The following is a 101137-nucleotide window of genomic DNA, read 5'->3' on the forward strand; positions in this document are numbered from 1 at the left end:
AAGCTGTTCGTCGAGCATCACCACATGCTCTGCGAGGGCGCTGCGGGCGTCGCCATCGCGGCCGCCATCAAGGCGGAGCGCGGCCTCATCGAAGGCCCGGTCGCAATCGTCGTCTGTGGCGGCAATGTCAGCATTCCGGTGTTGAAGGGCATCCTCTGATGCCCGACGCAACCGCCGCCGGCTTCCTCGCAACCGCGCTGCCGCGCCTGACCGCGCTGCGCCAGAAACTCCATGCCATGCCGGAACTGTCCCGCCAGGAGGTCGAGACCTCAAGGCTCGTCGCCGCGGAACTGCGCGCGCTGGGGCTCGTCCCCCACGAGAATATCGGCGGCTATGGCGTGGTCGCCGAGATCGCCGGCAAGGCGGAGGGGCCGACGGTCGCGCTACGGGCGGACATGGATGCGCTGCCGATCCAGGAGGCGACGCGGCTCGCCTACGCATCGCGCCATCCGGGCTGCATGCATGCCTGCGGGCATGACGGGCACACCGCAGCGCTCCTGGGTGCCGCCGCCTATCTCGCCACGACCCGGAATTTTGCCGGCCGCGTGCTGCTGGTCTTCCAGCCCGCCGAGGAACGTTACGGCGGCGCGCAGCCGATGCTGGACGACGGCCTGCTCGCGCGTTTTCCCTTCGACAGCATCTTCTCGTTTCACAACTGGCCGGGGCTGGCCGAAGGCGCGGTCTCGGTTGCGGATGGCCCGGTCATGGCCGGTTCGAACGAATTCGAGGTGGTCTTCCGGGCCGATGGCGCGCACGGCGCGATGCCGCATTTGAGCGCCGACCCCATCCTCGCCGGCGGCTATTTCCTCACCGGCCTGCAGCAGATCGTCTCGCGCACCGTCGATCCGCTGCAATCGGCCGTGGTGACCGTCGGCTCGTTCCATGCGGGTATGGCGCAGAACGTCATTCCCAAGGAAGCGCGCCTGCGCGGCACCTATCGCGGCTTCTCGCTCGCCATGCTCGCCCATATCCGCACGCGGCTCGAAAACGCCGTGCGCGCCACCGCCGAGATGAGCGGTGTCACCGCAGAATTCACCCTCGACGGCCCCGATTTTCCCCCCGTCGTCAACAGCCCCCGCGAAGCGCAGATCATGCGAGACGTCGCAACGACGCTGGGTTCGCAGCAGCTCACATCCTGCCCACCCTCCATGGCCGGCGACGACTTCGCCGTCTTCCTCACCGAACGCCCCGGCGCCTACGCCTGGATCGGCAACGGCACGGACAGCGCCGGCCTGCACCAGCCGGAATACAACTTCAACGACGCCATCCTTACGACGGCAGCCGAACTGCTCGCCCGGACCGCCGAGGCAAGCCTTCAGAGCAGGACTGCGTGAGTCCCGGCCAATCGAAAGGCAGGGCGAGGTCATCTCCCGCTTCATGCCGGGTGACAAACAAAAAGGCCTGGCAGATTGCCAGGCCCGGTTTTCGTATAAGGGCAGCCCTTATTTGTTGATCGGCGCGTAGTTGCCGTCGTGCCAGCGGTTGATGTCGTAGCTGGCGTCCTTCAGGTCGCCCTTCTCGTCGAAGGTGATGGTGCCGACGACGGTGTCGATCGACTGGCCGTTCTTTAGCGCCTCGGCCACCTTGGTCGGGTCGTCCGAACCGGCGCGCTCGATGCCCTGGGCGAAGGCCTGGATCACGGCGTAGGAGAAGAGCGTGAAGCCTTCCGGCTTGAAGCCGCCGGCGGAAATCTTTTCCACGGCTTCCTTTGCTTCAGGCTTGGCCTGCGGATCGGACGGGAAGACGAACAGCGTGCCTTCGCCGGCGGGGCCCGCGACCTGCCAGAATTCCGGCGAGGCGATGGAATCGGGCATGATGAGCTGGAACTTGTAGTTCTGCTCGGCCGCCTGGCGCAGGATGAGGCCGGCTTCGGGGTGATAGCCGCCGAAATAGACGACATCGACCTTGGCGTCCTTCAGCTTCGTGACGAGCGCATTATAGTCCTTCTCGCCCGCATTGATGCCCTCGGCGAGCACTTCCTTCAGGCCGTTCTCGTTCATGGTGGCGCGCACCGCGTCGGCCACGCCCTGGCCGTAAGCCGTCTTGTCATGCAGCACGGCGACGTTCTTGCCGGCATATTCCTTGGCGATCCACGGGCCGATGAAGGCGCCCTGAGCGTCGTCGCGGGTGTAGAGGCGCATGATGTTGGTCCAGCCCTTGGCGGCCGCGTCGTCCGTCATGACCGGGTTGGAGGAGGCCGGGCTCATCATCAGCGTGCCGTTTTCGGCATAGACTGCGGAGGCCGGAATGCTGGAGCCCGAGCAGGCATGGCCATCGACGAACTTGACGCCGCTCGCCGCGATGCGGTTGGCGACCGAAACGGCCTGCTTCGGATCGCACTGGTCATCCTCGAACTGGAGCTTGATCTGGCGCCCGAGCACGCCGCCCTTGGCGTTGATGGCGTCCGCGGCGGCCTGCGCGCCCTGCCTGAACTGGTCGCCGATCGTGGCGAGCGGCCCGGTCAGCGGACCCGCCACGGCGAAGGTCAGGTCTTCCGCGCGGGCGGCACCGCCGATGAGCAGGCCGATGGCCGTGCCGATAATCAGGATCTTCTTCATTCTCAACTCCCTCTTTGCAGCCGCACCAGCGCGGCTGCTCCTTCCAAAAAAACTATGGCGCCGACAGCAGCGGCTGGCATTCGAACCATTCCCACAGATAGGCGGCAAGCCCCCGGTCGGCGTGGATGCGCAATGTCTGCGTGTCCTCGTGAAAATACACGACCGCCGTCACGCCGCAAAACGACAGGGCGGCGCACGGCCCCGGATCGTCGACATCGATCGTCGTCGCGCGCGCCAGGAGATCGCGGATGCCATCTCCCCGCGCCTCGAAGACCCGCAAGGCCGAGCTGACGCCTGTGACGGCATATCCCGCATCGTGCCAGCCATCATCGACGGGGATGCCGACCGCAAGGAGGCGGTCGCGGGCAAGACGCACCGCATAGCGCGCGCCCGTGGCGAGGCCGAGCGCGCCGACATCCTTGCCGAGACCATGCTCGGCGAGGAAGCGGTCGAGGTCGCCGCTGACGAGGCGTTGTTGCAGGCCGGTGATGGCGCGAAGCTGGATCGTACGGCCTTCAAGGCCGGCCCTCGCCCAGTCCGGTTCGGGCCGCCACTTGCTGGAATTGTCAAGCATGGAGACGGCCTCCTTCGGCGTCGAAGGCGCAGGCGGCGACGATGCGGGCACGCCGCACCTCGCGCAAATGCTGCAACTCGATGATGTCGCCCATGCGATCGAGGCCGCGCTCGATCAGCCCGAGCGCGATCGGCCGCTGGAGGGCGGGGCTGAAATAGCTCGACGTGACATAGCCGATGCTGCGCGGGGCGCCTGCCAAGCCCACGATGTCATGGCGTTCGATGCCATGCGCGCCGGTCGGCAGCGGACCCGCGCCGTCGATCGCCTCCAGCCCGACGAACTGCCGGCGGTCCGGGCGCGCGGCATCTTCCGTGACCAGGGAGCGGCGACCGATGAACTCGACCTTCTTCCTCTCCAGCGGCGCGGTGAGGCCGAAATCCATCGGACGGCTCGTGCCGTCAGTGTCCTTGCCGATGACGATGTAGCCCTTCTCCGCCCGCAGCACCATCAGCGCTTCGAGGCCGAGCAGCGTCGCGCCGAACGCCTGCCCTTCGCGCTTCAGCCGCGACCAGAGGACGGCGGCATGATCGGCAGGCACGGAGATTTCGTAGGAGCGTTCGCCGGTGAAGCTGACCCGGGCGATGCGCACCGCCTGCCCCTCGAAACGGCCCATGGCGACAGCCATGTGCGGCAAGGCGGCGTCGTCCAGATCGAGGCCGACGGCCGCGAGAAGGGCGCGCGATTGCGGACCGGTCACCGTCAGCGTCGCCATCTCGGCCGTCGCGTTGTGAATGAAGACGCGCCGCCGGTCGAAACGGTCCTGCCGCCATTCCTCCAGCAGGGCATGCACGCCCGCCACATGCGAGGAGGAGCAGGAGACGACGAAGCGGTTTTCGTCGAGCCGCACCAGCACGCCGTCGTCGTAGATATTGCCCGCCTCCGACAGGATGAAGCCGTAGCGGCAGCGGCCGGGGGCGAGCGTCGACATGGTGTTGTAATAGATGAAGTCGAGGAAGGAGGCGGCATCCGGCCCGATGACCTCGATCTTGCCGAGCGGCGAGCCGTCGAACAGCGCGACGCCCGCGCGCGCGGCTTTCGCCTCCGCCTGGATGCGGTCTTCCGGCGCACCATGCCCGTAGAAGGCCGGCCGCAGCCAGCCGCCATATTCGCGGAAGGTCGCGCCGTCCGCCCGGTGCTCGGGTTCCAGCGGCAGGCGGCGGAGCGGGCTCATGCGCGTGCCGGAGCGCGCACCCGCGAAGGAGGCGAGCGGAACCGGCGTGAAGGGCGGGCGATAGGTCGTCGTGCCCACCTCGGGAATGCGCCGGCCCGTCAGCTCGGCCACCAGCGCCAGGCCGTTGACATTCGAGGTCTTGCCCTGGTCGGTCGCCATGCCGAGCGTGGTGTAGCGCTTCAGGTGCTCGACGGAGACGAAGTTTTCCCGCACGGCGAGTTCCACGTCCTTGGCCGTCACGTCGTTCTGGAGGTCGATCCAGACGCGGTCCTTCGCCCGTGATTTCGGCCAGGCCGCGACGATGCCGAGGTCCTGGCCCGCCCCCTCCGCAAGCCCCGCCGGCAGCGCGAAATGACCGGCGGCCGCCCCCACCACCTCGACGCCGTCCACCGGCCGGCCGGGCACGAAGGCGAGGATGTCGTCGCGCCAGTCGAGCTTGCCCTGCGCCTGGCAATAGAGGTGGACGGTCGGCGTGAAGCCGCCGGAGGCGAGCACCGCATCGGCTTCCAGCACGCTGCCGTCGGACAGCCGCACGGCGCTGACGGCGCCCCGGCCGCTGGCCTTGACGATGGTGCGGCCCGTGAGCACCCGCAGCCCCTCGGGCGACGGGGCATCGGCCCGGTAATCGACAACCGTGACATCGGCACCGGCGGCCGCGAGCGCCTGCGCGGTCTCATAGGCCAGCCCGTTGTTCGTCGCCACCACGACCCGGCGCCCGGCGGCGACGCCGAAGCGCCGCAGATAGACGAGCGCGGCTTCGGCGGACATGATGCCCGGCAGGTCGTTGTTGCCGAAGGGCAGCGGCCGTTCGATGGCGCCCGTGGCAAGCACGATGGACTTTGCCCGGACCCGCCAGAGCCGGTCGGGCGCGTCGCCCTCGCCCTTCTGGTTCAGGCCGACGAGATGGTGGTCGTAGATGCCGAAGGCCGTGGTGCCGGCCAGCACCAGCGCACCGGCCTGCTCCAGCTCCGCCGCCACATCCGCCGCCCAGGCCGCGCCCGGCTTTCCTTCCATCGTCGCTTCGCGGAAGAGCAGGCTGCCGCCCGGCTGCCGGCCATCGTCGCAGAGCACGACACGCCGGCCGGCGCGCATGGCGTCGCGGGCCGCGGCAAGGCCGGCGGGGCCGGCACCGACCACCAGCACGTCGCAATGGTGGTTGACCTGCTCGGCGAAGGCCGGCGCGCGCACCCTCTCGTCCAGCGTGCCGAGGCCCGCCATCTGGCGGATGCGCGGCTCGAACAGGTGCCAGTCGGGGAACATGAAGGTCTTGTAGTAGAAGGCGGCCGGGATGAAGCGCGCAAAGGCGTCGAGGAAGGCATGGCGATCCTTCTCCGCGCTCGGCTCGGCGTTGACGCTGCGCACCGAAAGGCCATCGGCGGCGAGGACCTGCGTGGCGCGCGTGTTCGGCATGCCGCCCGCAATGTCGAGAAGCGCGTTCGGTTCCTCGACGCCGGCACCCCAGAGGCCGCGCGGGCGGTGATACTTGAAGCTGCGCCCGACGATCGAGACGCCGCCCGCCAATAGCGCCGAGGCGACCGTATCGCCTGCAAAACCCGCGACGCTTCGCCCGTCGAAGGTGAAGCGCAGCGGCCGTGTCCGGTCGATGGCCGTGCCGCCCTCAGTGCGCCAAGCCGTCATCGCCGCCTCCTTCCAAAAGGGCGAAGGCCTGCGCCACGCCATGGTGCACCGTATCGCGCTCCATGCGGAACACTTCGCCGCAGGTCATGTGCATCCAGATTTCGCTGGCCGCGCCGCGCGGGTTGTTGCGATCGTGCAGGTAGGCCGCCCATTCGCCGTCCGTCACCGCGCGAAACCCCTCGGGCCGCCGGTTGCCGGCATCGCCGCCGAAGTGGAATTCGGTCTCGCTTCTCGGGCCGCAGAAGGGGCAGGGAAAAAGCTGCATGGCGGTCTCCTGGAGCATTTCCAGCCGAAGCGTGGCTTCGGCGTCGGACAATGCGGTACAAACAAAAATCTGGAGCAAGTCCGGTCCGCCGGATTTGCTCTAGTGCGCGATGCCGGAGCCGGCGGCTTCGTCGATCAGTCGCCCGCGTGCAAAGCGGTCGAGATCGAAGGGCCGGCTCACATCATGGTGTTTTCCGGTGGCGAGCAGATGGGCGAGCAGCGTGCCGCCGGCCGGGATCGCCTTGAAGCCGCCCGTTCCCCAGCCGCAATTGAGGAACAGCCCCGGCAGGGGGCTTTCGCCGAGGATGGGCGAGGAATCCGGCGTGACATCGACGATGCCGGCCCATTGCCGCATCAGCCGCAGCTGCCGGAAGCTCGGGAACATTTCGAGCAGGCCCGAGACGACGCCTTCCAGCATCGGCAGGTTGCCACGCTGGCCATAGGAGGGAACGCGGTCGAGCGCGCCGCCGATAACCAGCTCGCCCTTGTCGGACTGGCTGGCATAGGTGCCGGTTCCGGGCGACAGCACGACGGTGTCGAGCACCGGCTTGATCGGCTCGGAAACGCAGGCCTGCAGGGCATAGGAGGTGATCGGCAGGCGGAAGCCGGCCTTGGCCGCAAGATGCGAGGAATGACCGGCAACGACCATGGCGGTGCGCTCGGCGCGGATCTCGCCGCGGCTGGTTTTCACGCCGCGGCAGCGCCCGCCCTCGATAAGGAATTCCTCCACCTCGCAGGACTGGATGATGTCGACCCCCAGCCGGTCTGCCGCGCGGGCATAGCCCCAGGCGACGGCATCATGCCGCGCCGTGCCCGCCCGGCCCTGCCAGACCCCGCCGAACACCGGATAGCGCGCCTCGGGCGAAACGTTCAGGAGCGGCAGCACACGACGCACCTCGTCCACGCCGAAGAGTTCGGCATCCGTGCCGTTGATCTGCATGGCATTGACGGTGCGCGCCGCCATCTCCATCTCCGCCTCGCTGTGGGCGAGCGTGACGATGCCGCGCTGGGACAGCATGATGTTGTAGTTGAGGTCGCGACCGAGCGTCTCGTAGAGCCGCAGCGCCAGGTCGTAGAGCGCCGTGCTTTCGGGGAAGAAATAGTTGGAGCGCACCACTGTCGTGTTGCGCCCGGTATTGCCGCCGCCGAGCCAGCCCTTCTCGATGACCGCGATGTTGCGGATGTTGTGCACCTTGGCGAGGTAATAGGCCGTCGCCAGCCCATGCCCGCCGCCGCCGATGATGAGGATGTCGTAGCGCGGTTTCGGCTCCGGCGAGCGCCAGGCCTGCTGCCATCCCTGCTGGCTTCTCAGGCCTTCCTTCAACAGCGAGAGGGCCGAATAATGCCGCGTCATCGCGCGGCCCCCCTGCCCGCATGCGCCAGCGCGCAACGGCAAACCGGGAAGGCTGAGTGCTGCTTCATGCGCTGCCCCTGCATGGCGGAACCGGCCTTCTGGGCCGCGTTATTGATTAATCCCGTGATCTCAATAAAACATCTGGACACTGATGTCCAGAAGAGCGCGGCAGACTGCAACGCCCAAAGGCGCGTTCATGACCTTGACCAGCAGGCAGGAGGGTTTTTAAAGCCGTACAGGCCTGTCCATTTTCAGCCGTCGGGCTGCACGCGCCGCACCAGGCTTTCGAAAGCCTCGACCTCGTCATCCGGCGCCTCGCGCCCGGTGAAACTGAGGAGATAGGGCCGCAGGAGCCGCAGCCGCATGTCGCGGTCGTCGCGCATGCCGAGCGTGTAGTGGCCGATCTGCGTGAAATACAGCACCCGCGCGCGGATGAAGGCTTCCTGCTGTGGATAATCGTAGCGCAGGAACATACGCGCCACGGCATCGACGCGCTGGTCGTCCGCCTGGTCGACGACGCTGCGCACGGCCGCATCCACCTGCCCCCAGGATCTGACCGCCGCATCCAGCCGCGGGTCGAACAGCGCCGGGTCCACCCAGCATTCGAAGATGTGGCACACGGCCTTCGTCACGGTTTGCGCGGGGCGAAGGGCGCGCTCGATGATCGGGCTCGTGTTCTTGCGCAGCCAATAGTCCAGCAGTTCCCGGTGCAGCTCCTGCAGATCGGCAAAGAACCAGTAGAAGCTCGATCGCGACACCGCGAGCGTCTTGGCCATGACCTGGATCTTCACATTGGCGATGCCCTCCGCGGCGAGCGCCCCGATGCCCGCCTCGATCCAGGCCTCCCGCGTCATGCGGCCGGTCGTCTGCTTCGCGGCGCCGGCTCTTGCGCCCGGGGGCTTCTTCTCATTCACGATGTCGTCTCACCCGGTTTCGCCGCTCCATGCGGGCTTATGTTGCGCAATGCCGGACGGGATATCAAGTTCGGGGGAACTTCGCGGGGTGCCTGGCGGTTACGTCAGCAGCCTTACTCCGGTTTTGGGAGAAACGTCATGAATCGCATCATTCCGGCCATGCTGGCCTGCTGTGCGCCGATATTGCTCTCCACGGGCGCCCATGCCAGCGAAGAACAGTTTCTGGGCGGCCTCGAGGGCCAGTATGCGGGCCAAGGCCAGGTGCGCCTGCGCACCAACAAGGAGCCGATCAACGTCGATTGCACCTTCACCTCGACCGCATCCGGCAACTCGCTGTCGCTCAAGGGGCGCTGCCGCGGCCTGCTCGTTGTGTCGAGGGCGGTCGGCGTCGACCTGAAGATTTCCGGCGGCGCCTATCGCGGCTCCTATATCGGCGCGGGCTCCGGACCGGCATCGCTGTCCGGCAAGCGCCGGGGCGATACGCTGAACCTCGCCATCGGCTGGGCCAAGGAGGTGAACGGCGACCGGCGCGCAAGCCTCTCCGTGGCGAAAGCCGGCAATGACGGCCTGACCCTCACGACCACCGACCGCGACCCCGCCTCGGGCAAGACGGTGACGACGAGCCGGATCACGCTCCAGCGCCAATAGCGAAAATCGCTTCTGCCCGCGCGCCGGCCATGGCAAAGACTCCTGAAGCTTTGCGAAGGAGAGGCAACCATGGCTGCGAAGGACGCACCGTCCCTGCCGGCCGGCAGACCGCGCGCGGCGGCCGCATTGCCGCTCAATGCCCTGCGCGCCTTCGATGCGGTGGCGCGGCGCGGCAGCCTGCGGGCGGCGGCGGACGAACTGCGCGTCGTGCCCGGCGCCGTGCGCCAGCAGATGGCGAGCCTGGAGGACAGCCTCGGCGTCGCCCTGCTCAGCCGCGAGGGCGGGCGGGTGGCGCTCACCCATGCCGGCCGGCGTTTCGCCGACGCCGTCGCCGTCGCCCTCGATATTTTGACCCGCGCTGCCGATGAGATTACCGATGCGGAGCGGCGGCGGCGCATCCGCCTCGGCGCGCCGATGCCGCTCGCCGCGAACTGGCTGATCCCGCGCCTGCCGCGGCTGATGGCCGACCTGCCGGCGCTGGAAATCGACATCATCCCCGTCGACGTCGCCTTCACGCTGGCCGACCGGCCCGACCTCGATGCCTTGATCGTCGGCGGGGAATACCGGCCGCTGCCCGACATCGCCGCCTTCGGCTTCATGAAGGACGAGTTCGGCCTTGTCGGAACGCCGGCCGAGGCGGCCAAGCTGCAAGGGGCGGTGGACGGCGACGAGGCATCGGCCGCCGTCGCCATCGTCGCGCGCGATGTCGCTTACCTCCTTGACGACTGGTTCCGCGAAAGCGGCACGCCGCCCTTGCGGTTCCACAAGCGCTTCGAGACCGAGACGCTGGAGCTTGCCATCGCCGCCGCCAAGGCGGGGCTCGGCATCGTCGCAGCACCCCGCGCCTCCATCGAGCGCGAACTGGCGGAGGGCCTGCTCGTCGCGCCGCTTGGCTTCGTCGCCCGGCCCGTCGGCTACCGCCTGTGCTGCCGCAGCATGGATGCCGAGGGCAAGGCGATCCTCGCGCTCAGGGCCTGGCTGACGCGGGAGGGCGCAGGAAAACTGCCCGGCAGCGCAGAATAATGTCCCTGCCGTCGGGCGGGCGGAAAGTTCTATCTGGATCGAACCACGAGACCGGATAGGGAAACATGCAACAGGACCCGCAATTTTCGCGCATCGACTGGGTGGCATCGGGCTGCCGCCTGCTCCGCGGCATCGCGGCGGAGTTTGCACGCACACAGCCCTTTGCCGGCCTGACGATCGGCACCGCCATCCACCTGGAGCCGAAGACCGCCGCCCTGCTCCTGACGCTGAAGGCCGGCGGCGCGCGGGTCGTTGCGACCGGCAATCTCAACAGCACCCAGCCGGCGACGGCCGCCTTCCTCGCGGACAACGGCATCGCCATCATCGGCGAGCAGACCCGCAATGCCGGCGCCCATCACGGCTTCATCGATGCGCTTCTCGACGAAAAACCCGACCTGCTGCTCGACAATGGCGGCGATCTCTTCGCCCGTTTCCTCGAACGCCCCTATGACGGGCTGATCGGCGGCACGGAGGAGACCACCTCCGGCCGCACGCGGCTGGCGCCGCTGCGCGAAAGGCTGGCGCGGCCGATCCTCGTCATCAACGACAGCCCCATCAAGCAATTCGCCGAAAACCGCCATGGCGTCGGCCAGAGCCTGTTCGAAAGCTTCCTGCGCTTCACCAACCGCTCGACAAACGGCAAGCGCGTGCTCGTCTTCGGCTATGGCGCCTGCGGCAAGGGCACCGCCGCCTGCTTCCGCCAGGGCTACAGCGCCGTCAGCGTCGCCGATATCGATCCCGTGACGACGCTGGAAGCCCATCTCGACGGGTTTTCCACGCCGCATCGGGCGGACGCCATCCGCGCGGCGGACGTGATCGTCACCGTCACCGGCCATCCGGGCATCGTCACCGCCGCCGACCTTCCGCTGTTGAAAGACGGCGTCATCCTGATGAACGGCGGCCATTTTCCCCACGAGATCGACCGCGACGGCCTCCTCGCCGATCCCGCGGTCGCCTCCGTGGCATCGTCGCCGGAAGACGGCATCGAGACGATTGTCCTGGCGGATGGCCGCCGCATCCACCTGCTCGCGGCCGGGCACATGGCCAATCTCGCCGGCCCGCGCCCGCTCGGCAACAGCATCGAGGCGATGGATCTGGGCTTTGCCATGCAGGCCCGCTGCCTGGAGCGGGTGGCAGGCCGCACGCTGGGCGCAGACGCCTGCCTCGTGCCCGTGCCCGCCGATATCGACCGCGCCGTGGCAAGCGCCTTCCTCGATCTCAACCGATAGGACAGACCATGCTGCGCTGGGGCATTCTGGGCACGAGCTTCATTTCCGACACCATGGCCGGCGCGATCGGAAAAAGCCCGGCCTCGCGCATCCAGGCCGTCGCCGGGCGCGACGAAGGCCGGCTTGCCGCCTTCGCCGCCCGCCACGGCGTCGCCCGCACCTATCGCGACATGGCTGCGCTGCTGGCCGATCCCGACGTGGATGTCGTCTATGTCGGCCTGCCGAACCACGTGCACCACGAGGCTGTCATTGCCGCCGCCAAGGCCGGCAAGGCAGTGCTGTGCGAAAAGTCGCTGACCACCACGCTTGCCGATGCGCAGGCGCTGGCAAGCGCGGTGGAAGATAGCGGCATCTTCTTCATGGAAGGGCTGATGTACCTGAACCATCCGCTGATGGCGCGGCTGGGCGAGATCCTCGCCTCCGGCCGGCTCGGGGCGCTGCGCGCCATTACCGGCTTCTACGCCGCCGATATCTGGCGCGTCGCCAATCCTGCCGGGCGCGGCACGCTCTTCAATCTCGGCTGTTATCCGGTCTCGCTGCTGCATTTCGTCGTGCAGGCGGCCTGCGGACCGCAAGCCTTCGCCGCCCGCCAATTGGCGGGCCTTGGCAACGTTGCTCCGGACGGCAACCTCATCGATGCGGCGCTGACCGTGCGCTTTTCGAACGGCGTGCTGGCCAGCCTGCAAAGCAGCGACGGTTATGGGCTGACCCATGATTTCGCCGTGCATGGCGAGAGGGCGAGCCTGCGCCTGCCGGCCAATCCCTGGCTGCCGCAGGCCGGGCCTTCGCGGATCGAAATCCGCGACCACGACGACACCACCGAGGCGATCATCGTCGAGGCCGACGGCGATGCCTTCGACTATCAGCTCCGCACGGTCGAAGCCTGCCTCGCCGATGGAGCGACGCGGCCACCCCGCCCGGCGCCGCGCCTTTCCGATTCACTGGAAATCCTGTCGATGCTTGTCGACTGGGAGCGGCATTGCCGGGCGTGAAGCCCGGCCTCGCCTAGGATACGGCGAGCGATGCCATGTCGATGACGAAGCGGTAGCGGACGTCGCCGTGCTCCAGCCGGTCGAAGGCGTCGTTGACCTCATGCATCTCGATGATCTCGCAATCGGGAAGGATCTGCTTTCGGGCGCAGAAATCGAGCATTTCCTGCGTCTCGGCGATGCCGCCCGAGGGCGAACCGGTGATGCGCCGGCGCCCGGTGATGAGCGGCAGGGAACTGAAGCCCTTCATGGTATCGAGCGCCCCCACGATCACCAGCACGCCCTCGACATCCAGGAGGTCGATATAAGGCGACATGTCGTGGCCGACGGGCACCGTGTCGATGATGACGTCGAAGGACGATGCCGCGGCCGCCATGGCGTCGGGCGCAGTCGAGATCAGCACGCTTTCGGCCCCGAGCGCTTGCGCTTCCTCGCCCTTTGCCGCCGAGCGCGTGATGACCGTGACGCTGGCGCCGAGGGCTGCGGCAAAGCGCACGGCAAGATGGCCGAGGCCGCCGATCCCGACGACGCCGACCCGACTGCCCGGGCCGACATTCCACAGCCGCAGCGGCGAATAGACGGTGATGCCGGCGCAAAGCAGCGGCGCGACGCGGGCGGCATCCAGCCCGTCCGGCAGCTTCAGCACGAAATTGTCGCGCACGATCATATGTTTCGAAAAGCCGCCATAGGTCATGCTGCGGTCGATCCGGTCGGCGCCGCCATAGGTGAGCGTCGGCCCCTGGCGGCACATCTGCTCCTCGTTCCGGCGGCATTGGTCGCAATGCTGGCAGCTGTCGATGATGGTGCCGACGGCGACCAGGTCGTTGACGGCATGGCGCGTGACGTCCTTGCCCACCTCGACGACGCGCCCGACGATCTCATGGCCGGGAACGGTCGGGTAGCTCGTCGGAAACCAGTCCTTCCAGAGGTTCTTGGCGATATGCAGGTCCGTGTGGCAGATGCCGCAATAGAGCACCTCGATCGCCACGTCGTTGTCGCGCAGGTCGCGCCGGGCGAAGGAGTAAGGGGCAAGGGGCGTGTCCGCGTCGTAGGCGGCGTATCCGGTCGTTTGCATGGGGAGGTTCCGTTCACATTCGGGAAGATGGGGAGAAGCTAGCCGCAGCCTGCCCCGCCGCGGTAGCTCAATCCTTCCGGATTGTTGCCCAATCCTCTTGCCCGCCGCCCGGCCGCTTGCTGCCGGGCGGGTGCGACGCTACTCTGCCCGCCATGCTACGCCCCGACGACAAGAAACACAGCCCGTCCGGCCATCCCGACGAACGGGCGATTGCGCGCGCCCGGCTGGCCGACCGTATCCTTCACGATCTCGCCGGCGCGGACGACCGCCAGTCCGCCGTTCCCGGCCTGTCCTTCTATCGCCGCGGCTCGGCCTGCGACCCGGCATCGGCCTTCTACGAGCCGAGCCTCTCGCTCGTCGTGCAGGGGCGAAAGCGGGTGATGGTCGGCGCGAATGTCTATGAGTACGACGCCTGCCGGTTCATGCTGACCTCCGTCGACCTGCCGACCATCGCGCAGGTGCTCGACGGCAGCGAGGCGCATCCGTTCCTGTCGCTCATGCTGAAGCTCGACCTTGCCGCGGTGCAGGCGGTCGGCGCCGAGATCGACCTGGAGGGCATCGCCACGAGCGATGCCGGCACCGGCATGACGATCGGCATGGTGACGGCGGGCCTGCTCGACGCGATCCTGCGCCTGGCGGCCCTTGCGGATGTGCCGCGCGATATCCCCATCCTCGGCCGCATGGTGCTGCGCGAGGTGATCTACCACCTGCTCGTCGGGCCGGCGGGCGGCCAGCTTCGCCAGATCGCGCGGCACGGCACGCAGCACAACCGGATCGCGACAATCATTAGCTGGCTGCGCGCGCATTATGCCGAACCGGCTTCGATCGAGGTCCTGGCGGATATGGCCGGCATGGGCGTGTCGACCTTCTACCACCATTTCAACGCCATCACGCGCATGAGCCCGCTGCAGTACCAGAAGCAGATCCGGCTGCACGAGGCGCGCCGCCTTCTTCTGACCGAGCGGCTCGATGCCGGCACCACGGCCTTCCGCGTCGGCTATGAAAGCGTCACCCAGTTCAGCCGCGAATACAGGCGGCTGTTCGGCAATCCGCCGATCCGCGACATCGCGCTCCTGCAAGGCCGCTGATCCGGTTCTTACCCTCCCGTGACCGACATTCCGGGGCGTGATTGCGCGTGGAAGCCAGTAGTTTGGCGGCGGTTTATCTGGTACTGCCAAGGCAGCGACTCTCCTGCCCCAGAATGCATCCCGTGCTCACCTTTCCCTTCTCCCTGGCCGATCCCATCCGCTATCCCGGACCACCGCCGCAGGCATCCGATGTGGTCATCATCGGCGGCGGCGTCATCGGCGTCACCACGGCGCTCTTCCTGGCCAAACGCAACATCTCCGTCACCCTCGTCGAAAAGGGGCGCATCGCCGCCGAGCAGTCGTCGCGGAACTGGGGCTGGATCCGCAAGCAGGGCCGCGATGCGGACGAGCTTCCGATCGTCATTGAGGCCTGCCGCCTCTGGCGGGAGCTGGCCGAGGAAAGCGGCGAGGATATCGGCCTGAACCAGACGGGCGTGACCTATCTCGCCCGGTCGCAAAAAGACCTCGCCGGCTTCGACGCCTTCATGAAGATCGCCGCCGAGCACGACCTCGACACCCGCCTCATCGATGGGGACGAGACCGCAAACCTCTTCGAGGGCGCCTCCCGCCGCTATGCCGGCGCGATGGTCACGCCCTCCGACATGCGCGCCGAGCCGTGGCTCGCCGTGCCGGCGCTCGCCCGCCTTGCGGTGCGCCACGGTGTGAAAATCGTGGAAAACTGCGCCGCACGGGCGCTGGAGCTTTCGGCCGGCCGGGTCAGCGGCGTGTGGACGGAGGCGGGCCTCATCGCAACGTCGAGCGTGCTGGTCGCGGGCGGCGCGTGGTCGTCGCTCTTCCTGCGCAAACACGGCATTTCCATTCCGCAGCTCAGCGTGCGGGCCACCGTGGCCGCCACCGGGCCGCTGCCGGAGATCCATGCGGGTGCGGCGGCCGATGCGCAAATCGCCTTCCGGCGCCGGCAGGACGGGGGATACACGCTCGCCCCGGGCGGCAGCAGCCAGCTCTCCCTTGGCCCGGACGCCTTTCGGCACGCGCCAAAATATCTTCCCGTCCTGAAGGCCAACCCGCTCGGCATGCGCTATCGCCTTGCCGCGCCGGCGGCGTTTCCGGACAGCTGGACGACGCCGCGCGACTGGACGCCGGACGGCCCCAGCCCCTTCGAGGCGATGCGGGTCCTCGATCCCGCCCCCGAACACGCCCGCCTTCGCGCGATCGAACACGACTTCCAGGCGCTCTTCCCGCAGATCGGGCCGGTTTCGCTGCGGACGACCTGGGCGGGCATGATCGATGCCATGCCGGATGTCGTGCCCATCGTCGACCGCGCGCAGGCCATCGACGGCCTCTTCGTGGCGACCGGCATGAGCGGCCATGGTTTCGGCATCGGGCCGGGCATCGGGCGCGTCGTCGCCGACCTGATCCAGGGCAACGATCCCGGCCATCGTCTCCACCGTTTCCGGCTGGCGCGCTTCAGCGATGGAAGCGCCATTCGGCCTGGCCCCGGGCTTTGACGGGCGAAAAGGCATGACATCTTGAGGCCATCATGAGTTCCGGACTGATCGACACGAAACCGCTGGCCGGCATTGCGCTGGCCTCGGCCGGCTATGCCTGTTTCGCCATGCAGGATGCGCTGGTGAAATGGATGGTGGCGACCTACGAGGTTCCGCAGATCCTGTTCGTGCGCAGCCTCGTCATCGTGCTGGTCTCCGGCGTACTGATCCGCTTCTACCGCCATCCCTCGATCCTCAAGAGCCCCTATCGCGGCACCGTCGTGCTGCGCGCCGCGCTGATGCTCGTCGCCTGGCTGCTCTATTACAATGCCGCGCGCTATCTGGGTCTCGCCGAACTCACCACGCTCTATTTCTCCGCGCCGATCATCACCGTCTTCCTGTCGATCCTCGTGCTCAAGGAGGCCGTGGGCGCCGGCCGCTGGATCGCCTGCGTCGGCGGTTTCGTCGGCGTCATCATCGCGGCCAACCCGTCCCATTCGCCCAACCTCATCCCCGCCGCCATGTGCCTCGTCGCGGGCTTCTGCTGGGCCTGGAGCACCATCCTCATCCGCCTCGTCAGCCGCAGCGAGAGCACGCTCACGCAAATGTTCGCGACCAGCCTACTCTTCGGCATCGCCTGTGCGGCCACCTTCCCCTGGATGTGGAAGACGCCCGATGCGGAAGGGTGGATGCTGATGTTCGCGCTCGGCCTCGTGGCGACGCTCGGGCAGTTCCTGCTCTACGAAGGTTTTCGCTATGCCCCCGCCTCCGCGCTGGCGCCGGTCGAATATACCGGCCTGATCTGGGCCTTCGTCTACGGCTACGCCATCTGGGCGGAAATCCCGGCCCTCAACGTCTTCATCGGCGCCTTCCTCATCGTCGCCGCCAGCATGGTCCTCGTCATCTGGGAGCGCCGCGTCGCGCTATCGCCGCGCAATATCGCCTCACCCTGAGCGCCAGGGCTATCGCATATGGAATTCGACTTTGCCGTTTTCCCGCCATATGCGACAACCTCGCCCTGAGCGCGGTGCGCGTTAGTGCACCGCCCTGGCAAAGCCCTTGGCGAGGATCGGCCCGGTGGGACGGCCTGACGTGGAGCCGCCGGCCTGTTCGAGCGTCAGCTCGTAAAGCTGGTCTTCGTTCGGATCGGGCAATGTCGGCCCTTCCAGCCGGGCGGACCGGCTGCCGTCCAGAAGGCCGAGCGAAACGGGGCCGAGCTCGCGCGAGGGGAGCGTCCAGACCTCAATGGTCTTGTCGGCCGGCACCTCGAAGGCGCTGAGCAGGCGCACATTGGCCGTGTCGTTGCCGAAGTCCTCGACGACCGCCTGCACCTCGCCCGCCTCGTTGAGCAGGACGGCAATCACCACCGGCTCGACCGTGCGGCCGAGGCTCCAGACGAGCCCCGCCGCCAAAAGCAGCGTGGCGGCAATGGAGGAAAGCGCCGCCAGCCGCCAGCCGGAGCGCCTGTTGTCGTTTGCCGGGGCGGCAACCGGAGCGGGCTCGCCGCGCGCCGGCAGGCTCTCCTCGATCCGGCGCCATAGACCGTCATCAACAGCGGCCGGCGCAAGCTGGGTGTCGAGCGGCAGGAAGCGCTCGCGGCTGGCCGCGACCGCCGCGCGCAAGGCTTCATCGTGCTCGATGCGCGCATCCACGGCCGCCGCCTCGCCGGCATCCAGCAGGCCCAGCACATATTCGTCCGCAAGCGAAAGAACGTCCTCTCTGCCGCCGGTCATGACATGCACTCCCTCAACGCCGAAAGGCCGCGCCGTATCCACGACTTGGTCGTGCCCAGCGGCAGGCGCAGGCGCCCGGCGATTTCGCCATGGGTGTAGCCGCCCACATAGGCCATGAGAATGCCGCTGCGCCGCGTTTCCTCCAGCCCGTCGAGGCATTCGCGCAGGCGGCTGTCGCGGTCGAGCATCTGCCAGGCCGCCATGACCTCGCTGGCATGGTCGCGGTCCTGCAATGCCTCGATGTCGTCGACCGCCTCCTCGCGCCCGCCGTCGCGCAGCAGGTTGAGCGCGCGGTTGCGGACGATGGCATAGATCCAGCCGCGCGCCGAACCTCTTTCCCGCGAATATTGATGCGCATGAGTCCAGATGCGGATGAAGGCCTCCTGCACGACCTCTTCGGCAAGCTCGCGCCGGCGCACGATGCGCTGCGCGACGGCGACCAGCCGCCCGCTTTCGCGATCGAAGATCACGCGAAGCCCGCTTCGCTCTCCCCTGGCGCAGGCAAGTACTGCGGCTTCCAGTTCGTCCGGATCGTCAGGTCTAAAAGCCAAGCCACCCTCTTTCCGTCGAACATTGCAGTCGGCCGCGGTTTCCTGAAAAGCAATTGCCATCATCCGCATGATTTCGTCCAGTCATCTCTCCGGCATTGGTGACAGGAAGACACCCGGACAGCCCTGCTGGATGCAGCGTGCAAATATTTTTTTGCACGCTGCATCCAAAGGCCACCCGCCATGTGTCTTCGAATGGAGAGCATTTCCTCTCTCTAACGCCAAAAGCACCGGAGAACGACATGACCAAGCACGTCCACGCCCTCACCGCCTCCCTCGCCATCGGCCTTCTCGCCACCACGGCGTCCGCCGCGCCCGTCCTCGGCCTTGCCGGCGACAAGACGCTCGTGCTGTTCGACACGGAAAAGCCCGCCGTCTCGAAAACCATGGAGGTCGGCGGCGTCGACAAGCTCCTCGGCATCGATTTCCGCCCCGGCAACAAGACCGTCATCGGCGTCACCACGGACCACCGCATCGTCTCGATCGATCTCAACACCGGCGCGGCGACCGATGTCGCGAAGATGGACAAGACGCTCGATCTCTCCGAAGCGCCGGTCGTCGTCGATTTCAACCCGATGGCCGATCGCCTGCGCTTCATGACCGGCACGACCAACCACCGCGTCCATCCGGATACCGGCGCCGTCACGGTGGACGGCACGCTCGCCTTCGAGGAGGGCGACATGCACAAGGGCGAGACCCCGAACATCGTCGCCGCCGCCTATACCAATTCCTTCGGCAAGCCGGAGAAGACGGCGATGTACAATCTCGATGCCACGATCGGCGCGCTCATCCAGCAGACCAAGCCGAACGACGGCACGCTGAAGGCGATCGGCAAGCTCGGCATCGAGCCGATGCCGGCCGCCTACGCCTTCGACATCCAGGCAACGGAAGACGGCACGAACACCGCCTTCCTCGCCGCCGGCAAGACGCTTTACACCGTCAACCTGGAGACCGGCGCCGCGACGAAAGTCGGCGATATCACCGGCGTCGACAGCGACCTGCGCGACATCGCGGTGCTGCCGGCGATGTAACGAACGAACGCAGTCGGAGCCGGCACCCGCCGGCTTCGATACCCCCTTGATCGGCTTGCCAATCCATGCGTCTACTCCACCTGAAATCGGTGAGGGTTTGTTGTGGCCTCAGGCACGAAGACGACTGCTTCGCGACGGCGCAGGCCGGGCGTGGTCGCGTCTGGTGCCGAGAGCATCAGGCAAGAGTTGGGGACGGGCACTTTGCGCAAGAATTCCACCCGGGTCGGTCCCGGCTTTCCACAGGTCGTCGTGCTGTTCGGTGCGACGGGCGATCTCTCCCGGCGCAAGCTGCTGCCGGGGCTGTTCCACCTCATCAATGCCGGTTTCATTCCCGGCTGCCGCATCGTCGGCGTCTCGCTCGACGATATCAATGCGGACAGCTTCCGCACCATCGCCCGCGAATCGCTGGACAAGTTCCTGACCCGCAAGTTCACGGAAGCCGAATGGGAGGCCTTCGCCGCATCCCTCGACTATGTGCCGCTCAATGCCGGCGCGGGCGCGCTGAAGGCGGCCGTGGAGCAGGCGGAGGCAGCGCTGGGGCCGGAGACGCGGCGCGTGCACTACCTGTCCGTGCCGCCGAAGGCCGCCCTTCCCGCCGTGCAGCTTCTCGCCGAGGCGCAGCTGGTGGAGCGCTGCCGCATCATCATGGAAAAGCCCTTCGGCACGGACCTCGCCAGCGCCGTGGAGCTCAACAAGAAGCTGCACGAGGTCTTCGACGAGAAGCAGATCTTCCGCATCGACCATTTCCTCGGCAAGGAGCCAGCGCAGAACATCCTGGCCTTCCGCTTCGGCAACGGCCTGTTCGAGCCGATCTGGAACCGCAACTTCATCGACCATGTGCAGATCGACGTGCCGGAAACGCTCGGCCTTGCGACCCGCGCCGCCTTCTACGAGACCACCGGCGCCTATCGCGACATGGTCGTGACGCACCTCTTCCAGATCCTCGCCTTCATGGCGATGGAGCCGCCGACCGCGCTAGAGCCGGCGCCGATCTCGGAAGAGAAGAACAAGGTGTTCCGCTCCATGCTGCCGATCGAGCCGCGCGACGTGGTGCGCGGCCAATATATCGGCTACCGCAAGGAGCCGGGCGTGGACCCGGAGAGCGACACCGACACGTTCATCGCGCTCAAATGCGCCATCGACAACTGGCGCTGGGCCGGCGTGCCCTTCTTCCTGCGCACGGGAAAACGCCTTGCCGAAGGGCAGCGCATCATCTCGATCGCCTTCCGCGAACCGCCGAAATCCATGTTCCCGGCGGGCTCCGGCGTCGGCGCGCAGGGTCCGGACCATCTCACCTTCGACCTTGCCGATGCCTCCAAGGTCTCGCTGTCCTTCTACGGCAAGCGCCCCGGCCCCGGCTTCCGCCTCGACAAGCTCTCGCTGCAATTCGCCATGAGCGAAACCGGCCTGATCGGCGAAGTGCTGGAGGCCTACGAGCGGCTGATCCTGGATGCGATGCGCGGCGACCACACGCTGTTCACCACCGCCGAGGGCATCGAGCGGCTCTGGGAGGTCTCCCAGCCGCTGCTCGACAACCCGCCGCCGGTGCGGCTCTACGACCAGGGCGGCTGGGGGCCGAAGTCGATCCACCAGCTCATCGCGCCGCACGCCTGGCGCCTGCCGTTCGAGCGCGCCTGGCGGGATTCGGCGAAGGAATAGCGGGCGGCCCGCATCAAATCCACCGACGGATCTAGGCGACGACGATCTCGGTGCCCGCGCCCTTCAGCGCGTCCGCAATCGCGGCGGGCGGGGCCTCGTCGGTGACGAGGCGGTCGATGTTGCCCCAGGGGGCGACCTCGAAAATACCGCGCTTGCCGAATTTCGAGGCGTCCGCCAGCACCGTGACGCTGTCGACGCGCTCGATCATGGTCTGCGCCACCTCGGTCACCTCGGCGTCGAAGTCCATCACGGCATGTTCGTCCACCGCGCCGACGGTGAGGAAGGCATGGCGGGCGCGGAATTTTCGGATCTGTTCCACCGCGAACTGGCCGAGCGATTCGCCGGCATCCGCGCCATAGGCGCCGCCGATCAGGAAAACCTTGTGGTCCGGATTGGCCGACAGCGTGGCGGCGATGCGCCAGGAATTGGTGACGACGACCAGCGCCGGCAGGTCCACCAGTGCCTCGGCGAGGATCAGCGTCGTCGTGCCGGTGTCGATGAAGACGGCGTCGCCGGGCGCAAGCAGGCTCGCCGCGGCATGCGCGATGCGGCGCTTGGCCGGCAGGTTTTCCGCCATGCGCAGCGCGAAAGGCCCCTCCACCGCCGGCTCCACCGCGGTGTTGGAGCGCACGCGCGCACCGCCGTGGAATTTCTTCAGGCGGCCCATCGCATCGAGATTGGCGAGGTCGCGGCGGATCGTCTCGCGCGAGGCGCCAAGCGTCTGGGCGAGGTCGTCGACGCTCACTTCGCCCGCCTTGTGCACGAGCTTCACAATTTTTTCGTGGCGATCGGCCGGCCTCACGGCGCCCCCTTGCATGCCTGGATTCGCGTAAGGATTCGCGCGATTTGCAGAATTTCTCCCGTTGTATCCTGCGGTTCGGTCAAGTCAATGACTGAATTCCGACCGTTCAGTCATTTCGACGTATTTTGCCTCGCCCGCAAAATCGCGCTTTCGCATGCCCTCCGGCGGTCTCGCGGCCTTCCTGCTCCGTCATCCCGCTTTACATTCGGTCATTTAGTTTATACCGTTCAGTCATAATGTGACCGAACGGGAGAGAATGCCGTGCCACGCCAGCCGCAGACCGGGGAGACCTACGATGTCGCCATCATCGGCGCGGGCGTCGTCGGCTGTGCGGTCGCCCGGCGGTTCGCACTGGCAGGCGCCAGGGTGATCCTGGTCGAGAAGGGCGCCGATATATTGTCGGGCGCCTCCAAGGCCAACAGCGCCATCCTGCACACCGGCTTCGACGCGCCGCCCGGCAGCCTCGAACTGGAGCTGGTGCGCGCCGGCCGGCAGGAATATCTGGAGATCAGGGACAGCCTGAACCTCGCTTTGGTGACGACCGGCGCCTATGTCTGCGCCTGGAACGCCCTGGAAGCCGAAAAGCTCGCCGGCATCGAACGACAGGCGCGCGACAACGGCACGACGGACGTGGTGCTGCGCTCCGGCGAAGCGGCGCGTGCGGCCATGCCGTCGCTTTCCGACCGGCTCGTCGCGGCGCTGGAAGTGCCGGGCGAGCACATCATCGACCCGTGGTCGGCGCCGCTCGCCTATCTCACCCAGGCGGTGGCGCTCGGCGCGCGGTTTTTGCGCGGCGCCGAGCTGATCAAGGGCACCTTCGACGGCGGCTGGCGGCTGGAGACGACGGCGGGCGAGATCCTCGCCGACACCGTCATCAACACGGCGGGGCTTTATGGCGATGTCGTCGATACCCGCCTAGGTTTTACCCCCGGCTTCCGCATCAAGCCGCGCAAGGGCCAGTTCGTCGTGCTCGACAAGGCGGCGGCGCGCCATGTGCCGCGCATCATCCTGCCCGTGCCCACGGAAGTGACTAAGGGCATCGTCGTCTGTCCCACGGCCTTCGGCAACGTGCTCGTCGGCCCGACGGCGGAAGAGCAGGAGGACCGGGTGCGCGCCACCGTCGAGACCCAGACGCTCGAAGCCCTCGTCGCCCGCGCGGCGGAAATCGTGCCGGCACTCGCCGGCATGCCCGTCACCGCGCTCTATGCGGGGCTCAGGCCCGCGAGCGAAGAGAAGGGCTACCGCGTCTTCGTGCGCCCGGAGCACCGGGCGATCACCCTCGGCGGCATCCGCTCGACAGGCCTCAGCTCCGCCCTCGGCCTCGCCCAGCACGCGCTGAAGCTCCATGCGGATTTCGCCGGCCCCTTCGCGCCGCCGGCGCAGGCGCCAGATATCGCCACGCCCAACCTCGCCGAATGCCGCGAGCGCGACTGGCAGCGGCCGGACCACGGCGAGATCGTCTGCCACTGCGAGCTGGTGACGCGCCGCGAGATCGAGGCGACCTTTTCAAGCCCCGTGCCGCCGGGAGATTTCGGCGGACTGCGCCGCCGCACCCGCGCCGGCATGGGCCGCTGCCAGGGGTTTTATTGCAATGCGCGGCTGGCGGAGATGACCAAGGGCAAGCTCGCCACGCCGCTCGCCATCGACACGGAGGGCGGGCGATGAGCGCGTTTGCTGTCCATGCTTTCGGCATCCCCCTCATCCGACCCTTCGGGCCACCTTCTCCCCGCGGGGGAGAAGGGAGAAACGAGAAGTTTGCGATCTTCCCCTTCTCCCCCACGGGGAGAAGGTGCCGGCAGGCGGATGAGGGGGTGACGCACCCGTCGCAAAGACCCCACGACACGGAGGCAGGCCGATGAGCGCTCTCGATGCGGATGTGCTGGTCGTTGGCGGCGGACCCTCCGGGGTGGCGGCGGCGATCGAGCTTCGGCGGCAGGGCCGGCGGGTCATCCTGCTTGATCGCGAGCCGGCGCTGGGCGGGGCGACGCGGCACTGCGCGCATTCGCCCTTCGGCATGCTGGAATTCGGCCGCGTCTATTTCGGCGCCGCCTATGGCCGCAAGCTGACGCGCGAGGCGGAGAAGGCCGGTGTCGATATCCGCACCGGGCATTCGGTGGTGGAGCTTGGCGAGGGTTCTCTGCTCGTGACCGCCGGTCCCGGCGTGGAAAAGCTGATGGCCGAGCGCATCCTCGTCACGACGGGCGCGCGCGAAAAACCGCGCTCCGCCCGGCTGCTCTCCGGCGACCGGCCGATCGGCGTCGTGACCACGGGCACGCTGCAATCCTATCTCGCCTTCCACGGCCTGCTGCCCTTCCGCCGCCCGCTGATCGTCGGCTCGGAGCTCGTCTCGCTGTCGGCGGTGCTGACCTGTCTCAGCCATGGCGCAAGGCCCGTCGCGATGATCGAGCCGCGCGCCCATGCGCTTGCCCGCGCGCCGCTTGCCTGGTTCCCGAGCCTGATGGGCATCCCCTTCCACCGCGGCGCCGAGATCGTCGACATTCTCGGCCGCAGCCGCGTCGAGGCCGTCACCATCCGCCGCGCCGAAAAGCTCGAAACGCTGGACTGCGACGGCGTGCTGCTGACCGGCCAATTCACCCCGGAATCCGCGCTGTTCCTGCAATCGGCCCTGGGCGTGGACCTGGGCAGCGCCGGGCCGGCGGTCGACCAGCAGGGCCGCTCGCTCGATCCGCGCATGTTCGCCGCCGGCAATGTCCTGCGCGCGGTGGAGACCGGCGGCTGGGCCTATCGCGAGGGCCGCGCCATCGGCAGGGCCATCGCCGAGGATTTTGGACGCGACCCCGAGGACGGCGCCCCGGTGCCCGTCACCTTCGATGCGCCGATCAAGCTCGTCGTGCCCAACATCCTGCGCCGCACCGCGTCCGCCCCGGCCTTCCGGCAGTTCCAGCTCCGCGTGCTGCGGCGCGTGCGCGGCCGGCTTTCGCTCGCGCTTGATGGGCGCGATGTCTGGCAGGCGGGCGGCCTCTGGATGCCCGAGCGGCGCATCCTCGTGCCCATTCCGCCGGATGCGCCAAAAGCGCAGCATGTGCATTTTCGTTTCAGGGAGGAAGACTAGATGCGGGTAGCCGCCATAGACCAGGGCACGACATCCACCCGTTGCCTCGTCATCGAGGATGGCGGCGCCTGGCGCGTCGCCGGCACGCGCCGCCATGCGCAGCACCACCCCGCCCCCGGCTGGGTGGAACACGATCCGGAGGAGCTGCTGCGCAATATCGAGGCGGTGCTGGAGGGTGCCGGCCCGGTCGACGCCATCGCCATTTCCAACCAGGGCGAAAGCTGCCTTGCCTGGGATGCGGAGACCGGCAGGCCGCTGTCGCCCGTCATCGTCTGGCAGGATTCGCGCACGGCGGAGGCGCTCGCCGCCCTGCCCCCGGAGGCCGAAACACGCTCCAAGGCGGTCAGCGGCCTGCCGCTCGATCCCTATTTTTCCGCCAGCAAGCTGTCCTGGCTGGTAAAGACCCTGCCCGCCGTCGCCGCCGCCCTTGAGGCCGGCCGCCTGCGGCTCGGCACGACCGACGCCTTCTTCCTCGACCGGCTCTGCGGCACCTTCCGCACCGACCTCGCCACCGCCTCGCGCACCGGCCTGATCGATCTTGCGACCGGCACCTGGAGCGCAGAAATGTGCGCGCTCCACGGCGTTCCGCGCCAGTGCCTGCCGGAGATTGCCGCGGTCGATGCCGGCTTCGGCACGATCGGCGGCACGCCGGTCAAGGTCTCCATCGTCGACCAGCAGGCCGCCCTCTTCGGGCATGATTGCCGCAAGCCCGGCGATTGCAAGATCACCTTCGGCACGGGCGCCTTCCTGCTAGCGATCGCCGGCGACCGGCGCCCGGCGGAATCCGACCTGCTGCCCACCATCGCCTGGCACTTGACGGGCGAAGGCCCGACCTTCGCCATCGAGGGCGGCGTCTATGATGCGGGTTCGGCGCTGGAATGGGCGCGCGACATCGGCCTGTTTTCGGCTATGGAGGAGCTCGGCAGCTTCGAAGGCCCCTCGGCGCTCAGCCGCGGCATCGTCTTCGTGCCGGCGCTGTCCGGCCTTGCGGCACCCTATTGGGACCGCCAGGCCGCCCCCCTCTTCATCGGCATGGACCACGCGACGGACCGGCGCGACCTGGTGCGCGCGGTGCTGGAAGGCATCGCCATGCTGACGGTCGGGCTGATCGAGGCGGCGGCCAAGGTCGGCGAACTCGGCCCGAGCATCTCCATCGACGGCGGCCTGTCGCAGAGCGCTTATTTCGCGCAGTTCCTCGCCTCCGCCAGCAACCGCGCGATCACGGTGGCACCGATGCACGAGCTGACGGCGCTCGGACTTGCGGAACTCGCCGGCGTCGACGTCCGCGGCGCGCGCACCGCCGCAAAAACCTTCAAGCCGGACGGCACGGTCGGGGCCGCCGACCACGCCCGTTTCGCCAAAGCCATCGAAAGGGCGCGCGCCTGGCGGTGACGCCGCCAGCAACGCCTTAAAATCTCACGGAGCCAGACATGCGAAAAATCTTCCTCGCGTGCCCCTACGGGCATGCGGACAAAGCCGTCGTGGAACGGCGCTTCGACATTTCCAACGCGGTCGCCGCCCGCATCGTCGCGAACGGGGCGGCTGTCTTCAGCCAGGTCTCCATGTCGCACCCGATCAACGGCCAGCTCGCCCATCTCGACAAGGCGGCGATCGGCCGCCTCTGGGCGCCGGTCGATGCGCTCTTCATGGAGGCGATGGAGGAGCTGATCGTCATCGACGAACCGGGCTGGAAGGAAAGTGCCGGCGTTGCCCGCGAGATCGACTTCTTCAGGGAACGCGGCCGGCGGGTCAGCCTGTGGAGCGAGGCCGAGAGCGACTTTCCGGCATGAACTGAACTTTCAACAGGAGGGGAACCATGAACAGCACTAAACACCATGCAAGCGAGCACGACACGCTGAAACGCGACGTCACTGCCTTCCAGTCCTTCGCCGTCGCCTTCGGCTTCGTGTCGATCGCCACCGGCATCTTCACCGCCTATGGCGCCATGCTCTCGACGTCCGGGCCGATGGGCATCTGGACCTGGCCGGTCGTCGTCGTCGGCCAGCTGATGGTCGCCTTCATCCTCGGCTCGCTCTCTGCGCGCATTCCCGTCACCGGCTATGTCTACCAATGGGCCTCGCGCATCTCCAATCCGGTCTTCGGCTGGATCATGGGCTGGATCAGCTTCACCTTCCTCGCCATCGTGCTCTGCGCGGTGGATTACACCATCGCCTCCACCGTGCTGCCGGTGCTGTTCGGCTATGAGGGCACGCCGACGAATGCCTGGTGGATCACCAGCCTCGTCATCGTCGTGCAGGCGGTGATGATCGCGTTCTCCACGAAATTCACCCAGCGCTTCAACGCGGTGGCCGTCACCATCCAGCTCGTCGGCATGATCGGCCTTGTCGTGCTGCTCTTCGCCGCCGGCTACCTCAACAACGAACTCGACTTCTCCAACCTCGTCAGCACCGGCACCATCTCGCCGGAGGGCTATTACGGTTTCGGCGAATTGACCAAGGTCGGCCCGTGGATCATGGGCACGCTGCTCGGCGCCTTCACCATCGTCGGCTTCGAATCCGCCGCCAACCTTGCGGAAGAGACCCGCGAGCCGGCGCGTGTCGTGCCCAAGGCCATGTGGCAGGCGGTGCTGAGCCTCGGCATCATCGGCATGCTGTTCCTCGTCGCCATTACCGCGCTTCTCGGCGATCCGGCGGCGATCGGCACTTCCGCCACGCCCATCGCGGATGTCATCTCCCGCGTGCTCGGCCCGGTCGTCGGCAATATCCTCCTGGTGCTGGTGGTAATCTCCATCTTCTCCTGCGGCCTCGTCATCCTGCTCTCCGGCACGCGCCTCGTCTGGGCCATGTCGCGCGACGAGCGCTTCCCGGGCTGGCAGCTCTGGCACAAGATCAGCCCGACGCTGCACACGCCGGTCAATGCGACCATCCTCGTCGCCGCGATCGGCGAGATGATCCTGGCGCTGTTCTCGCAGCAGACGGATGCGCTGTTCTCGCTGTTTTCCGCCGCCACGCTGCTGCCGGCCATCATCTATGCGGTGACCGTGCTGATGTATGCCGCCAAGCGCCACCAGCTTCCGCCGAGCCAGGGCTTTTCGCTCGGCAAATGGGAGGTGCCGGTCCTGGTGCTCGCCATCGCCTGGCTTGCCTTCGAGCTCGCGATCTTCCGCGATGCCTCCTTCGCCAAACCCTGGTCCTATGTGGCGATCATGTTTGCCATCGGCGCCGTCTATCTCGGCTACCTGCTCGCCTCGCGCGGCGGCGCCAAGGGGTTGAAGATGCCGGAGCTGATCGCCATCGACGCGATCCTCGACGCCGATCGCGGCGCCGATTTCAACGCCACGCCTGCCGAGTAGCGAAAAAACGCGTGGAAACCGCGCGGCTGTGACTGTATCGACGGAACGGGGGGACATGCCATGAACCTGCGTTTCGTCGAAACATTCGTCTGGGTGGCCCGGCTCGGCAGCTTTCGCGCCGCCGCCGACCGGCTGAACGCCACCCAGGCCGCCGTCTCCAACCGCATCGCCAGCCTGGAAGCGGAGATGGGCTGCGAACTCTTCGAGCGCGTGCCGGGCGGCGTGCGGCTTTCCACCATCGGCCAGCGCGCCATGCAGCCGGCGGAGGAACTGCTGAAGGCCGCGACCAGCTTCAAGGTGGCGATCGGCAGCCCGCAGCATCTGCGCGCCACCGTATCGATCGGCACCATCGATTCCATCGTGCATGCCTGGCTGCCCAATTTCATCGAGCGCGTGAAGGAACGCTTTCCTGCGCTTGGCCTCGATCTCAACGTCGACACGTCGCTGGCGATCGGCAAGGACATCAGCGAGCGCCGGCTCGATCTCGCGCTGCTGATGGGCCCGGTGCTCACCCCCGGCCTCAAGAACATCGATCTCGGCACCATGGAATGCGCCTGGGTGGCAACGCCGTCCTTCGGTCTCGGCGGGCGCGAACTCACGTTGCATGACCTCGCCGAACACCCCGTTCTGACCTTCTCGCGCAACAGCGTGCCGCATATCTGGCTGCTCCGGCAGTTCGAGGAAATGGGCGTGCAGCCGCCGGTCATTTCCAATTCCAACTCGCTCTCCGCCATGCTGCGGCTCGCCCGCGACGGCATCGGCGTGGCGCTGCTGCCGGTGCCCATGGTGGTGCCGATGATCGCCGAAGGCGTGGTCGAGCGCCTGTCGATCACCCCGCAATTTCCGGCCCTGAAACTCCACGCGGTCTATGCCGACGACCCGGAAAACCTAATCCCCTCAATGCTTTCCGTCATCGCAAGAGAGGCTTCGCTCGACACGACCGGCATCTCGGCTTAAAGAACGTCCACACAAGTTTTTTCTATCAGGGACGACAATTCTTTGTCGTTTGTCATTCCAATCTTCTGGCCTGACGATACCCGGACTGAGACTTGGAGGACTTCGATGAAGATCAGTATTGTGCAAATGAATTCCGGTTCCGACAAAGCGAAAAACCTCGACGAAGCCGAGCGCATGGTGCGCGACGTGGTCGCCGCCGAGGGTCCGGACCTGGTGGTTCTGCCGGAATATTTCGCCTTTCTCGGCGAGGGCCGCGATGCGGTGCACGGCAGCGGCGAAAGCTTCCCGGACGGCCCGACGTACCAGCGCTTTGCAGCACTCGCCAAGGAACTCGGCGTGACGCTGCATGCCGGCTCGATGGTCGAGAAGGCCGGTAACAGCCACTACAACGCCACCGTGGTCTTCGGCCCCGAGGGCAAGGAAATCGCAAAATACCGCAAGATCCACCTGTTCGACGTCGACACGCCCGGCGGCGTCTCCTACCGCGAATCCGACACGATCGGCCGCGGCGAGGACGTGGTGACCTACAAGGTCGGCGACACCACGGTCGGCTGCGCCATCTGCTACGACATCCGCTTCCCGGAACTGTTCCGCGCACTGCGCGACAAGGGCGCCGACGTCATCGTGCTCCCCGCCGCCTTCACGCTGATGACCGGCAAGGACCATTGGGAAGTGCTCGCCCGCGCCCGCGCCATCGAGACCCAGACCTATTTCGTCGCGGTCGGCCAGGCGGGTGCCCATGCCGACGGCAAGAAATGGTGCTGGGGCCATTCCATGGTCATCGATCCCTGGGGCCACATGATCGCCCAGTGCTCGGATGGCGTCAGCGCCGCCTCGGCCCGCCTCGACCTCGACCGCATCGGCAGCGTGCGCCGCGACGTGCCCGTCGCCCAGCATCACGTTCTGTGAAGGAAAGAGCCATGTTCATCGTCAACCCCATGCCGCAGCAGATTGCTCCGGCACTCATAAAGAAGATGGAACAGGTCGAGACCGCGACCGTCGGCCATTTCCTGCATTCGGGTTTCCTGAACCGGGAGCTGCGCGCGGTCCTGCCGGAAAAGCGCGTCGGCGGCACGGCCGTCACCGTGCGCCTGCCCCATGCGGATTCGACCATCCTGCACTATCTCACCAAGCTGGTGCGGCCGGGCGATTTCATCGTCGTCGACCGCTGCGGCGATGACAAACACGCCTGCTGGGGCGGCGTGGTCACCCATTCGATGAAGCTCGGCGGCATCGTCGGCGCGGTCATCGATGGCCCGGCGACGGATTTCTCCGAGATCCGCCGCGTCGACCTGCCCATGTGGTGCCGCGGCCCCTCGCCGATCACCACCAAGATCCTCGGGCTCGAAGGCGCGATCAACGTGCCGGTCTCGGTCGGCGGGCAGACGGTCAATCCGGGGGACGCCGTGATTGCGGATGAAAGCGGTGTGCTGGTGCTCGATCCGTCGAAGGCGGAATGGGCGGTCGACAAGGCGCTCGCCATGCAGGAAAGCGAACTCGTGCTGCTCGAACGCCTGCGCAAGGGCGAGAAGCTGCCCGACATATCCGGCGCCACGAAAATCGTGGAAGCCTCGGCCGCCTGAGGCGGCCCAAACTATAAGCATACGGGAACAATTCGGTCCAAGAGTGGAGGAAAACTCATGACCACGACCAGACACGCAACCCGCGCCGGCCTTGCCGCGCTTGCCATGGCCCTCGCCACTTCGGTGGCGATGGCCGATACGGTGGTGCTCACGGCCTATTCCGGCATTTTCCAGGAAAACTACGTGAAGGCCGTCGTCGAGCCCTTCATGAAGGCCAATCCGGACATTACCGTCGAATTCTACGGCATGCCCAACTCCGCCCAGATGCTCGGCACGCTGCGCGCCCAGGCAAGCGCGCCGCAGATCGACATCGCCATCATGGATGTCTCCGTCGCCAAGGCCGCGACCGACGAGGGCATCTTCGCGCCGATGGACGAGAGCGTGACCAAGCATCTCGCCGACCTCTACCCGCAGGCGAAGGCCGAAGGCGTGAACGCCGTCGGCGTCACCTTCGACAACCTCATCCTGCTCTACAACACCGATAAGGTGAAGACGGTGCCCACCTCGTGGAATGCGCTGTGGGACGCGCAATATGCCAAGCAGGTCTCCATTCCCGCCGTGCCGGATATCCAGGGCACGACCTTCACCATCCTCACCGACAAGATGGCGGGCGGCACCAACTACATCGAAAGCGTCGAGGCCGGCATCAACCGGCTGGCGGAGCTCGCCCCCCTCGTGCAGACCTGGGAACCGCGGCCGGACGTCTACCAGCCGATTTCCAGCGGCACAGCGGCCATCGGCATCGGCTGGAACGCCCGCGCGCAGGTCTATGCCGATCTCTCCGACGGCAAGCTCGGCGTCGTGCTGCCGGAGGAAGGCAGCGGCTTCCAGATCAACGTGATCGGCCTCGTCAAGGGCGGCCCCGCCAGCGACAGTGCCAAGAAATTCATCGACTATGCACTCAGCCCGGAGGCGCAGGCCGCCTTCACCGAGCAGATGTTCTACGCGCCGACCAATTCCAAGGCCGCCGCGCTCATCTCGGAGAAAGCCCTGAGCCGCACCGCCGCCGGCGCGATGGACAAGATGATCGACATCAACTGGCTCGAGGTCGCCAAGATCCGCGATGCCATCACCGAGCAGTGGCGCCGTCGCGTCATCCCGCTCAGCCGTTGATGGAGGTCTGCAACCGATGACATCTGCACCCGAAGAGCATCTCAGACTGGAAGGGATCGGCGTCAGCTTCGGCGCCGTCAACGTCATCCCCGCGCTCGACCTCTCGGTCCGCAAGGGCGAGATGGTCGCCTTCCTCGGCCCGTCGGGATGCGGAAAGACCACGACGCTGCGCATCATCGCCGGGCTCAACAAACCCTCCCGGGGCCGCATCATGGTGGGAGGGCGCGACATCACGCGCCTTCCCATCCATGATCGCGACATGGGCATGGTGTTCCAGAGCTATGCGCTGTTTCCGCACATGAACGTCACGCGCAATGTCGCGTTCGGCCTCCAGATGCGCAACATCCCGTCGCGCGATGCGGAAAGCCGGGCGGCGCAGGCGCTGGACATGGTCCAGCTTGGCCATCTCGCCCACCGCAAGCCGAAGGAACTGTCGGGCGGCCAGCAGCAGCGCGTGGCGCTCGCCCGCGCGCTCGTCATCGAGCCGTCGATCCTGCTGCTCGACGAGCCCCTGTCGAACCTCGACGCGAAACTGCGCGACGAGATGCGCGTGCAGATCCGCGCGCTCCAGCAGCAGAGCGGCATCACCGCCGTCTTCGTCACGCACGACCAGGTCGAGGCGCTGTCGATGTGCGACCGCGTCGTGGTGATGCGCGGCGGGCGCGTCGAGCAGTTCGGCACGCCGACCGAGGTCTATGAACGCCCGGCCACCGCCTTCGTCGCCAATTTCGTCGGCCGCACCAACCGCCTCAAGGGCGCGATCACCGCCGAGGGCACGCTGACGGCCGCCGGCCACCAGCTCCGCTCCGCGACGACCCTTCCAACCGGCGCCGTCGAAATCCTCGTGCGCCCGCACCGCATCCGCATCGATGACACCGCCGAGACCGCCAACAAGGTGAAGGGCGCCGTCTCCGGCATCACCTTCATCGGCGACCTCGTGCAATATGCCGTGCGCGTCGGCGATGCCGAGGTGGTCGTGGAAGAGGCGACGCGGCGCGACCGCAGCCCGCTTGCCGTCGGCGACACGGTCACGCTCGGCTGGTCGGCGGAAGACACGCTCGTTTATCCGGCGGCCGAACAATGAGCGCCGTCCCCACCACCACCCCCGTTCCGGCGGCGCCGCGCCAATGGCGCGACGGCGAGCTCGCCGTGCTCCTGCTCCTGCCCATCGCGCTCATCAACGCGATCGGCTTCATCCTGCCGGTGCTGAATCTGGCGCGTTATTCCTTCAACAAATCGCGCGTCGGCGGCGGCATCGAGGCCGTTTTCACCTGGGAGAACTGGGCGGGGCTGCTCAGCGATCCGTTCTATCTCGAACTGGTGTTCAACTCGGTCTGGCTCAGCCTGGCGATCACGCTGACCACGCTCGTCGTCTCCTATCCGATCGCGCTCTACCTGCACCGCGCCTCCGGCGCCTGGCGCACCTTCCTCACCGTGCTGGTCATCTCGCCGCTTCTGACCTCCGCCGTGGTGCGCACCTATGGCTGGATCGCCATCCTCGTCGACGACGGCCCGGTGGTCGGCGCCATCAAGGCGCTCGGCCTGCCGGCGCCGAGCCTGATGTTCAACATCAAGGGCGTCTTCATCGGGCTGACCGAAATCCTGATGCCCTACATGATCCTCGCACTGATGGCGGGTTTCGGCCGGCTGGATCCGCGGGTGGAAGAGGCCGCGCGCACGCTCGGCGCCACGCCGTCGCGCACCTTCATGAAGGTCATCCTGCCGTTGACGCTGCCCGGCATCGCGCTCGGCTGCCTGCTCTGCTTCGTGCTGGCGGTCTCGTCCTTCATCACGCCCAAGCTGATGGGCGGCGGGCGGGTCTTCCTGCTGGCGACCGAGATCTACGACCAGGCGATCGTCACGCTCAACTGGCCGCTCGCCTCGACGCTGTCGATCCTCGTGCTCATCGTCTTCGGTGCGGCATTGTGGGCTTACTCCGCCGTGCTGCGGCGCCTCGATTAGGAGGGAAAGATGATGGAAATCCACAAGACCTCCTGGCCGATGCGCATCCTCGTCTTCCTGCTCTTCGTCTACCTGCTGGCGCCGGTCATCCTCGTCTTCCCGCTGTCGTTCTCGGGCGACCAGGTGCTGCGCTTCCCGCCGTCCTTCTGGTCGACACGCTGGTATTCGGCGCTCTTCGCCAACAGCCAGATGCTGCAGGCCTTCTGGACGAGCCTGTCGCTCGCGGCCATCGTCACGGCCCTGTCGATCGTCATCGCCGTGCCCGCCGCCTGGGTGATGACGCGGCTCACCTTCGCCGGCCGCGACCTGCTGTTCAACCTGTTCACCGCGCCCCTGCTGCTGCCCACCATCGTGCTCGGTCTCGCCATCCTCATCGTCTTCGCCTCCTTCGGGCTGCTGGCGACGATGCACGGCCTGGTCTTCGCCCATCTGGTGGTGACGCTGCCCTATGCGCTGCGGGTGCTGGCCGTTTCGCTCAGCACGCAGGACCGCGCCTGCGAGGAGGCGGCGCGCACATTGGGGGCCAAGCCGCTCACCGTGTTCTTCCGCGTCACCGTGCCCATGCTGACGCCCGGCATCGTCGCGGCGGCAGCGCTGTGCTTCCTCGTCTCGTTCGACGAGGTGGTGATCACGCTGTTCCTCACCGGCCCGCGCATCAGCACGCTGCCCGTCGAGCTCTACAACTACGTCTACAACCAGGCCGACCCGCTCGTCGCCGCCGCCTCCGCGCTCCTCATCCTGCTGACGCTCGCCGTCATCATGATCGTGGAACGCGCCATGGGCCTCGGCAAGGCCTTCGTGAAGTAGACCCCCCCTCGCCTCCGGCTCATGCCGTGCCGGAGGCGATCAGGCTGTCGATATGGGCCTGCAAGGTCACCGTGCCGCGGATAGGATTGTCCGGCCGTGCCGGCGCGTCCACCGTCGCCGCCGTCATGCGGGCATAGGCGCGCGCCGCCTCGGCGGAAAAGCCGGCGTCGCGAAAACTCTGCTCCCAATGTTCCCGCGGCGTGGTCTCCACCACCACCGGACGGCCGAGCGTGGCGGAAAAGGCGTTGGCGACGTCCTGGAACGTATAGGCCCGCGGACCTTCCACATAGCGGATGCCGACATCGTCGAGCCCGCTCACCAGCCGGCGATAGGCCGCCTCCGCCAGATCCGTCGGCGAGACCATCGGCAGCACCATGTCGGCCGGAAAGGCGGTGGGCAGCGTGCCGCCCCGCGCCGGGTCCAGCAGCATGTCGAGATTGGTGTAATAGTAGGCCGCGCGGTCGATCGCCGTCGGAATGCCACTCGCCTTCGCCCGCTGCTCGAAGTCGTAGAGCACCGAGAGATCGCCGATCGCCTCGCCCTTCTGCGCGCCGTAGGTCGAGGCGACGACGATCTTTTCGAGGCCGGAACCCGCAAGGGCATCGGTGATGCTGCGCGCCGTCGCAAGTTCGGCGGCGTCGCTGTCACCGCGCGTGTCGGCCGGCGGGTTGAGCAGGAAGGCGCGGTGGCCGCAGCGCAGCACCTTGTGCAGGGCCTCGGTGTCGGTGATGTCGACCGCGGCCGGCTCCACCCTCGCCGTCGCGATGGCGCCGGCCTTGTCCGCATCGTGCAGCACGGCGATCACCCGCTGGCCCGCCTGGTCGAGCGCGCGCACGAGGTTTGCGCCGATATGGCCGGTTGCTCCGAGAACGACAAACATGGGTCACCTCCTGGTCTTCCCCGAAAAAACCCATTTGCCGCGACAGGGTTCCAAAACCGGGCCGAATAGGTTTGCCGGGCGGGCGGCGCAGGTGCTATCTGCGGCAAAGCCGAAACGCGTTGTTGGAGATGGACATGGATGTGGTTTTTACGCCGGAGCTGACGGTGTGCGGGATCGATGAACTGCCGGGTCACGGCACGCGCAACGTCACCCATGTGCTCTCCATCATCGATCCGGATTATCCGGAACTGGAAGCCTTCCTGGCCTATGGCACGCATCACCGCACGACGCTGCGCTTCCACGACATCATCGCCGCCGCCCCGGAACGCGTGATGCCGCATCCCGACCATGTGCAGGAAATCCTGCGCTTCGGCACGGATTTCCAGGCCCGGCAGGATGCCAAGGGGCCGAGCCACCTTCTGGTGCACTGCCATATGGGCGTGTCGCGCTCGACGGCGGCCATGCTGACGCTGATGGCGCAGGCGAACCCGGACGAGCCGGCCGAAAGCCTGTTCGCCCGCCTCGTCGCCATCCGCCCGCAGGCCTGGCCGAATTCGCAGATGGTGGGTTTCGCCGATGAACAGCTCAGCCGAAAGGGCGACCTCACAGCCGCCCTCCGACGCCATTACGGCCGGCAGATCAAAAGCCGGCCGCAGTTCACCGAATGGATGACGACGCTCGGCCGCGACGCCGAGCTGAAGATGGCGATCCTCGACTAGATCGCCCTGGACACCCGGTCGGCCTCGCCGATGAGGCCAACGATGCGCTCCACGGCGGACGGGATCGGCCCCAGCACCGGCTTGCCGAAGCGGGGGCGGAGCGCTTGTGCCGCTTCGCCGAGCGGGCCGCCGCCGATGACCACGGCCTCAGCGGCGTCCTCCTCGATGCACGCGCCGACCGCACCGGCGAGCGCTTCGATGAGAAGGGCGGGATCGGCGGCAAGCGCCACCGGATCGCCCGCCGTACAGCGGATGCCCGTATAGAGATGGGCAAGGCCGAGATCATGCGCCCGCTGGCCGATCGCCTCGGCGAGATCCGGCGTGGAGGTCGCCACGCCGAACCGGCGCCCGCCCTCCGAGGCCTCGATCATCGAGGCCTCGCAGATGCCGACCACCGGAACCGCCACCTTGCGGCGAAGCTCGGCAAGGCCGGGATCGCCGAAGGCGCTGACGATGATCCCCACACACCCTCGCCCATTGGCCTTGCCATGCGCCGTGCCCAGCTCGACCACCTCGGCGGCCGAAGCCGTGAGCTGTTCGGGCGTGACGATCATGGTCGGCGCCCGGCTTGCGGTGACGGTTTTCACCGCCAGCCTGCCGGCGAGAGCGTTGAGCGCGATGGCGTGCATCATCTCGCTCGTCGCCTCGGAACTGTTGGGATTGATCAACAGGATGTGCGGGGTCATGCTTGGTTCAAGCTCCAGCTTTCAGGGGTTGCACGGCAAGCTCCGGGCTTTGGTGGTGGCATCGGCGCGCTGCGTGATGTCTTCCATCGACATGCCGTAGGTTTCCGGTCCCAGACGAATGCACACGGCGAAGACCGCATACATGGCCGCCGCCAGGCCGAACACGCCGACCATGCCGTAATGGTCGAACAGCGCGCCGGAAATGGTCGGCACGAAGGACCCGGCCGCCGAGCCCGAAGCCAGGATGAAGGCCACCCCGAAGGCGCGGATGCGGGTCGGGAACAGTTCCGGCGCATAGATCCAGATGGACGTGTTGAGCAGCAGCACGAAGAACTGGAAGAGCGCGCCGAAGAACAGCACCAGGTAGATGGTGGTGCCGAGATACATGATCGACAGCGCCGCCAGGCAGGCGCAGATCGCGCCGACGGTCAGCACGCGCTTGCGCGGGAAGTAGTAGCCGAACATCGAGGCCGCAATGGCGCCGAGCACGCTGCCGCTCTGGATGATCATGCTGTAGAGCAGGCTGCCCTGCAGTGTGTAGCCCATCGAGACGAAGATGACCGGCATCAGCGTCAGCACGGAAAGCTGGGCGCCATAGCTCATCAGGATGGCGATCGACACCGGCACGATGCGGCCCAGGAAGGGAGCGCGGAACAGTTCCTTCCAGGCGCCCTTGGTCGGCGGCGCGTCCGTCGCCTGGTCCTTCGTCAGGTGCTCGCGCACCACCAGGTTCTTCGGCCGCAGCGACCCGGATTCCAGCACCGAGAGCACCTTGTTCGCCTCGTCTATCCGCCCTTGCGAGGCGAGGAAACGCGGCGTTTCCGGCACGTAGCGGCGGTAGAACACGACGAGCAGGGCCGGCAGCGCCAGCGAGGCGAAGAGCCAGCGCCAGCTATCCTCGCCGGGGAAGATGCTGAAGATCATCAGCCCGTAGACGGGTGCCAGGAAGTTGCCGAAGCCGCCGGCGCCCACATTGACGAGGCCGGCCGCCGTTCCGCGGAACTTTGGCGAGCAGAATTCCGACAGCATGGTGACGGCGGTGGAAATCTGGCCGCCGACGCCGAAGCCGACGATGGCGCGCGCAATGCACAGGAACATGAAGTCCGGCGCCAGCGCGCAGGCTGCCGAGCCGAGCGAGAACAGGAGCAGGTTGACGGTGAGCATGACGCGGCGGCCGTAGCGGTCGCCGAGAATGCCCGAAAGCAGGCGGCCGATGGCAGCGCTGCCGAACGTGATCGTGTTCAGGAAGCCGATATCCGTGCCCGTCAGGCCCCAGTGCTCCTTCAGAAGCGGGCCGGACACGCCGATCGTGTTCTGCTCGAAACTGTCGAACAGGCAGCCGATCAGCACCAAAGCGATGATCTGTTTGTGCGCCCCGGTCACTCCAATCCGGGTGAGCGCGCCTTCCAGTTGCCGAATGACCGGCGATGATTTGCCGGACTGCACCATACCTTCTGCTGCCATAGTCTCCTCCTCCTGGCATCAGCGTGAAAATCAATTTTCATACTATGCCTTCAAGAAATGAGTTTTTCAAGAGAAACTTGTGGGCACCCTCTTCTTCCCGAAGGCCGGTCCCTCCGTTACAAGCAGGCGATGGCAAACGAGGCTTTGGGGTGAGATGAGTTCGACGGATCGTTCGTTCCTGTTCCGGGTGAGGGATGCGCTGGACGACCTGCATCCGGCCGAGCGGCGGCTGGGCGATTTCGTCTGCGATTTTCCGGGTGAACTCGCGAGCTATTCCGCCTCGGAACTAGCGCGGCTCGCCCAGGTCTCGAACGCCACCGTCACCCGCTTCGTGCGCCGCCTCGGCTACGAGAATTACGAGGAGGCGCGCCGCCACGCCCGCGACGAGCGCCAGACCGGCTCCCGCCTGTTCCTCGCCACCTCGACGGATGCGGCGGGCGACCAGTCGGTCGCCGCCCACGTCGCCCAGGGCATCGCCAATCTCGAAGGCACGTTCGCCACCATCACCGACGCTCAAGTCAACGCGGTGGCCGACGCCGTGCTGGAGGCGCGCAAGACCTGGGTCGTCGGCTTTCGCAGCTCCCACCCCTTTGCCGATTATCTGCAATGGCAGATGACGCAGGTCGCCGAAAACATCGTCGCCATCCCCGGCGCCGGCCAGACGCTCGGCGAGCACCTGGTCAGCGTTACCGAGCGTGACGTCGCCATCGTCTTCGGCCTGCGCCGCCGCATCGCGCAGATGGAGGCGATCCTCTCGGCCATCGAGAAAAGCGGCGCGAAACTGCTCTACATTACCGACGAAGGCGTCGCCCACCGGGCGAGCGCCACCTGGCATTTCCGTTGCCAGACCCTCGCCCCCGGCCCCCTCTTCAACCACGTCTCCGTCATGGCCGTCTGCCACCTCATCACCACGCGCGCAATCGAGCGCGCGGGCGCTGCCGGCCGCACCCGCCTGCGCGGCATTGAACGCTTCGGCGATACGCTGGAGGAGCTGTGAGCGGCCAGCATCCGGAAACGACGATCACCCGAGCGGACTGGTACGGCCGCAGGCTGGAGCGGGAGCGTCATGCGGACACGCTGTTTTCCGACCTCGACCTGACGGAGGCGGAGAATATCGGCAGCGTCTTTTCCGACTGCGTTTTCCGCAGCGCCCGCTTCAACGCCTCGGCCCATCGCGACGCCGCTTTCGTCAACTGCACCTTCGTCGCCTGCAAGTTCTTCGATGCGAGCTTCACCAATTGCAAATTCGTCGGCAGCCGTTTCGAGGATTGCGCCTTCGACACGATCAAGGTGGTCGAGGGTGACTGGTCCTTTGCGGGCCTCGCCCATGCCGATCTCGGCCGCGCCTCGTTTTCCGGCACGAGGCTGCGCGAGGCGGACCTGACGGGCGCCCAGTGCCGCTCGGGATCGATCCGCAATGCCGACCTCTCCGGCGCGCTCCTGCACAATGCCGATTTCACCGGCTGCGACCTCCGGGGAAGCGATCTCAGCGCCATCGAGCTCAAAACCATCCACCTCAAGGACGCCATCATCACCATCGACCAGACCATCTTCATCGCCGAGGCGCTCGGGCTGGATGTGCGGCTGAAGTGAGGGCAACCAGCCCTCGCGTTCCTGCATAGCTGCACTGCACAAAAAATGTTTATCAAAAGGTCAAAAGTTGGGCATAGTGCCTGTAGTCGATGCACGTGATGGTTCCTCCCAGTCCATCGCATCAGCTGTTCCCCTCTGGAGGTTTTTGACCTTCACACTTCAAGGGCCACGGTTTTCCGTCGGCCCTTTTTTTTGCGCGCAATTTGCCGGGAGCGGGCCAGCCTGTGACAGCTGTCAACCGCGTCACGCCCGCCCCTGCCCGCGTTCCAGCGCCTGCACCATCGGATAGATGCTGAAGGCCGAGCGTTCCGCCTTGTCGGTGAGGTCGCGCAGATAGCCGCCGGGCGAGCGGATGGCCTCGCCGCGCTCCAGAAGCGCCGCAATCACCACCGCAGCAGCCGCATCCCCCATCGCGGCCTTCGCCTTGCGCCAGGCATCGGGCGAAATGCCCAGCATCGAGCGCACCAGATCCGCCGCCGCCACGAGGTCCGTCCAGCTTTTCACGCCGTTACGGGCATAATCGGCGATCTGCGGGCAGAGCCGCATCAGCCGGTCGAGACTGATCGCCATCTTCTGCTCGGGTGCCGCCTTCGCGGGTTCATTTTCCCGGCCATATGGTTCAATAGGTTGGTCTGTGTTTGAATTCTGAATATGCTGCTCAGATTGATGCGCACTGCCGCTCATTTCTTGCTCTGAAAGGCTTGAGAGATAAGCGTTTTCCACTTCGGCCCGAAGGCGCTGGAGGCCGTCGCGGCGCGTGGCCAGGATGTCTGCTGCGGTGCGGCGGCCGAGCCCTGCCACAAGATCGGCGAGGCGGGCGGTAAGACCGAGCCAGTCGCCCGCCCTGCCCTCTTCCAGCGCCGTGGCGATGATCTTGGCGATATCCCGCTGGTGCAGCGTCACTTCGCTCCTCAGCGCCCGCATGGCCCTGTCCTCGGCGCGCGCACGTTCGGCCGCCTCGAAGATTTCGCCGGCCTTCAGCGCCAGCGGTGCGAGATCGAAGCCGAAGGCATCCTCCAGCGCGCCCTTCTCGTCGCGCCGGCAGAAGCGCTTGCCGTTGGCGCTGTCGCGGCGGAAGATCAGGCCGGCCTCGACGAGCGCCGCCAGATGCCGCCGGATCGTCGCGGGCGCCATGCCGCGCGCCCGCAGCGAAAGCTCGCGATTGGACGGGAAGACGATGATCGGCGCCGTGCCGTCGAGTTCACGCTCATTGGCGAAGGAGACGAGCGCCTCCAGCACGCTGATCGTGCGGTCGCCGATGCCGAAGACGCCGCGCGCCTCCGTCACGGCGCGCATCAGCTGCCACTTGTCGGCACGCCCATTGTCATTGCCGCCGCCCCCGGCGCGCAGCTTTTCCTGCCGCTCCGCCGCTTCGCGCTGCCGCATGAAAAGGCGCGCACTCATCCGCCCGCCGCCGAAAGGCGTCGTTGCAATCTGCTCCATCATGGTCGGGTCCTCTTTTGAGAGGCAAGGAGGTCCCGTCAACGCCGCCGGTCAGGCAGGCGAAGTCCCTTGTGCCGTGCAGCATCAGATGCCGACGACGCTTGACTTTGACCCTTGGAAGTGATTCTCTCGAATTGCTACATAGAAGAGGGCTTCCGAAATGGTGACGTTTTGGGGGCCTTTTTTCTTGTCTCCGCGCTTCCTTCCGCTGGTTTCTCTGGGTGTTGCCGGCCGTTCACACGGCCGAATCAGTGTGTCCTGGGCTCAGCTTTTCCCCGCGAGAAAAGCTGTGTAATCGTCTTCCAGCCGCGCCGTCAGCCGCGCGATGAAGGCCGGGTCGACATCCGGCGTGAACGCGATGCGCACCGCCTTGCCCTTGCGCTCCACCCTGGCGAGAAGCCCGCCATCGGCCTTGCGGATCTCTTCCACCGCCGCAATCGCCTTCGGTGCGCGACGCATCAACCGGTCGAACAGCTTTTGGAACCGCTCGTCGCTGCCGACCCGGCGAAACTGTTCGGATGTGACCTCGTCGGTCGCCTTCTCGATTTCCGCGCCGTTGCCATTCTCGAAGAGCGCGCCCAGCGCCATCCAGCGCTCGCGCCCCGCCTTCGGCGCCGGGCCGATCTCGCGCACGAAACGGATGGGCACGCTGTCGGCCACCTGGAGCAGGCGCGACAGCTCGCTCTTCTGCACGGCGAGCGCATCGCCGACCAGCCGGCGCTCGAAGCCGCGCGCCACCAGCGCCTGCGCAAACAGCGCGCGCTCGATGAAACTCAGGTTGCGCCGCTCGGCATTCTCCTTGCCCTGCGCCAGCACCAGCTCTTCGTCGGACAAAGCCCGCACGATCGCCTTGACCTTCTGGCCGAGGCGGCGCGCGGCCTTCAGGCGGCGATGGCCATAGGCGACCTGGTAGCGGCCCTCCCCTCCTCCATCCGTGGCGGGTGCGGGGCGAACGAGGATCGGCACCTGCTGGCCGCTGTCGCGCATGCTGTCGACCAGCGCCAGGAAATCCGCGTCGTCGCGCTCCTCGTCGGAAAGCCGGTCGTTGACGAAGGACGCCTCGATGCGGTCGGTATCGAGCGCGACGATGCGCTCGCCCTCTTCCAGCGCTTGGCGTAGCGCGCGGGCCTCTTCGGCCTCGCGCGTGATGGAAGAGAGCGTCAGCCCCATCGCCTTGACGGCGCCCGACGACGTGCGGCCGGGCTCGCCGGCGGCGGGCAGCGATTTCGTCTCGGGTGCGGCCTCGCCGGCCGGCAGGATATCGCCGCCGAACAAGGCCTTGATGGAATTCTTGCGGTCGCGGCCGGTCATCATGCGCGTCCCCATGCAGTGTGCAGCAACTGTTCGATCTCGCTGTTGACGGCCTCCAGCGAATCCATCGCCCGGTCATAGGTGCCGCGCGAAAAGTTCTCGCGGCCGACCTCGTAGAGCGTCTGCTTGGTGAGGCCGGCATCCGAGACGGCGGTGGATTTCAGCATGGCCGAGGTCAGCACCCGGTTGCCGAACAGCGAGCGCAGGAAGCCGACGATCTGCGCCTGCGGCCCGTCATGCGGCTCGTAGCGGGTGACGAGGTAGCGCAAAAAGTCGAAATTGAGCTGTCCGCCCGCCTCGCGCACCACGCCGAGCAGGTCGGAGGTCATGAACAGGAACTGGCTCATCGAGGCGACGTCGAGCATCTGCGGATGCACGGTGACGATGACCGAGGTGGAGGCGCACAAAGCCGACAGCGTCAGGTAGCCGAGCTGCGGCGGGCAATCGATCACCACCACGTCGTAATCGTCGGCGACCGAGGCGAGCGCTGCCTGCACCCGGGTGAAGAACAGGCCATGCGCCTCGCCGGCCTTGCGCTCGGTCAGCGCGCGCGGCGTCGCATGTTCGAATTCCTGGAGCTCCAGATTGCCGGGCACCAGATCGAGATTGTGGAAATAGGTTTTCCGGATGATCGCCGAGAGCGGGCGCACCTCTGCATCGTAACGGATCGCGCCATAGATCGTGTCGTTGCCGACGAGGTCGAGTTCCGGCTGGTAGCCGAAGAGCGCCGAGAGCGAGGCCTGCGGATCGAGGTCGATGGCAAGCACCCGGTGGCCGGTCATCGCCAGGTGCTGGGCGAGATGCACGGAGGAGGTCGTCTTACCCGAGCCGCCCTTGAAATTGGTGACGGAGATGACCTGCAGGTGTTCGCCGCGCGCCGGGTCGCGCCATTTCACATAGGCGCGGGCCTTGGCGGCATTGCCCTTGGCGCGGGCCTGCTCGGCGAGGTGATGGCGCAGCGCGTCTATATCGGCGAGCGAATACATGCGCCGCCCGCCGGGGCCGGTCGCAAGCTCAGGCCCCTCCCCCGCCAGCGAGATCTGCCGCAGGTAGCCATCCGACACGCCGATCAGCCGCGCCGCCTCGCCGGAGGTGAAGCTGCGCAGCGTCTTTTGCGAGGTCGGCGGGAAGAGCCGGTCGCGCATCGCCTGGAGCTGCACGGAAAGTGCATGCGCATCTTCCGCAATGGTCTCGTCGGCCGGGCGAAGCGGCACCTGTTCTCCCAACGCTGTCTCCGACGGCTTGGCCATCCGCAGTCTCCGTTCCTTGCCCAATCCCTGGGCTTAGTCGTCGCGCCAATCCCCCTGTCCCGTCATGATCGGGCGGATCGTCTCGCCTATAGTGTCTCCGATTCTCCACCCCGGGGATATGCGAGGACGGGAGAATCTACAGATGCTTTTGGCAGTTACGGCGAAAGTCACAATCTTCGCCCGGTTCCGTTAGGGACGGTGCGGCAGCTTCCGAGTCGCGTCAAGCGTTTTTTGGTTAACGAAATCTTAACGCCGAACCCGGCGCGAGGCTGGAAAACCGGGCTTTTCGCCCCTGGCGCCGCCGCGGTCATCCACCGGATTCACCACGGCCGCGTTGACACCTGTTAACATCGCGAACCCATCACGCGCATGAATCGATCCGCGCGAACCGATTCCGAAAGGTCATTGGACGCGATTCTCTTCCACGGCGAGACTCGGCGTTATGGATGACACGAGGTCAAGCCATTTCGTTTCGATCCGTGGCAAGAAGCACTGGCTGTGGCGCGCTGTGGATCAGGAGGCGTCGCCGTCGCCGCCAACTGTGGCATCGCAACAGCCCCACCTCAGGCGCGCTTTGATTGCCTCCTTGGCCTCGTCGCGAGCACGTTGCGGATTGCGAAGCTTGAATGGATCCGTGAAACCCCCGGCATGGCCGAGAGGATTTCCTTGTGTATGCGCTCGAACTCGCCTGCATTGGCGACCTCGACGCGCAGCAGGTAGTCCGAGCCGCCCGTCATCAGGAAGCACTCTCGAATTTCCGGATATTTGCGAACGGCCGCCTCAAAGCGATCGAGGTAGTCTTCCGTTTGCCGTTCCAGCGTGACGTTGATGATGACCGCGATTGTGGACTCGACATTTCCCGCATCCACGAGGGCGGTATAGCCACGGATGACGCCCGTCTGCTCCATCAGCTTGATCCGACGCAAACACGCCGAAGGCGAAAGACCCACTTCGACGGCGAGGCTCGCATTGCTCATGCGCGCATCGAGCCGGAGGAGCCTCAGGATATTGCGGTCGATCGCGTCCAGAGCCATCATCGCAGATTATTCCAAATTTTCGTCGTTTCGTTCAAAAATCGTAGCATAACACAATAATCAAGCGCCGTTTAGTGCCTAATTTCGCGATCATTTCAATAGGCTCCGCTGAAGTCGGGGGCTGGACATGCATATCGGGATTCGGGAAGACGGGCAGAACGAGACGATCCGCACGGGCGGCGCAACGGGCTATCTGACCATTGATCTTGCCGCACTTGCCCGCAACTACCAAAAGCTGGTCACGGAGGTAGCGCCCGCGCGCGCGGCGGCGGTCGTCAAGGCGGATGCCTATGGCCTCGGCGCCAATCGGGTCGCGCCCGAGCTCTACACGCAGGGTTGCCGTCATTTCTTCGTCGCCCAGTTTGTCGAAGCCCTTCACCTGCGGCCGCTTCTTGCCGCGGACGCCGCAGTCTTCGTGCTGAACGGCCTGCAGCCCGAAAACGAACTCGCCTGCGCACGCAGCGGCATCGTGCCGGTGATCAACTCTTTGGGCCAGTGGCGGCAATGGTCTGCCGCCGCAAAGACGCTCGGCCGCACGCTGCCGGCCGTGCTGCAATTCGACACCGGCATGTCGCGCCTCGGCGTGCCGCCGGAAGACCGGGCGATGCTTTCAGAATACGTCAAGGCAGACGGCCGGATTGAGGTCCTCTTCATCATGAGTCACCTCGCCTCCGCCGACGATGTCGACAGCGGCCAGAACGATGACCAACGTGCCGAGATGGAGCGCATCTCGGTCGAGTTTCCCGAATTCGACGTTTGCTTCGCCAATTCGGGCGGCATCTTTCTCGGCAAGGTCTACCACGGTGCACTCGCCCGCCCCGGCATCGCACTCTACGGCGGCGCCCCAACCGCCGGGCGTGACAATCCGATGGAGCCGGTCGTGCGCCTCGATGTCGCCGTCGTGCAGACACGCACCGTGCCGGCCGGCACGCGCGTCGGCTATGCCGCCAGCCATATCACGACGGGCGAAGTGCGGCTTGCCACCATTGCCGCCGGTTATGCGGACGGCCTGCCGCGCAGTCTCGGTGGCCGGGGCGCGGTCTATTGCGACGGTATCCGCCTGCCGATCATCGGGCGCGTCTCGATGGACAGCATCATTATCGATATCTCCGCCCTGCCGGCAGGTCGCCTGACAGGCGGCAGTCTCGTGGAGGTGCTCGGGCCTCACCAGACGCTTGAGGATATCGCACGCGACGCCGGCACCATTTCCTACGAAATTCTGACCGGTCTCGGCCGCCGATACGAGCGGCAATATTGCTGACCCCTTCTTTCCAAGTGAGGATCCATGAAAGTCATCGTTCTGGGCGCCGGCATTATCGGCGTCACGTCGGCCTATCAACTTGCCAGGGCCGGACACGAGGTCACGGTCATCGACCGCCAGCCGGCCCCGGCGCTGGAGACGAGTTTCGCCAATGCCGGCGAAGTCTCTTTCGGCTACTGCTCGCCCTGGGCCGCTCCCGGCATACCCATGAAGGCGATGAAATGGCTGTTCATGCAGCACGCGCCGCTCATCCTGCGGCCCAAGATCGATGCCGCCATGCTTTCCTGGATGGCGCAGATGCTCGCGAACTGCACCTCGCGGCGCTACGCCATCAACAAGAGCCGCATGTTGCGGCTGGCCGACTATAGCCGCATCGCGCTCGCCGCCCTGCGCGAGGAAACCGGCATTGCGTATGACGAACGCATGCAGGGTACGTTGCAGCTCTTCCGCACCGAGGCGCAGCTCGACGCCTCCGCCAAGGACGTCAAGGCGCTCGCCGCCGACGGCATTCCCTATGAGGTGCTCGACCCCGAGGGCTGCATCCGCGTGGAGCCGGCGCTCAGGCATGTGCGCGAAAAAATTGTCGGCGGCCTGCTGACGCCGAAGGACGAGACCGGCGATTGCTTCAAGTTCGCCAATGCGTTGGCCGCAAAGGCAGAGGCGCTCGGCGTTCGCTTTATTTGGAACACCGCAATCAAGGCCCTCGACGTTGACGCAGGAAGGGTACGTGGCGTCACGACCGGCACCGGAAAACTGTCGGCCGACGCGGTGGTTGTGGCCCTCGGCAGCTATTCGCCGCTGCTGGTACGTCCCCTCGGCATTCGCCTGCCGGTCTATCCGGTCAAGGGCTATTCGCTGACCATTCCGATCACCGATACTGCTCGTGCGCCGGAATCGACCGTGATGGACGAGACCTACAAGATCGCGATCACCCGCCTTGGCGATCGCATCCGCGTCGGCGGCATGGCAGAAATATCAGGCTACACTAATGACCTCGGCCTGACCCGCCGCCGCACCCTGGAACATTCCGTCATGGATCTGTTCCCTGGCGGGGACACCGGCAAGGCCACCTTCTGGTCGGGCCTTCGGCCAATGACGCCGGACGGCACGCCGGTCATCGGTGCGACGAAGATCGCCGGCCTCTTCCTCAACACCGGCCACGGCACGCTTGGCTGGACGATGAGCTCGGGTTCCGCTCGCGTCATTGCCGACATCGTCTCTGGCAGGAAACCGGATATTGATGCCACTGACCTTGCCGTTGCGCGATACGCCTGACGGCTGCTGGAACGGAGTGAACACCGATCGCGACCATTTCCATGTCGCGATCAGCCATTCGTTCAACCGCTGATGAGCTTGACCTCAAGGTAGTCCTCAAGGCCCCATCTGCCGCCTTCGCGCCCGTTTCCGGACTGCTTGTAGCCGCCGAACGGGCTGCCGGCCGCCTTGGGCGTGCCGTTGATCTGGACCATGCCGACGCGCAATTGTCGCGCCACCCGCTGCGCCCGGTCGGGGTCCGCGGTTTCGACGAATGCAGCAAGGCCGAAGCGAGTGTCGTTGGCTATGGCGATTGCCTCGTCTTCGCCGGAAAACGGAATGATCGTCAGGACAGGGCCGAACACCTCCTCCTGGGCGATCGTCATGGTGTTGTCCACATCGGCAAAGACCGTCGGCCGGACAAAGCTTCCCTTCTCGAAACCATCGGGACGGCCAAGCCCCCCGACGACGACGCGCGCGCCTTCCTTTATACCGACGTCGATCAGGTCCTGGACCCTTGCATAATGGCCGTGCGAGGCGAGCGGCCCCAGATGATCGCCCGGTTCGTCCGGCTGGCCGATGGCAACGGCTTCGGCCGTCGCCTCTGCGACCGCGACGGCTTCGTCATACACCGTTCTGTCGACGAGCATCCTCGTCGGGGCATTGCAGGATTGCCCGGTATTGTTGAAACATTGCATGACGCCGCGTGCCACGACGCTCTCCACATCCGCGTCGGCAAAGACGATGAACGGCGACTTGCCTCCGAGTTCCAGCGACACACGCTTCACGGTTGCCGCCGCGGCGCGCGACACTGCCGCGCCACCACGGGTGGAGCCCGTGAACGATATCATGTCGACGTCGCGATGGCGGCTCAGCGCCTCGCCGACGATTGCCCCCTCCCCGTTGACGAGGTTGAAGACGCCGGCGGGAAGCCCGGCAGCGTCGACGAATTCGGCAAACAGGATGGAGGAAATCGGCGCGATTTCGGAGGGCTTCAAAACAACGGTGCAGCCTGTAGCGATTGCCGGTATGACTTTCAGCGCCAACTGGTTCATGGGCCAGTTCCACGGCGTGATGAGGCCGCAGACGCCAATGGGTTCGTGAAGAATCCTCTGGTCGGGCAGGTCCGGCCGCAAAAGCTCTTCAAAACGATACTCATCAAGCGCCGCCAGAAAGGCCCTTGCGTGGTAGAGGCCGGCTTCAGCCTGAGAATGTGTCGCGAAGTCGATCGGCGCGCCCATTTCCTGCGAGATGGCCTTGCCCATTTCGGCGAGACGGGACTGGTAGATATCGACGATGCGGCGGATATAGCCGAGCCTTTCCGTCAGTCCGACCTTGCCCCAGAACGCAAAGGCGGACCGCGCAGCGGCAACGGCCCGGTCGACATCCTGCTCCGTGCCCGAGGAAATGACGGCAAAGGGCTCATCCGTCGCCGGATTGAGCACTTCCATCGTCCTTTCCTGCGCAGGCGCACACCACTTTCCGTCGATATAGAATTGTTGTCTGTCCAGCATCCCGTCCGCCCTCTCCGCACACTTCCCGTTTGCGGGGTTCAAGGTCACGCCTTGATCCCCATCTCCTCCATGTCGCGAAAGCGGTCGCCGATGCGTGCATGCGGCCTGCCGCCATCGGACGCGCCGATCGCGATGAGGATTTCGTTTTCCCGGGGCGCATCCGCCACCTGCAGGTTCAGGGTCAGGAAATGCGAGCGGGTGCCCGTAACGCTTTTGTGCGTCATCGGCAGCGAGAGCAGCGCGCCGGCAGCATTGCGCGTGTTGGCGAAGCTCAAATAGCTGGTGCCCTGCGCCGCATGACGGAAGATATTGCCGAACCGCAGAGTGTGGATGAGCGCCGAGCCGTGCTCGACCTCGCCATTCAGCCCCACGGCCGCGCATTTGCCATAGGCCTCGATGCGCTCCGCCGGCAGCAGGGCAACGAGACGACGTGTCATCTCCTCGCCGAGAATGGGCGCATAGGCATTGATGATCGGGCTGAGATCGTCGACGAAGGGCTGGTTCGCCCACGGGTTTTCCAGAATGGCGACAACGCCGACGGCGGTGACGGGCCGGTCTGAATGTCGTCCCCCTTCAATGAAGGTCTCCTCGATAAACGTCACGAACTTTCGAATTGCGGGCGCCATCACAACCTCCATGCCTGGCTTTCGGATGGCCAAAGACTAGGGAAACAGCGCGCTTGATCTTCCTCAAAAAAGAGGAAGCTTGCGATGACGTGCTATAGAATAATAGGAGCTTCTGGAGCCCGGAGGAGAGACATGGACGTAAGCCAGCTCATCGCGTCGTTGAGCGATATCGCGACGTCGATCAATGCCGAGCAGGATACCGACACCATCCTCAGGCAGTTGATCCGCGCGGCATGCCACCATCTCAACTGGTATCGCGGAACGATCATGAGCATCGACCTGGCGAGCGGTTACGCCTATGTCACGGTCCGCTACGACCCGGCACTGGTGCCGAACGACGGGGCGACGAACTGGGCACTGGCGACGAGCCCCTCTTTGGTCGCCCTGCGCTACAACGAACCGGTCTTCATCCCCAACGCCAAGACATCCGTCGAGTTTCCGGGCTTCCAGCGGGAATCCATCGAGAAGGACTACAGCAGCGTCCTCGTGACGCCCATGGCCTGCACCGATCTGCTGGGGCGCCCGATCGTCCTTACCCTCGTCTCGCGCGAGATCAAGGAACTCACGCAGGATGACCTGTCCCTCATCAAGCTGATCGTGCAACTGGGAACCGCAGCACTGGAAAAACAGAAGCACATTCTGGCCCAGAAGAATGCCGCGGAGCAGAAGGAAGAGGTTCTGGGGCGACACATACAGTGGATGAACCAGGCGCTCTCCGACGATTCCGTGCGCAATCTCGCTGCCACGATCGACCCGATCTTCAAGCAGCCGCTTCTTGTCGTCGACTGGACGACAAACACCATCCTCCCGAGCAAAAGCCCGGACCCGCGTTTCTACGACGACGAGGAATGGCGGCATTATGTCGAAAGCGATCTGGGCGACAGGATCCTCACCCTCGTCTCGGAAAGCCTCGCCGGGGGTGCGACCGCCAATGTCGATTTCCACTATACCAAGGGCACGCAGACCGCCAATGCGGTCGCCCGCATGCACGGCCTCACTGTAGACGGAAAGGCGGTTGGGGCGCTGATCTTCATCGGCGACGAAGAAATTCCGGAAATCGACCTGCTGCTCATCGAAAGCGCCAAGCAGGCCCTCAGCGTTCAACTAATGCGCAACCAGATCCGCTTCCAGTTCGAACAGCGCTCCCTCGATGCGCTGTTCATCGAACTGATCGAAGGCAGCTGGAAAAGCGAAAATGACATCGCGCAACGCTCCTTGAAGTTCGGCATCAGGACCGGCGCACGCCACAGGCTTCTCTACGTGTCCTACATCAATGCCGATACGATCCGGAGCCAGGTGCGGGACGGGATCCTGCGCGGCCTTTCCTTTCTGGCGGAACATTTCGAGCCGCGCGCGGCGGTCATCGCCAGGCAGAACGGCATCGTCGTCTGGCTGCCGGAGCCCGAAGCGCCCAGCCCCGCCTACCTCAAGACCGTCACCGCGAAGATCATGCAGGAGGTGATGCGCCACCATCGCGACATGCCGACGATTGCGATCAGCGATCCATGCGAGCGGCTTTCCGACTATGCGCTGCAATTCGAGCGGCTGTCCTGCGTCATGGACATCGCCCTCTCGCTTGCAAAGCGCGGCGTCGTCTCCGCCTCGATGCTTGGCCCGCTGAGCATGCTTCTGGTCACCGCCGATCTGCAGCAGATCAGAACGCATATCAACGCTTCATTGGGCCCGATCATTCTCCATGACCGCGAGCACGATACGAAGTTCTACGAGACGCTTTCGAGCTTCGTGGATGCGGGTTATCGCAACCAGCAGTGCGCGGACCAGCTGGCTATCCATGTCACCACGCTGCGTTACCGGCTCTCGCGGATCGTCGACCTGTTCGGTCTCGATCTGGAATCGTCGCAGAAGCGTTTTGAATTCGAGCTGGCATTGAGGATTTCAAAGCTGCTCGACGAATAGGAAACCGCCACCGCGCCTGTGACGCGGCGGCGCCGTTTTTCAGATCCGGCCCTCGGCCCGAAGCTCTTTCGTGACCTTTTCGATGCTGCGCCCGAGGATACCGACGATCGTGTCGATCTCCTCACGCGTGATGATGAGCGGCGGGGAGAGCACGCACATGTTCGAGATGGGCCGCACGATAAGGCCGGCCTCGTAGCATTCGCGGTCAACGCGAAGGGCCATTTCGGCGTCGAGCTTGGTCGCTTGCTCGGAAGAAGGATCGGTCACACATTCCACGCATCCGAGCAGCCCTGTTCCGCGCGTGTCGCCGATAAGCGGCAGGTCCCGCAGCGACCCGATTCTTTCCTGGAAGTATGGCGCTGTCTCGCGCACATGCTCAAGTATGCGGTCGCGGGAAATGACATCGATATTGGCGAGTGCCGCGGCGCAGCTCACCGGATGGCCGCTATAGGTATAGCCGTTGGTGAAGAAGCTGCCCTTCGCATTTTCCCCGCTGATGCGACCAAGGACGGCATCCGAAATCACGAGGCCGCCGAGCGGCAGGTAGCCTGACGTGACGCCCTTGGCGAAAGTGATGATGTCGGGAACGATATCGAAGATATCCTCGGACGCGAACCAATGGCCGCACCGTCCGAAGGCCGTGACCACCTCGTCGGAGATATAGAGGATGTCGTGCTGGCGGCAGATCTCCAGGATTCGCTTGTGGTAGCCCTTCGGCGGCACGATGACGCCGCCGGACGCCAGAAGCGGTTCGGCGAGGAAAGCGCCGACATTCTCCGGTCCGAGCTCGGCGACCTTGGATCGGAATTCCTCCACGAGGAAATCGAGAAAGGCCGCCTCCGACATGCCGCGCGGCCGGCGGAAGGTGTTGGGCGCGGAGATGAAGGCGATCTGGTCTGAAGCGAGGTCGAAATTCGGCCGGTTCCAGGCGCGGCCGGAACAGGCCGCCGTCAACTGGGTGCTGCCGTGGTAGCCGTCGATGCGGCAGATGATCGCCTTCTTGTTAGCCCGCCCGAGCACATTGTTGTAGAACTGCATGAAGCGGAGCGCGGAATCGACGGCGGACGATCCGCCGGTCGTGAAGAAGACGTGGTTCAGGTCGCCCGGCGCCAGTTCGGCGATGCGGCGCGCAAGCTCCGCCGCCGGCTCGTTCACGAAGTACCAGGGCGAATTGTAGCTGAGCGTCATCGCCTGGTCGCGGATGGCGTCGGCGATTTCCCGGCGGGCGTAACCGATCTGGGTGCACCACATGCCGCCAGGCCCGTCGATCAGCTTGCGCCCGGCGTCGTCCCACACATAGATGCCATCCGCATGCGTGAAAAGCGGCCGGTCGGACCGGCCAAGCTTGGCCATCTCTTCCGACGGATTGATCAGGTGCTGGCGCGCGGCGTCTTTCGGGCCTTCGTCGCCAAGCTCGTGCCGTACCTCGATGTTCATTTCCGATCTCCCTTTCACTCCTTCGGGTGGAGGTCTCGACGAGCCCTCCACCCGGATTGCCACATTCGCAGAGCATTTCCGCTATTCTTCGAAATCGCGAAAACGCTCTACCTCTTTGTTTTTACGTAATTCCGGACGCAAAACCGCTTCGCACTTTTGCTGGAATTTCTCTAGTCGACGGCCTTCGTCGCGGCTTCGACCCATGTGTCGAACTGCGCCTGGTTCTTCGCAATCCATCCGTCCGCGATCGTCTTGATCGCACGGTCGGACGTGTCCTTGTTGAGTTCCGATTCCCACTCCGCCCAGGTGGAGGTCGGCCACTTCGCCTCGGCAAGGAAGGCACGCACCGCCGGGTTTTCCGCAATGAAGTCGCGATTGGCGGCAGACATCCAGTTCCACGAGCCCGTCACCATGCGGCACGGATCCTGCCCGCCCGCGCAACCAACGACGCCCTTCACGAGGTGCCCGTTCGTGGCATGGATATTGTCGGGCATGGCGTCGTAGGGGATCGGCAGCCAGACGGTTTCAGTGCCGGGTTTCAGCGTGTCCGTGACCCACGACGGCTGCCATGTGTAGACGAGGGTCGGCTCGCCACGCTTGAAGCGCGCAAAGGTCTCGGCGAGCAGGACCTCGTATTTGCCGCGGACGGTCTTCACCGTGTCGGCGAGGCCGAATTTCTCCACCTGGTAGTCGACGACGTCGCCGCATTGCCAGCCCGGATCGCAATTGACGAGATCGGCCTTGCCGTCACCGTTCGCGTCGAAGAGCGCTGCGATCTTCGGGTCCTTGAGTTGCTCGAAATTCGTGAGTTTGTAGGTCTCCGCCGTCTTCTTGTCGACGAGATAGCCGTTCGTTCCCCCGCCGACGATGTTGCCGTCGCCGACAAGCTCGACCGTGTCCTTCACCGGCTCGTAGGCGGCGATCTCCTGCGGGATGTTGATGTCCGCGGCCACGTCGAGGTCGCCCTGCGAGGCGGCCTGGAAGAACGCGATCGTGCTGACCGTCGTCAGCTTGACGTCGTAGCCAAGCTTCTCCAGGCCCTGGATGAGAATGTCGTCCTGGATATAGTTCGCGCCGAGGCTGTCGCCACGGGCGAACCGTATGGTCTTGCCCTCGCCCGGCAGGCTCTGCGCAAAGGCGCCATGAGTGATCGCGACGCAGCACGCCGTGGCCGTCAGCATCTTGTAAAGCTTATGCATTTTCGTTCCCCTTTGTTGGCGGTTTTCAGGTTTTCTCGTTGTGGTGACGATGAGATGATCCTTAGGTCTTGATCTCCTCCAGCCTGTGCGGGAAGAAAAGCCTCGCCCAGAATCCGGCCTTCGCAGCCGATCGGTTCGGCCGTCCGCTCCTGGAGGCCATGCCCTGGGTGACGCGGTCGAGGATCATCGCAAGCAGCACGATCGCAATGCCGCCGATGGCTGCATGGCCCACGTCAAGCCGGCCAAGCCCTTGCATCACGACCAAACCAAGCCCTTCGGCACCGATCATCGCAATGACCACGGACATGACCATGGCGGTCAGAACGGTCTGGTTCAGACCGCCGAGAATGGTTGGCACCGCCAGCGGAAGCTGGATTTCCCAGAGCAACTGGCGCGAGTCGGCGCCGAAGGCATGCCCGGCCTCGACGATCTCCTTGTCGACCTGGCGGATGCCGATATTGGTGAAGCGGATCAGCGGGGGGACGGCAGTCACGATCACCGCGACCTCGCCGGGAACCGTGCCCACGCCGAAGAGCATGACGACGGGGATGAGATAGACGAAGGTGGGCGTCGTCTGCATGATGTCGAGGATCGGCCGGACGACGTTCCACACCCGGTCGTTGCGCGCCGACCAGATGCCGACAGGGATGCCGATCACCGCGCACACGACGATGGCGGTCGCGATCAGCGCGAGCGTCGTCATGGCCTCGGACCAGACGCCGAGGGCGGCAATCACGACCAGCGAAACGGCCGTGAAGAGCGCGGTCGACCGGCCGGCCAGCTTCCATGCAACCGCCGAGAAAAGCAGCACCGTGATCGGGAACGGCACCGATTGCAGTGCCGCATCGGTCAGCGCAAGCCCGTTCTCGATCGGCCATTTGATGGCGATGAAGACCGGCCGGAAATTGTAGGAAAGCCACTCCACGCCGGCCTGGATCCAGCGGGCGACCGGCAGGACTGCGAGATCGTTTGCGTCAAACATGTGCTTTTTCCTTGCTTTTCAGCGCGGCGGGAGAGGAGGACAGCTGGCGCAGAACCGCTTCCGGCGAGACCGTGCCTATGATGCAATCGTCATCATCCAGGACGGCGACAGGCTGGCCCGCCGTGAAGACGCGGGACACATCGAGCAGCTTGGCGTCCGCGGAGATGGCGCTGAAGCTCGACGCCATGAGGGGCGCGATATCGGCGCCGGCGCGCAGATCGTCGATCCTTGCGCGGGCGATGTGTCCCTTGATGCGGCCGTGCCCATCAATCGCGAAGCCACCATTTGCGCAGAGCACCACGCGATGCCCACCGATGAGATCGGCGGCTGCAGCAGCCGACATGGCCGAGCGGACGTCGAACACCCGGGACCGATCGACGTCGCGCGTGAACTCCGCGACATAGTCGCTTTGCGGATCGAGCACGATGTCCTGCGGTTCGCCTTCCCGCACGACCTCTCCGTCGGCCATGATGGCGATGCGCGTGCCGAGCTTCAGCGCCTCCTGGAAATCGTGCGTGATGAAGAGGATGGTCTTCTGGAGCGTGCGCTGGAGGCGCAGCAGCTCATCCTGCATTTCCGCGCGGATCAGCGGATCGAGCGCGCTGAACGCTTCGTCCATGATGAGCACGTCGGCATCGGTCGCCAGCGCACGGGCAAGCCCCACGCGCTGGCGCATGCCGCCGCTCAGTTCGTGCGGCATCCGCTCCCCCCAGGCCGCGAGGCCCACGACGGCGAGAATCTCCTCCGCCTTGCGGCGGCGCACGGCCGGCGCGATACGGCGCAGCTTCAGGCCGAACTCGACATTCTCCCGGACGGTGCGGTTGGGCAGCAGGGCGAAGTGCTGGAACACCATCGAGACGCGCGTGCGCCGCACCTCACGCAGCGCCTGTTCGTCAAGCGCCACGAGGTCGCGCCCATCGAGCAGGATCTTGCCGGCACTCGGCTCGTTCAGCCGGTTGACGCAGCGCGCAAGGGTGGATTTTCCCGAGCCGGACAGGCCCATGATCATGTAGATCGAGCCCGATTCGATCGAGAGGCTGACATTGTTCAGCCCCACCACCAGGCCGGTTTCAGCCAGGACCCTGTCCTTCGTCGCCCCGTTGCGGAGGCGGGAAATCGCGGGCTCGGGGGCGCCGCCATATATCTTGTAGAGATTGTCTATCTTTAGCCGCTCGCTCATGTTCCCTATCCCAGTTCGATGCCCGCCGGAGGTTCCCGTCTCCGGCATTTGCCTTCACCGCCCGACCGGGCGCCCTATTTCATCGGCGAAAATGCGGTCGGAATGAGTATCCTGTTGTCCATCTGCGCGATACAGGCGGAAAGCCGCGGCGTGAACGCCTGCCATCGTTCATCATCGGCAAGGCGCTTGCGCCGCTGCGTCCGATCCTCCAGGTCCTGATATCGCCAGAGATGCACGACCTGATTGAGCGGGCCGATGTCGGTGACGAAATAGCCGACGAGATCGCCCAGGATTGGCTGCTGGATGGCCAACCCCTCCTCTTCCACTAAGCGAAGGTAGGCGCCCATCATTCCGCCACGAATTCGGTAGCTGCGCTCCTCGACGATCATCGCGCGCGCTCCTCCCGCAACGCATCGGACGTCCGTCGGCGGACCGTCTTGCCGCTTACGAAGGTGCCGATGAGGCTTGCGACGACATCCGGCGCCTCGACGAGGATCGAATGCCGAAGGCCCTCCAGAATGGCCAGCTCCGAGCCGACGATCGCTTCATGCATGGTACGCGCCATGCGCGGGTTGGACCCGATGTCATGCTCGCCGGTGGCGATCAGCGTCGGGCAGCGAATCTGGTCGAGCAGGCCGCCGAAATCGGTTTCCGCCAGCACGCGATAGGCAGCGGCGTAGCTTTCTGGGTCGTTTTTGGCGTTCTGCGCGCGCAGTTGCGCCATAAGCTCGGGGTTTGCCGCGCGAAACGCATCGGAAAACCAGCGGGACATGGACGCATCGTAGTGCGATCCGCGCTCGGTCGTCCTCAGCGCGTGCAACCGCGCAAGAACCCGCTCGCGCTCCTCCTCGGTCCGGTTCGCCACCGTCGAAAACAGGAACAGGCGGCGCACCCGGGAGGCGTGCGTCAGCGCCATGCGCTGGGCGATCAGCCCGCCAAGGGAAAAGCCGGCAAGGTTGAAATCGAAAAACCCGACATGGTCGGCAAGCGAAAGCGCATCGTCGACGAAATCGTCAATTTCATAACGCCCCTTCACCTTCGTCGACCGCCCGTGTCCCCTCAGGTCAAATGTCACGATGGTGAAGCGATCCGGCAGGCGCGCGGCGACGTCATCCCAGGATTCACCGGACGCGCCGACCCCGTGGATGCACAGCAGCGGCTCGGGGCCGTCGCCGTGGATCCTGTAGCGGATCGCCACATCGTTCGTGATGTGTTCGAGATCGCTCATTGCGCGGCTTCCAACGCGGACCGGCTTTCCCTCGCAGCAAAGAACGGGATGATCTCCCTGGCGAAGAGCTCTATCGTCTTCTTCTGCAGCTCGAAAGGAACGTTGAAGTTGATGCCGAGGCTCACCTGGTCCACGCCGGCGGCCTCGTAGTCGAGCAGTTTCTCGATCACCTCGTCGGGCGTGCCGAAGAGGAAATTCCGCTCGATGTTCTCCGGATCGTAATTCTCCTTGCCGGCGACGGCCTCGTAAGGCACCGCTTCGGGAAAACCGTTGGTGACTGCGCCAAGGTTCTGGAAGAGGTTTTCGAAGAGCCGGCCGTATTCCATGCTGCAACGGATCGCGGTCTCCCGCTCCTCCGGCTTCGTGTAGAGACAGGCGCGGCGCTGCATCATGAACCGCGGACGCGGCATTTCCGGATGGTCGGCGCAGGCCTTCCTGAACTTCTCGCCGAGCACCGCGATTTCGGAATTCGGCGCGGCGAGCGGGGTCGACAGGATGTTGGCCCCTTGCGCGATTGCCCAATCGAACGTCCCCGGATCGCGCGCAGCCACCCAGATGCGCGGATGCGGCTGCTGGAGCGGCTTGGGCACGGATGTCGCCGTCGGGAAATTCCAGATCTCGCCGGCATGCGCATAGTCGCCTTCCCACAGCTTCCTCACTGCGGGAACAAGCTCCTTCATGTAGGCGACGCCCTGCTGCTGCGGGATGCCGCCGGCCATGCGGTCGAACTCGTACTGGTAGGCGCCACGCGCGATGCCAAGTTCCAGACGCCCGCCCGTGAGATGGTCGCAGAGCGCCGCCTCACCGGCCAGCCGGATGGGGCTCCAATAGGGGGCGACGACCGTCGCCGTGCCAAGGCGGATCTGCTCGGTATGCTGGCCGATCCAGGTGAGGAAGGTGAACGGATTGGGCGCGACCGTCAGCTCGATCGTGTGGTGTTCGGCGGTCCAGATCATCTCGAAACCGCCCTGGTCGGACAGCTTGGCAAGCGCGAGCGCATTCTGCGCCACCTCGGTCATAAGCATGTCGGGCGATTTGCGCTCGAGATAGAGAGAGACTGAGAATTTCATGTTCAACTCCGAAGAAACCGCGCTCAGCGCAGGCGAATGACAAAGGGGTCCTGCATCGCGCCCGAATAATCGAGCACCACGTTCTTCACGCGCGAGAACTCCCGCATGACGTCGAAACCGCCGCGTCGGCCGTAGCCGCTTTCCTTGAAGCCCCCCATCGGCGACATGAAGGAGGCGGATCGGTAGGTGTTGATCCACACCGTTCCCGCATCGACGGCGCGGGCGAAGCGCATCGCGCGGTCGATATCCTTGGTCCAGATGCCGGAGGCGAGCCCGTAGCGCGTGTCGTTCGCCAGCGCGATCATCTCGCTTTCCGAGGAGAAGGGCATGACGCCGACGACAGGCCCGAACAGCTCGTCGCGCATGAATCCCATGTCGTTGCTGGCGTCGGTCAGCACGGTCGGCTCGAAGTACCAGCCATCCGCGAGATCCTCGCGCCGGGGCTGCTTGCCGCCGGCCGCGACCCGTGCGCCCTCGGCAAGGCCCGAGGCGACATAGGTCTTCACCTTCGTGACCTGCTCCGAAAGCGCGAGCGGCCCGATGTCGGACGTCTCGCTCATCGGATGGCCGATCGCGATGCGGTTCGTGCGCTCGACCAGCGCTTCGACGAAACGGTCGTAGATCGACCGCTCGACGAAACAGCGCGAACCGGCGACGCAGGTCTGCCCCGCCGCGGCGAAGACGCCGGCCACGACGCCATTGACGGCCCGCTCGATGTCCACGTCACCGAAGACGACATGCGGCGACTTGCCGCCAAGCTCCATCTGACAGGGAACGAGATTGGCCGCCGCATTCGCGGCGATCTTGCGTCCGGTTTCCGTGCTGCCGGTAAAGACGACCTTGGCAAGCCCCGGATGGCGCACCAGCGCCTCGCCCGCCGTGCGGCCGGCACCGGTCACGACATTGACGACGCCGGGCGGAAAGCCCGCTTCCTCGATGAGCTCCATCAGCGCCAGCGTGGAGGCGGAGGTGTGTTCGGACGGCTTGATGACGACGGTGTTACCGATCGCAAGGCATGGCGCCAGCGTGCCCGTCAGCATCATCAGCGGCGAATTCCAGGGCGTGATCATGCCCACCACGCCGATGGGCTCGCGCATCGTGAAGTTCAGCATGTCGAGCTTGTTCACAGGCACGGTATCGCCCTGGAGCTTGTCGGCCATGCCGGAAAAATAGGTGTAGGAGTCCGGCAGGGCGCGCATCTGCGCACGCATCTCCTTGATCAACTTGCCATTGTCGCGGGTCTCGATTTCCGCGAGCGTATCGGCGTTTTCCAGGAACAGCTCCGCCAGCCTGCGGACCAGCTTGCCGCGATCCGTCTGCGTCATGCGTCGCCATTTCGGATCGACAAAGGCATCCTGGGCGGCCCGCACGGCCGCGTTGACATCGTCCGCACCGGCATCGGCGAACTCGTACCATTGCCGGCCGGTGGTTGGATCGTAGCTCGGCAGGTATTCGCCGCTCTTCGGCTCAAGCCACTTTCCGCCGATATAAAGTCCCTGACGGGATCCTTCGAGAGAGCTTACGGCTCGCTTCATGGCAGTCTCGCAATCATGGTTGGAAGGAATTCGAAGGGGTTTCGGCCTCGAGCATCGCGATGCGACCGCCCTCGGGATGCCCGACATAGATGCCGAAGCGATGGTCGAGGCGTTCACGGGCGTAGCGCCGCAGAACGGCCCTCAACTCCTGGCTCGCCACCCGGTCGTCCGGGAGATCGTCGAGCGGGAAGAATTGCAGTTCCGGCGGCAGGTCCTGAGGGCTGAAGCCCGGTGCCAGGGCCGCGCGATAGACGAGGTAACCGGGATCGCTGTCGGCGACGTCGAACACCGAATAGAGGAAAGCCGTATCCGGCAGGATCTCGATCTCCCGCCCATCGGCGAGCTCCAGCCGGCTTCCAGGCTTGCGCTTGCTCGCCACCGGAAGAAGAAGCCGACCCTCGGCGTCGCAGCGCAGGAGCACGCTGCCCTCCTTTTCGATGAGGTAACCGGTGATCATGCCGCGCGAGGGAAGCCAACCATCCGGCAGCGCGTTCTGGATATGCGCATAACGTCCCCGGCAGAACGCCAGCGGCGCTGCGGGACTGGCCCCGAAGGCCTGGACCTGACCGACCAGGATGAGATGATCACCGGCGGCGTGCTTGTCATAGACCGTGCAGTCGAACCAGGAGAGGTTGTCCGTCAGCACCGGGGCTCCGGTGTGCACGGCGCAATAGTCGACATTGCTGAATTTGTCGGCGGACTTCGAGGCAAAGATGCTGGAAACGCCAGCCTGCCGTTCATGCAGGACATTGACCGCGAAGGCGCTGCATTTCTCGAAGACTTCGCAGCTCGCCGCCGACTTTCCAACGCAGATAAGAACGAGAGGCGGATCGAGCGAGACGGATGTGAAAGAATTCGCCGTCATGCCTCTCGGCGCGCCGCTTTCATCCAACGTGGTGATGATCGTCACCCCGGTTGCGAAGGTGCCGAATGCACGGCGCAATTCGACGGAGTCGATGGTCCAATTGGCCGGTGCTCTTTCCGTTTCGCTCACGATCGCTCCTCCCACGCTCGGTTGTGGAGAGGAGGATACGAGGGCGGACGATCTTATCTTCCTTCAAAAAGAGCAGCAGATGCGATTATTATCCTCAAAATGAGGAGAGGAATTCCATAGTGCACCGAGAGGCAGCGACACTTAGTCGTGCGCCATGAGGTGAACTCGCGGTATAGCCGGCACCCTCGATCATCTCCACCAGCGCCTCACGCGAGGCGCCTGCCGATTTGGCTCAAACCCGATCTGGTGGATATGGACGGCCCAGCCGTCGCCCAGATAGCTTAAGCATCTGAAAAGACATTCTTTCAGCAAAACGCGACTTTATAAAACTCATGTGCCTCGGGCGACCGCGTTTGCGGCAATGCACAGGTTTGATGTGCATTTCTAGGCACCGATATACAGCTGCATCTGAGTAAAACGTAATGCGTCACTCAAAGCCAAATACAAATGGCGCAACCAGATCGAACGGCTCTTCAACAAGCTCAAGAACTGGCGGCGCGTTGCCACCCGCTACGACAAGACCAAGAAATCCTACCTTGGCTTCGTCACCATCGCAGCAGTCAAACTATGGATACCCTTTGTCCACGAGCGCTACAATCCCTACGCGGGGCGAGGTGCAACAAGGGCTTGCTGCTGCATGGCCCGCATAACCCGCGGGATATTCTTGCGACGCATATTCTGAAGCAGACCGGGTCCTACGAGCAGGCGAGCTATGCCGTTCAAGGCACGCTCGATGTCGTGCAGCAACACTACGGTCGCTTCCTGCCACAAGACAAGGCTGCACTGGCCGCCAGATTTGGAAGGCCGCGTAAGCTCGAATCCCCACCCCTCACAAGCAGGAACCTCTGACGTCAGTTCCCGTAAACGGGTCTGGTCGACGGGCTGGGAGCTTTCAAAGTCGAATTGGGTACTGCGATGCACGCGAATGGAAGCATTCTCGAACAAAGCACTTGGAAGCCATTTCCGAGAATGGGCTGCACGAAACACACTGTGGTAGACAACATTTTCCGCAGCTCGGCGCTGACGGTCGACCATGAACGGAGTATCGGCCCCCCATTGCGCGGCCAATCAACGCTTCAGCGCAGGATAAGAAACAGCCCGCTCACGATGGCGAATGCCAGTACGCCGAGCCGCAGCCCGCGCCCGCCGATGCGGTGATGCGCCAGTCGGGAGGCGGCGCTGCCCAGGAGGACCGGCGGCGTCAGGTAGAGCGCGGCCAGCAGCTGTTCGGACCCGATGCGCCCGGAAAAAGCCAATACGACCAGCGACATGATCTCGCCGACGAAGAAGCAAAGCGCAACTGTCGCCCGCAGAACCGGCGCTTTGGCGTGCTGGTAAAGAAGAGCGAGCGGCGGTCCGCCGATGCCGGTGGCGGTTTCGGTCACGCCGGTAAACAGGCCGACGCCCAGGGCGCTCGGCTTGTTCGGCGAGAACGGCGGGGCGACCAGGGCCGCACCCGCGGCAACCACCGTGAAGATGCCGACGGCGAGGTCGAGTTGGTCGACCGAAAGGGCAGCCAGCAGCCATAGACCTGCGAACGTACCCGCAAAGCGACCGACCGTAATCCATTTGGCGCCCGACCAGTCGACATGGTCGCGCTCACGCACCGCAACATGCAGATTGAGCGGCAGCATCAGTAGCAATAGGGTAACGGGCAGGAGGTCGGGTTTCAGCATCCCGACGACAGGCGCGACGATCAGCGCGAAGCCAATTCCGAGCGATCCCTGGATGAAAGCGGAAATGAAGGTCACGATCGCCAGTATGGCGAGGAGGCTCATGCTCATTGATAGTGTCCGAGACTGCGATGGGTTTGCGAAACCGGGTGAATGCGCTGGATCGGCGCTTTCGCGATAGCGGCGGCCGTATCGCCACGCACCTCTGCCAGCAAGGCTCGCGCATCCCAATCGACCGGCCAGCCCTGCCACAGCCGTAGCTGCCCGCCGGTGAAGACGGCGTCGATCTGGTCGCGGTTGCCGTAACGCACAAGTTCCCACATCAGATCATGCGTGGGCGTGAACTCCGGCCGGTCGAGATCGACGAGCAGAAAATCGGCGGCAAGTCCCTCAACGATAGCGCCGGTCAGGCCCGAAAGACCGGCGGCGTTCGCGGCGCCCGTCGTCGCCCGATCGAGCCAGAGCCAGCCGCCACCGCAGGACGAATCACCCGTCATGAGGCCGAAACCGGCGCGTTGCAGCCCCTCGCCCGCATCCATCAGCCGGAAGCCATCGGCGCGCGTTCCATCCGTGCCCAGCCCGAAGCGAATGCCGAGTGCCGCCATCTGCAGTGCCGGCGCCACCGCATTCCCTTTCCAGAGGCTCGCCACCGGATTGTAGGCGACGGCGGTATCGGTCTTCTGCAGGAGGTTGAGTTCATGCGGCGTGATGAGCGTCGAGTGCGCAAGCAGGACGTGGGAACCAAGGGCTCCGAGATGGGCCAGATGGTCGATCGGCCGGCGCCCACGCGCCACGAGAGAGCGCTCGACGGCGACGAGGTGTTCGTTGACATGGGTCTGGAACACGACCCCGTTCGCCGCCGCCATGTCGGACACCGCCGTCAGCATCCCGTCGCTCGCTGCTTCCGGAATGGAGATCGCGAGCGACGGATGGATCAACGGATCCTGCCTGTAGGTCGCGAGATGTTCTTCGGCCTGGCTCAAAATGACGTCGGCGTCAGGTATCTGCGCGGTTCCGCCAAGGTCGTTGCAGATGAAGCCCACCACGCTGCGAAGCCCAACCTCCCGCGCTGCCCGGACCAGCGCGCCGACATGGCCCTGCGAACGCGTACCAGCATCGACAGCGGTGGTGAAACCGCCCCGCAGGCATTCGAGCGCGGCGAGCTTCGCCGAGAGATAGACCATGCGCTCGTCCAGGCTGCCCTCCAGCGGCACCCAGATTCGCCGGAAAATTTCCGACGGCTCGCCGAAGACCAGTGACTTGCCGAGCGACTGGGTGAGATGCGTATGCGTGTCGACGAAGCCCGGCATCAGCAGGTGATCGGGCAGATCGACCGGCGTCAGATCCGGATAGTCTCGCGCCACGATCTCTACGGTATCGATCCTGTTGAACGTTCCGCCTCGCACGACCACCGCCATGCTGGCGCAGGGCCCTTCCGGCAGCAGAACCTGACCGGGATGCAGGAGGAGATCACCGGTTCTGGACAGTTTTTCGCGGATCGCGCTCACTCGCTTGCTCCTTGGGCGGCGCTTTGCAGGGAAGGCGCCGTCTCCTTGGAATTACGGCCGGCGCCGTGATTGGAAAAGAGGGCATTGACGACGACGGCCGTGATGGTGCCGGCGGCAAGACCATTGCCGAGGATCATCTGGACCCACTGCGGGAATTGACTGTAGACACCCGGCACTAAGATCGGCAGCAGCCCGAGCGACAGCGCGGAGGCGAGCGTGAACATCGGCCCATGCTCCCGCAGATCGACGCGGCGCAGGAGATCGATGCCGATGACGCCAATGATGGAGAACACGATCACCGCCGTGCCGCCGACAACTGCCTCCGGCAAGGCCGTCGCCATACGTCCGATCGGTGCAAACAGGGCGATCAACACGAGAATCGCACCGGCCATCGCCGTCACATAGCGCGATTTGACATTGGTCGCCCGCACGATGCCGACATTCTCGCCGCTGGTGATGATCAGCGATGTGCCGAACAGGCCGCCGACCAGCGACATCAGCGCGTCGCCACGAATGGTTGCCGGGACGATGGCATGCGCGTCACCACGCCGCCCGACAATCTCGGCCGTCGCAATGGTTTGGCCGGTCGCTTCCGCCATGGAAATGATCGAGAAAACGATCAATGGAATGGCGGCGATGAGATCGAATTTCGGCATGCCGAAGGGAAACAACTGCGGAACGGCGATCACTGGGCCGGAAAACACGCCGGACATGTCGATATGGCCGAGCGCAAACGCGACGAGCGAGCCTCCGACAAGGCCGAGCATGACGGCCAGCCGTTGAAGCGTGCCGGAAAAGACGCGCGCGGCGATGATCGTCAGAACGATTGTAATGAGAGCGAGCCCCACTTCGACCGGCGCGGCAAAACTCTCCGTTCCGGGTTTGCCGGTAATCGTCACGCCATAGATGCGCACGAGATTGACGGAGACCAGCAGAAGCATGGTTCCAACGACGATCGGCGGAAAATATCGGAGCAGCCGGCGAAAGACCGGCAGAGCGAGAAAGTAGAACAGCGCCGTCATGATGACCGCGCCGACGGCCGTCTGAACATCCGTCTGCTGCGCGATCGCCAGAAAAATGGCGATGGGCGCACCACCGGGTACCATGACGAATGGCAGACGCGCGCCAAACCCCTTCGGTCCGAAGCTCTGCAGCATCGAGCCCAGACCGCAGACGAAGAATGTTGCACTGATCAACGATACCGTCACCGCGTCGGAAAAACCGAGCGCCTTGCTGACGAGAAAGACTGCGGTGATCGGCGACGCTGCCATCACCAACACATGTTGCAGGCCAAACAGCATCAGGCTGCGCAAAGGCAGCTTCTCGTCGGCTGGATCGACCACGCTATTCCATTCACTTTTCATGATTTCCTCCTCCCGGCCTCCTCAAGCCGCTCATGCAAATCGTTTTGCATTGCGCATTTCCTATCACGCTTTTTACCTTTTGCAAATCGTTTTGCTTGAACGCTTTCGACGTGCTAGGACGAATGCCGCTGGAGGCATCATGGGAAAACCGACGATCACCGACCTTGCGCGCGCCGCAGGCGTATCCGTCACCACCGTGTCGCATGCCTTCAGCGGACGGCGGCATGTCGAGCCGGAAACGCGCAGGCGCATCGAAGCGCTCGCAGAGGAGATCGGGTACCGTCCCAATCACCGCGCCCAGCGTTTGCGAACCGGACGGGCAGGATCCATCGCCCTCGTCTCATCCATGCCGTTCGCCGTAGCCGCAGGCCCCTCCCGGCTGGGCTTCCTGATGGAAATCGCCGCAGCCGCAGCCGTTACCGCCTTTTCACGCGGCATATCCCTTTGTCTCGTGCCGCCACTTGGGCCCCGTGACAGCCTGGAAGCGCTCGAAGTGGACGGCGCGATCGTCGTGGAGCCGGAACGTGACGATCCGGTCCTGGACTTCTTTTCCGATCGCGGCGTGAATATCGTGTGCATCGGCCGCGCGCCGGGTCGGGACGAGCTGCCTTTCGTGGACCTGCAGAGCGGTGCGACGGCGCGGCTTCTGCTTGATCATCTCTTTTCCGGCAACAGCAATGTCGGCCTGATCACCGGCCAGCAGCGGCGCAACTCCTATATCGAGATGGAAGCCGCCTATGCGGCGCGGATAGAAGAGACAGGCGCCTCCCCCACCGCGATCCGGATAGATGAAAATGGCGGTGAGCAGGCTGCCGCCGAAGCCGCCGAACGCCTCCTGCGTGCAGAACCCTCCATTTCGGCCCTGTGCGTGCCGGTCGATGCCTTCGCGACCGGCGTTCTGGACGCGGCGCGGGCTTTGGGTCGCAGAGTTCCTGAAGACCTCCGCCTTGCCACCCGCTACGACGGCATGCGCGCCAAACTGGCGACGCCTCCGCTCACCGCAGTCGACCTTCACCTCGATCACGTCGCAGCCGCCGCGGTCGACTTACTTCTAGCGCATCTGGGAGACGGAGCGGCCACGCCGCAGGCACTCGCCCCGCCCACCCTTGTCGTCCGGCCGTCATCGGCGACGTCGAAAAGATCAAATTCAGCGAGATCGCCAGACGGGCGATCTCGCTCTTGATGGGACCCGAACCAGCGCTCTGTAGAAAGCCTCTTTCAATCACGCAATCCTACTGGATCAGCATTTTGGCGCTTTGCGTACGCCGCCTGACCTATGTCGCAATCGCGCAAAAGATCGGTCTTTCACTTAAGACGGTTGCCGGTGTCTGCAAGGAATATGCCGCTCTTTCGAGCGACCAAGCAGTTCCCAAAGAAATGTTTCTGCTGGCCGCCCGCGATATCCAGAGAGTTACGGGCTTTTGGCCGGCGGTTGATACGGCCCAGGCCATTTCCAAGCGGGCTGTAGAAATTATGAGCGGGCATCGACGCAAGAATACAATGCCCGAACTCGGCAGGCGGCTGGAAAGCCTAAGGTTGCTTCCGTGAGCGTGTTGGCGTGTCAATAGATAATGCGAACAAAGCTGCCCATTCCCAGAAACAAGCTCCATCCTCACAATCTGTTAGTGTGGCCTGGAAGGCCCGTTTCAACGCGTGTCTGTTTGCTGCGCGCGAAGGTCGTACGGGGTCCGGTTTCTGGAGGAAGGCGGCCCTTTTAATCGACGCATCAGCCGCAACCAGTTCCCGTCAACAGCGTTTCCACGCCGCAGCTGTCGGGCAATCAATCTCCCTTTCTGCAAAGTTTTTCGTAAGCGGTGGCTCGTTGGCAACTTGTCGAGCGGCCGTAGCCAATCCCTGACGGGGCTGAACTTCTCCAAGAGCTCGGATGTCGAGACTACGCCGCCATTCGCATCATCGTCGCAATTACCTCTTCTTCGCGATAAGGCTTGGAAAAGAACACCACGTCCGACGGCAAGCTACCCTGTGGTGGTTTGGTGTGGCCGGAGGTGATGATCACATGAATGGGCGGCCAACGGTCGCGTATCATGGCGGCGAGACACAGTCCGTCGATACCGCCCGGCATATCGATGTCGGTAAATACAATCGAGATATCCAGACGGTTTTGCAGAATTTCCACCGCCTGAGTGGCATCGGCAGCTTCCACTGCTTCGAACCCAGCCGATTCAATCAAATCTATCGCGGCCATCCGCAGAAGAGGCTCGTCTTCGACCACAAGAATGATTGCTGAGGACATAAGAATGCTCCGTCGCTCTAGGACATTTGCACCTGAGCGAGTGGTGCATGGAATTCGGCTTCAAAGCCCGATGGTTCGAAACGAACGTCAACGCCACCTGTTCCAATCAAACCCATACGAATCAGCTTCGAACCGAATCCCTTGCCATTCGGTTCGACGGCAGGAGGTCCGCCTTTCTCCTTCCAATTGAACACCAGCTCATCTTCGCCGCCGAGGTCTCGCAGGTGCCAGGTGACTATGACGAGGCCGTCCGGGTTCAGGAGTGAGCCGTATTTGGTCGCATTGGTGGCAAGTTCATGCAAAAGAAGAGAGATAGACAGCGTGGCTCTTGGACCAAGGTCAACCGAAGGCCCATCGACCGCCAGGTTCTTCGCACTCATGAAGTTCGCGAGGACCGCGCTGACAACATCACCAAGGCTCGCATTCGACCAACTTTGCTGCAGAAGGACATCATGTGCGGTCGAGAGCGCGTGAAGCCGGTCCGTGAATGCACCAACGGGGGCTCGGTCGGCGACGCTGCGCAGGGTCTGCGTGGCAATCGCCTGGACCATGGCAAAGGTGTTTTTCATGCGATGGCTGAGTTCCTCGTTGCGAACGGTCTGTGCCTCCTCTGCAAGCCATTTCAGGTTTTCCGCTTCCTTCCGTTCAGATTTGTCCGTGAAAAGGATACCGACACGGTGGCTATTCGGGTCGCCAACGCGAAACGCGTGAACGTCAAACCAGCGTTCACTCAACTCTTTGGCGACGTGCTCGAACCGCACCGGCTCGCCACTAAGCGCGACGCCGCCATAAATATCGAACCAATGTTGCTCATGATTTGGAGCGAGGTCGCGCATCCACTTGCCCTGAGCGTCCACCAAACCTGTCTGGGTCGCAAATGCTGGATTGATCTCGACGAAGCGATAATCGGTAGGGACGTCACCATCGAATTTCATCTCGACGATGCAAAAACCATCCTCAATGGCTTCAAACAAAAGCCGGTACTGTTCTTCGCTTTCGTACCGCTTCCGGTCGCCCTCCTTCTGACGCGACATCGCAGTATCACGTTCCAGGACAGCCTTTCGCAGATGCATTTGCGTCATGACCTGACGGGCCAGGGCTCTCAGTCCATCGGCCTGGCTTGCCGTTAGTCCTCCAGGGCGCGGTGTGCCGTCTATGACGCAGAGACTGCCAAGGACGTTTCCATCAACGTCGCGAAGCGGTGCTCCCGCATAGAAACGGATGTGCGGCTCGCCGGTAACAAGGGGGTTTTCACGCGTTCGTTCGTCATTCCTGAGGTCTGTGATAACGAGAAGATCATCCTCGACAAGAGCATGAGCGCAGACCGAGCGGTCGAGATCGGTCTCGCATGGCTCGAAGCCGATCCTCGCCTTGAACCACTGGCGGTTCCCGGCAACAAGGCTCACGAGAGCGACTGGTGTTTCACAGAGAAGGCACGCAAGGCCGACGATGTCGTCAAAACCTTGCTCGGGTGGCGTATCGAGGATGTCGTAACTGGCGAGGCTTGCAAGGCGCGTCGCATCTGTTGTGTAAGGAGGCGGCGGCACGCTTTGCTTTCTTGAGTTTTAACCAGACAAACACCATTACATTTCACCCGAACTTTGGGAAGCCTCGGCGCGCCATTGTTCCAGTCACTGTATCGCTGGAATGAATGGCGCTAGTGCTGTAGAGATTGGAAAATGAAAGTTTCTGCGCGGCGGGGCGCACCACGACCATGCTGCAGAACATTCCACAAGACCTCTTTTCCAAGATATTCATAACGGACGAACTGGAAAGCAGGCCAGTCGAACGCGCCGATTTCCTGAAGGAAAAGATTGCAATTCAGGACCTGGCGGCACGGATGGTTATCGATCCGGATGCCGTGCTTCCACGCTTCGTCCAACTCGCGATGCAGATGACCGGCGGCGAGTCGGCAGGATTGAGCATCCATGATGAAGCTGGCAAGTCATTCCGATGGCTTCATATGTGCGGAGAGCTTGCTGCCTTCGAAGGTGCAACGACTCCGCGCAATTACAGCCCTTGTGGCGTGACACTTGATACACTTCGCCCCACGCTCGCAAGTCATCAGGAATGGGCCTACAGTTGGGTATCTGACGCGAATATCGAGCTGCCGGAAGTGCTGCTGGTGCCGCTCTCGATTGGCGGCACGGAGTGAGGAAGATCGAGGTCGACAGCGGCAAACGAGCAGGCTTGCCGAGCGACGCAGCCGAGAAGATGAAGGCTCTTGAGCGGGAGAACCGCGAACTTCGTCAGCCCAACGAGATTTTGCGCAAGGCGTCTGCTTATTTCGCAATGGCGGCGCTCGACCGCCCCTTCAAGCGATGATCTCGTTCATTGACGAACACCGTAGCGTGTTCGGGGTCGAGCCGATCTGCAGGCTTTTGCCGATTGCCCCATCAACCTACTACGAGAACGTCGCCAAGCGCCAGGATGTGGACCGCTTGTCGGATCGCGCCCGCAGCGATAGCGGCCTGAAGATAGAGATACGTCGGGTGTTCAATGATAACTTCCAGGTCTACGGCGTGCGTAAAGTCTGGCGGCAGTTGCAACGCGAACGCTACGACATCGCCCGCTGCACGGTCGCTCGGCTCGATCGCCGCCTCAGTTCTCAAGATCTTCAGCATCTGACGCGATTTCCGACACTTTGGCCGACTTGACTTTACGGGGGTCCTTACGGGCAGGCTCTCGCTCGCGCATGGACACAAAGGCGGGCGGAGCCTCTCCGTTCTTGTCGACCCCGAAATAGATCGTCTGATGCGGAAACGGAATTTCGATCGCGCGTGCATCGAATACGCGTTTTACTGCGCCATTAAGAGCCCGACCAACAGCCCATTGTTTCCCGGGCAGCGTCTTGATACGCACGCGCAAGATAACAGCACTGTCGGCAAGCTCCTGCACGCCAAACCATTCCATCTCGCCCAGAATGACGCCGTTGATCTCCGCATCACCACGCAGTTCCTCGAATGCATCAAACAGGGCCGCGCGAGCGATCTCGACATCCTCGCGGTAGGCGATACCAATATCGCCGACATGGTAGGAGAAGTCACGCATGAGATTGGTGACCATCTCCACCGAGGAGAACGAAATAATGTGGTACGCGCCCCGAACGTCTCGCAGGCTGACAGAGCGGATCGTCAATCGCTCTACCGTGCCCGTCGTGCTGCCGACCGTGATCACGTCACCCACATTGATCGCGTTTTCGAGTTGAATGAACACGCCGTTGATGACGTCCTGCACAAGCTTTTGAGCGCCAAAGCCAATCGCCAGACCGATCACGCCGGCGGATGCCAGAAGTGGCGCGATATCCAGTCCCATTTGCGAAAGCGAAAACATGAGAGCGATCACTACGATCGCGATGGTCGCCGCATTTCTGAGGAGTGTGAGTAGAGTTGTCTCGCGTGCGGTCGCAATGGAGCCGAAGGCAGGGTTCAGACGATAGTCGACCCAGGACGTCAACGCGAGCCAGAAGATATAGGCGACCAGCAGGATGACGAAGACCGAGGCGATCGCGCTGGTGAAGGCCAGCCCGATGCGCGATTGCATCATCGTCGCGATGTCGAAAATACCCATCGCCGAAAGCACGATCCCGAGAACCACCGCCAGGATGACGATGCGAAGGATCGTCAGGAAGCGCGGAACGAGACCGTTGACGCGTCTTTCGAGAAGCGGAAGGCGTTCGTTGACATTGACCGGCAGCCGAACGCCACGCGTCACCGTGCGCGCCAGCCAGTCCGCGACGACAAAGCCGATGATGATGGCTGCAAAGGCCTGGGCGCTCGCGGCCAGCACGGAAAACAGCCGTTCGGCCGGCCCGATCAGCACGACGAAAAAGAGGAATGCGAGATAAACGAGCACCGGCCAATGCCAGCGTGTCGCCATGAAGCGGGCCTGACGGTGGCGGGGGCTGTGGTCCGGGGTCGTCAGGAGCCAGTCGGTCACCGCCTGGCGGTTCATGAAGGTCGCCGATATGGCGATGATCAGGGCAATGAGCGCGACGAGTGCGGAGATCGCCCGACCGGAAGCGAGGGACACCGCTTGCGAGAGAACCGGCTGGAGGAGAAGCTGCCCATAGCCGAGAATGCTGACGATCCAGCCAAGGATCCGACTGGTTTTCCGGGCGGCCTCATCCGATATGCGCACCAGCCGCAATTCGCCGGCCGAGGGCGAAAGGACGGTTCTGATCGCCACCCTCGCCAGTTGTACCACCGTGAACGCATTCAGGTAGAGCGTCTGCTGGATATCCATGCGCCCCAACTCGCCGAAGACCGTGAGCGCCGCCACATATCCGGCGCCCCATGCGACAACGACAATGCCGATATCGAGCGCGGCCGAGGCTGCAATGAGAATGGCCTTCTCGAAAAACCCGGCCGAGGCGGAGCGTTTTCCGAACGAACGGTCGATCCGCCGCGTAACCAGGCGCAAGGCCATGAAGACCCCGTAGGTGACGACGATCACGAGGGCTAGGTCGCGCAACGTACGCAACAGCACTTCGCCTTCCGCACCGCTCAGATTGGCAAATGTTGCCGGCGCGGCCGCCAGTTGCCTTGAGAAGACGATGACTGAAGAAACAGCCCTCTCGGCGGATTGTCGTGTGACCTCCGCGATCTTCTGGCCGAGCGAAGTATCCTGTGCCGCCGGCGGTTGCGCGGCATCGGCGGAAAGCGCCTTTTCACCATTCGCGGCTTTCTGCAACTCACCAAGGAACGTCTCGCGTGTCTTGTCGTCGCGAAGGACGTCGATGAGATCCTGAAGCTTCGCAGCCTCGGCCGGCTGGTCCTGGGTGGCGCCCGGCAGGAGGGATTGCTGCGCGGCCGCGGGCATGATGCCTGCAACGAGCATGAAGATCAGAAGAAGGACGGTTCTCATCAAGGGAAGTTCCATGGGTCAGGCCATCGTGCGCGTGCCGGGAAACAACAGGTCGACAAAGCGGGCCGCCGTCGGTTGCGGTTCGTGATTGGCAAGGCCCGGGCGTTCATTGGCCTCGATGAACACATAATCCGGTTGCGAGGGATCGCGGACCATGAAATCGATGCCGACGACCGGAATGTCGATTGCGCGTGCGGCCCGGCAGGCGGCTGCGACAAGATCCGAATGCACCGTGTCCGTGACATCGTGGATCGACCCGCCGGTATGCAGGTTTGCGGCCTTGCGCACCGTGATCTCACGCCCTTCGTCGAGCACGGTTTCGAGATTCAGCCCCTGCCCTTCAAGGCAGCGCTCTGTTTCCGCGTCGATCGGGATCCGGCTCTCTCCGCCTGTCGCGGCCTGCCTGCGGCGGGATTGCCGCTCGATGAGGCAGGCAATCGTGCTGTGGCCATCGCCGATGACGGCGGGCGGACGTCGCACGGCGGCGGCGACCAGCGCATAATCGATGATCACGAGGCGCAGGTCCTGCCCCTCGAAACACGCTTCGAGCAACACCCGCTCGCAGACCTGGCGCGCCGAGGCGATCGCCGCGTCCAGCCCTTCCATCGTCGTGATGCCGATCGAGATGCCGCGCCCCTGCTCGCCGCGCGCGGGCTTTACCACAACCTTGCGGTGTTTTTCCAGAAAGGCCTGAAGGGCCGTTCTGTCTTCACCCACCTCGATCTGCTCCGGGACGGCAAGGCCCGCAGACGAGACGATGCGGCGCGCGATGGCCTTGTCGTCGCTGATCGACATCGCCACCCCGGATGTCAGTTCCGAGAGGCTCTCGCGGCAATGGATGGATCGGCCGCCATGGGTCAGGCGAAAGAACCCGCCTCCGGCATCCGTGATATCCACATGGATGCCGCGCCGCGTCGCTTCGTCCACGATCAGCCGCGCATAGGGGTTGAGGGCATCGTAGGACTGATGCGGCATCGCGAAGAACTTCTCGTTGATGGCGTTCTTCCGCTTGACGGTGAAGAGCGACATGCGCTGGAAGTTGAGTTTCTCGTACAGTTTTATCGCCAGTTCATTGTCGTGCATCACCGACAGGTCGACATAGGAGAGGCCACGCGCCTGGAAATGTTCGGCCAGCTTGCAAAGCAGCTTCTCGCCGATCCCGGGCTGGCGCGCATGCGGATGCACGGCAAGGCACCAGAGCGAGGCCCCCCGATCCGGATCGTCGAACAGCCGCTGATGATCGATGCCCGTCACCGTGCCGACGATCTCGCCGGAGGCATCGTCCTGGGCGACAAAATAGGTGAGCGACCGGTTGTCCCGTTCGGAGGAGAAGAAGTCCGAGCGGATCTGCACCATCCCGCAGGCGGCATAGACATGATTGATGCCCTCGGCATCGACCTCGGTCGCCAGCCGGCGGATGGTGATGCCGCGCATGCGGCGCGGTTTTGCCCGATAGGTCGACAGGTTGAGCCGGAATGTGTGCGAGGGGTCGAGGAAAATCTCCTGCGGCGCCCGCGATAGAAGCACATGCGGATCACGCACATAGAATGCGATATCCCGGCTGGACGGCGCTTCGTCGCGCAGCTCCGACAACAGCGTCTCGTGGTCGGAAAAGGTCTGGGCGAAGACCAGTCGCCCCCACCCGCAGTCCAGCACCACATCCTTCTTCTGCGTGCCGGAGGTTTCCGGCCGTCCGACATGCCGGCCGGGCTGGGCGCGCGTGCGCAACTGCTTCAGTCGATGGGTGACTGCCTTGGTTCCCTTGCTGCGCTGGCGCGGCGAAGTCGCATCCCCTGCCTTCTTCATGTCAAACCCCCTGGGCCTGGAGCCACATTTCCAGCAGCCCGACCTGCCAGAGTTCGGAGCCGCGCAGCGGCGTGATGTGGTCCGACGGCTTGAGGAGCAGACGGTCGAGATAGTCCTCGCGGAAGAAGCCGCGCTCGCGCGCCTTCTGCGAATGCAGCGTGTCGCGGATCATGTCGAGATAGGGACCGGCGATATATTTGAGCTGCGGAACCGGGAAATAGCCCTTCTTGCGATCGATCACCTCGCTTGGAACGACCTTGCGGGCCACGTCCTTGAGGATGCCCTTGCCGCCGTCGCGCAGCTTCTCTTCCGGCGGAATGCGCGCGGCAAGCTCCACCAGCTCATGGTCGAGGAAGGGCACGCGGGCTTCCAGCCCCCAGGCCATGGTCATGTTGTCGACGCGCTTCACGGGGTCATCGACCAGCATGACATTGCTGTCGAGACGGAGCGCCTGGTCGACGGGCGTATCGGCGCCGTCTCGCAGCAGATGCTCTCTAAGCAATGCGCCGCTGGCATCGTGATCCGCGATCCACGCTTCCGACAACTGTGTTCGCAGAACGTCATCCGATCTATCGCGGAATGCCTTGCCGTAATCGGCGACGACATCGTTGGAGTCGACCAGAGGCGGATACCAGTGATAGCCGCCAAAAACCTCGTCCGCACCCTGGCCGGACTGCACGACCTTGATGTGCTTCGAGACCTCCTTGGAGAGCAGGTAGAATCCGACATTATCGTATGACACCATGGGCTCAGACATTGCCGCTATCGTGCCAGGCAACGCCCCCATCAGGTCAGATGAAGGCACGAAGATCTTGTGGTGATCTGTGCCGAAATGTTCGGCGATGAGATCCGAATAGACAAACTCATCGCCCTTCTCACCATTGGCCTCCTCAAAGCCGACGGAAAAGCTCATAAGATTATGTTGGCCCGCTTCCGCGAGCAGACCGACGATCAGACTGGAATCGACCCCGCCGGAAAGCAGTACGCCAACGGGCACGTCGGCGATCATGCGACGCTTGACCGCGAGGCGAAGGGCTTCGAGAAGCTGGGCCTGCCAGTCCTCACGCCGGATCGCGGCATCGGCGGGCTGGCGCCGGTATGGTGGATCCCAGTAGCGGCGATCCTCAAAACTGCCATCGCGTCCAAAGATGCGGATCGTCGCGGGGGGTAGTTTGCGCACGCCGTTCAGGATGGTGCGCGGCGGCGGCACGACTGCATGGAAGGTCATATAGTTGTGCAGGGCCATCTTGTCGATCGACGTATCGACACCACCTGCCTTCACGATCGCCGGCAGGCTGGATGCAAAGCGCACGGCCCCCGCAACTTCCGCGACATAGAGCGGCTTGATGCCGAAGCGGTCGCGAGCCATGATGACGCGGCCGCTGTCGCGTTCATGAATGACAAAGGCGAACATGCCGTGGAAGCGCGAAACGCAGTCTTCGCCCCAGGCATGCCATGCCTTTAGGATGACTTCGGTATCGCCGTCGGAGAAGAACCGATAGCCCTTGGCTTCGAGGTCCGACCTGAGTTCACGAAAATTGTAGATGCAGCCGTTGAAGACCATCGACAAGCCGAGGTCGGGATCGACCATTGGCTGCTGCGACTTGTCGGACAGGTCGAGGATGCGCAATCGCCTGTGTCCGAGTCCCACATTCCCTCGAACCACGACACCCGATCCATCCGGCCCGCGAGGCGCGAGAACGTCCGCCATGATCGAGACCGCTGAAACCGACGGTGACCCGCCATCGAACCTGACTTCTCCGCAAATTCCACACATATACTGGGCAAAACCTCCATTGTTGGTACAAAATGCGACGTCAGGGCCGTGAAAAGCTCCACGGCCCTGACGTCGTATGAAAACCCAATGTCCGACGCGGCACGATGTTCCCTTCCGGAGCTGACTTCATCCCCCGATCGTCTTTGCACGCGCCAGCATATAGTCCTCAGCGAATGCCATATGCTCGGCGGCGATGCGGCGCGCATCGTCCGTCCTTCCGTCCTTCAACGCGGCCATCAGGCGATACTGGAAGGACAGTCCTTCCTCACGGGAGCTGGACGCCGGATCGGAATAGATCCTTCGCGCCAACGGCAACTCGCGTAACAGGTTGTGCATCAGCCCGCAGAGGAACCCGAGCAACGGGTTGGGGCAGATCTGTGCGAGTTGCGAGTGGAAGTCGAGTTCTGCCACGCGCTGGCGATACTGCTCGTCGGGATCGCCCGGCGGATGATCGTAGATGCGGATCGTATTTTCCAGCAAAGCGAGTTGCTCGGCCGTCACCCGGCCCGCAAGCAGGGCCGCTATTTCGGGCTCCAGCGCCTTACGGATGGCATAGATGTCGGACAGGCTCGGCTGGTCGAAGAAGAAGTGGGTCGACAGCAACTCCATGGCGTGCTGGGCGGAGGGCGCGGCAACGAACGCGCCGCCACCTGGGCCACTGCGCGTAAAGACCATGCCTTGCGTCTCCAGCGTCTTCATGGCCTCCCGCACGGTGCCCTTGGCCGCCTTGAACCGATCGATCAGTTCGCGCTCCTGTGGCAGGCGGTCGCCGGGGGCGAGGCCTTCCGAGCGGATATAATCTTTCATCCGGTCGGCAATCGCCTCGGGCCGCCGCTTCGTCTTGCCGGCGGGCGTGAAGAGGCGTTTGCCATCTTCGCCGATCGTGCTGCGTTTTTCCCTGATGCCTGGCATGCCCGTCACTCTCTTCTGATGCGAGGCGCGCTCGCGACAAGCCGTTGTGTATAGGCGTGCCCGGGATTGGCAAAGAGACGCGCCGCGGGCGCCGTCTCGACCACCTCGCCCAAATACATGACGGCGACACGATCGGAGATCGCCTCCACGACGGCGAGGTCGTGACTGATGAAGAGATAGGATAGACCGAAGCGCATCTTCAGGTCGCGCAGCAGCAACAGGACTTGCGCCTGCACGGAGACGTCGAGTGCACTCACCGGTTCGTCGAGTACGATGATTTCCGCTTCGGCCGCCAGTGCCCGGGCAATCGCGATGCGCTGCGCCTGACCGCCGGAAAACTCGTGTGGATACCGGGTGAGCGTATCTTCCGGCATCTGCACTGCGTCGAGCAATTCCCTCATCCGCGCGGTACGCCTCGCCGCCTCGTAGCCGCACAGGAGTTTGAGCGGCGTGTCGAGGATATCGCGGATCGTCTTGCGCGGATTGAGCGAGGCGACCGGATCCTGAAAGACGTACTGAATCATCTTGCCGAAGGCGCGCGGTCCCTCCCGCCGCAATGCACCCGCATCCTTTCCGCCGATCATCAGGCTGCCGGCGGTGGGCGCTTCAAGGCCGACGAGCATTCGGGCGAGCGTGCTCTTGCCGGAGCCGCTTTCGCCGACGACGGCAAGCGTCTCGCCGCTCGCAACATCGAGCGAGACGGATTTCACGGCCCTGACCTCATGGCGCGCCTTGCCGAGCAGGCTCCTGCCGCCGCCGAACGTCTTGGAAAGGTTGCGGATCTGAATGGCGGATACGGTCATGATGCCTGCTCCTTGCCGCCCGCGAAGAGCCCGGCGACACGTTCCAGGAAACGCTCCCCCGTGCCGAGTTCGGGCACGCAGGCGATCAGTCGCTTGGTATAGGCATGCTGCGGATTGGCGAGCACCGCGCGGGTTTCACCCGTCTCGACGATCTCGCCGTCCTTCATCACCGCCACCCGGTCGCAGATTTCCGAGACGACGCCGAAATCGTGGGTGATGAACAGCAGGGCCATGCCACGCTCGCGCTGCAAATCGCGCAGGAGTTCGAGGATGCGGGCTTGCACGGTGACATCGAGGGCCGTCGTCGGCTCGTCTGCGACGATCACGTCCGGGTCGTTGGCAAGCGCCATGGCAATGCCGACACGCTGGCGCTGGCCGCCCGAAAGCTGGTGCGGATAGTGTTTTGCCCGCTCCCGCGCCTCCGGGATGCCAACCTTGTCCAGAAGGGCGACTGCCCTTTCCCGGCACGCCGCAGCACCGATCGACTGGTGCGCGGCGATCGCCTCCTCCACCTGCCGCCCGACTGGATACATCGGGTGCAACGTCGTCAGCGGGTCCTGGAAGACATAGGCAACGCGGCTGCCACGGCTGGCGATCAGGCGCGTCTCGGGCATCGCCAGCACGTCCTCGTTTCCGAGATAGACCGCCCCGTTGCAGATCAGCCCCGGCGGAGACGCCACCAGCCCCATGACGGACAGCGCCGTGACGCTCTTGCCCGAGCCGCTTTCGCCGATGAGGCCGAGGCATTCGCCCGGCTTCACATGCAGCGAGACACCGCACACCGCCGGCACGACCCCGCCGCCGCGCCGGAAGCCGGTTTCGAGACCCGCAATCGAAAGAGCAGCATCCGCTACGGCATTTGCCGGCATGGCGCGGCCGCTTGCGACTTCAGTCACCGGCCCCGGCCGCGCAAGCGCACCAGAGCGTAGGCGCGGGTCGAGCACGTCGCGGACACCGTCGCCGAGAACGTTCAGGCTGATGACGATGAAGAAGATCATCACGCCCGGAACGATGGAGACATGCGGCGCAGTGAGCAGCTGTGCCCGCCCCTCGCCCAGCATGGAGCCGAGATCGGCCTGCGGCGGCTGCGCGCCGAGGCCGAGGAAGCTGAGGCCCGCCGTCTCGAGTATCATCCAGCCCGCCGTCGTCGACATGGTGATGATGATCACCGGCAGGACATTGGGCAGCACCTCGGTGAGGATGATCGAGAGGTTGCCCTTGCCGGAGAGCCGCGCCGCATCGACGAATTCGCGGTGTACGTAGCCGAGCGTCACCCCGCGCACGTTGCGGGCGAAGAAGGGGATGTTGACGACGGCGATGGCGTAGAGCGCGTTCATCAGGCCCGGACCAAGCGCCGCGACGATCGCCAGCGCCAGCAGGATATAAGGAAAGGCCATGAGCATATCGATGCCGCGCATCATCGCATTGTCGGTGCGCCCGCCCGCATAGCCCGCCACGATGCCGATTGCCGAACCGATGAGGGCGGCTATCAGGGTTGCGGCAAAACCGACCGCGATGGATATGCGCGTACCCCAGAGCAAGCGGCTCAGGATGTCCCGGCCAAGCTGGTCCGTGCCGAGCAGGTGGCCGGCCGTCAGCAGGGGTTTCAGCCGGTCGGCCGGCGCCGTCGCGTCGGGATCGGGCAGCGGCAGGATCGGCACCAGCAGGATCATGAGGGCGATCAGGCCGAGCAGCACCAGCCCTGCCGTCGCCAGACGATTGTTGAGCAGCAGGTGCCAGGAGGTGATCCGCCGGGGCGCTTTCGACGCCGGCGTTTCGGCAAGCGCGCTCATGTGCGAATCCTCGGATCGAGCATGGACTGAAACACGTCGGCGACGAGATTGAACAGGACGTAACTCGCTGCGACCACGAGGACGCCACCCTGCACCAGAAGGATGTCGCGGGTCGAGATCGCCTTCACCAGCATGGCGCCGATGCCCGGCCACTGGAACACGGTCTCGATATAGACGGCACCGCCCAGCACGAAGCCGGCCTGGATGCCGATGACGGGAATGATGCTGACAAGCGCCGCGCGGAAGGCATGGCCGTAGATCACGCGCCGTTCAGGCAGGCCCTTGGCACGCGCCGTGCGCACATAGTCCTGCCGCAGCACCTCCAGCATCGCGCCGCGCGTCAGCCGGGCGATAACCCCGGCGGCAACGACCGCCAGCGTGGTTGCCGGCAGGATCAGGTGGATCAGGAGGTCCTTGAGATCCCCGCCGCCATAGACCGCATACATGCCGGACGCCGGCAGAATGCGCCAGTGCACGGCGAACAGATAGATAAGCAGGAGCCCGAGCCAGAAGGACGGCATGGAGATGCCGGCGAGCACGAAGAATGTGATCGCCCGGTCCACCCAGCCGAACTGCCGAACCGCCGAAACCACGCCCGCGAGCAGGCCGATCACGGAACACAGCACGAGCGACACGCCGGCCAGCACGAGCGTTGCCTGAAAACGCTCCAGCACTTCGTCGAGCACGGGGCGGTTGAGGGCGAAGGACCGGCCGAAATCGCCATGAAGGACGTTGCCGATCCAGATCAGGTATTGCTGCACCAACGGCTTGTCGAGACCGAGGTCGCGGTTGATGCGCTCGACGTTTTCCGGCGTGGCATAGGCGCCAAGAATGGCCGTGGCGGTATCGCCCGGGATCAGCGCCATCACCAGAAAGACGATGATGGAAAGGCCGAACAGCACGGGCACGACGGCGATCAGCCGTTTCAGGATATAGGCCGACATGGGACCTCCGGGACATCCGTGGCACTGCCGGCATTTCTGCCGGCAGTGGCTTTACAGACGAGGGCTACTGCTTTGTCACACCATGGAGATTGAGCAGGAAGGAGGGTTGCAGCTTGAAGCCCTGTACGGCCGCCGTGGTGACCGCATTCTGCTTCCAGTTGGCAACGAAGAGCCAGGGCGCATCGTCATGCACGATCGCCTGCACCTCGCCGTAGAGCTTGCCGCGCTCGGCCTGATCCGTCGATACGCGTGCCTTTTGCAGAAGCTCGTCCACCTTCGGGTTCGAGTAATAGCCCGAGTTGAAGCCGCCCTTGTCCGGCATCGCGTCCGTGCGCAGCGTCAGGTAGGGCACCGTGTCCGGATCGTTGGTCATCCATGCCATTTCGGCCATGTCCGCCTTGCCCTCGAGACCGGGATTGACACGGCCGAGGAAGGTGTTCCACTCGTAGGTCTCGATCTTCACCGTGAACCCGACGGCCTGAAGGTCCGCCTGGATCGCTGCGCCCATGGTGATCGGATCGAGCATGCCGGAACCGCCCTCGGTGACGTAGAAGGTAAGCTGCGGATTTTCGACACCCGCCTCGGCCAGCAGCGCCTTGGCCTTTTCGGGATCGTAGGCATAAGGCTCGACAGCACTTTCCACCCAGTTGAAGGCCAGCGGAATCGGACCGGCCGCGACCGTCGCGGTGCCCTGCAGGACATCGTTGACGAGCGTTTCCTTGTTCACGGCATAATTGGCCGCCTGGCGCACACGCTTGTCGGCGAAGGGACCGGTCTTGGTGTTGAGAATGCCGAACCAGACATGCGGGCCGGCCTGTTCCGCAACGGCGAAATTGGCGTCCTGCTTGAAGGTCGCGAGATTGTCCGGCGGGACCTCCACCATGACGTCGATGCCACCGGCCATCATCTCCGCGACGCGCGTATTGGCATCGGTGATCGGCCGAAACACGACGGCCTCGAGGCTCGCCGCACCATCCCAGTAATCTGGGTTGCGGTCGATGACGACGCGCTGGCTCGACAGCCACTCGACGAACTTGAACGGCCCGGTTCCCGAGGGGCTGCGACCATAGTCCTTGCCATGCTGCTCAACCGCGGCAGGCGAGACGATCAAACCCGTCGGATAGGCCAGATTGGAAAGGAACGGTGCGAAGGGCTCGCTCAGCTTGAACTCGACGGTCTGCGGATCGATCACGTTGACGGATTCGACCGAAGCGAAGTTGAACGACAGCGGGAATGGGCCGGTGTTGTAGAAGGGATGGTCTTTCTTCAGCATGCGGTCGAAGTTGAACTTCACCGCCTCCGCATTGAAATCCGAACCGTCATGGAACTTCACGCCCTGGCGAAGCTTGAACGTGTAGGTCTTGCCATCGTCGGAAATGTCCCAGCTTTCGGCAAGCGCCGGCTCGATCTCCAGCGTGCCGTCCTTGAAGCGCACGAGGCCGTCATAGATGTTGACGAGGATTCGGAAATCGTTGGTCGCGGTAACCGTGTGCGGATCGAGAGACTGGGGCTCGGCGATCTGGCCCACGACCAAAACATTGGGTGGTGTCTGTGCGGCGGCCGGCCCCGTGGCAAGCGCGGCGCAGGCAAGGGCAGCAGCCGCAAGGGCGCTCCGAAACAGCCTCTTCATGGGGAAGATCCTTTCGATTTGGCATCGTTCGTGAGCTGCTATTTATAACTACAAATACACTCCGTGCAATAATTTATCATGATTAAATTCCAAAACCGTGGATTGACGCGCCTCTCGCGCTCGGCGGAAAACTGATCAGGACCCGCCGGGCTCGTCCGCACTGAGATCCTGCTCGGCACGCTCGACTTTTTGGCGGGTGAAGCCGCGCAGGCCCGAGACTTCCTCGGCGTCGCGCTCGATCTGCACCTCGCTCGCAGCATAGTGCACCACCAGCTTTGCAACCGACATCAGGGCATGGAGATGGATGCGCTCATAGCCGTGCGAGGCATCGACGCCGAAGGCCAGGAGCGCGGTGCGCACGTCATGCCCGGCTTCCACGGCGGAAGCGGCGTCGGAGCGATAATAGCGAAAGACGTCCTTCTGGACGCGGATGCCGTGCTCGCCGCACAGCTCATAGAGCTTTTTCGACAGGTGATAGTCGAACGGGCCGGTCTGGTCCGCCATGGCGAGCGTCACGCCGAACTCGTCGGAATTCTGGCCCGGTGCGGTCGTGCCGTTGTCGATGGCGACCAGCGAGGCGATATCCGGCACCAGAGCCGCCGATGCACCGACGCCGACCTCCTCGCCGATCGTGAAAAGCCAATAGGTATCGACCGGCGTTTCAATGGCCTCCCGCTGCATGGCCTCGAGTGCTGCGAGCATGATCGCCACCCCCGCCTTGTCGTCGAGATGGCGGGAAACGATGAAACCGTTTTCGAGAAATTCCGGCTGCGGATCGATGGCGACGATATCGCCGATGTCGATGCCGAGCTGCACGATGTCCTTCCGGTCACGCGCAAGCGCGTCGATACGCAACTCGATATGCCGCCAGCCCGACGGTTGCGTGTCGACCTCTTCGTTGAAGGTGTGGCCCGACGCCTTCAGCGGCAGGATGGAGCCGCGATAGATCCCCTTGCTGGAAAAGATCGAGGCGCGCGCGCCTTCGGCAAACCGCGCCGACCAATGGCCGATCGACACGAGTTCGAGCCGGCCGTTGTCTTTCAGCGCCTTCACCTGCGCACCCAGCGTATCGAGATGCGAGACGATGCCGCGGGCCGGCCGCTCCGCAGCGCCGGGACGACGCGCACGGATTGCGCCGCGCCGTGTCAGCTTGACCTCCAGCCCGAGGCGCTCCAATTCGCGCGCCGTGTGGCGTACGGCTTCGTCGGTAAAACCGGTGGGGCTCGGGATGGCGAGCAGTGCTTCCAGCCGAGCCCTGAGATAATCCGGGTCGATATTGATCGGTGTCTGCATGGGGGCGTTGTCGCAGCCAACACCGGTTTCGTCAACAATACGACGCCGGGCAGCGTCGCCCCCATCATAGCCGCGGTCGATCTGCTCCCATGGAAACGCCGGGCTTCCCGGACGAAAAATCACCCGGCACGCTCGCCGCACATAACGCCAAATTGTTTTAACGGAGTGGCAATTTTTACCATTCGGTAGAAATTTCTTCCACTACGGTAGACATTGCGGCAGCAATGTGCCAAATAATGTCCTTGTTGCGACAGTGTTTCATTTGCGACATCGATTTGTAACAGATCTCGCTTATAGGTCGCTCGAACCAGCATACATCAAACAAAGGAGAGTGCCTCGCTTCCGGAGCCGGGCCCGACACAATATGGCTTTTGCAACTGAGCGCGACCTTCCGGGCGACGAACGACCGGTCAAGATCAGCATCAGGAATGTCTTCAAGGTTTTTGGCGTACGTCCGGAACAGGCCCTCAACCTTCTCAATGCGGGCAAGACCAAGCAGGAAATCCACGCCGCGACCGGATGCACGATCGGCGTCAACGACGCCAGCTTCGATATCCGCGCCGGCGAAATCTTCGTCATCATGGGCCTGTCCGGGTCCGGCAAATCAACCATGTTGCGCCTTATCAACCGGTTGATCGAGCCGACCTCGGGAACGATCGAGATCGACGGGCGCGATGTCACTCGGATTTCACGCAGCGAACTGATCGCACTCCGGCGCCACCAGATCAGCATGGTCTTCCAGTCGTTCGCGCTGCTGCCCAATCGCTCCGTTCTCGACAATGCCGCCTTCGGCCTGGAAGTCGCCGGCGTCAGTGAGGCCGAGCGCAAGCAGCGCGCCCGCGCCGCCCTGAAGGCCGTCGGCCTCGAAGGCCATAACGACAGCCGGACCGACCAGCTTTCCGGCGGCATGAAACAGCGCGTCGGCCTTGCCCGCGCGCTCGCCGCCGAGCCGGCGGTATTGTTGATGGACGAGGCCTTTTCGGCGCTCGACCCGCTCATCCGCACGGAGATGCAGGACGAGCTGGTGCGTCTCCAGGCCGAGCACAGCCGCACCATCATCTTTGTCAGCCACGACCTGGACGAGGCCATGCGCATCGGCGACCGCATCTGCATCATGCAGAACGGCGAAGTCGTTCAGGTCGGCACGCCCGACGAGATCGTGCTCAAGCCGGCAAACGACTATGTTCGATCCTTCTTCCGCAATGTCGACGTCTCGCAGGTCTTCCGCGCCGGTGACGTCGCGCGCAAGACGCAGGTGACGATCATTGAGCGCCAGGGCGTGTCCGCTGCGGCCGCGCTCGAACGCATGAAGCATTTCGACCGGGAGGTCGCGATCATCCTCGGTCGCGACAAGACCTACCACGGCATGGTCAGCCGCGCGTCGCTGATCGAAACCGCCGGCAAGGACGCGAGCGACCCGTACAAGCGGGCGTTTTTGCCGGACATCGAGCCGATCCCGGCCGCCGAAAGCCTGTCCAACGTGCTGGGCAAGGTCGCCTCCAGCGCCTGGCCGGTCCCGGTCGTCGACGACAGCAACCGCTATCTCGGCTCCATCAGCAAATCCGTGCTTCTCGAAACGCTCGACCGCACCGCCTGATCCGCCAGCCCGGAGATTTTTCCATGACTTTCGATATCGGAGACGGCGTCGACAGCGTCGTCAATTACATCCTCGACAATTTCAGCCCGTTGCTGGACACCATTGCCCTGATGATCGGCACCGTGACGGACGGAATCCAGAACCTGCTTCTCGCGACGCCGCTACCCGTCGGCCTTGCAATCTTCGTGTTGCTGTCGCTGTGGCGCGTCAGTTTCGGCTTTGCCGTGTTCACCGGCCTTTCGCTCTGGCTGGTCGGCCATATGGGCCTGTGGCAGGCGATGATGGAGTCGCTTTCACTGGTGATCGCCTCGACGCTGATCGCCATGGCGATCGGCCTCCCGCTCGGCATTGCCATGGCGCGCAGCAACCGGGCCGCGGCAATCGTACGCCCGGTGCTCGACCTCATGCAGACCATGCCGGCCTTCGTCTACCTGATCCCCGCGGCCATGTTCTTCGGGCTCGGCGCCGTGCCGGGAACCATCGCGACCGTCATCTTCTCCATGCCGCCCGTGGTGCGCCTCACCAATCTCGGCATCCGCCAGGTGCATGTGGAATTCGTCGAAGCCGGCAACGCCTTCGGCTGCACCCCCTCGCAGCTTCTGTTCAAGGTGCAACTGCCGAACGCCATGCCATCGATCATGGCCGGCATCAACCAGACGATCATGCTGTCGCTGTCCATGGTGGTCATCGCCTCGATGATCGGCGCCGGCGGCATCGGAAACACGGTACTCACCGGCATCCAGCGCCTCGATGTCGGCACCGGCTTCGAAGGCGGCATCGCCGTCGTCATCCTTGCCGTGATCCTCGACCGGATCACGCAGAGCCTCGGAAAGGAGCGCGCCGGCATCTGGCGCACCCTCTTCCGCCGGACAGCGCAACCGCAGGCGAACTCCCCGGCCACGGCCTGAGAACGTCCGGCTCGCGCTGAAAAATGGCGGCGCCCGCGCCGCCGAATGCGAACCTTCAAAGGAGCAAACATGTTCAAGACACTCGTTGCCATGAGCCTCACCGCAAGCCTTGCCACCGCTGCTTTCGGCACGGCTTTCGCCGAAGAAAAGGCGCCGGTGAAGATCGGCTGGGCCGCCTGGTCCGATGCCGAATTCGTGACCAAGCTTGCCGCAAAGCTCATCAAGGACGAACTCGGCCAGGAGGTCGAGCTGGTGCAGACCGACGTGGCCCCTCTCTACCAGGGCGTGAGCCGCGGCGACCTCGATGCCATGATGATGGCCTGGCTGCCCGCCACGCACGCCGACTACTTCGCCAAGGTGAAGGACAAGGTGACGACGCTCGGCACCGTCTATGACGGCGCGAAGCTCGGCTGGGTGGTGCCCAAATACGTGCCAGAGGATGCGATCGCCTCGATCGAGGACCTCAAGAAAGATGATGTGAAGGCCAAGCTCAAGGGACGCGTCGAGGGCATCGATCCCGGGGCCGGCCTGACGCGCCTGTCGGAAAAGGCCGTCACGGACTACGGCCTTGACGGCTACAAGCTGCAGATTTCCAGCGAGGCCGGTATGCTGACGACGGTTGATCGGGCGATCCGCAAGGAAGAATGGTTCGTCGCAACCTCCTGGAGCCCCCATTGGATGTTCGGCAAATACGAGCTGCGCTACATCGCCGACCCCAAGGGCGCGCTTGGCGACGCCGAACATGTCGATGTGCTCGCCCGCAAGGATTTCGAGGAAGACAATCCGGAGGTGGCCGGCTTCCTGTCACGCATGAAGCTGCCGATCGGCGATCTCGAGGCCGCAATGTTCGACGCCCAGGAGACCTCCTACGAAAAGGCCGTCGAGAAATACATCACGGACCATCCCGACCAGGTCAAGGCATGGCTCGGCAAGGAAGAAGGCTGACACCAGCGTTTGATACCCAATCCAGCTCCGTGGGGCGCCAGCCCCTCAGAGCACTCATCATGAACAGGAAGGACCTTTCCATGCATGACTATCCTGAAGACACCCTGATGCCCGCCGCGCCCGCCGGGCTTAGAGACGACACGATCGGCGGCCGAATTTCGCTGGCACGCGACGCGATGGGCATGACGGTCGAGCAGATTTCCAGCGTGGTCGGCGTGACGACCGAAACGTGGACCAATTGGGAAAACGACCGCTCCGAACCTCGCGCCAACCGTCTCGACATGCTTGCGCGCATCCTCCAGATCAGCATCGCCTGGCTTATCGACGGCCAGGGCAAAGGCCCGCTGGAAGCGAAGTAAGACCCTGCATTCGACGAAGCCACCCAGGCGCGCCGGGCAATCGAAAGAGCCCGCCGCTCGAAGTAAGTGATGTCAAAGCGGCGAAACTCGTGCAAAAAAGACGGCATGCCCATCTGACATTCCATGCGCCGAACAGCCGCCGGATACAGACAAAAGCTGAAAACCACACGATGGCCGACCTCTACCGCAAATCGAAGCTGCTCCGGCGTTCCCGGGTTTTCCGGGGCTCTCTCTCCCTTTGGCGCCCGCGCCTCGTCTTCTGGTGCGGGGCCTTGGCGACCGGCGTGATCAGTGTCGGCTTTGCGAAACTCGCCGACTTCGCCCAGCACGCTTTCACGCGCCTCACGACGGCGGGCTACTGGACGTTCCCGCTGCCGATGCTGCTGACGCCACTCGCCTTCGCGCTGTCGGCCTATCTGTCGATGCGCTTCTTCCCCAACGCGCAGGGCAGCGGCATACCGCAGGCAATCGCCGCCCGACACCTGAAGGATGACGAGGATCGCGGAAAACTGCTGTCATTGCGCATCGCCTTCGGCAAGATTCTCCTGACCGTGCTCGGCCTCTTTTCCGGCGCCTCCATCGGCCGCGAGGGGCCGACCGTGCAGGTGGGGGCTTCGATCATGCTGGCCGTCGCCCGCTTCGGCGGCATGGCGCAGGCGAGAGGTTTGATCCTTGCGGGCTCGGCCGCCGGCATCGCCGCTGCCTTCAATACGCCGCTTGCCGGCATCGTCTTTGCCATCGAGGAAATGAGCCGCACCTACGAGGCGCGCGCGAACGGCCTCGTTCTCGTCGCGGTCATCCTGTCCGGCCTCGCCGCGCTCGGGCTTTCCGGCAGCTATCACTATTTCGGGTCCGCTTCCGCGGCCCCGGGCACGCTGCAGGACTGGAGCCTCGTGCTCATTTGCGGTGTTGGCGGCGGGGCGTTGGGCGCGGCCTTCAGCGGCATGGCACTGCATTTCGGTCAGCGCATCCGCCGGTGGGCGCAGCCGGCGCCGCTGAAACGCATGGTGATGCTTGCCGTGTTTTGCGGGATCGCTGTCGCCACCATCGGCGTCGTCTCCGGCGGCAAGACCTTCGGAACCGGCTACGAACAGGCACGAGGCGCCGTACAAGGCGAGGCTCTTCCGCTGCTCTTCTTCCTGGAAAAATTCGCCGCCGGTTTTCTCTCCATGCTTTCAGGCATTCCCGGCGGCATCTTTGCACCGTCGCTGGCCGTTGGCGCGGGACTGGGCAGCACCGTCGGCTCGCTTCTCGGCACCAGTGTCACGCTCGCGGCAATTCTCGGCATGGCAGGATATTTCGCCGGCGTCGTCCAGGCCCCCATGACCGCCTTCGTCATCATCCTCGAAATGACCGGCGACCACGAAGCCGCCATTCCGCTGATGGCCGTCTCGATGATCGGCTACCTCACATCGCGCATCCTCTCGCGCGAGCCGCTCTATCACGGACTTTCCCGCGTCTTCATCGCCGCGGCGATCCGGGCGCGGCGAGCATCTGGTAAGAGCGTCGGCGAGGCAGAGCCGTCTCACGAACGATAGCAACCACTTCGTTGAGGACGACATAGGCATATTCACGCGACGGCGACTCATCGATCGCAATGTCGGTTTGGGGTTGGCCAAGATCGACAGCGCCGGACCGAGTCCCTCCATCCGTATCAACGGCATAAAACGCGTCGCCTCGGCAACGGTTATGAGCGATACGAATTCGAAGATGGCCCCTCCTGTGCCGGGTATTTCCACAGTGACATGTGAAAACGATCGACCGGCGGCCGCTCGGCAGTGCATTGACCATTAATGTCGGGCGCACCATCTAGGCGACATGCCAAAATCTGAAAAGAACGACGTCGAGTTGATGAGAAGGTGGACCCTAACGCCCGATGCCACGATGGGGTCATCCGTTCGCGCAAAGGGTATCCTGCAGGAGGTACAAGCGCGTCTGCCCGCTATCTCGAAGAAAGCGATCTCGCTCGAAGGAGTGGATCTTGTTCTCGCGATGCCGACCGATGAAAGATCCGCTTTTAACGCCGCGGTGTCTGTGGTCACGCAAACGCTGGATGATGCGCCATTCCTACCTGTCATCCCGCGCGAAATTCAAGACATTCTCGGCATGAAGACCAGCGAGCGGCATCGCTGGCTTGCGGACGGGCGCCTACCTAGCGCAGGGACGAGGACAGTCAGGCTGGCCGGGCGGGCCCGCCAGATCACCTTCCATGTTTTCGAACCGTCAGTGGTGGACGAGCTCCTCAATCGTGGCGCTGTCGATGAGTGGCGGGTGGAAGATGCCGAAGCGAGGGCGGAGAAGAGGAATGCCACCTATCTGGCGCGGCCGTCGAAGAAAAGCAAGCGGTCGAAAAAGGCGGACAATGGCACAGGCGATCCCGCATCGGGCCTCCCGGGTTGGGAGGATTTCGACGCGGACGGATTGCTTCGTTGAACGACCGGTGATTAAAAGCGCGCACGGGCGCCATGCAAAGCAAGAGCCCGAGAGCTCTCGCCCTCTTGGCCCGGCCCGCAACGGTATGATAGTTAGGTCTTTAAAGGATCGATCCGTGACCGTTGAGCAGATAGCTCAAGCATCTGAAAAAGAACCGCGTCGTGGCACAACGTTGACTTATGGAACGACGCCGTACTTCGTGCTTCGCCGAACTCCAGCACAATGCGCACTGTCTTGTCCCTTGCCTTTGGACGCAGCTCGTAATCGAATATCCGTGCCAGTGCGCGGACGACCATAATGAGCGGGACGCAGTCATGAAATCAATCTTGCTGGCACTCTTGGTGTCGATGAGCGCTACACCGTCTTTAGCCGGTCTGGAATCTCAAATTTCGATCCTTGAGCCTATCGAGACGGCTGAAATCAAATCCTGGAGCGATGCATCGTCGGGTGATGTCGAGTGCCGGGAGCTTGCAGATATTGCCAACGCCTTTCTCTGCCTCACGCAGACCAGCGAATTGCTGACGCGACTGATGGCACGGGCGTCTTTCTTTAAGGAAGCGTCTCCCCGCGGCCAGCTCATATCCGCGAAAAATGCGAGGTTCACGGAATCGGACCAAGCTCACTATGTCGGGCATGACACCGTTGCGGAGTTTATCAACGCATTCTACGCCAAGAGTGCTGAAAAGTGTGCAGGAGACCCGGAGCTTTGCGTCTCCCCTCTCGAAAAGGAGTTGTTCGAGAAGGTTATAAAACCACTGCACGAACGCCAGGTCACGGATTTCGCGATCCTTGCAGTAGAGGCGCGGGGTGAAGGCTTCATGAGCAATGTGACGCACGAGATACTTCATGCGCGCTATTACCTAAGCCCGGCTTATAGAAGCGTTGTGACAAAGTTCTGGAACGAAAATGTCATCCCTGACGATCGCGATAAGATACGCGTCTTTTTGGCCGACACCTACAATTTCGATGGCCCGGAAGGCGAAACACTTCTGATGAATGAGTTTCAGGCCTACACCCTTGAAGAAGGTGCGGACAAGGATGTGTCCGGCTTTGCTCGTATTGAACGGACCTATGGCGTCCAACTGAGAGAAGCCTTGAGCAGGAGCCGTTGAAAGGCAATGGTCGCGCCCGCGTTTGGAAGGCTTCTTAGTCGCAAAATAACGTTGTCATCACGACGGAGCTCAATGAAAATTCCGGCTCTTCACCTTAAGCCGATCGATTAGCAAATCCGGAATAAATATGTCTCTGGCCGGTGCTGCCGCTTTTGGCCTATCGCGCGAATCCGGCGCACCGCCTCCGTGAGCAAACTCATCGCCACGCCCATGTGGTAACGGAAACTGCTCATCCCGCTCGCCAAGCCTGCCGAGATCGTCGGAGAGATCGAACAGCCGTTGTGCTACGAGGTGGACCACATCGCCTTCCCGCTGGATCTTGCCGTTGATCGCCAGCATGGAGGCTGACAGCACAAGCCGGCGTTGCCGTTCGAACACCGTCGGCCAGACCACGGCGTTCACGATTCCCGTCTCGTCCTCCAGCGTCATGAACATCACACCCTTCGCCGACCCCGGACGCTGGCGTACGAGAACGAGGCCGCCTGTCATCAGCCAACGGCCATCCCTTTCGGCCATAGCCTCGGCACAGGTCGCCATGCGTTTGCGGCGCAAATCCTCCCGAAGGAACGAGATGGGGTGTTGCCGCAGCGTGAGGCCGACATGGGAATAATCTTCGACAACCTCATGTCCCGCCCTCATCGGGGCCAGGCTGACGTCGGGCTCATCGATTTCGGCGACTTGCTTTGCCTCCCGCTCGGCAGCCGCCACCCAAAGCTCCAGGGGTTCGTCGCGTAGCGCCTTGATCGCCCAGAGCGCATCGCGGCGCTGGAGGTTGAGAGAGGGCAGGAAAGCGTCGGCTTCCGCCAGTTTGACGAGAGAAGCCGTCGGCACCCCTGAGCGCCGCCAGACGTCATCGACCGACGAGAACGGATCATCCGCGCGCGCGGCAACAATCCTTGCCGCATCTGCCGTGGAGAGGCCTTTCACCATGCGCATGCCGAGGCGGACCGCGTGGTATCGACGGCCATCCACCTCTTCCAAGGTGCAGTCCCAGCGGGAAGCGTTGATGCAGACCGGCCGCACCTCCACCTCATGCACCTTGGCATCGGCCACGATTTGCGCTGGCGCATAAAACCCCATCGGCTGAGAGTTCAGGAGCGCGGCGCAGAAGGCGTCGGGGTGGTGGCGCTTTACCCAGCTGGAAGCATAGGCGATCAGCGCGAAGCTTGCGGCATGGCTCTCGGGAAATCCGTAGGACCCAAAGCCTTCAAGCTGGCTGAACGTGCGCTCGGCAAACTCCGCGCTGTAGCCGTTCTTGACCATGCCGGTGACCAGCTTCTCCTTGAACTTCGACACACCGCCGGTGAACTTGAACGTTGCCATGGATTTGCGAAGCTGGTCCGCCTCACCACCCGTGAAGCCCGCGCAGACCATGGCCACCTTCATCGCACTTTCCTGGAACAGCGGCACACCGAGTGTCTTCGACAGAACCGCCTCCAGCTCCGGCGTCGGATAGTCGACCTTTTCCTTGCCCTCACGCCGGCGAAGGTAGGGGTGGACCATGTCGCCCTGGATCGGTCCGGGGCGGACAATGGCCACCTGAATGACGAGATCATAGAAGGTGCGCGGTTTCAGTCGCGGCAGCATGGACATCTGCGCGCGGCTTTCGATCTGGAAGGTGCCGAGCGTGTCGGCTTTCCGAATCATAGCGTAGGTCGGCGGATCTTCAGAGGGGATCGACGCAAGATCCCGGGGGTCGCCCTTATGCTCCGCCATCAGAGCAAAGGCCTTCGACATGCAGGTGAGCATGCCCAGCGCCAGCACATCCACCTTCATGAACTTCAACGCTTCTATGTCGTCCTTGTCCCATTCGATGACCTGGCGGTCATCCATGCGAGCCGGCTCGATCGGCACGAGATCATCAAGCCGATCCTGCGTCAGCACGAATCCGCCCGGGTGCTGGCCGAGATGCCGCGGCGCACCCATGAGCTGCTGGGCGAGTTCGAGCGTGAGCTTCAGGCGATAGTCCGCAATGTTGAGGTTGTTTTCCTTGAGCTGACGTTCGGAGACCCCTTCCGACCAGCCCCATACACCCGACGACAGTTGCCCGATCATGTCCTCAGGCAAGCCGAGCGCCTTGCCGACGTCACGCAGAGCGCCCTTGGCGCGATAGCGGGTGACCGTCGAGCAAAGGGCTGCCTTGCTCCGGCCGTAGGTCTCGTAGATCCACTGGATGACCTCCTCACGCCGCTCGTGCTCGAAGTCGACGTCGATATCCGGTGGCTCGTCGCGCTCCTGGGAGATGAACCGCTCAAACAGCAGGTCGTTGGTCTCCGGATCGATCGACGTCACCCCGAGACAATAGCAGACGGCAGAATTTGCCGCCGACCCCCTGCCCTGGCACAGGATGCCTTTCGATCGCGCGAAACGGACAATGGAATAGACCGTGAGAAAGTACGGCGCATAGTTCATCGTCCGGATCAATTCGAGCTCGTGCAGAACGGACTTGCGCACCTTGTCCGGCAGACCCTCGGGATAGCGGTCGGCTGCTCCCTCCCATGTGAACTTCGCAAGCGACTGTTGCGGATCGAGACCAGGGACAATCGCCTCTTCCGGATATTGGTATTGCAGCTCGGAGAGATCGAAGTGGCAGCGATCGACGATCTCGCGCGTGCGGGCGAGCGCCTCCGGGTGTTTGGCAAAGAGCCGGTGCATCTCCTCCGGTGCCTTCAGATAGCGGTCGGCGTGTCGTTCGCGCTCGAAGCCCACGTCATCGATCGTCGTGCGGGTGCGAATACAGGTCACGACATCCTGCAACTGCCGGCGGCCGGGCTCGTGGAAGAGCACGTCGTTCGTGACGACCGTCCTGACCCTGAAGCGCCTGGCCATGGCCGCAATGCCATGAAGCCGGACCGCGTCGTTCGGCCGGCGCCGAAGGCACAGGCTGACATAGGCGCGATCACCGAACAGCTCGGCCATCTTTCGGAGCTGGACGCCACAGATGTCATCGGCCTCGTCGGGCACGAGCACGCCGATCATGCCGGCCGCATATTCCGACACATCGGCGAAATCGATCAGGCAATTGCCCTTCCCGCCACGCGACTTGCCGAAGGACAGCAGCCGGCATAAGCGGGAATAGGCTGGTCGGTCCATGGGGTAGACGAGGATCGACATACCGTCCGTCAGATCCAGGCGACAGCCGACGACAAGCCGCACACCGGTCGCCTTGGCCGCCTCCCAGGCGCGCACGATGCCGGCCAGGCTGTTGCGATCGACGATACCGAGCGCGTCGATGCCCACGGCCGCAGCTGCTGCAAACAGCTCATCCGCGCTGGAAGCACCCCGCAGGAACGAGAAATGACTCGTGACCTGGAGCTCGGCATATCTCATCCGAACACCCCATGCAGGAACCAGAAGTGCGATCCGGTTTCGGGGTCAATGCCATCGCCGGCGCGAAAGACCCAGTAGCGCTCGCCCTGCTCGTCCTCCACGACGAAGTAGTCGCGCACGGCATGGAACTCGCGCGGCCGAAGCCACCATTCGCCGAAGATGCGCTCCGGTCCGTCGGCGCGCACGACCTTCCGACGCTTGCCGTGCCAGGTGAAGACCGCCGGCGGCTGGTCCGGCAAAAGGGCGATGACCTCGATGCGTTCGGGGTTTGCAAACAACCGCGGCGGTCGCGGCCACTTGTTGGCCCAGGTCTGCCCGGTGGCAGGTGCCGTCGGGGAAATCTTCCTGACAGAACGCTCCGGCACGTCGGAAGCGACGGGCGCAACCCGGAAAAGCCGGTGGCCGCGGTTGCCGAGGATGTCGACGAGCGGCGTGATGTCGGCGACCTCCTCTTCAATGAGGGAAGAAGCCACCTGCCGCTCCTCAAGTGTCTCGGCAAAGACAGCGACCAGAACCATCTTTTCGATACCAAAGCCCGGTTCGATGGTTTGGATACGGTCGCAGAGCAGCTTCGAAAGACGCGCTGGATCGCGGACCGGCTTTGCCAGGCCGGCGCGAAGATATTGACGGGTGTTGTCCACGCGATGGATGATGAGGTCGCAGCGTCGCGCGCCAAGGCCGTTTTCCGCCAGCCGTGTTGAGAGCTGCCCGACCAGCCGGCGGACATATCTGGCGATGGTGCCGGGCGCCCCGATAGGCTCGGCGAAACTTTTCGAAGCCTCTACAAGCTCCGGGATGCGGATCGGTTCGATCGGCTCGGCGACCCGGCCAAACAGCTGGTCAAGCCGACGGGCAGGTTCCGGCCCGAACCGCAACGTCAGCGGCGCCCGCGGCATTGCGGAGAGCTTGCCGATCGTGTCGATCCCGAGGACCCGCAATCCGTGGATAATCTCCGATGATAGCCGCAAGGCCACGAGCGGCAGATCGATCACCGCCTTCATAACGTGACCAACCGGAACAACCGTCGTCTGCGCGGCCAGCAGCCGGGCGAGCGCGTGCGCTGCACCCCATGTCTCGGCAACGGCCGCCCGCGCCGTCAACCCATGGGCGTGCAGCCTGTTGACGAGACCGGAGACGAGAAGCTCCTCACCGCCCTGGAGATGGTCGGCCCCTTCTGTGTCCATTACCAGGCCATCACTGCCATCGACGGCGACAACGGGGCTGTATTGTCGGAGCGCCCATAGAGCCAGCTTTTCGAGCACGGCTGCGTCCTCGGCCGCGGCCGCGTCGACCATCAGGAGATCGGCGACCATCGCCTGCGCCCTGCTGGCGGGCATCCCTACCCGCAAACCCAGTTTGAGAGCGATCGGATCTGCGGCGGATATCCAGCGCTTTGAGCCGCTACGCGCTATCACGACGAGCGGCTTGTCAGCCGGCAAGGGCTCCGAAGCGTGCCGTCTGATCCGATCGATCGGCAGAAGTGGGAAGTAGACAGATACGACCCTTGGCATCGGGAGCTCCAATTTCAAACTCGGCGCACTCACCCGCCTTTACACGCATCAATTCCGCCAGCCACCGGGACCTCCCAACACCCGCTGCTGGCAATCTTTCAGACGGCAGGGTGCTGATGCGCCACCGCGTCGTCGACGCCGTCGGCTGCCCATAGTCCGAGGCCTCGTTCTGCCTTCGCCATCGTCTCAGCACGATGCCCATGCATCCGCTCTTCTCTGCCGCCAGTTGCAGCCGCCGCGAGGCATTCATCGGCAGGCGGACCAGTTCGGCGACCACAGCCGATAAACCGCCAAAGGACAGCCCCTCCTCGACCGCCGACAGGACGCCTTCATCCCGATCGCTCTCGCAGAACACCACACGATCCGGATGCAGCCCAGCTTGCGAGACCGCGGGAAAAAACAGGTCGCGGCGCGTCATGCACCACAGCACCCTGCCCTTGGTTCGCGCAGCAATCCCGGCCACGAAGAGCGCGGCCGCAGCGCCATCGACCGTGCCTCCCCCGCCCCCGGCAATCTCATGCAACGCCCCAAAGGCCAGCCCTCCACCCGGAAGCGCCTGGTCCATCTCTGGAACAGCGAATGGCAGGACGGATCGTGCACGCGCCTGCCCGCCTTCGAGCTGGCCGATGCGCTGTCGAAGCTCGGCAAGCACAGGATTGAGGGAACGGTTCGACACGACGGAATTGACGCTCCTTCAGGGGTTTCCAGCCGTTATTTAAGCTGATATGTTCCTTTTTTGTTCCTAATGCCGTTGCGAGTCAATCCACTCGAAACGGCGCTGTCGGCCATGAAGGCTGCCTTTGACAAGTCGATTTTGTGGATTCCACAAGGCTGATCAAAGGGATGGGGAAATGGAACGGGACAGGAATTTTTTCTTAGGAAAATTTGGGGCAGATGACGGCAGCCTATCTCGAAAAACTGAACGACCGGCAGCGCGAGGCCGTCGAGCATGGCGTTGGCCAGCCGGACGGCGCGATCGGCGGCCCGCTGCTCATCATCGCAGGTGCGGGCTCGGGCAAGACGAATACCCTTGCCCATCGCGTGGGCCATCTCATCGTCAATGGTGCCGATCCACGCCGCATCCTGCTGATGACCTTCTCGCGCCGGGCCGCTTCCGAGATGGGGCGCCGCGTCCAGCGCATCTGCCGGCAGGTGTTCGTAGATAACGCTGCGGTCATGACGGACGCCATGGCCTGGGCCGGCACCTTCCATGGCATCGGCGCGCGGCTACTGCGCATGTATTCCGAACAGATCGGCCTCAACGTCGATTTCACGATCCATGATCGCGAGGACAGCGCCGACCTGATGAACCTCGTTCGCCATGAGCTTGGTTTCTCGAAGACGGAAAGCCGGTTTCCGACCAAGGGGACGTGCCTTGCGATCTACTCGCGCGTCGTCAACTCCGAGAGTTCGATCAACGAGGTTCTGAAGGCATCCTACACCTACGTGCTCGGCTGGGAGGAGCAGTTGAAACAGCTCTTCGCCGCCTATGTCGAGGCCAAGCAAGCGCAGAACGTGCTCGATTACGATGACCTGCTGCTCTATTGGGCGCAGGTCATGTCCGACCCGGACCTAGCCGACGATATCGGCAACCGCTTTGACCACGTCCTCGTCGACGAATATCAGGACACCAACCGGCTGCAAGCCTCCATCCTTTTGGGGCTGAAGCCCGGCGGGCGTGGTCTAACCGTGGTCGGGGATGATGCCCAGTCGATCTATTCCTTCCGCGCCGCGACCGTGCGCAACATCCTCGACTTTCCGAACCAGTTCTCGCCAAAGCCGGCCGACATCATCACGCTCGATCGCAACTATCGCTCGACGCAGCCGATCCTGGCTGCCGCCAACGGCGTCATCGACCTTGCTCGCGAGCGCTTCACGAAGAACCTCTGGACGGACCGAGAATCTGAACAACGGCCCATGCTCGTGACCGTGAAGGACGAGACGGACCAGGCGAACTACATCGTCGAGCAGGTGCTGGCGAACCGCGAGGACGGCATGACGCTGAAGGAACAGGCCGTCCTGTTCCGCGCTTCTGATCACAGCAGCACCCTTGAGGTTGAGTTGACAAGGCGCAACATCCCCTTTGTGAAATTCGGAGGGCTCAAATTCCTAGACAGCGCGCATGTCAAAGACCTGCTTGCTATCCTGCGTTTTGCCCAGAACCCCCGCGATCGGGTAACGGGTTTCCGCCTTCTTAAGCTATTGCCGGGGGTCGGCTCGCAGACGGCAGCGAAAATCCTCGACACGATCAGCCCTGATCCTGAGCCCTTGCTATCGCTCGCCGAGATCCCGCCGCCGCCCAAGACAGGCGAGGCCTGGCCCGCCCTCGTTGCGCTGCTTTCCAGCCTGAGGAAGGCCGATGGCGGGTGGCCGGGCGAGATTGCGACGGCGCGGTCGTGGTACGAGCCTCACCTTGATCGTATCCATGAAGATGCTGACACCCGCAAAGCCGATCTCCTGCAACTCGAGCAGATCGCCGGAGGCTATCCAAGCAGGGAACGGTTCCTGACGGAGCTGACGCTCGACCCCCCGAGCGCAACCAGCGACCAGGCAGGCGTTCCGCTTCTCGACGAGGACTATCTGATCCTCTCGACGATCCATTCGGCCAAGGGTCAGGAATGGCGGGCCGTTTTCATGCTCAATGTCGTCGACGGCTGCATTCCCTCCGACCTCGGCGTGGGCACGACCGCGGAGATGGAGGAGGAGCGACGCCTGCTCTATGTCGGCATGACGCGAGCGCGCGACAATCTTTCGCTCGTCACGCCTCAACGGTTCTTCACCCATGGTCAGAACGCTCAGGGTGACCGCCATGTCTATGCTTCGCGGACCCGGTTCATTCCGGTGACCCTGCTGCAATATTTTGAGGTGACGAGTTGGCCGAAGGTCTCCGCCGCAGCCAGCGAGCGCAGCGCCCGTCAGATCAGGATCGACGTGGGTGCCCGCATGCGGTCCATGTGGAAGTGACATGAGTGATGAGCTCGAGACGATAGTCAGAAAGATCATCCATATCGACATGGATGCCTTCTATGCGTCTGTCGAACAGCGCGACAATCCGGAGCTTCGCGGCAGACCCGTAGCCGTCGGCGGGTCGACCGCGCGCGGCGTTGTTGCCGCGGCGAGCTATGAAGCCCGCGCCTTTGGCGTTCGCTCGGCGCTACCCTCGGTGACGGCGAAACGGCGCTGCCCGGACTTGATCTTCGTGCCTCCTCGCTTTGACGTCTACCGTGCTGTTTCCAGCCAGATCAGGGAGATTTTCGCGGAACACACTGACCTGATCGAGCCGCTGTCACTTGACGAAGCCTATCTCGATGTCACGGACAACAAGCTGGAGATACCCGTCGCAACCGAGATCGCCACCATGATCCGGGCGCGCATCAAGGAGGTCACCGGCCTCAACGCCTCCGCCGGCATCTCCTATTGCAAGTTCCTGGCCAAAATGGCGTCGGACCTCAACAAGCCCAACGGCCAGGCGGTGATCACGCCGAAGAATGGACCGGCCTTCGTTGAGGCGCTCGCGGTGAAGAAGTTCCACGGCGTTGGACCGGCGACCGCCGCGAAAATGGAGCGGCTTGGCATTATGACCGGGGCTGACCTCAAGGCGAAATCGCTCCCCTTCCTGCAGGAGCATTTCGGGAAGTCTGGCGGCTGGTATTACAGCATCGCCCGCGGCATCGATCACCGGGCCGTCCAACCGGATCGTCCGCGCAAGTCCGTCGGCGCCGAGGACACGTTCGTGGTCGACCTGTTCGATCTGGAGGCCGCCCGCGCCGAGATAACACCGATCGCTGCGAAGGTCTGGCGTCACTGCGAGAGCAAGGGCCTCAATGGCCGGACGGTCACGCTAAAAGTCAAATACACCGACTTCCAGATCATCACCCGCAGCCGAACTATGACCAATCCGATCGGCACGGCAGATGACCTGGAGGGCGTGAGCCAATCACTTCTCGAGCCCCTATTTCCGACTGCGAAAGGTGTTCGTCTCCTCGGCATCACGGTCTCGTCCTTTATCGATGACGAGGTGAGCGAGGCAAACCAACTCGAACTGCAAATCTAGGCACGCTCGGATTGAGGGTAACGTCGAAATCCACTCCCGCTGCCTTATATAGCCATTGCCTCGTGCGACGACAGTGTAGAACCGCCAGCCAATCGGAGGAGCCATGTGCAATGATTATCGCCTGATGGTCGAACTCGCATCGGTCATTGAGGAGTTCGAAAATCTGAAAATCAAAATCCGGTTTCCCGAAGGCCGACCCAATGTCGAAGCGCGCGAGGACATCAAGATCACCGACACGGCGCCGATCATCCGGACCGTGGAGGGTGAGCGCGCGGTAGGCGAGCTTGTCCAACGCCGGTGGAGCTGGCCGAGCCCGACGAAGAAGCCGGTCTACAATTTCCGAGCAGAAGGACGAGAGTTCGGCCCAAACCGGTGCCTCATCGTCGCTGATGGTTTCTACGAGTTCACTGCGCCGGTGGACCCGAAAAAGAAACGCAAGGACAAGTGGCTATTTCGCAAGATCGGCGAACCGATCTTCGCGATCGCCGGCATTTGGCGAGAGACCGATGATGTCGGCGATGCCTTCACCATGCTCACCATAGAGCCCGGCCCGGACATTGCGCCCTACCATGACCGGCAGATCGTCATCTTGGAACTGGAGACATGGGCAGACTGGCTGGATCCCTCGGTATCCGCCAAGGAGTTGATCAGGCCACTTCCGAGCGGATCTTTGTCGGTAGAGCACGTCGCTTGATGCGATTTTCGCTCCCGCATAGCCAAGCGAGCGCGCTCAAGAATTTCTGCTACGCTACGGAGCGCTGCGGAATTGCATTGCGCCACGGCACTTCATTATCATTTGCTATTGAAAACAACCCCGTTTTGGGGTTGGGCGGCTGTATCTCGACTGTAAAACATCCTCGCAGATGCCTCGACCACAGACCGATGCGTCTTTGCATTAAAGCCACCCGCCGGAAACGTCTCGATGATATACCTGGCAAAAGCGTGCTTCGCTTCGTCGGACAGGTCAAACCACGGTTGTGAAGTGATCTCATCGAAGAGCGCTTTGAGGCCGCTTAATTCTTCAGGCTCAAAAGCTGTGTGAATAGCCCCTAGATTTGTAGACGCCTTCTTTCCTAATTTTGAGGCAGGAAGAGCATCATGAGCAAATCGAATTTCAGCGAAGATTTTAAGCGT

At 64.1% G+C, this 101137-nt stretch carries 88 protein-coding genes, 3 pseudogenes and 1 other annotated feature; of the genes and pseudogenes, 45 read left to right on the forward strand and 46 right to left on the reverse strand.

Annotated elements, in window-relative coordinates; translation table 11 throughout:
• The first annotated feature begins 158 nt into the window (after nt 1-158).
• Entirely contained in the window at nt 159-1334 is a 1176-nt protein-coding gene (locus J2Y63_RS30500) for a M20 metallopeptidase family protein (protein ID WP_435269086.1), read from the forward strand.
• A 108-nt stretch (nt 1335-1442) separates the two neighbouring features.
• Here J2Y63_RS30500 and J2Y63_RS30505 read toward each other — a convergent pair whose 3' ends face one another.
• The 6 genes from J2Y63_RS30505 to J2Y63_RS30530 all read right to left on the reverse strand — a co-directional run bounded on the left by J2Y63_RS30505 (nt 1443) and on the right by J2Y63_RS30530 (nt 8473).
• Complete coding sequence (locus tag J2Y63_RS30505; protein WP_435269087.1) at nt 1443-2558, reverse strand: branched-chain amino acid ABC transporter substrate-binding protein; 1116 nt, start codon at nt 2556-2558, stop codon at nt 1443-1445.
• A 52-nt stretch (nt 2559-2610) separates the two neighbouring features.
• Nucleotides 2611-3132 carry a hypothetical protein gene (locus J2Y63_RS30510; protein WP_435269088.1) on the reverse strand — a complete coding sequence of 174 codons (522 nt, stop codon included), beginning with the start codon at nt 3130-3132 and terminating at the stop codon, nt 2611-2613.
• On the reverse strand, nt 3125-5941 hold the full coding sequence (locus J2Y63_RS30515) for a 2Fe-2S iron-sulfur cluster-binding protein (RefSeq protein ID WP_435269089.1): 2817 nt from the start codon (nt 5939-5941) through the stop codon (nt 3125-3127). Before J2Y63_RS30515 ends, J2Y63_RS30510 begins: the two co-directional genes overlap by 8 nt.
• Nucleotides 5922-6206, reverse strand: coding sequence for a sarcosine oxidase subunit delta (locus J2Y63_RS30520; protein WP_435269090.1), 285 nt, complete (start codon nt 6204-6206; stop codon nt 5922-5924). The genes J2Y63_RS30515 and J2Y63_RS30520 overlap by 20 nt, the downstream gene beginning before the upstream one ends.
• Before the next feature lie 99 nt (nt 6207-6305).
• Nucleotides 6306-7559 (reverse strand): sarcosine oxidase subunit beta family protein, encoded by a 1254-nt coding sequence (locus tag J2Y63_RS30525; RefSeq protein WP_435269091.1) that lies wholly within the window; start codon nt 7557-7559, stop codon nt 6306-6308.
• 251 nt (nt 7560-7810) lie between these two features.
• Nucleotides 7811-8473: a TetR/AcrR family transcriptional regulator gene (locus J2Y63_RS30530; protein ID WP_435269092.1), complete on the reverse strand. Its 663-nt coding sequence runs from the start codon at nt 8471-8473 to the stop codon at nt 7811-7813.
• A gap of 138 nt (nt 8474-8611) precedes the next feature.
• Here J2Y63_RS30530 and J2Y63_RS30535 point away from each other — a divergent pair, with 138 nt between their 5' ends.
• The 4 genes from J2Y63_RS30535 to J2Y63_RS30550 all read left to right on the forward strand — a co-directional run bounded on the left by J2Y63_RS30535 (nt 8612) and on the right by J2Y63_RS30550 (nt 12365).
• Nucleotides 8612-9121: a hypothetical protein gene (locus J2Y63_RS30535; protein ID WP_435269093.1), complete on the forward strand. Its 510-nt coding sequence runs from the start codon at nt 8612-8614 to the stop codon at nt 9119-9121.
• A gap of 69 nt (nt 9122-9190) precedes the next feature.
• Nucleotides 9191-10144, forward strand: coding sequence for a LysR family transcriptional regulator (locus tag J2Y63_RS30540; protein ID WP_435269094.1), 954 nt, complete (start codon nt 9191-9193; stop codon nt 10142-10144).
• A 65-nt stretch (nt 10145-10209) separates the two neighbouring features.
• On the forward strand, nt 10210-11373 hold the full coding sequence (locus J2Y63_RS30545; RefSeq protein ID WP_435269095.1) for an adenosylhomocysteinase: 1164 nt from the start codon (nt 10210-10212) through the stop codon (nt 11371-11373).
• Nucleotides 11374-11381: 8 nt separating this feature from the next.
• Complete coding sequence (locus tag J2Y63_RS30550) at nt 11382-12365, forward strand: Gfo/Idh/MocA family protein (RefSeq protein ID WP_435269096.1); 984 nt, start codon at nt 11382-11384, stop codon at nt 12363-12365.
• Nucleotides 12366-12378: 13 nt separating this feature from the next.
• On the opposite strand, the gene J2Y63_RS30555 is transcribed toward J2Y63_RS30550, so the two are convergent.
• Nucleotides 12379-13437 carry an NAD(P)-dependent alcohol dehydrogenase gene (locus tag J2Y63_RS30555; protein ID WP_435269097.1) on the reverse strand — a complete coding sequence of 353 codons (1059 nt, stop codon included), beginning with the start codon at nt 13435-13437 and terminating at the stop codon, nt 12379-12381.
• Between the two features lie 152 nt (nt 13438-13589).
• On the opposite strand from J2Y63_RS30555, the gene J2Y63_RS30560 reads away from it, so the two are divergent.
• From J2Y63_RS30560 to J2Y63_RS30570, 3 genes are all read left to right on the forward strand, one after another.
• A complete protein-coding gene (locus J2Y63_RS30560) occupies nt 13590-14525 on the forward strand; it encodes an AraC family transcriptional regulator N-terminal domain-containing protein (protein WP_435269098.1) in 936 nt (311 codons plus the stop codon).
• A 122-nt stretch (nt 14526-14647) separates the two neighbouring features.
• Nucleotides 14648-15994, forward strand: a complete 1347-nt coding sequence (locus J2Y63_RS30565; protein ID WP_435269099.1) for an NAD(P)/FAD-dependent oxidoreductase — start codon at nt 14648-14650, stop codon at nt 15992-15994.
• A gap of 32 nt (nt 15995-16026) precedes the next feature.
• Nucleotides 16027-16926, forward strand: coding sequence for a DMT family transporter (locus tag J2Y63_RS30570; protein ID WP_069062363.1), 900 nt, complete (start codon nt 16027-16029; stop codon nt 16924-16926).
• Between the two features lie 81 nt (nt 16927-17007).
• Here J2Y63_RS30570 and J2Y63_RS30575 read toward each other — a convergent pair whose 3' ends face one another.
• Both J2Y63_RS30575 and J2Y63_RS30580 read right to left on the reverse strand, forming a co-directional pair.
• The gene (locus tag J2Y63_RS30575) at nt 17008-17706 is read right to left on the reverse strand and encodes an anti-sigma factor (protein ID WP_435269100.1); all 699 of its coding nucleotides are present in this window, start codon (nt 17704-17706) and stop codon (nt 17008-17010) included.
• Nucleotides 17703-18257 (reverse strand): sigma-70 family RNA polymerase sigma factor, encoded by a 555-nt coding sequence (locus tag J2Y63_RS30580; RefSeq protein WP_069062361.1) that lies wholly within the window; start codon nt 18255-18257, stop codon nt 17703-17705. The genes J2Y63_RS30575 and J2Y63_RS30580 overlap by 4 nt, the downstream gene beginning before the upstream one ends.
• 239 nt (nt 18258-18496) lie before the next feature.
• On the opposite strand from J2Y63_RS30580, the gene J2Y63_RS30585 reads away from it, so the two are divergent.
• The gene (locus J2Y63_RS30585; RefSeq protein WP_435269101.1) at nt 18497-19285 is read left to right on the forward strand and encodes a DUF4394 domain-containing protein; all 789 of its coding nucleotides are present in this window, start codon (nt 18497-18499) and stop codon (nt 19283-19285) included.
• A gap of 201 nt (nt 19286-19486) precedes the next feature.
• The gene (gene zwf, locus J2Y63_RS30590) at nt 19487-20944 is read left to right on the forward strand and encodes a glucose-6-phosphate dehydrogenase (RefSeq protein WP_435269102.1); all 1458 of its coding nucleotides are present in this window, start codon (nt 19487-19489) and stop codon (nt 20942-20944) included.
• Nucleotides 20945-20975: 31 nt separating this feature from the next.
• On the opposite strand, the gene J2Y63_RS30595 is transcribed toward zwf, so the two are convergent.
• Nucleotides 20976-21761, reverse strand: coding sequence for a DeoR/GlpR family DNA-binding transcription regulator (locus tag J2Y63_RS30595; RefSeq protein ID WP_435269103.1), 786 nt, complete (start codon nt 21759-21761; stop codon nt 20976-20978).
• Between the two features lie 246 nt (nt 21762-22007).
• Between J2Y63_RS30595 and J2Y63_RS30600 the strand changes: the two genes are divergently transcribed.
• The 12 genes from J2Y63_RS30600 to J2Y63_RS30655 all read left to right on the forward strand — a co-directional run bounded on the left by J2Y63_RS30600 (nt 22008) and on the right by J2Y63_RS30655 (nt 34554).
• Entirely contained in the window at nt 22008-23411 is a 1404-nt protein-coding gene (locus J2Y63_RS30600) for an NAD(P)/FAD-dependent oxidoreductase (protein ID WP_435269104.1), read from the forward strand.
• A 190-nt stretch (nt 23412-23601) separates the two neighbouring features.
• Nucleotides 23602-24819, forward strand: a complete 1218-nt coding sequence (locus J2Y63_RS30605) for an NAD(P)/FAD-dependent oxidoreductase (protein WP_435269105.1) — start codon at nt 23602-23604, stop codon at nt 24817-24819.
• Nucleotides 24820-26211: an FGGY family carbohydrate kinase gene (locus J2Y63_RS30610; protein WP_435269106.1), complete on the forward strand. Its 1392-nt coding sequence runs from the start codon at nt 24820-24822 to the stop codon at nt 26209-26211. It abuts the gene before it with no gap.
• A gap of 38 nt (nt 26212-26249) precedes the next feature.
• Nucleotides 26250-26609, forward strand: a complete 360-nt coding sequence (locus J2Y63_RS30615; RefSeq protein ID WP_435269107.1) for a DUF1937 family protein — start codon at nt 26250-26252, stop codon at nt 26607-26609.
• A 26-nt stretch (nt 26610-26635) separates the two neighbouring features.
• Complete coding sequence (locus tag J2Y63_RS30620; RefSeq protein ID WP_435269108.1) at nt 26636-28132, forward strand: amino acid permease; 1497 nt, start codon at nt 26636-26638, stop codon at nt 28130-28132.
• Between the two features lie 60 nt (nt 28133-28192).
• On the forward strand, nt 28193-29089 hold the full coding sequence (locus J2Y63_RS30625) for a LysR family transcriptional regulator (protein ID WP_256119155.1): 897 nt from the start codon (nt 28193-28195) through the stop codon (nt 29087-29089).
• 105 nt (nt 29090-29194) lie between these two features.
• Nucleotides 29195-29998 (forward strand): carbon-nitrogen hydrolase family protein, encoded by an 804-nt coding sequence (locus tag J2Y63_RS30630; RefSeq protein WP_435269109.1) that lies wholly within the window; start codon nt 29195-29197, stop codon nt 29996-29998.
• 11 nt (nt 29999-30009) lie between these two features.
• Nucleotides 30010-30672 carry an RraA family protein gene (locus J2Y63_RS30635; RefSeq protein ID WP_256119153.1) on the forward strand — a complete coding sequence of 221 codons (663 nt, stop codon included), beginning with the start codon at nt 30010-30012 and terminating at the stop codon, nt 30670-30672.
• Between the two features lie 57 nt (nt 30673-30729).
• Nucleotides 30730-31785 (forward strand): ABC transporter substrate-binding protein, encoded by a 1056-nt coding sequence (locus tag J2Y63_RS30640; RefSeq protein ID WP_435269110.1) that lies wholly within the window; start codon nt 30730-30732, stop codon nt 31783-31785.
• 16 nt (nt 31786-31801) lie between these two features.
• On the forward strand, nt 31802-32869 hold the full coding sequence (locus J2Y63_RS30645) for an ABC transporter ATP-binding protein (RefSeq protein WP_435269111.1): 1068 nt from the start codon (nt 31802-31804) through the stop codon (nt 32867-32869).
• Nucleotides 32866-33747 (forward strand): ABC transporter permease, encoded by an 882-nt coding sequence (locus J2Y63_RS30650; RefSeq protein WP_435269112.1) that lies wholly within the window; start codon nt 32866-32868, stop codon nt 33745-33747. The genes J2Y63_RS30645 and J2Y63_RS30650 overlap by 4 nt, the downstream gene beginning before the upstream one ends.
• A 12-nt stretch (nt 33748-33759) precedes the next feature.
• Nucleotides 33760-34554 carry an ABC transporter permease gene (locus tag J2Y63_RS30655; RefSeq protein WP_369431696.1) on the forward strand — a complete coding sequence of 265 codons (795 nt, stop codon included), beginning with the start codon at nt 33760-33762 and terminating at the stop codon, nt 34552-34554.
• Nucleotides 34555-34573: 19 nt separating this feature from the next.
• Here J2Y63_RS30655 and J2Y63_RS30660 read toward each other — a convergent pair whose 3' ends face one another.
• On the reverse strand, nt 34574-35434 hold the full coding sequence (locus J2Y63_RS30660) for an NmrA family NAD(P)-binding protein (RefSeq protein WP_435269113.1): 861 nt from the start codon (nt 35432-35434) through the stop codon (nt 34574-34576).
• A gap of 134 nt (nt 35435-35568) precedes the next feature.
• Here J2Y63_RS30660 and J2Y63_RS30665 point away from each other — a divergent pair, with 134 nt between their 5' ends.
• Entirely contained in the window at nt 35569-36153 is a 585-nt protein-coding gene (locus J2Y63_RS30665) for a tyrosine phosphatase family protein (protein ID WP_435269114.1), read from the forward strand.
• On the opposite strand, the gene J2Y63_RS30670 is transcribed toward J2Y63_RS30665, so the two are convergent.
• Nucleotides 36150-36839 (reverse strand): aspartate/glutamate racemase family protein, encoded by a 690-nt coding sequence (locus tag J2Y63_RS30670; protein WP_435269115.1) that lies wholly within the window; start codon nt 36837-36839, stop codon nt 36150-36152. The genes J2Y63_RS30665 and J2Y63_RS30670 overlap by 4 nt on opposite strands.
• Before the next feature lie 21 nt (nt 36840-36860).
• Nucleotides 36861-38303 (reverse strand): MFS transporter, encoded by a 1443-nt coding sequence (locus J2Y63_RS30675; RefSeq protein ID WP_435269116.1) that lies wholly within the window; start codon nt 38301-38303, stop codon nt 36861-36863.
• A 154-nt stretch (nt 38304-38457) separates the two neighbouring features.
• Between J2Y63_RS30675 and J2Y63_RS30680 the strand changes: the two genes are divergently transcribed.
• Both J2Y63_RS30680 and J2Y63_RS30685 read left to right on the forward strand, forming a co-directional pair.
• On the forward strand, nt 38458-39300 hold the full coding sequence (locus tag J2Y63_RS30680) for a MurR/RpiR family transcriptional regulator (RefSeq protein WP_435269117.1): 843 nt from the start codon (nt 38458-38460) through the stop codon (nt 39298-39300).
• Complete coding sequence (locus J2Y63_RS30685; protein ID WP_435269118.1) at nt 39297-39896, forward strand: pentapeptide repeat-containing protein; 600 nt, start codon at nt 39297-39299, stop codon at nt 39894-39896. The genes J2Y63_RS30680 and J2Y63_RS30685 overlap by 4 nt, the downstream gene beginning before the upstream one ends.
• Before the next feature lie 243 nt (nt 39897-40139).
• On the opposite strand, the gene repC is transcribed toward J2Y63_RS30685, so the two are convergent.
• The 4 genes from repC to J2Y63_RS30705 all read right to left on the reverse strand — a co-directional run bounded on the left by repC (nt 40140) and on the right by J2Y63_RS30705 (nt 44937).
• Nucleotides 40140-41342: a plasmid replication protein RepC gene (repC, locus tag J2Y63_RS30690; RefSeq protein ID WP_435269119.1), complete on the reverse strand. Its 1203-nt coding sequence runs from the start codon at nt 41340-41342 to the stop codon at nt 40140-40142.
• 261 nt (nt 41343-41603) lie between these two features.
• A complete protein-coding gene (gene repB / locus J2Y63_RS30695; RefSeq protein ID WP_435269161.1) occupies nt 41604-42650 on the reverse strand; it encodes a plasmid partitioning protein RepB in 1047 nt (348 codons plus the stop codon).
• The gene (repA, locus tag J2Y63_RS30700) at nt 42650-43900 is read right to left on the reverse strand and encodes a plasmid partitioning protein RepA (protein WP_256119141.1); all 1251 of its coding nucleotides are present in this window, start codon (nt 43898-43900) and stop codon (nt 42650-42652) included. Before repA ends, repB begins: the two co-directional genes overlap by 1 nt.
• Before the next feature lie 563 nt (nt 43901-44463).
• On the reverse strand, nt 44464-44937 hold the full coding sequence (locus tag J2Y63_RS30705) for an Lrp/AsnC family transcriptional regulator (protein ID WP_435269120.1): 474 nt from the start codon (nt 44935-44937) through the stop codon (nt 44464-44466).
• Nucleotides 44938-45061: 124 nt separating this feature from the next.
• On the opposite strand from J2Y63_RS30705, the gene alr reads away from it, so the two are divergent.
• Both alr and J2Y63_RS30715 read left to right on the forward strand, forming a co-directional pair.
• Nucleotides 45062-46195: an alanine racemase gene (gene alr / locus J2Y63_RS30710; protein WP_435269121.1), complete on the forward strand. Its 1134-nt coding sequence runs from the start codon at nt 45062-45064 to the stop codon at nt 46193-46195.
• A 24-nt stretch (nt 46196-46219) separates the two neighbouring features.
• Nucleotides 46220-47470, forward strand: coding sequence for a D-amino acid dehydrogenase (locus tag J2Y63_RS30715; RefSeq protein WP_435269122.1), 1251 nt, complete (start codon nt 46220-46222; stop codon nt 47468-47470).
• A gap of 62 nt (nt 47471-47532) precedes the next feature.
• Here J2Y63_RS30715 and J2Y63_RS30720 read toward each other — a convergent pair whose 3' ends face one another.
• A complete protein-coding gene (locus J2Y63_RS30720) occupies nt 47533-48963 on the reverse strand; it encodes an aldehyde dehydrogenase family protein (RefSeq protein ID WP_435269123.1) in 1431 nt (476 codons plus the stop codon).
• A gap of 44 nt (nt 48964-49007) precedes the next feature.
• On the reverse strand, nt 49008-49589 hold the full coding sequence (locus tag J2Y63_RS30725) for an amino acid synthesis family protein (RefSeq protein WP_435269124.1): 582 nt from the start codon (nt 49587-49589) through the stop codon (nt 49008-49010).
• A 132-nt stretch (nt 49590-49721) separates the two neighbouring features.
• Between J2Y63_RS30725 and J2Y63_RS30730 the strand changes: the two genes are divergently transcribed.
• Complete coding sequence (locus tag J2Y63_RS30730; protein ID WP_435269125.1) at nt 49722-51506, forward strand: helix-turn-helix domain-containing protein; 1785 nt, start codon at nt 49722-49724, stop codon at nt 51504-51506.
• A gap of 39 nt (nt 51507-51545) precedes the next feature.
• Here J2Y63_RS30730 and J2Y63_RS30735 read toward each other — a convergent pair whose 3' ends face one another.
• From J2Y63_RS30735 to J2Y63_RS30775, 9 genes are all read right to left on the reverse strand, one after another.
• On the reverse strand, nt 51546-52943 hold the full coding sequence (locus J2Y63_RS30735) for an aminotransferase (protein ID WP_435269126.1): 1398 nt from the start codon (nt 52941-52943) through the stop codon (nt 51546-51548).
• 170 nt (nt 52944-53113) lie between these two features.
• Nucleotides 53114-54142 (reverse strand): glycine betaine/L-proline ABC transporter substrate-binding protein ProX, encoded by a 1029-nt coding sequence (proX, locus tag J2Y63_RS30740; protein ID WP_435269127.1) that lies wholly within the window; start codon nt 54140-54142, stop codon nt 53114-53116.
• 61 nt (nt 54143-54203) lie between these two features.
• A complete protein-coding gene (locus tag J2Y63_RS30745; protein WP_435269128.1) occupies nt 54204-55124 on the reverse strand; it encodes an ABC transporter permease in 921 nt (306 codons plus the stop codon).
• Nucleotides 55117-56304 carry a quaternary amine ABC transporter ATP-binding protein gene (locus J2Y63_RS30750; protein WP_435269129.1) on the reverse strand — a complete coding sequence of 396 codons (1188 nt, stop codon included), beginning with the start codon at nt 56302-56304 and terminating at the stop codon, nt 55117-55119. The genes J2Y63_RS30745 and J2Y63_RS30750 overlap by 8 nt, the downstream gene beginning before the upstream one ends.
• A 74-nt stretch (nt 56305-56378) precedes the next feature.
• Entirely contained in the window at nt 56379-56693 is a 315-nt protein-coding gene (locus J2Y63_RS30755; protein WP_256119130.1) for an NIPSNAP family protein, read from the reverse strand.
• Complete coding sequence (locus J2Y63_RS30760; protein WP_435269130.1) at nt 56690-57532, reverse strand: alpha/beta fold hydrolase; 843 nt, start codon at nt 57530-57532, stop codon at nt 56690-56692. Before J2Y63_RS30760 ends, J2Y63_RS30755 begins: the two co-directional genes overlap by 4 nt.
• Complete coding sequence (locus J2Y63_RS30765; protein ID WP_435269131.1) at nt 57529-58602, reverse strand: LLM class flavin-dependent oxidoreductase; 1074 nt, start codon at nt 58600-58602, stop codon at nt 57529-57531. Before J2Y63_RS30765 ends, J2Y63_RS30760 begins: the two co-directional genes overlap by 4 nt.
• A 23-nt stretch (nt 58603-58625) precedes the next feature.
• The gene (locus J2Y63_RS30770; protein ID WP_435269132.1) at nt 58626-60137 is read right to left on the reverse strand and encodes an aldehyde dehydrogenase; all 1512 of its coding nucleotides are present in this window, start codon (nt 60135-60137) and stop codon (nt 58626-58628) included.
• 13 nt (nt 60138-60150) lie between these two features.
• Nucleotides 60151-61095, reverse strand: a complete 945-nt coding sequence (locus tag J2Y63_RS30775; RefSeq protein ID WP_435269162.1) for a flavin reductase — start codon at nt 61093-61095, stop codon at nt 60151-60153.
• Between J2Y63_RS30775 and J2Y63_RS30780 the strand changes: the two genes are divergently transcribed.
• The 3 genes and pseudogenes from J2Y63_RS30780 to J2Y63_RS30790 all read left to right on the forward strand — a co-directional run.
• Entirely contained in the window at nt 60983-61234 is a 252-nt protein-coding gene (locus J2Y63_RS30780) for a hypothetical protein (protein WP_435269164.1), read from the forward strand. The genes J2Y63_RS30775 and J2Y63_RS30780 overlap by 113 nt on opposite strands.
• A 339-nt stretch (nt 61235-61573) precedes the next feature.
• Nucleotides 61574-61705, forward strand: a pseudogene (locus tag J2Y63_RS30785) (IS5/IS1182 family transposase); the annotation flags it as partial.
• 18 nt (nt 61706-61723) lie between these two features.
• Nucleotides 61724-61980, forward strand: a pseudogene (locus J2Y63_RS30790) (hypothetical protein); the annotation flags it as partial.
• Nucleotides 61981-62207: 227 nt separating this feature from the next.
• Here J2Y63_RS30790 and J2Y63_RS30795 read toward each other — a convergent pair.
• Genes J2Y63_RS30795 through J2Y63_RS30805 form a run of 3 tightly spaced genes read right to left on the reverse strand, consistent with a single transcriptional unit; the run spans nt 62208 to nt 65676 of the window.
• Complete coding sequence (locus J2Y63_RS30795) at nt 62208-62915, reverse strand: sulfite exporter TauE/SafE family protein (RefSeq protein ID WP_256119126.1); 708 nt, start codon at nt 62913-62915, stop codon at nt 62208-62210.
• Complete coding sequence (locus J2Y63_RS30800; protein WP_435269133.1) at nt 62912-64312, reverse strand: amidohydrolase family protein; 1401 nt, start codon at nt 64310-64312, stop codon at nt 62912-62914. Before J2Y63_RS30800 ends, J2Y63_RS30795 begins: the two co-directional genes overlap by 4 nt.
• Nucleotides 64309-65676: a uracil-xanthine permease family protein gene (locus J2Y63_RS30805; RefSeq protein ID WP_435269134.1), complete on the reverse strand. Its 1368-nt coding sequence runs from the start codon at nt 65674-65676 to the stop codon at nt 64309-64311. The genes J2Y63_RS30800 and J2Y63_RS30805 overlap by 4 nt, the downstream gene beginning before the upstream one ends.
• Nucleotides 65677-65815: 139 nt before the next feature.
• Here J2Y63_RS30805 and J2Y63_RS30810 point away from each other — a divergent pair, with 139 nt between their 5' ends.
• On the forward strand, nt 65816-66859 hold the full coding sequence (locus J2Y63_RS30810; RefSeq protein ID WP_435269135.1) for a substrate-binding domain-containing protein: 1044 nt from the start codon (nt 65816-65818) through the stop codon (nt 66857-66859).
• Nucleotides 66856-67224: a hypothetical protein gene (locus tag J2Y63_RS30815; RefSeq protein WP_435269136.1), complete on the forward strand. Its 369-nt coding sequence runs from the start codon at nt 66856-66858 to the stop codon at nt 67222-67224. The genes J2Y63_RS30810 and J2Y63_RS30815 overlap by 4 nt, the downstream gene beginning before the upstream one ends.
• A gap of 346 nt (nt 67225-67570) precedes the next feature.
• On the opposite strand, the gene J2Y63_RS30820 is transcribed toward J2Y63_RS30815, so the two are convergent.
• Together J2Y63_RS30820 and J2Y63_RS30825 are read right to left on the reverse strand one after the other, a co-directional pair.
• Nucleotides 67571-67930, reverse strand: a complete 360-nt coding sequence (locus J2Y63_RS30820; RefSeq protein ID WP_256119122.1) for a response regulator — start codon at nt 67928-67930, stop codon at nt 67571-67573.
• 17 nt (nt 67931-67947) lie between these two features.
• Nucleotides 67948-69477, reverse strand: coding sequence for a sensor histidine kinase (locus J2Y63_RS30825; protein WP_435269137.1), 1530 nt, complete (start codon nt 69475-69477; stop codon nt 67948-67950).
• Between the two features lie 167 nt (nt 69478-69644).
• Here J2Y63_RS30825 and J2Y63_RS30830 point away from each other — a divergent pair, with 167 nt between their 5' ends.
• Nucleotides 69645-70085 carry a hypothetical protein gene (locus J2Y63_RS30830; RefSeq protein ID WP_435269138.1) on the forward strand — a complete coding sequence of 147 codons (441 nt, stop codon included), beginning with the start codon at nt 69645-69647 and terminating at the stop codon, nt 70083-70085.
• A pseudogene (locus J2Y63_RS30835) lies at nt 70082-70542 on the forward strand (IS3 family transposase); the annotation flags it as partial. The gene J2Y63_RS30830 and the pseudogene J2Y63_RS30835, both read left to right, overlap by 4 nt.
• Nucleotides 70210-70326 (forward strand) — a sequence feature (AL1L pseudoknot). Its footprint overlaps the pseudogene before it by 117 nt.
• Here the strand turns inward: J2Y63_RS30835 and J2Y63_RS30840 are convergent.
• From J2Y63_RS30840 to J2Y63_RS30880, 9 genes are all read right to left on the reverse strand, one after another.
• Nucleotides 70532-72811, reverse strand: a complete 2280-nt coding sequence (locus J2Y63_RS30840) for a mechanosensitive ion channel domain-containing protein (protein WP_435269139.1) — start codon at nt 72809-72811, stop codon at nt 70532-70534. The pseudogene J2Y63_RS30835 and the gene J2Y63_RS30840 sit on opposite strands and share 11 nt — an antisense overlap.
• 3 nt (nt 72812-72814) lie before the next feature.
• The gene (ngg, locus tag J2Y63_RS30845; protein WP_435269140.1) at nt 72815-74602 is read right to left on the reverse strand and encodes an N-acetylglutaminylglutamine synthetase; all 1788 of its coding nucleotides are present in this window, start codon (nt 74600-74602) and stop codon (nt 72815-72817) included.
• Between the two features lies 1 nt (nt 74603).
• Complete coding sequence (locus J2Y63_RS30850; protein WP_435269141.1) at nt 74604-76379, reverse strand: N-acetylglutaminylglutamine amidotransferase; 1776 nt, start codon at nt 76377-76379, stop codon at nt 74604-74606.
• Between the two features lie 126 nt (nt 76380-76505).
• Nucleotides 76506-77291 carry a FadR/GntR family transcriptional regulator gene (locus J2Y63_RS30855; RefSeq protein WP_435269142.1) on the reverse strand — a complete coding sequence of 262 codons (786 nt, stop codon included), beginning with the start codon at nt 77289-77291 and terminating at the stop codon, nt 76506-76508.
• A 5-nt stretch (nt 77292-77296) separates the two neighbouring features.
• The gene (locus J2Y63_RS30860) at nt 77297-78094 is read right to left on the reverse strand and encodes an ATP-binding cassette domain-containing protein (RefSeq protein WP_435269143.1); all 798 of its coding nucleotides are present in this window, start codon (nt 78092-78094) and stop codon (nt 77297-77299) included.
• On the reverse strand, nt 78091-79887 hold the full coding sequence (locus J2Y63_RS30865) for a dipeptide/oligopeptide/nickel ABC transporter permease/ATP-binding protein (RefSeq protein WP_435269144.1): 1797 nt from the start codon (nt 79885-79887) through the stop codon (nt 78091-78093). The genes J2Y63_RS30860 and J2Y63_RS30865 overlap by 4 nt, the downstream gene beginning before the upstream one ends.
• Nucleotides 79884-80831, reverse strand: coding sequence for an ABC transporter permease (locus J2Y63_RS30870; RefSeq protein WP_435269145.1), 948 nt, complete (start codon nt 80829-80831; stop codon nt 79884-79886). The genes J2Y63_RS30865 and J2Y63_RS30870 overlap by 4 nt, the downstream gene beginning before the upstream one ends.
• Before the next feature lie 64 nt (nt 80832-80895).
• Complete coding sequence (locus tag J2Y63_RS30875; RefSeq protein ID WP_435269146.1) at nt 80896-82461, reverse strand: ABC transporter substrate-binding protein; 1566 nt, start codon at nt 82459-82461, stop codon at nt 80896-80898.
• A 135-nt stretch (nt 82462-82596) separates the two neighbouring features.
• Nucleotides 82597-83754 carry an osmoprotectant NAGGN system M42 family peptidase gene (locus tag J2Y63_RS30880; RefSeq protein WP_435269147.1) on the reverse strand — a complete coding sequence of 386 codons (1158 nt, stop codon included), beginning with the start codon at nt 83752-83754 and terminating at the stop codon, nt 82597-82599.
• 364 nt (nt 83755-84118) lie between these two features.
• Between J2Y63_RS30880 and proV the strand changes: the two genes are divergently transcribed.
• The 7 genes from proV to J2Y63_RS30915 all read left to right on the forward strand — a co-directional run bounded on the left by proV (nt 84119) and on the right by J2Y63_RS30915 (nt 91108).
• Nucleotides 84119-85351: a glycine betaine/L-proline ABC transporter ATP-binding protein ProV gene (proV, locus tag J2Y63_RS30885; RefSeq protein ID WP_435269148.1), complete on the forward strand. Its 1233-nt coding sequence runs from the start codon at nt 84119-84121 to the stop codon at nt 85349-85351.
• Nucleotides 85352-85374: 23 nt separating this feature from the next.
• Complete coding sequence (locus J2Y63_RS30890) at nt 85375-86259, forward strand: ABC transporter permease (RefSeq protein ID WP_435269149.1); 885 nt, start codon at nt 85375-85377, stop codon at nt 86257-86259.
• A gap of 69 nt (nt 86260-86328) precedes the next feature.
• A complete protein-coding gene (locus J2Y63_RS30895; RefSeq protein ID WP_435269150.1) occupies nt 86329-87204 on the forward strand; it encodes a glycine betaine ABC transporter substrate-binding protein in 876 nt (291 codons plus the stop codon).
• A gap of 59 nt (nt 87205-87263) precedes the next feature.
• The gene (locus J2Y63_RS30900; RefSeq protein WP_435269151.1) at nt 87264-87563 is read left to right on the forward strand and encodes a helix-turn-helix domain-containing protein; all 300 of its coding nucleotides are present in this window, start codon (nt 87264-87266) and stop codon (nt 87561-87563) included.
• Between the two features lie 170 nt (nt 87564-87733).
• The gene (locus J2Y63_RS30905; protein WP_435269152.1) at nt 87734-89101 is read left to right on the forward strand and encodes a chloride channel protein; all 1368 of its coding nucleotides are present in this window, start codon (nt 87734-87736) and stop codon (nt 89099-89101) included.
• 280 nt (nt 89102-89381) lie between these two features.
• On the forward strand, nt 89382-89996 hold the full coding sequence (locus J2Y63_RS30910; RefSeq protein WP_435269153.1) for a hypothetical protein: 615 nt from the start codon (nt 89382-89384) through the stop codon (nt 89994-89996).
• A gap of 314 nt (nt 89997-90310) precedes the next feature.
• Nucleotides 90311-91108, forward strand: a complete 798-nt coding sequence (locus tag J2Y63_RS30915; RefSeq protein WP_435269154.1) for a hypothetical protein — start codon at nt 90311-90313, stop codon at nt 91106-91108.
• A gap of 69 nt (nt 91109-91177) precedes the next feature.
• On the opposite strand, the gene J2Y63_RS30920 is transcribed toward J2Y63_RS30915, so the two are convergent.
• From J2Y63_RS30920 to J2Y63_RS30930, 3 genes are read right to left on the reverse strand one after another with little or no spacing between them, the layout of a single operon-like run.
• Nucleotides 91178-94438, reverse strand: coding sequence for an error-prone DNA polymerase (locus J2Y63_RS30920; protein ID WP_435269155.1), 3261 nt, complete (start codon nt 94436-94438; stop codon nt 91178-91180).
• Nucleotides 94435-95949 carry a Y-family DNA polymerase gene (locus J2Y63_RS30925; RefSeq protein ID WP_435269156.1) on the reverse strand — a complete coding sequence of 505 codons (1515 nt, stop codon included), beginning with the start codon at nt 95947-95949 and terminating at the stop codon, nt 94435-94437. Before J2Y63_RS30925 ends, J2Y63_RS30920 begins: the two co-directional genes overlap by 4 nt.
• Nucleotides 95867-96625 (reverse strand): ImuA family protein, encoded by a 759-nt coding sequence (locus tag J2Y63_RS30930; RefSeq protein WP_435269157.1) that lies wholly within the window; start codon nt 96623-96625, stop codon nt 95867-95869. Before J2Y63_RS30930 ends, J2Y63_RS30925 begins: the two co-directional genes overlap by 83 nt.
• Nucleotides 96626-96843: 218 nt before the next feature.
• On the opposite strand from J2Y63_RS30930, the gene J2Y63_RS30935 reads away from it, so the two are divergent.
• The 3 genes from J2Y63_RS30935 to J2Y63_RS30945 all read left to right on the forward strand — a co-directional run bounded on the left by J2Y63_RS30935 (nt 96844) and on the right by J2Y63_RS30945 (nt 100697).
• On the forward strand, nt 96844-98913 hold the full coding sequence (locus J2Y63_RS30935; RefSeq protein ID WP_435269158.1) for an ATP-dependent helicase: 2070 nt from the start codon (nt 96844-96846) through the stop codon (nt 98911-98913).
• 1 nt (nt 98914) lies between these two features.
• Nucleotides 98915-100003, forward strand: coding sequence for a DNA polymerase IV (dinB, locus tag J2Y63_RS30940; RefSeq protein ID WP_435269163.1), 1089 nt, complete (start codon nt 98915-98917; stop codon nt 100001-100003).
• Nucleotides 100004-100106: 103 nt separating this feature from the next.
• The gene (locus J2Y63_RS30945; RefSeq protein WP_435269159.1) at nt 100107-100697 is read left to right on the forward strand and encodes an SOS response-associated peptidase family protein; all 591 of its coding nucleotides are present in this window, start codon (nt 100107-100109) and stop codon (nt 100695-100697) included.
• Nucleotides 100698-100795: 98 nt separating this feature from the next.
• Here J2Y63_RS30945 and J2Y63_RS30950 read toward each other — a convergent pair.
• The coding region (locus tag J2Y63_RS30950) for a hypothetical protein (protein WP_435269160.1) at nt 100796-101137 on the reverse strand (342 nt) is incomplete at its 5' end.

This window comes from Shinella sp. BE166 (assembly GCF_051201095.1).
Lineage (GTDB): Bacteria > Pseudomonadota > Alphaproteobacteria > Rhizobiales > Rhizobiaceae > Shinella > Shinella lacus.

Coding starts and splice junctions, on each gene's coding strand:
- J2Y63_RS30500 (WP_435269086.1), top strand. CDS start 159: ATGCCCGACGCAACCGCCGCCGGCTTCCTCGCAACCGCGCTGCCGCGC.
- J2Y63_RS30505 (WP_435269087.1), bottom strand. CDS start 2,558: ATGAAGAAGATCCTGATTATCGGCACGGCCATCGGCCTGCTCATCGGC.
- J2Y63_RS30510 (WP_435269088.1), bottom strand. CDS start 3,132: ATGCTTGACAATTCCAGCAAGTGGCGGCCCGAACCGGACTGGGCGAGG.
- J2Y63_RS30515 (WP_435269089.1), bottom strand. CDS start 5,941: ATGACGGCTTGGCGCACTGAGGGCGGCACGGCCATCGACCGGACACGG.
- J2Y63_RS30520 (WP_435269090.1), bottom strand. CDS start 6,206: ATGCAGCTTTTTCCCTGCCCCTTCTGCGGCCCGAGAAGCGAGACCGAA.
- J2Y63_RS30525 (WP_435269091.1), bottom strand. CDS start 7,559: ATGACGCGGCATTATTCGGCCCTCTCGCTGTTGAAGGAAGGCCTGAGA.
- J2Y63_RS30535 (WP_435269093.1), top strand. CDS start 8,612: ATGAATCGCATCATTCCGGCCATGCTGGCCTGCTGTGCGCCGATATTG.
- J2Y63_RS30540 (WP_435269094.1), top strand. CDS start 9,191: ATGGCTGCGAAGGACGCACCGTCCCTGCCGGCCGGCAGACCGCGCGCG.
- J2Y63_RS30545 (WP_435269095.1), top strand. CDS start 10,210: ATGCAACAGGACCCGCAATTTTCGCGCATCGACTGGGTGGCATCGGGC.
- J2Y63_RS30550 (WP_435269096.1), top strand. CDS start 11,382: ATGCTGCGCTGGGGCATTCTGGGCACGAGCTTCATTTCCGACACCATG.
- J2Y63_RS30555 (WP_435269097.1), bottom strand. CDS start 13,437: ATGCAAACGACCGGATACGCCGCCTACGACGCGGACACGCCCCTTGCC.
- J2Y63_RS30560 (WP_435269098.1), top strand. CDS start 13,590: ATGCTACGCCCCGACGACAAGAAACACAGCCCGTCCGGCCATCCCGAC.
- J2Y63_RS30570 (WP_069062363.1), top strand. CDS start 16,027: ATGAGTTCCGGACTGATCGACACGAAACCGCTGGCCGGCATTGCGCTG.
- J2Y63_RS30575 (WP_435269100.1), bottom strand. CDS start 17,706: ATGACCGGCGGCAGAGAGGACGTTCTTTCGCTTGCGGACGAATATGTG.
- J2Y63_RS30585 (WP_435269101.1), top strand. CDS start 18,497: ATGACCAAGCACGTCCACGCCCTCACCGCCTCCCTCGCCATCGGCCTT.
- J2Y63_RS30595 (WP_435269103.1), bottom strand. CDS start 21,761: ATGCAAGGGGGCGCCGTGAGGCCGGCCGATCGCCACGAAAAAATTGTG.
- J2Y63_RS30605 (WP_435269105.1), top strand. CDS start 23,602: ATGAGCGCTCTCGATGCGGATGTGCTGGTCGTTGGCGGCGGACCCTCC.
- J2Y63_RS30610 (WP_435269106.1), top strand. CDS start 24,820: ATGCGGGTAGCCGCCATAGACCAGGGCACGACATCCACCCGTTGCCTC.
- J2Y63_RS30615 (WP_435269107.1), top strand. CDS start 26,250: ATGCGAAAAATCTTCCTCGCGTGCCCCTACGGGCATGCGGACAAAGCC.
- J2Y63_RS30620 (WP_435269108.1), top strand. CDS start 26,636: ATGAACAGCACTAAACACCATGCAAGCGAGCACGACACGCTGAAACGC.
- J2Y63_RS30625 (WP_256119155.1), top strand. CDS start 28,193: ATGAACCTGCGTTTCGTCGAAACATTCGTCTGGGTGGCCCGGCTCGGC.
- J2Y63_RS30630 (WP_435269109.1), top strand. CDS start 29,195: ATGAAGATCAGTATTGTGCAAATGAATTCCGGTTCCGACAAAGCGAAA.
- J2Y63_RS30635 (WP_256119153.1), top strand. CDS start 30,010: ATGTTCATCGTCAACCCCATGCCGCAGCAGATTGCTCCGGCACTCATA.
- J2Y63_RS30640 (WP_435269110.1), top strand. CDS start 30,730: ATGACCACGACCAGACACGCAACCCGCGCCGGCCTTGCCGCGCTTGCC.
- J2Y63_RS30645 (WP_435269111.1), top strand. CDS start 31,802: ATGACATCTGCACCCGAAGAGCATCTCAGACTGGAAGGGATCGGCGTC.
- J2Y63_RS30650 (WP_435269112.1), top strand. CDS start 32,866: ATGAGCGCCGTCCCCACCACCACCCCCGTTCCGGCGGCGCCGCGCCAA.
- J2Y63_RS30655 (WP_369431696.1), top strand. CDS start 33,760: ATGGAAATCCACAAGACCTCCTGGCCGATGCGCATCCTCGTCTTCCTG.
- J2Y63_RS30660 (WP_435269113.1), bottom strand. CDS start 35,434: ATGTTTGTCGTTCTCGGAGCAACCGGCCATATCGGCGCAAACCTCGTG.
- J2Y63_RS30665 (WP_435269114.1), top strand. CDS start 35,569: ATGGATGTGGTTTTTACGCCGGAGCTGACGGTGTGCGGGATCGATGAA.
- J2Y63_RS30670 (WP_435269115.1), bottom strand. CDS start 36,839: ATGACCCCGCACATCCTGTTGATCAATCCCAACAGTTCCGAGGCGACG.
- J2Y63_RS30675 (WP_435269116.1), bottom strand. CDS start 38,303: ATGGCAGCAGAAGGTATGGTGCAGTCCGGCAAATCATCGCCGGTCATT.
- J2Y63_RS30680 (WP_435269117.1), top strand. CDS start 38,458: ATGAGTTCGACGGATCGTTCGTTCCTGTTCCGGGTGAGGGATGCGCTG.
- repC (WP_435269119.1), bottom strand. CDS start 41,342: ATGATGGAGCAGATTGCAACGACGCCTTTCGGCGGCGGGCGGATGAGT.
- repB (WP_435269161.1), bottom strand. CDS start 42,650: ATGACCGGCCGCGACCGCAAGAATTCCATCAAGGCCTTGTTCGGCGGC.
- repA (WP_256119141.1), bottom strand. CDS start 43,900: ATGGCCAAGCCGTCGGAGACAGCGTTGGGAGAACAGGTGCCGCTTCGC.
- J2Y63_RS30705 (WP_435269120.1), bottom strand. CDS start 44,937: ATGATGGCTCTGGACGCGATCGACCGCAATATCCTGAGGCTCCTCCGG.
- alr (WP_435269121.1), top strand. CDS start 45,062: ATGCATATCGGGATTCGGGAAGACGGGCAGAACGAGACGATCCGCACG.
- J2Y63_RS30715 (WP_435269122.1), top strand. CDS start 46,220: ATGAAAGTCATCGTTCTGGGCGCCGGCATTATCGGCGTCACGTCGGCC.
- J2Y63_RS30720 (WP_435269123.1), bottom strand. CDS start 48,963: ATGCTGGACAGACAACAATTCTATATCGACGGAAAGTGGTGTGCGCCT.
- J2Y63_RS30725 (WP_435269124.1), bottom strand. CDS start 49,589: ATGGCGCCCGCAATTCGAAAGTTCGTGACGTTTATCGAGGAGACCTTC.
- J2Y63_RS30730 (WP_435269125.1), top strand. CDS start 49,722: ATGGACGTAAGCCAGCTCATCGCGTCGTTGAGCGATATCGCGACGTCG.
- J2Y63_RS30735 (WP_435269126.1), bottom strand. CDS start 52,943: ATGAACATCGAGGTACGGCACGAGCTTGGCGACGAAGGCCCGAAAGAC.
- proX (WP_435269127.1), bottom strand. CDS start 54,142: ATGCATAAGCTTTACAAGATGCTGACGGCCACGGCGTGCTGCGTCGCG.
- J2Y63_RS30745 (WP_435269128.1), bottom strand. CDS start 55,124: ATGTTTGACGCAAACGATCTCGCAGTCCTGCCGGTCGCCCGCTGGATC.
- J2Y63_RS30750 (WP_435269129.1), bottom strand. CDS start 56,304: ATGAGCGAGCGGCTAAAGATAGACAATCTCTACAAGATATATGGCGGC.
- J2Y63_RS30755 (WP_256119130.1), bottom strand. CDS start 56,693: ATGATCGTCGAGGAGCGCAGCTACCGAATTCGTGGCGGAATGATGGGC.
- J2Y63_RS30760 (WP_435269130.1), bottom strand. CDS start 57,532: ATGAGCGATCTCGAACACATCACGAACGATGTGGCGATCCGCTACAGG.
- J2Y63_RS30765 (WP_435269131.1), bottom strand. CDS start 58,602: ATGAAATTCTCAGTCTCTCTCTATCTCGAGCGCAAATCGCCCGACATG.
- J2Y63_RS30770 (WP_435269132.1), bottom strand. CDS start 60,137: ATGAAGCGAGCCGTAAGCTCTCTCGAAGGATCCCGTCAGGGACTTTAT.
- J2Y63_RS30795 (WP_256119126.1), bottom strand. CDS start 62,915: ATGAGCATGAGCCTCCTCGCCATACTGGCGATCGTGACCTTCATTTCC.
- J2Y63_RS30805 (WP_435269134.1), bottom strand. CDS start 65,676: ATGAAAAGTGAATGGAATAGCGTGGTCGATCCAGCCGACGAGAAGCTG.
- J2Y63_RS30810 (WP_435269135.1), top strand. CDS start 65,816: ATGGGAAAACCGACGATCACCGACCTTGCGCGCGCCGCAGGCGTATCC.
- J2Y63_RS30820 (WP_256119122.1), bottom strand. CDS start 67,930: ATGTCCTCAGCAATCATTCTTGTGGTCGAAGACGAGCCTCTTCTGCGG.
- J2Y63_RS30830 (WP_435269138.1), top strand. CDS start 69,645: ATGCTGCAGAACATTCCACAAGACCTCTTTTCCAAGATATTCATAACG.
- J2Y63_RS30840 (WP_435269139.1), bottom strand. CDS start 72,811: ATGGAACTTCCCTTGATGAGAACCGTCCTTCTTCTGATCTTCATGCTC.
- ngg (WP_435269140.1), bottom strand. CDS start 74,602: ATGAAGAAGGCAGGGGATGCGACTTCGCCGCGCCAGCGCAGCAAGGGA.
- J2Y63_RS30850 (WP_435269141.1), bottom strand. CDS start 76,379: ATGTGTGGAATTTGCGGAGAAGTCAGGTTCGATGGCGGGTCACCGTCG.
- J2Y63_RS30855 (WP_435269142.1), bottom strand. CDS start 77,291: ATGCCAGGCATCAGGGAAAAACGCAGCACGATCGGCGAAGATGGCAAA.
- J2Y63_RS30860 (WP_435269143.1), bottom strand. CDS start 78,094: ATGACCGTATCCGCCATTCAGATCCGCAACCTTTCCAAGACGTTCGGC.
- J2Y63_RS30865 (WP_435269144.1), bottom strand. CDS start 79,887: ATGAGCGCGCTTGCCGAAACGCCGGCGTCGAAAGCGCCCCGGCGGATC.
- J2Y63_RS30870 (WP_435269145.1), bottom strand. CDS start 80,831: ATGTCGGCCTATATCCTGAAACGGCTGATCGCCGTCGTGCCCGTGCTG.
- J2Y63_RS30875 (WP_435269146.1), bottom strand. CDS start 82,461: ATGAAGAGGCTGTTTCGGAGCGCCCTTGCGGCTGCTGCCCTTGCCTGC.
- J2Y63_RS30880 (WP_435269147.1), bottom strand. CDS start 83,754: ATGCAGACACCGATCAATATCGACCCGGATTATCTCAGGGCTCGGCTG.
- proV (WP_435269148.1), top strand. CDS start 84,119: ATGGCTTTTGCAACTGAGCGCGACCTTCCGGGCGACGAACGACCGGTC.
- J2Y63_RS30890 (WP_435269149.1), top strand. CDS start 85,375: ATGACTTTCGATATCGGAGACGGCGTCGACAGCGTCGTCAATTACATC.
- J2Y63_RS30895 (WP_435269150.1), top strand. CDS start 86,329: ATGTTCAAGACACTCGTTGCCATGAGCCTCACCGCAAGCCTTGCCACC.
- J2Y63_RS30900 (WP_435269151.1), top strand. CDS start 87,264: ATGAACAGGAAGGACCTTTCCATGCATGACTATCCTGAAGACACCCTG.
- J2Y63_RS30905 (WP_435269152.1), top strand. CDS start 87,734: ATGGCCGACCTCTACCGCAAATCGAAGCTGCTCCGGCGTTCCCGGGTT.
- J2Y63_RS30910 (WP_435269153.1), top strand. CDS start 89,382: ATGCCAAAATCTGAAAAGAACGACGTCGAGTTGATGAGAAGGTGGACC.
- J2Y63_RS30915 (WP_435269154.1), top strand. CDS start 90,311: ATGAAATCAATCTTGCTGGCACTCTTGGTGTCGATGAGCGCTACACCG.
- J2Y63_RS30920 (WP_435269155.1), bottom strand. CDS start 94,438: ATGAGATATGCCGAGCTCCAGGTCACGAGTCATTTCTCGTTCCTGCGG.
- J2Y63_RS30925 (WP_435269156.1), bottom strand. CDS start 95,949: ATGCCAAGGGTCGTATCTGTCTACTTCCCACTTCTGCCGATCGATCGG.
- J2Y63_RS30935 (WP_435269158.1), top strand. CDS start 96,844: ATGACGGCAGCCTATCTCGAAAAACTGAACGACCGGCAGCGCGAGGCC.
- dinB (WP_435269163.1), top strand. CDS start 98,915: ATGAGTGATGAGCTCGAGACGATAGTCAGAAAGATCATCCATATCGAC.
- J2Y63_RS30945 (WP_435269159.1), top strand. CDS start 100,107: ATGTGCAATGATTATCGCCTGATGGTCGAACTCGCATCGGTCATTGAG.